Annotated in this window: 108 protein-coding genes and 2 pseudogenes (2 of these 110 running past the window's edge); 35 read left to right on the top strand and 75 right to left on the bottom strand. The window is 68.7% G+C overall.

Annotated features, from left to right (window positions below; translation table 11 throughout):
* From OG804_RS29285 to OG804_RS32445, 3 genes and pseudogenes are all read right to left on the bottom strand, one after another.
* Positions 1–432, bottom strand: the 5' portion of a protein-coding gene (locus tag OG804_RS29285; RefSeq protein ID WP_328391862.1) for an MFS transporter. Its footprint begins 543 nt before the window's first position; the window shows 432 of its 975 coding nt (coding positions 1–432); it begins with the start codon at positions 430–432; its stop codon lies off the left edge, out of view.
* 54 nt (positions 433–486) lie between these two features.
* Positions 487–984 carry an alpha/beta fold hydrolase gene (locus tag OG804_RS29280; RefSeq protein WP_328391861.1) on the bottom strand — a complete coding sequence of 166 codons (498 nt, stop codon included), beginning with the start codon at positions 982–984 and terminating at the stop codon, positions 487–489.
* A pseudogene (locus OG804_RS32445) lies at positions 971–1,177 on the bottom strand (MBL fold metallo-hydrolase); the annotation flags it as partial. The pseudogene OG804_RS32445 and the gene OG804_RS29280, both read right to left, overlap by 14 nt.
* 386 nt (positions 1,178–1,563) lie before the next feature.
* On the opposite strand from OG804_RS32445, the gene OG804_RS29275 reads away from it, so the two are divergent.
* Together OG804_RS29275 and OG804_RS29270 are read left to right on the top strand one after the other, a co-directional pair.
* Positions 1,564–2,652, top strand: a complete 1,089-nt coding sequence (locus OG804_RS29275; protein ID WP_328391860.1) for an epoxide hydrolase family protein — start codon at positions 1,564–1,566, stop codon at positions 2,650–2,652.
* A 158-nt stretch (positions 2,653–2,810) separates the two neighbouring features.
* Complete coding sequence (locus tag OG804_RS29270; RefSeq protein ID WP_328391859.1) at positions 2,811–3,953, top strand: winged helix DNA-binding domain-containing protein; 1,143 nt, start codon at positions 2,811–2,813, stop codon at positions 3,951–3,953.
* Between the two features lie 291 nt (positions 3,954–4,244).
* On the opposite strand, the gene OG804_RS29265 is transcribed toward OG804_RS29270, so the two are convergent.
* Positions 4,245–4,922, bottom strand: coding sequence for an MBL fold metallo-hydrolase (locus OG804_RS29265; protein WP_328391858.1), 678 nt, complete (start codon positions 4,920–4,922; stop codon positions 4,245–4,247).
* Positions 4,923–5,056: 134 nt separating this feature from the next.
* On the opposite strand from OG804_RS29265, the gene OG804_RS29260 reads away from it, so the two are divergent.
* Positions 5,057–5,662, top strand: a complete 606-nt coding sequence (locus OG804_RS29260) for a TenA family protein (protein WP_328391857.1) — start codon at positions 5,057–5,059, stop codon at positions 5,660–5,662.
* A 112-nt stretch (positions 5,663–5,774) separates the two neighbouring features.
* Here OG804_RS29260 and OG804_RS29255 read toward each other — a convergent pair whose 3' ends face one another.
* Positions 5,775–7,160 (bottom strand): glycine--tRNA ligase, encoded by a 1,386-nt coding sequence (locus OG804_RS29255; protein ID WP_328391856.1) that lies wholly within the window; start codon positions 7,158–7,160, stop codon positions 5,775–5,777.
* 219 nt (positions 7,161–7,379) lie between these two features.
* On the opposite strand from OG804_RS29255, the gene OG804_RS29250 reads away from it, so the two are divergent.
* Both OG804_RS29250 and OG804_RS29245 read left to right on the top strand, forming a co-directional pair.
* Positions 7,380–7,733 carry an ArsR/SmtB family transcription factor gene (locus OG804_RS29250; RefSeq protein WP_328391855.1) on the top strand — a complete coding sequence of 118 codons (354 nt, stop codon included), beginning with the start codon at positions 7,380–7,382 and terminating at the stop codon, positions 7,731–7,733.
* Positions 7,734–7,736: 3 nt separating this feature from the next.
* Entirely contained in the window at positions 7,737–8,180 is a 444-nt protein-coding gene (locus OG804_RS29245; protein WP_174552093.1) for a Fur family transcriptional regulator, read from the top strand.
* 79 nt (positions 8,181–8,259) lie between these two features.
* Here the strand turns inward: OG804_RS29245 and OG804_RS29240 are convergent, their stop codons facing one another.
* The gene (locus tag OG804_RS29240) at positions 8,260–9,240 is read right to left on the bottom strand and encodes a hypothetical protein (protein ID WP_328391854.1); all 981 of its coding nucleotides are present in this window, start codon (positions 9,238–9,240) and stop codon (positions 8,260–8,262) included.
* 105 nt (positions 9,241–9,345) lie between these two features.
* On the opposite strand from OG804_RS29240, the gene OG804_RS29235 reads away from it, so the two are divergent.
* Positions 9,346–10,002, top strand: coding sequence for a TetR/AcrR family transcriptional regulator (locus tag OG804_RS29235; protein ID WP_328391853.1), 657 nt, complete (start codon positions 9,346–9,348; stop codon positions 10,000–10,002).
* Between the two features lie 5 nt (positions 10,003–10,007).
* Here OG804_RS29235 and OG804_RS29230 read toward each other — a convergent pair whose 3' ends face one another.
* From OG804_RS29230 to hrcA, 17 genes are all read right to left on the bottom strand, one after another.
* Positions 10,008–10,433 carry a hypothetical protein gene (locus OG804_RS29230; protein ID WP_328391852.1) on the bottom strand — a complete coding sequence of 142 codons (426 nt, stop codon included), beginning with the start codon at positions 10,431–10,433 and terminating at the stop codon, positions 10,008–10,010.
* The gene (locus OG804_RS29225) at positions 10,430–11,245 is read right to left on the bottom strand and encodes an isoprenyl transferase (RefSeq protein WP_328391851.1); all 816 of its coding nucleotides are present in this window, start codon (positions 11,243–11,245) and stop codon (positions 10,430–10,432) included. Before OG804_RS29225 ends, OG804_RS29230 begins: the two co-directional genes overlap by 4 nt.
* A 257-nt stretch (positions 11,246–11,502) precedes the next feature.
* The gene (recO, locus tag OG804_RS29220; RefSeq protein ID WP_328391850.1) at positions 11,503–12,288 is read right to left on the bottom strand and encodes a DNA repair protein RecO; all 786 of its coding nucleotides are present in this window, start codon (positions 12,286–12,288) and stop codon (positions 11,503–11,505) included.
* A gap of 320 nt (positions 12,289–12,608) precedes the next feature.
* A complete protein-coding gene (locus tag OG804_RS29215) occupies positions 12,609–13,226 on the bottom strand; it encodes a cytochrome P450 (protein WP_328391849.1) in 618 nt (205 codons plus the stop codon).
* 201 nt (positions 13,227–13,427) lie between these two features.
* Entirely contained in the window at positions 13,428–14,711 is a 1,284-nt protein-coding gene (locus OG804_RS29210; protein WP_328391848.1) for a cytochrome P450, read from the bottom strand.
* Positions 14,708–15,337: a GTP-binding protein gene (locus tag OG804_RS29205; protein WP_442941660.1), complete on the bottom strand. Its 630-nt coding sequence runs from the start codon at positions 15,335–15,337 to the stop codon at positions 14,708–14,710. Before OG804_RS29205 ends, OG804_RS29210 begins: the two co-directional genes overlap by 4 nt.
* Entirely contained in the window at positions 15,318–15,677 is a 360-nt protein-coding gene (locus OG804_RS29200) for a DUF742 domain-containing protein (protein WP_328391847.1), read from the bottom strand. The genes OG804_RS29205 and OG804_RS29200 overlap by 20 nt, the downstream gene beginning before the upstream one ends.
* Positions 15,674–16,093: a roadblock/LC7 domain-containing protein gene (locus tag OG804_RS29195; protein WP_328391846.1), complete on the bottom strand. Its 420-nt coding sequence runs from the start codon at positions 16,091–16,093 to the stop codon at positions 15,674–15,676. Before OG804_RS29195 ends, OG804_RS29200 begins: the two co-directional genes overlap by 4 nt.
* On the bottom strand, positions 16,090–17,649 hold the full coding sequence (locus OG804_RS29190; protein ID WP_328391845.1) for a sensor histidine kinase: 1,560 nt from the start codon (positions 17,647–17,649) through the stop codon (positions 16,090–16,092). The genes OG804_RS29195 and OG804_RS29190 overlap by 4 nt, the downstream gene beginning before the upstream one ends.
* Before the next feature lie 511 nt (positions 17,650–18,160).
* Positions 18,161–19,069 (bottom strand): GTPase Era, encoded by a 909-nt coding sequence (era, locus tag OG804_RS29185; protein WP_328391844.1) that lies wholly within the window; start codon positions 19,067–19,069, stop codon positions 18,161–18,163.
* Positions 19,062–19,412 carry a cytidine deaminase gene (locus OG804_RS29180; protein ID WP_328391843.1) on the bottom strand — a complete coding sequence of 117 codons (351 nt, stop codon included), beginning with the start codon at positions 19,410–19,412 and terminating at the stop codon, positions 19,062–19,064. The genes era and OG804_RS29180 overlap by 8 nt, the downstream gene beginning before the upstream one ends.
* Positions 19,405–20,727, bottom strand: a complete 1,323-nt coding sequence (locus tag OG804_RS29175; protein ID WP_328398809.1) for a hemolysin family protein — start codon at positions 20,725–20,727, stop codon at positions 19,405–19,407. Before OG804_RS29175 ends, OG804_RS29180 begins: the two co-directional genes overlap by 8 nt.
* Before the next feature lie 5 nt (positions 20,728–20,732).
* A complete protein-coding gene (ybeY, locus tag OG804_RS29170) occupies positions 20,733–21,302 on the bottom strand; it encodes an rRNA maturation RNase YbeY (RefSeq protein ID WP_328391842.1) in 570 nt (189 codons plus the stop codon).
* A 131-nt stretch (positions 21,303–21,433) separates the two neighbouring features.
* Positions 21,434–22,516, bottom strand: a complete 1,083-nt coding sequence (locus OG804_RS29165; RefSeq protein WP_442941916.1) for a PhoH family protein — start codon at positions 22,514–22,516, stop codon at positions 21,434–21,436.
* A gap of 180 nt (positions 22,517–22,696) precedes the next feature.
* Positions 22,697–23,437, bottom strand: a complete 741-nt coding sequence (locus OG804_RS29160; protein ID WP_328391840.1) for a 16S rRNA (uracil(1498)-N(3))-methyltransferase — start codon at positions 23,435–23,437, stop codon at positions 22,697–22,699.
* Positions 23,438–23,441: 4 nt separating this feature from the next.
* Complete coding sequence (dnaJ, locus tag OG804_RS29155) at positions 23,442–24,599, bottom strand: molecular chaperone DnaJ (protein WP_328391839.1); 1,158 nt, start codon at positions 24,597–24,599, stop codon at positions 23,442–23,444.
* 579 nt (positions 24,600–25,178) lie between these two features.
* Positions 25,179–26,210, bottom strand: coding sequence for a heat-inducible transcriptional repressor HrcA (hrcA, locus tag OG804_RS29150; protein WP_328391838.1), 1,032 nt, complete (start codon positions 26,208–26,210; stop codon positions 25,179–25,181).
* Positions 26,211–26,409: 199 nt separating this feature from the next.
* On the opposite strand from hrcA, the gene OG804_RS29145 reads away from it, so the two are divergent.
* The 4 genes from OG804_RS29145 to OG804_RS29130 all read left to right on the top strand — a co-directional run bounded on the left by OG804_RS29145 (position 26,410) and on the right by OG804_RS29130 (position 29,024).
* Positions 26,410–27,054 (top strand): YbaB/EbfC family nucleoid-associated protein, encoded by a 645-nt coding sequence (locus tag OG804_RS29145; protein ID WP_328391837.1) that lies wholly within the window; start codon positions 26,410–26,412, stop codon positions 27,052–27,054.
* Positions 27,055–27,061: 7 nt separating this feature from the next.
* Positions 27,062–27,406, top strand: a complete 345-nt coding sequence (locus OG804_RS29140; RefSeq protein WP_328391836.1) for a type VII secretion target — start codon at positions 27,062–27,064, stop codon at positions 27,404–27,406.
* Positions 27,406–28,296 carry a WXG100 family type VII secretion target gene (locus tag OG804_RS29135; protein WP_328391835.1) on the top strand — a complete coding sequence of 297 codons (891 nt, stop codon included), beginning with the start codon at positions 27,406–27,408 and terminating at the stop codon, positions 28,294–28,296. The genes OG804_RS29140 and OG804_RS29135 overlap by 1 nt, the downstream gene beginning before the upstream one ends.
* A gap of 101 nt (positions 28,297–28,397) precedes the next feature.
* The gene (locus tag OG804_RS29130) at positions 28,398–29,024 is read left to right on the top strand and encodes a hypothetical protein (protein ID WP_328391834.1); all 627 of its coding nucleotides are present in this window, start codon (positions 28,398–28,400) and stop codon (positions 29,022–29,024) included.
* 20 nt (positions 29,025–29,044) lie between these two features.
* Here the strand turns inward: OG804_RS29130 and hemW are convergent, their stop codons facing one another.
* The gene (hemW, locus tag OG804_RS29125; RefSeq protein WP_442941915.1) at positions 29,045–30,205 is read right to left on the bottom strand and encodes a radical SAM family heme chaperone HemW; all 1,161 of its coding nucleotides are present in this window, start codon (positions 30,203–30,205) and stop codon (positions 29,045–29,047) included.
* A gap of 137 nt (positions 30,206–30,342) precedes the next feature.
* Positions 30,343–30,534 carry a hypothetical protein gene (locus tag OG804_RS29120; RefSeq protein ID WP_328391833.1) on the bottom strand — a complete coding sequence of 64 codons (192 nt, stop codon included), beginning with the start codon at positions 30,532–30,534 and terminating at the stop codon, positions 30,343–30,345.
* A 160-nt stretch (positions 30,535–30,694) separates the two neighbouring features.
* On the opposite strand from OG804_RS29120, the gene OG804_RS32440 reads away from it, so the two are divergent.
* From OG804_RS32440 to OG804_RS29090, 6 genes are all read left to right on the top strand, one after another.
* The gene (locus OG804_RS32440; RefSeq protein ID WP_357238227.1) at positions 30,695–30,796 is read left to right on the top strand and encodes an Ms4527A family Cys-rich leader peptide; all 102 of its coding nucleotides are present in this window, start codon (positions 30,695–30,697) and stop codon (positions 30,794–30,796) included.
* Between the two features lie 131 nt (positions 30,797–30,927).
* Positions 30,928–32,661, top strand: coding sequence for a nitrite/sulfite reductase (locus OG804_RS29110; RefSeq protein WP_328391832.1), 1,734 nt, complete (start codon positions 30,928–30,930; stop codon positions 32,659–32,661).
* 30 nt (positions 32,662–32,691) lie between these two features.
* Positions 32,692–33,420 carry a phosphoadenylyl-sulfate reductase gene (locus OG804_RS29105; RefSeq protein WP_328391831.1) on the top strand — a complete coding sequence of 243 codons (729 nt, stop codon included), beginning with the start codon at positions 32,692–32,694 and terminating at the stop codon, positions 33,418–33,420.
* Positions 33,417–34,349 carry a sulfate adenylyltransferase subunit CysD gene (gene cysD / locus OG804_RS29100; RefSeq protein ID WP_328391830.1) on the top strand — a complete coding sequence of 311 codons (933 nt, stop codon included), beginning with the start codon at positions 33,417–33,419 and terminating at the stop codon, positions 34,347–34,349. Before OG804_RS29105 ends, cysD begins: the two co-directional genes overlap by 4 nt.
* A 1-nt stretch (position 34,350) precedes the next feature.
* Positions 34,351–35,676, top strand: a complete 1,326-nt coding sequence (locus tag OG804_RS29095) for a sulfate adenylyltransferase subunit 1 (protein ID WP_328391829.1) — start codon at positions 34,351–34,353, stop codon at positions 35,674–35,676.
* Positions 35,676–36,425 carry a sirohydrochlorin chelatase gene (locus tag OG804_RS29090; RefSeq protein ID WP_328391828.1) on the top strand — a complete coding sequence of 250 codons (750 nt, stop codon included), beginning with the start codon at positions 35,676–35,678 and terminating at the stop codon, positions 36,423–36,425. The genes OG804_RS29095 and OG804_RS29090 overlap by 1 nt, the downstream gene beginning before the upstream one ends.
* Positions 36,426–36,431: 6 nt before the next feature.
* On the opposite strand, the gene OG804_RS29085 is transcribed toward OG804_RS29090, so the two are convergent.
* Positions 36,432–37,229 carry an HAD family hydrolase gene (locus tag OG804_RS29085; protein WP_328391827.1) on the bottom strand — a complete coding sequence of 266 codons (798 nt, stop codon included), beginning with the start codon at positions 37,227–37,229 and terminating at the stop codon, positions 36,432–36,434.
* Positions 37,230–37,312: 83 nt separating this feature from the next.
* A complete protein-coding gene (locus OG804_RS29080) occupies positions 37,313–39,376 on the bottom strand; it encodes an Hsp70 family protein (RefSeq protein WP_328391826.1) in 2,064 nt (687 codons plus the stop codon).
* 515 nt (positions 39,377–39,891) lie between these two features.
* On the opposite strand from OG804_RS29080, the gene OG804_RS29075 reads away from it, so the two are divergent.
* Entirely contained in the window at positions 39,892–40,842 is a 951-nt protein-coding gene (locus tag OG804_RS29075; protein ID WP_328391825.1) for an Lrp/AsnC family transcriptional regulator, read from the top strand.
* Between the two features lie 178 nt (positions 40,843–41,020).
* On the opposite strand, the gene OG804_RS29070 is transcribed toward OG804_RS29075, so the two are convergent.
* The gene (locus OG804_RS29070; RefSeq protein ID WP_328391824.1) at positions 41,021–41,419 is read right to left on the bottom strand and encodes a winged helix-turn-helix transcriptional regulator; all 399 of its coding nucleotides are present in this window, start codon (positions 41,417–41,419) and stop codon (positions 41,021–41,023) included.
* A 63-nt stretch (positions 41,420–41,482) separates the two neighbouring features.
* Here OG804_RS29070 and OG804_RS29065 point away from each other — a divergent pair, with 63 nt between their 5' ends.
* On the top strand, positions 41,483–42,322 hold the full coding sequence (locus OG804_RS29065; RefSeq protein WP_328391823.1) for an NAD(P)H-binding protein: 840 nt from the start codon (positions 41,483–41,485) through the stop codon (positions 42,320–42,322).
* A 34-nt stretch (positions 42,323–42,356) separates the two neighbouring features.
* Here OG804_RS29065 and OG804_RS29060 read toward each other — a convergent pair whose 3' ends face one another.
* The 7 genes and pseudogenes from OG804_RS29060 to OG804_RS29030 form a co-directional block, all read right to left on the bottom strand.
* Entirely contained in the window at positions 42,357–43,946 is a 1,590-nt protein-coding gene (locus OG804_RS29060) for an FAD-dependent oxidoreductase (RefSeq protein ID WP_328391822.1), read from the bottom strand.
* Between the two features lie 17 nt (positions 43,947–43,963).
* On the bottom strand, positions 43,964–44,977 hold the full coding sequence (locus OG804_RS29055; protein ID WP_328391821.1) for an AurF N-oxygenase family protein: 1,014 nt from the start codon (positions 44,975–44,977) through the stop codon (positions 43,964–43,966).
* A 333-nt stretch (positions 44,978–45,310) separates the two neighbouring features.
* Positions 45,311–46,348: a sulfate/molybdate ABC transporter ATP-binding protein gene (locus OG804_RS29050; RefSeq protein ID WP_328391820.1), complete on the bottom strand. Its 1,038-nt coding sequence runs from the start codon at positions 46,346–46,348 to the stop codon at positions 45,311–45,313.
* A gap of 99 nt (positions 46,349–46,447) precedes the next feature.
* Entirely contained in the window at positions 46,448–47,254 is an 807-nt protein-coding gene (gene cysW / locus OG804_RS29045) for a sulfate ABC transporter permease subunit CysW (protein WP_328391819.1), read from the bottom strand.
* Positions 47,251–48,005 (bottom strand): annotated as a pseudogene (gene cysT, locus OG804_RS29040) (sulfate ABC transporter permease subunit CysT). The gene cysW and the pseudogene cysT overlap by 4 nt, the downstream one beginning before the upstream one ends.
* 168 nt (positions 48,006–48,173) lie before the next feature.
* A complete protein-coding gene (locus OG804_RS29035; protein WP_328391818.1) occupies positions 48,174–49,208 on the bottom strand; it encodes a sulfate ABC transporter substrate-binding protein in 1,035 nt (344 codons plus the stop codon).
* 150 nt (positions 49,209–49,358) lie between these two features.
* Positions 49,359–49,568, bottom strand: a complete 210-nt coding sequence (locus OG804_RS29030) for a hypothetical protein (RefSeq protein ID WP_328391817.1) — start codon at positions 49,566–49,568, stop codon at positions 49,359–49,361.
* An 81-nt stretch (positions 49,569–49,649) separates the two neighbouring features.
* Between OG804_RS29030 and OG804_RS29025 the strand changes: the two genes are divergently transcribed.
* Positions 49,650–50,312, top strand: coding sequence for a class I SAM-dependent methyltransferase (locus tag OG804_RS29025; protein WP_328391816.1), 663 nt, complete (start codon positions 49,650–49,652; stop codon positions 50,310–50,312).
* A gap of 42 nt (positions 50,313–50,354) precedes the next feature.
* Positions 50,355–52,370 carry a glycoside hydrolase family 15 protein gene (locus OG804_RS29020; protein WP_442941658.1) on the top strand — a complete coding sequence of 672 codons (2,016 nt, stop codon included), beginning with the start codon at positions 50,355–50,357 and terminating at the stop codon, positions 52,368–52,370.
* A gap of 87 nt (positions 52,371–52,457) precedes the next feature.
* Here the strand turns inward: OG804_RS29020 and OG804_RS29015 are convergent, their stop codons facing one another.
* From OG804_RS29015 to lepA, 3 genes are all read right to left on the bottom strand, one after another.
* On the bottom strand, positions 52,458–54,263 hold the full coding sequence (locus tag OG804_RS29015; RefSeq protein ID WP_328391815.1) for a dynamin family protein: 1,806 nt from the start codon (positions 54,261–54,263) through the stop codon (positions 52,458–52,460).
* 101 nt (positions 54,264–54,364) lie between these two features.
* On the bottom strand, positions 54,365–56,686 hold the full coding sequence (locus OG804_RS29010) for a hypothetical protein (protein ID WP_328391814.1): 2,322 nt from the start codon (positions 56,684–56,686) through the stop codon (positions 54,365–54,367).
* Between the two features lie 190 nt (positions 56,687–56,876).
* Entirely contained in the window at positions 56,877–58,754 is a 1,878-nt protein-coding gene (gene lepA / locus OG804_RS29005; protein ID WP_328391813.1) for a translation elongation factor 4, read from the bottom strand.
* A gap of 120 nt (positions 58,755–58,874) precedes the next feature.
* On the opposite strand from lepA, the gene OG804_RS29000 reads away from it, so the two are divergent.
* The gene (locus OG804_RS29000; RefSeq protein WP_328391812.1) at positions 58,875–59,468 is read left to right on the top strand and encodes a type II toxin-antitoxin system PemK/MazF family toxin; all 594 of its coding nucleotides are present in this window, start codon (positions 58,875–58,877) and stop codon (positions 59,466–59,468) included.
* A gap of 16 nt (positions 59,469–59,484) precedes the next feature.
* On the opposite strand, the gene OG804_RS28995 is transcribed toward OG804_RS29000, so the two are convergent.
* Positions 59,485–60,279: an aquaporin gene (locus OG804_RS28995; protein ID WP_328391811.1), complete on the bottom strand. Its 795-nt coding sequence runs from the start codon at positions 60,277–60,279 to the stop codon at positions 59,485–59,487.
* Between the two features lie 317 nt (positions 60,280–60,596).
* Here OG804_RS28995 and rpsT point away from each other — a divergent pair, with 317 nt between their 5' ends.
* Positions 60,597–60,857, top strand: coding sequence for a 30S ribosomal protein S20 (rpsT, locus tag OG804_RS28990; RefSeq protein ID WP_328391810.1), 261 nt, complete (start codon positions 60,597–60,599; stop codon positions 60,855–60,857).
* 148 nt (positions 60,858–61,005) lie between these two features.
* A complete protein-coding gene (locus OG804_RS28985; protein ID WP_328391809.1) occupies positions 61,006–61,251 on the top strand; it encodes a hypothetical protein in 246 nt (81 codons plus the stop codon).
* Positions 61,252–61,295: 44 nt separating this feature from the next.
* Here the strand turns inward: OG804_RS28985 and holA are convergent, their stop codons facing one another.
* Positions 61,296–62,267 (bottom strand): DNA polymerase III subunit delta, encoded by a 972-nt coding sequence (gene holA / locus OG804_RS28980; protein ID WP_328391808.1) that lies wholly within the window; start codon positions 62,265–62,267, stop codon positions 61,296–61,298.
* A gap of 439 nt (positions 62,268–62,706) precedes the next feature.
* On the opposite strand from holA, the gene OG804_RS28975 reads away from it, so the two are divergent.
* Positions 62,707–63,597 carry a class I SAM-dependent methyltransferase gene (locus OG804_RS28975; protein WP_328391807.1) on the top strand — a complete coding sequence of 297 codons (891 nt, stop codon included), beginning with the start codon at positions 62,707–62,709 and terminating at the stop codon, positions 63,595–63,597.
* A gap of 85 nt (positions 63,598–63,682) precedes the next feature.
* Here the strand turns inward: OG804_RS28975 and OG804_RS28970 are convergent, their stop codons facing one another.
* The 14 genes from OG804_RS28970 to OG804_RS28905 all read right to left on the bottom strand — a co-directional run bounded on the left by OG804_RS28970 (position 63,683) and on the right by OG804_RS28905 (position 76,558).
* Positions 63,683–64,090, bottom strand: a complete 408-nt coding sequence (locus OG804_RS28970) for a Tn3 family transposase (protein ID WP_328391806.1) — start codon at positions 64,088–64,090, stop codon at positions 63,683–63,685.
* Positions 64,087–64,971 carry an SDR family NAD(P)-dependent oxidoreductase gene (locus OG804_RS28965; protein ID WP_328391805.1) on the bottom strand — a complete coding sequence of 295 codons (885 nt, stop codon included), beginning with the start codon at positions 64,969–64,971 and terminating at the stop codon, positions 64,087–64,089. Before OG804_RS28965 ends, OG804_RS28970 begins: the two co-directional genes overlap by 4 nt.
* Positions 64,972–65,128: 157 nt before the next feature.
* Positions 65,129–65,602 (bottom strand): SRPBCC family protein, encoded by a 474-nt coding sequence (locus OG804_RS28960; RefSeq protein ID WP_328391804.1) that lies wholly within the window; start codon positions 65,600–65,602, stop codon positions 65,129–65,131.
* Positions 65,603–65,934: 332 nt separating this feature from the next.
* The gene (locus OG804_RS28955) at positions 65,935–67,494 is read right to left on the bottom strand and encodes a ComEC/Rec2 family competence protein (RefSeq protein WP_328391803.1); all 1,560 of its coding nucleotides are present in this window, start codon (positions 67,492–67,494) and stop codon (positions 65,935–65,937) included.
* 148 nt (positions 67,495–67,642) lie between these two features.
* On the bottom strand, positions 67,643–68,560 hold the full coding sequence (locus OG804_RS28950; RefSeq protein WP_328391802.1) for a ComEA family DNA-binding protein: 918 nt from the start codon (positions 68,558–68,560) through the stop codon (positions 67,643–67,645).
* Between the two features lie 115 nt (positions 68,561–68,675).
* Positions 68,676–69,518, bottom strand: a complete 843-nt coding sequence (locus tag OG804_RS28945) for a DegV family protein (protein ID WP_328391801.1) — start codon at positions 69,516–69,518, stop codon at positions 68,676–68,678.
* Between the two features lie 3 nt (positions 69,519–69,521).
* Positions 69,522–70,271, bottom strand: coding sequence for a diglucosylglycerate octanoyltransferase (gene octT, locus OG804_RS28940; RefSeq protein WP_328398801.1), 750 nt, complete (start codon positions 70,269–70,271; stop codon positions 69,522–69,524).
* Between the two features lie 166 nt (positions 70,272–70,437).
* Complete coding sequence (locus tag OG804_RS28935; protein ID WP_328391800.1) at positions 70,438–70,614, bottom strand: hypothetical protein; 177 nt, start codon at positions 70,612–70,614, stop codon at positions 70,438–70,440.
* Positions 70,604–71,263, bottom strand: a complete 660-nt coding sequence (locus OG804_RS28930; protein WP_328391799.1) for a histidine phosphatase family protein — start codon at positions 71,261–71,263, stop codon at positions 70,604–70,606. The genes OG804_RS28935 and OG804_RS28930 overlap by 11 nt, the downstream gene beginning before the upstream one ends.
* Entirely contained in the window at positions 71,260–71,664 is a 405-nt protein-coding gene (rsfS, locus tag OG804_RS28925) for a ribosome silencing factor (RefSeq protein WP_328391798.1), read from the bottom strand. The genes OG804_RS28930 and rsfS overlap by 4 nt, the downstream gene beginning before the upstream one ends.
* Positions 71,665–71,737: 73 nt before the next feature.
* A complete protein-coding gene (gene nadD / locus OG804_RS28920; protein WP_328391797.1) occupies positions 71,738–72,403 on the bottom strand; it encodes a nicotinate-nucleotide adenylyltransferase in 666 nt (221 codons plus the stop codon).
* A gap of 97 nt (positions 72,404–72,500) precedes the next feature.
* The gene (locus OG804_RS28915) at positions 72,501–73,904 is read right to left on the bottom strand and encodes a vWA domain-containing protein (RefSeq protein WP_328391796.1); all 1,404 of its coding nucleotides are present in this window, start codon (positions 73,902–73,904) and stop codon (positions 72,501–72,503) included.
* Between the two features lie 4 nt (positions 73,905–73,908).
* A complete protein-coding gene (locus OG804_RS28910) occupies positions 73,909–74,802 on the bottom strand; it encodes an AAA family ATPase (RefSeq protein WP_328391795.1) in 894 nt (297 codons plus the stop codon).
* Between the two features lie 490 nt (positions 74,803–75,292).
* Complete coding sequence (locus tag OG804_RS28905; RefSeq protein ID WP_328391794.1) at positions 75,293–76,558, bottom strand: glutamate-5-semialdehyde dehydrogenase; 1,266 nt, start codon at positions 76,556–76,558, stop codon at positions 75,293–75,295.
* A 64-nt stretch (positions 76,559–76,622) separates the two neighbouring features.
* On the opposite strand from OG804_RS28905, the gene OG804_RS28900 reads away from it, so the two are divergent.
* Positions 76,623–77,492, top strand: a complete 870-nt coding sequence (locus OG804_RS28900) for a ribokinase (protein WP_328391793.1) — start codon at positions 76,623–76,625, stop codon at positions 77,490–77,492.
* Between the two features lie 96 nt (positions 77,493–77,588).
* Entirely contained in the window at positions 77,589–78,806 is a 1,218-nt protein-coding gene (locus OG804_RS28895) for an RtcB family protein (protein ID WP_328391792.1), read from the top strand.
* Positions 78,807–78,917: 111 nt separating this feature from the next.
* On the opposite strand, the gene OG804_RS28890 is transcribed toward OG804_RS28895, so the two are convergent.
* The 3 genes from OG804_RS28890 to OG804_RS28880 form a co-directional block, all read right to left on the bottom strand.
* Complete coding sequence (locus tag OG804_RS28890) at positions 78,918–80,480, bottom strand: FAD-dependent monooxygenase (protein ID WP_328391791.1); 1,563 nt, start codon at positions 80,478–80,480, stop codon at positions 78,918–78,920.
* A gap of 192 nt (positions 80,481–80,672) precedes the next feature.
* Positions 80,673–81,149 (bottom strand): hypothetical protein, encoded by a 477-nt coding sequence (locus OG804_RS28885; protein ID WP_328391790.1) that lies wholly within the window; start codon positions 81,147–81,149, stop codon positions 80,673–80,675.
* Positions 81,146–81,370, bottom strand: a complete 225-nt coding sequence (locus OG804_RS28880) for a hypothetical protein (RefSeq protein WP_328391789.1) — start codon at positions 81,368–81,370, stop codon at positions 81,146–81,148. The genes OG804_RS28885 and OG804_RS28880 overlap by 4 nt, the downstream gene beginning before the upstream one ends.
* 73 nt (positions 81,371–81,443) lie before the next feature.
* Between OG804_RS28880 and ligD the strand changes: the two genes are divergently transcribed.
* Positions 81,444–82,406, top strand: a complete 963-nt coding sequence (ligD, locus tag OG804_RS28875; RefSeq protein WP_328391788.1) for a non-homologous end-joining DNA ligase — start codon at positions 81,444–81,446, stop codon at positions 82,404–82,406.
* A gap of 161 nt (positions 82,407–82,567) precedes the next feature.
* The gene (locus OG804_RS28870; RefSeq protein ID WP_328391787.1) at positions 82,568–83,290 is read left to right on the top strand and encodes a Pr6Pr family membrane protein; all 723 of its coding nucleotides are present in this window, start codon (positions 82,568–82,570) and stop codon (positions 83,288–83,290) included.
* 205 nt (positions 83,291–83,495) lie between these two features.
* On the opposite strand, the gene OG804_RS28865 is transcribed toward OG804_RS28870, so the two are convergent.
* The 4 genes from OG804_RS28865 to OG804_RS28850 form a co-directional block, all read right to left on the bottom strand.
* Positions 83,496–85,625, bottom strand: a complete 2,130-nt coding sequence (locus OG804_RS28865) for a RecQ family ATP-dependent DNA helicase (protein ID WP_328391786.1) — start codon at positions 85,623–85,625, stop codon at positions 83,496–83,498.
* A 56-nt stretch (positions 85,626–85,681) separates the two neighbouring features.
* Positions 85,682–86,533, bottom strand: coding sequence for a glycosyltransferase family 2 protein (locus OG804_RS28860; protein ID WP_328391785.1), 852 nt, complete (start codon positions 86,531–86,533; stop codon positions 85,682–85,684).
* A gap of 461 nt (positions 86,534–86,994) precedes the next feature.
* Positions 86,995–88,854 carry a Na+/H+ antiporter gene (locus tag OG804_RS28855; RefSeq protein WP_328391784.1) on the bottom strand — a complete coding sequence of 620 codons (1,860 nt, stop codon included), beginning with the start codon at positions 88,852–88,854 and terminating at the stop codon, positions 86,995–86,997.
* 25 nt (positions 88,855–88,879) lie between these two features.
* Positions 88,880–90,610: a PEP-utilizing enzyme gene (locus tag OG804_RS28850; RefSeq protein ID WP_328391783.1), complete on the bottom strand. Its 1,731-nt coding sequence runs from the start codon at positions 90,608–90,610 to the stop codon at positions 88,880–88,882.
* Between the two features lie 275 nt (positions 90,611–90,885).
* On the opposite strand from OG804_RS28850, the gene OG804_RS28845 reads away from it, so the two are divergent.
* The 3 genes from OG804_RS28845 (at position 90,886) to OG804_RS28835 (ending at position 93,338) form a co-directional block, all read left to right on the top strand.
* Positions 90,886–91,584, top strand: a complete 699-nt coding sequence (locus tag OG804_RS28845) for an ESX secretion-associated protein EspG (RefSeq protein ID WP_328391782.1) — start codon at positions 90,886–90,888, stop codon at positions 91,582–91,584.
* A gap of 81 nt (positions 91,585–91,665) precedes the next feature.
* A complete protein-coding gene (locus OG804_RS28840; protein WP_328391781.1) occupies positions 91,666–92,040 on the top strand; it encodes a hypothetical protein in 375 nt (124 codons plus the stop codon).
* 200 nt (positions 92,041–92,240) lie between these two features.
* A complete protein-coding gene (locus OG804_RS28835) occupies positions 92,241–93,338 on the top strand; it encodes a hypothetical protein (protein ID WP_328391780.1) in 1,098 nt (365 codons plus the stop codon).
* A gap of 52 nt (positions 93,339–93,390) precedes the next feature.
* Here OG804_RS28835 and OG804_RS28830 read toward each other — a convergent pair whose 3' ends face one another.
* The 4 genes from OG804_RS28830 to OG804_RS28815 all read right to left on the bottom strand — a co-directional run bounded on the left by OG804_RS28830 (position 93,391) and on the right by OG804_RS28815 (position 97,118).
* Positions 93,391–94,758, bottom strand: a complete 1,368-nt coding sequence (locus OG804_RS28830; protein WP_328391779.1) for a DoxX family protein — start codon at positions 94,756–94,758, stop codon at positions 93,391–93,393.
* Positions 94,759–94,971: 213 nt separating this feature from the next.
* Complete coding sequence (locus tag OG804_RS28825; protein WP_328391778.1) at positions 94,972–95,709, bottom strand: SDR family NAD(P)-dependent oxidoreductase; 738 nt, start codon at positions 95,707–95,709, stop codon at positions 94,972–94,974.
* A gap of 139 nt (positions 95,710–95,848) precedes the next feature.
* Entirely contained in the window at positions 95,849–96,082 is a 234-nt protein-coding gene (locus OG804_RS28820; protein WP_328391777.1) for a hypothetical protein, read from the bottom strand.
* A 127-nt stretch (positions 96,083–96,209) separates the two neighbouring features.
* Entirely contained in the window at positions 96,210–97,118 is a 909-nt protein-coding gene (locus tag OG804_RS28815) for a hypothetical protein (RefSeq protein WP_328391776.1), read from the bottom strand.
* A 563-nt stretch (positions 97,119–97,681) separates the two neighbouring features.
* On the opposite strand from OG804_RS28815, the gene OG804_RS28810 reads away from it, so the two are divergent.
* The 3 genes from OG804_RS28810 to OG804_RS28800 all read left to right on the top strand — a co-directional run bounded on the left by OG804_RS28810 (position 97,682) and on the right by OG804_RS28800 (position 100,502).
* A complete protein-coding gene (locus tag OG804_RS28810) occupies positions 97,682–98,587 on the top strand; it encodes an NADP-dependent oxidoreductase (RefSeq protein WP_442941914.1) in 906 nt (301 codons plus the stop codon).
* Positions 98,588–98,868: 281 nt separating this feature from the next.
* Positions 98,869–99,768 carry a hypothetical protein gene (locus tag OG804_RS28805; RefSeq protein ID WP_328391774.1) on the top strand — a complete coding sequence of 300 codons (900 nt, stop codon included), beginning with the start codon at positions 98,869–98,871 and terminating at the stop codon, positions 99,766–99,768.
* A 74-nt stretch (positions 99,769–99,842) separates the two neighbouring features.
* A complete protein-coding gene (locus tag OG804_RS28800) occupies positions 99,843–100,502 on the top strand; it encodes an endonuclease V (RefSeq protein ID WP_328391773.1) in 660 nt (219 codons plus the stop codon).
* A gap of 99 nt (positions 100,503–100,601) precedes the next feature.
* Here OG804_RS28800 and proB read toward each other — a convergent pair whose 3' ends face one another.
* The 9 genes from proB to OG804_RS28755 form a co-directional block, all read right to left on the bottom strand.
* Positions 100,602–101,723 carry a glutamate 5-kinase gene (gene proB, locus OG804_RS28795; protein WP_328391772.1) on the bottom strand — a complete coding sequence of 374 codons (1,122 nt, stop codon included), beginning with the start codon at positions 101,721–101,723 and terminating at the stop codon, positions 100,602–100,604.
* A gap of 39 nt (positions 101,724–101,762) precedes the next feature.
* Positions 101,763–103,220 carry a GTPase ObgE gene (gene obgE / locus OG804_RS28790; protein ID WP_328391771.1) on the bottom strand — a complete coding sequence of 486 codons (1,458 nt, stop codon included), beginning with the start codon at positions 103,218–103,220 and terminating at the stop codon, positions 101,763–101,765.
* 208 nt (positions 103,221–103,428) lie between these two features.
* A complete protein-coding gene (rpmA, locus tag OG804_RS28785) occupies positions 103,429–103,695 on the bottom strand; it encodes a 50S ribosomal protein L27 (protein ID WP_328391770.1) in 267 nt (88 codons plus the stop codon).
* Between the two features lie 45 nt (positions 103,696–103,740).
* The gene (gene rplU / locus OG804_RS28780; protein WP_328391769.1) at positions 103,741–104,052 is read right to left on the bottom strand and encodes a 50S ribosomal protein L21; all 312 of its coding nucleotides are present in this window, start codon (positions 104,050–104,052) and stop codon (positions 103,741–103,743) included.
* A 369-nt stretch (positions 104,053–104,421) separates the two neighbouring features.
* Positions 104,422–108,027 (bottom strand): translation initiation factor IF-2 N-terminal domain-containing protein, encoded by a 3,606-nt coding sequence (locus OG804_RS28775; protein ID WP_328391768.1) that lies wholly within the window; start codon positions 108,025–108,027, stop codon positions 104,422–104,424.
* A gap of 403 nt (positions 108,028–108,430) precedes the next feature.
* Entirely contained in the window at positions 108,431–108,847 is a 417-nt protein-coding gene (gene ndk / locus OG804_RS28770; protein ID WP_328391767.1) for a nucleoside-diphosphate kinase, read from the bottom strand.
* 142 nt (positions 108,848–108,989) lie between these two features.
* Positions 108,990–109,421, bottom strand: coding sequence for a DUF4233 domain-containing protein (locus tag OG804_RS28765; protein WP_328391766.1), 432 nt, complete (start codon positions 109,419–109,421; stop codon positions 108,990–108,992).
* Between the two features lie 84 nt (positions 109,422–109,505).
* Complete coding sequence (folC, locus tag OG804_RS28760; protein ID WP_442941913.1) at positions 109,506–110,912, bottom strand: bifunctional tetrahydrofolate synthase/dihydrofolate synthase; 1,407 nt, start codon at positions 110,910–110,912, stop codon at positions 109,506–109,508.
* A 50-nt stretch (positions 110,913–110,962) separates the two neighbouring features.
* Positions 110,963–113,641 carry a valine--tRNA ligase gene (locus OG804_RS28755; protein ID WP_328391765.1) on the bottom strand — a complete coding sequence of 893 codons (2,679 nt, stop codon included), beginning with the start codon at positions 113,639–113,641 and terminating at the stop codon, positions 110,963–110,965.
* A gap of 325 nt (positions 113,642–113,966) precedes the next feature.
* On the opposite strand from OG804_RS28755, the gene OG804_RS28750 reads away from it, so the two are divergent.
* A complete protein-coding gene (locus OG804_RS28750) occupies positions 113,967–114,692 on the top strand; it encodes an AAA family ATPase (RefSeq protein ID WP_328391764.1) in 726 nt (241 codons plus the stop codon).
* A gap of 8 nt (positions 114,693–114,700) precedes the next feature.
* On the opposite strand, the gene OG804_RS28745 is transcribed toward OG804_RS28750, so the two are convergent.
* Positions 114,701–115,343 carry the 3' portion of a diacylglycerol/lipid kinase family protein gene (locus tag OG804_RS28745; protein WP_328391763.1) on the bottom strand. Its footprint extends 296 nt past the window's final position, so 643 of the gene's 939 nt are visible here — the last part of the coding sequence; its start codon lies off the right edge, out of view; the stop codon is at positions 114,701–114,703.

The raw sequence follows: 115,343 nt of genomic DNA, 5'->3' as shown, positions 1-115,343 counted from the left end.
GCTCTCCACCAGGAACGCCGCGGACCCGGTCCACTCGCCGCCGGCGCTGAAGCCCTGCACACACCGCAGCAATACGAGCAGAATGGGCGCGGCGACTCCGATCGCGGTGTACGGCGGCAGGATCGCGATCATGGCGGTCCCGACACCCATCGAAACGACCGAGAGCATGAGCGCGAACCGGCGTCCTCGCCGGTCGCCGATCGCCCCGATGACCATCCCACCGACTGGGCGCATGAGGAATGCGACACCGTACACGGCAAGGGTCGACAAAAGCGACGCTGTCGGGCTGGAACTCGGGAAGAAATTGGCTCCGATCGCGGTCGCGAAGAATCCGTAGATCGCGAAATCGAACCATTCCATGAAATTGCCGATACCAGCGGCCATCAACCGTTTGCGCTGGTCTGGGTCGTGCGTCGAGGGCAGTGCGGACATGCGGGCATCACTTCTCTGGGATGACTGGTCTGCGGGGCGGGTGCAGCGGTGCGGTCAGCTGTCGTACTTCTCGCGCAGCACGGCGAGCACCGGTTGGAGGTATTGGGTGAAGCCCGTCGGGTTTTCGGACATCGGGAAGTGGCCGGCGCCGACCATCTCGATCAACTCGCCGCCGAGGCGCTCGGCTGCGGCGCGGCTCATTTCCGTCGTCGCCGAGTAGTCGTACTCGCCGCTGAATACATACAAGGGGCAACGTGTCGTGCCCAGGCTGTCCGCGACCCGGGGCAGGTCGTGCCCGTAGAACCAGGTGTCGCCCTGGTACACGCCGGGTCCGGATTGCGCGTAGCCCCACAGGGTTTGTGCCACTGGTCCGGCGGGGCTGGTGGGTGCGACGAGACCCCCCACCCAACTGGTCAGGAAGAGTGAATGGTCGACATCGGTACGGTTGGTCCAGTCCACGAAGCGGGACTGGTTTCCCAGGCCGCCTTCCAGTGCACAGACACCGGTGAACCGTTCTCCGTGCGCGGCCGCCAGGTACCGGAGTGTGCCCAACCAGGTGGATCACCTCGAGCGCGAGGTCGCCGACGGTGACCGTATCCCCCTCGGCCAGGATGCGTTGCGGGGATACCGGAAGTGGGTCGGCGTCCAGGGAATGCGCCGCGGTGGGGGCGCCGGTGGCGGCGGTAACGGCTTCGAGCGCCTGCCAGTGGTCGCCGTGCTGATGGGTGGTGACGATCAGGCCGACCCCCTCGGCGGTCTCCTGCTCGATCAACTCGATGATCCGGTCGGCGTCGTTGGCCGCATTGTACGGCCCCTCCTCCAGGTCGTCCCCGGGCGACTGAATCGCGACGCCGTTCTCTGCGGCAGGTGCTGGTGCCCCCTGCCGAGGCAAGTCCGGTCATCACACCCGGTAATAGCTAAAGGGCATCACCCCCAGTGGGCCGCGTAGCCATAGGGGCCCCGCTGCAGGCCGCCCCGGTGCCGTGCGGGCGCCGTGCGGGCGGGCGGCCCCTGGGAGCTGGGGCGCCGGAGGTGTTCGGCATGCTTTCGGGGCTACCAATTGAAACGGAACAATCCGTTCTGCTACACTCGGAACGGAACGAATCATTCCGTTTCAAAAGGAGTCAAGAGATGAACGCGACCATCACCCCCTTCCGAATCGCCATCGACCAGGCCGACCTCGATGACCTGCAGTCCCGGCTGGCCCGCACCCGCTGGGCCGACCAGATCCCCGGCTCGGGTGACACCTACGGCGTGAGTGTGGAGCGCGTGCGGCACCTGGTGAACTACTGGCGCGACGGGTTCGACTGGCGCAAGGTCGAGGAACAGCTGAACGCCACCCCGCAGTTCACCACCGAGATCGACGGCCAGAACATCCACTTCCTACACGTGAAGTCGCAGCGGGACAACAGCTTCCCGCTGATCCTCACGCACGGCTGGCCCGGCACCTTCGCCGAATTCCTCGGCGTCATCGAGCCGTTGACCGCCGCCGGGTACGACCTGGTGATCCCGTCCGTGCCGGGATACGGATTCTCCGGCGTGACCACCGAATCCGGCTGGAACGATCAGCGCATCGCGAAGGCCTGGGCGGAGCTGATGGCGCGCCTCGGGTACGCGAAGTACGGCGCGGTCGGTAACGACGGCGGCGCCCAGATCGCACCGGAGCTGGGCCGCGTCGCGCCGGACAACGTCGTCGCCGTACAGGTCTCGCAGGTGTACTCGTTCCCCTCGGGCGATCCGAACGAATTCGCCGACCTGACCGCCGACGAGCAGCAATCGTTGGCCACCCTGGACTGGTTCGTCAAGAACAAGATGGGCTTCAACATTCTGCAGTCCCAGCAGCCACAGACCCTGGCGCACGCGCTGGTGGATTCCCCAACCGGGCTGATCGGCTGGAACAGCCAGCTGCTCGGCCCGGACCTGGACGACGACTTCGTGCTCACCAATATCGCGATCCACTGGCTCACCGGCACCGCCGGCTCAGCCATCCGGCACTACTTCGAGAAGGCCCAGGCCGAGCCGCCGACCGAGCCGACCACCGTGCCACTCGGACTGTCCGGTTCGAACGGCGATTTCCACGGCATCCGGCGCTTCGCCGAGCGCGATCACAGCAACATCGTGTCCTGGCGCACCCACGACGTATACACCCACTACCTGCACCACGTCGCACCCGATCTGATGGCCGGAGAGATCACCGAATTCTTCGGGCAATACCGGTAGACAGTCGCTTGGGCAGCCGCGACCCCTGCGTCTCGCGGCACGGAAAACGATCCACCGCCGACATCCGCCAATTCTTCGGCGAACTGAAATGATCGTCCGTGGTGGTGGCCTCGCGTCGGCGCCACCAACCCCCACTGTTCTGTCGAAAGGCTCTGCTGATGACGCAGGTACTCAGTCGTCGCGCGCTCAATCGCGCCACTCTCGATCGACAGTTGCTGTTGCGCCGCGCCGAGTTGTCCGTCATCGACGCGGTGGAGCAGCTGGTCGGGCTGCAAGCCCAGACCCCGCACACCTGGTATGTCGGATTGTGGTCACGGCTGGTCGGTTTCGTCCCCGAACAGGCTGCCGAGCTGCTCACCGACCGTGAGTTGGTTCGCATTGCTCTGATGCGCTCGACGATTCACCTGGTCACCCCCCACGACGCACGTACGCTGCGTCCGCTGATCCAACCTGTCTTGGATCGTGACCTCTACCGCAACCACACACACGGCAAGCCCATCGAGGGTATCGACATGGCGAAGCTGATCGCTGACGGCATCGAGCTGCTCGCACCGAAACCGTTGACCAACAAACAGCTCGGCCCGCTACTCGGCAAGCGATGGCCCGACCGCGCGCCCACCTCACTGGTCTACGCCATCCGCAACCAGGTGCCTTTGGTACAGGTGCCGCCACGCGGTGTCTGGGGGCGCAGCGGGCCGATCGCTCACACCACTGCCGACGCGTGGCTCGGTCCAGACCGAACGACCACTGTTTCGCTCGAGCAAATGATTCTGCGCTACCTGGCCGCCTTCGGCCCCGCCAGTGTGAAGGATATTCAGATGTGGTCCGGCCTCACCAGACTGCGCGAGGTGGTCGACCGAATCCGGCAGGGCTTGATGATCTTTCAGGATCAGCACGGCCAAGAGCTTTTCGACCTACCCGACGCTGCCCGCCCGGACCCCGATACCCCGGCACCGCCGAGGTTTCTGTACGACTTCGACAACGTCTTGCTCTCGCACGCGGACCGCACCCGCGTGATCACCGAAGAGTACGACAGGCAGGGATACCGCACCCAGCGCCCCGCTCCACAGATCCTGCTGGTCGACGGATTCACCGCAGGCGACTGGACGATCAACCGGACCGCTGGATCAGCGACGATCACCATCCGCCCCTACGACCGGCCATTCACCGCACACGATGCGGCCGCTGTCACCGAAGAAGCGGCCGCGCTGCTGGCATTCACCGACCCCGACGCCCGGACCCGCAATGTCATCCTCGACAAACCCGGTTCGCGGCTCGTCGAGGAGGTCGCCCCCAAGTGACGCGATAACGACAGTTCCCGGCCGCCGGATCGCTCGGCCAGCGGTGACCGGGTCAGGGTAGGAGGCGGTGATATCGCGACGGTTGCCGCTGAACAACCGGCATACCCCGCCGGAGCAGACCGGGATCGCCCGCACGCCACTGTGGTTCAGACGCGTTGATCGAGGGACCGGTCCCCGTGGCAGAACCGTATCGTACGGGTGATTCCGCTCTGTACCACAGCTTTTCGACGCACCCTCAGCGCGAAGGAGCCCTTCGCGGAAGTGCGGTGCGCCGTCGCGGGTGCGGATCGGTCACCACCCGCGACTCTCCCACTCCGCCAGCTGCGGCCGTTCCGCGCCGAGGGTGGTGTCGTCTCCGTGACCGGGGTAGACCACGGTGTCGTCGCGGAAACAGTCGAAGAGCTTGGTGGTCACGTCCGCCAGCAGAGTGGTGAAATCCTCCGGACGCCAGGTCTTCCCGATGCCTCCCGGAAACAGGCAATCGCCGGTGAACAGGTGCGTCCGGCCGGAACCGTCGGTGAGGACGAGGGTGACCGACCCTGGAGTGTGGCCGACCAGGTGGACAACCTCCAGGGTGAGTTCGCCGACGGACACGGTGTCGCCCTCGGCCAGGATGCGTTGCGGCGGCACCGGAAGCGGTTCGGCGTCCAGCGAATGCGCGGCCGTCGGGGCGCCCGTCGCCGCGGCGACGGCGGCGAGGGCCTGCCAGTGGTCGGCGTGCTGGTGGGTGGTGACGATCAGCCCGACTCCGCCGGGCGTTTCCTGCTCGATCAGTTCGAGGATCCGGTCCGCCTCGTTCGCGGCATCGATGAGCAGCGCGTCCCCGGTGGCGGTGCACTGTACGAGGTAGGTGTTGTTGTCCATCGGGCCGACCGACATCTTGGTGACCCGGGCGCCGGGCACCTCGCGACGCTGGGCTGCCGATCCCGCTGAGACATGGCCGGTATAGGACGTGTCGATGGTGATCACACCCCGATGCTATCGAGGACGGGAGCGGGAGTCGGGGCCACGGCCGAAAAGACGAACCGGAACCGCCGGTACCGGCCGGGACCGGCGCACAACGCGTGAACCGACGCGCCGCGCGGGGCGGTAAGACTGTAGACATGAGTGTCTCCGCGCGTCTGCACATCATCGGCGAGCCCCTGGTCGCCGAGCAGCTGGCACATCCGACCGTCGCCGGGATCGCTCGCGGCGACCTGCCGGATCCGGTGTTCCGGTCATGGCTGGAGCAGGACTACCTGTACCTGCTGGACTATGCGCGGGTGTTCGCGCGGCTGGCCTGGCAGGCTCCGGCCGCGCATCTCGGCGATCTGGTGGATCTCGCGCACGCCACGCTGCACGACGAGTTGGCGCTGCATCGTTCGCTGGCAGCCGAGTTCGGCGCGGATCTGGAGGGCGCGACCATGGGGGAACCGTGCCGGGCCTACACCACGTTCCTGCTGGAAGCGGCCGCGTCCTACGGTGCCGGTCTCGCCGCGCTCTACCCGTGCATGTGGGGGTACTCGACGCTCGGCGCGGCCCTCGCCGAGAACCCGCCGGCCGAGCCGCGTTATCGCCGCTGGGTGGACACCTACGCCGATCCGGAATTCGCCGCGCTCACCGAACGCTGCGCGCAGATGATCGACGAATCCGGCGTCGAGCCGGATCGCGCGGAGGAGCTCTTCCGGGAGGGCATGCGGCACGAGCTCGCGTTCTGGTCTGTTCCCTGAACAACCAGGAAACACGGCGGCGGTCCACAGGTCGGCATCGACGCGGAACTCCCTGCTACGCGCACCGGCCCACTGCCGGGCGGCAGTGGGCCGGTGCGATGCGGCGGTGACTTCAGCAGCCGAGGAGGCGCTGCGCCAGATAGCCTTCGACCTGATCGAGGGCGATACGCTCCTGCGTCATGGTGTCGCGTTCGCGCACCGTGACCGCCTGGTCGTCGAGGGTGTCGAAATCGACCGTGATGCAGAACGGGGTGCCGATCTCGTCCTGACGGCGGTAACGGCGGCCGATGGCGCCGGCGTCGTCGAATTCGATATTCCAGTTCTTGCGCAGCTGGGCGGCCAGTTCCTTGGCCTTCGGGGTCAGGTCGGCGTTACGGGACAGCGGCAGCACCGCGGCCTTCACCGGGGAGAGCCGCCGGTCCAGGCGCAGCACCGTGCGAGTGTCCACACCGCCCTTCGCGTTCGGAGCCTCGTCCTCGGCGTAGGCGTCGACCAGGAATGCCATCAGCGAACGGGTCAGACCGGCGGCGGGCTCGATCACGTACGGGACGTAACGCTCCTCGGCCGTCTGGTCGTAATAGCTCAACTCCGCACCGGAATGCTGGGCGTGCGTGGACAAGTCGTAGTCGGTGCGGTTGGCGATGCCTTCCAGCTCACCCCATTCGCCGCCCTGGAAGCCGAAGCGGTACTCGATATCGGTGGTACCGGCCGAGTAGTGCGAGAGCTTCTCTTTCGGATGCTCGAACAGGCGCAGGTTCTCTGGATCGATGCCCAGGCCGGTGTACCAGGCGAAGCGGGTGTCGATCCAGTACTTGTGCCATTCGGCGTCTTCGCCCGGTTTGACGAAGAACTCCATCTCCATCTGCTCGAATTCGCGGGTGCGGAAGATGAAGTTGCCGGGGGTGATCTCGTTGCGGAAGCTCTTGCCGATCTGGGCGATACCGAACGGCGGCTTCTTACGCGCGGTGGTCATCACATTGGCGAAGTTCACGAAAATGCCCTGCGCGGTCTCCGGTCGCAGATAGTGCAGGCCCTCTTCGTCGTCGACCGGGCCGAGATAGGTCTTCAGCAGACCGGAGAAGTTCCGCGGCTCGGTCCAGTTGCCGGGCTGGCCGGTTTCCGGATCGTTGATATCGGCCAGGCCGTTGGCCGGCGGATGCCCGTGTTTGGCCTCGTAGGCCTCGAGCAGATGGTCGGCCCGATACCGCTTGTGGGTGTGCAGGGACTCGACGAGCGGATCGGAGAAGGTCTCGACGTGGCCCGAGGCCACCCAGACCTGGCGCGGCAGGATGACCGAGGAGTCCAGGCCCACCACGTCCTCGCGGCTGGTGACCATGGAACGCCACCACTGCTTCTTGATGTTCTCCTTGAGCTCGACGCCGAGCGGACCGTAGTCCCACGCCGATTTGGTACCGCCGTAGATCTCACCACACGGGTACACCAGGCCCCGGCGCTTGGCGAGGTTGGCAACGGTGTCCACCTTCGACTTGGGTGCCACGCGAGAATTCTCCATCCACTACGAATCGCCAGTAGTTACGCTGCCCGGATCGGGCGCACGTGATCGCAATCGCGCACGGCAGCCGCACTGCCGTGCGCGGTTGATCCAGTACAGCCTATCCACCCCCGCGACTCGGTTTCGCACCCGCATCGGCATGGTTATTTGACATGCATACCCTTGCATATCAAAATGGGACCGGTTTCCAATAAGGAGTGGACCATGACAACCGATACCACCGCCGCCGCCCAGCACAACCCCTACCGCTCTCCCGCGCCGGTCCCGATCCCGACCCGGGCCGTACTGGAGAACGCCGGCGAACTGCTGCGCGCGCTCGCCGCCCCCGTTCGCATCGCCATCGTGCTACAACTGCGGGAGTCGCCGCGCTGTGTGCACGAACTGGTAGATGCCCTCGGCGTCACACAACCGCTGGTCAGTCAGCACCTGCGGATCCTCAAATCGGCCGGGGTGGTGCACGGGGAGCGTTCGGGCCGCGAGGTCCTCTACGAGCTCGTCGACGACCATCTGGCGCATATCGTGGTCGACGCTGTAGCGCACGCCGAAGAAGAAGGGTAATTCGTGTCCGAGAACCTGGTCACCGGCAAAGGGACCGCCACACAGAGAGCAGTCGGTATTCGCACCACGCGGCAACGCAACGCGATCGCCGCGCTACTGGAGGATATCGACAGGTTCCGGTCGGCTCAGGAGCTACACGACGAATTACGCCGCCGCGGTGAGGGTATCGGCCTGACCACCGTCTATCGCACGCTGCAGTCGCTCGCCGACGCCGGCATGGTGGATGTGCTGCGCACCGACAACGGAGAGTCGGTGTATCGGCAGTGCTCGACCGGCCATCACCATCATCTGGTGTGCAGGCATTGCGGGCGCACGGTCGAGGTCGCCGGGCCGACCGTCGAGGCCTGGGCCGCCAGCACCGCCTCCAGCCACGGGTTCACCGAGGTCAGTCATACGCTGGAGATCTTCGGCACCTGCCACTCCTGCTCCGCGGTCGGACGGGGTTAGCAACCCGGGAGAGTCCACCCGAACCACGGCGAGGGCCGCTGCCACCGAGTGGTAGCGGCCCTCGCCGTATCCAGTGGGATCAGGCCGAGACCGGCACCGGCGCCGGCTCGGCCGCCGCGGCGGACTCGGTGCGGCGGCTGTCCCGGGTCACCCCGACGCCCAGCAGTACGAGGGCCAGCGCGGCCCAGGCCAGCAACACCAGCACCGGCCCCCGCGCCCCCGCGCCGTCGAAGAACGCGACCGAGCGGATCAGCGACGCCGCGGCTCCCGGCGGCAGGAGCTGGCCGACCGTGCCCCACGGCTGCGGCAGCAGTTCCGGGGCCGAGGTCGCGGCCGAGAAGGGATTGCCGATCAACAGCATGGTCAGCGCCGCGATCCCGATGCCCGCGCGCCCTACGACCGTGGCCAGGCCGGTCACCGTACCCGCGACGGCGAACGAGACCAGACCGGCCACCATCGACAGTTGCAGATAGTCGCCGGGGACGATGGACAGCCACAGCTGGGTGACGACCATGCTCAGCAGACCGCCGGCGATACCGAAGGTGATCGCACCGACCACTCGGCCCGCGGCCGTGGGCACCAGCAGTGTCAACAGGACGCCCCCGGCGATACCGGCCATGACCAGCGGCAGCGCCATGGCTCCGAAACCTGCTCCGCGCGGATCGTCGGGGTCGGCCGGGACCACGTCCTCGACCTGGGCGGCGGGCGCCCCGGACATCTGCTGACCGATCTGCGTGAGCTGCTGGGCGACCGCGGGCGCGGCCCCGGAGGCGACCAGCATCCGCGGCGCGCCACCGCCGGTGACGATCGCGCCGTAGACCTCACGGTCGCCGATCGCTTCCCTGGCCGCCGCTTCGTCGGGCACGACCGTGAGGTCGAAGGCGCCGGGACTCTGGCCGGTGAGGCGGGCCTCGACCATCGCGGCCTGCGGTCCGGCCACGGCGATGGGCAGGTCGCGGGGCGCGATATTGGTCGCCGGCCACGCGAAGGCGATCAACATCAGCGCTTGCAACAGGGCCGCACCCAACCCGAGTGCCACAGCACGCTGGATGACGTTCATGACGTTCTCCCCAGTAAATCGAAGGCTCGTTCTTTTAGCGGTGCCCTCACCGTCTCATCGGCATCGCACCTTGTCAAGAACGAACATTCGTTTTAGTTTGGAGGCATGCCCCGAGTCAGTGACGAACACCTCGAACGCCGCCGCCAGCAGATCCTCGACGCGGCCCGGATATGTTTCGTCCGCAAAGGCTTCCACCAGACCTCCATGCAGGACGTCTTCACCGAATCGGGGCTGTCCGCGGGCGCGGTCTACCGCTACTTCAAGGGCAAAGACGAACTGGTCATCGCCCTGGCCTCGACAGCCGCCGGCGATATCCGCGCCCAGATGATCGCCGTGATCCAGAACGACCCGCTCCCCACCCCCGCCGAACTGATCGCGCGCATGACGGACTGGATCGACGCCCAGAGCGGCCCCGAAGGCCGGATACGTCTGGCACCACAGGCCTGGTCACTGGCACTGATCGACGACGCCGCGGCGGTACCCGTGCGCCGGACGATGGAAGGCATCCGCGAGATGTGGCACCAATACGCCGAACGCATGCGCAGCGCCGGATGGCTGCCGGCCGACGCCGACCTCGACGCCGTCACCGCCGCCCTGTTCGGACTGCTCCCCGGATACGTGCTCCAGCACCTGCTACTGGGCGACCTGGTCCGCGACCAGTACCTGCGCGGCGTGGAAACACTGTTCCCGTACGGCGATCCGGACCCCGATCGCAGCTGGCGCAAGCCCGAATCCGCGGCCACCGCCGCAGACCCGGCCTGACCGGCTCAGGGCAGCAACCCCTTACGCGCCTCACCGGCGCCACCGAGCACCAGCAGCAGCATGGTAGTCAACGCCGGATCGTCCAGACCCGCCGCCGGGAAGGTGTAGCGCAGGATCACATCGGCCAGTTTCCCGTGCGCGATCACCGCGATAGAACCGAATTGCAACGAGGCATTGCGCTCGGCCACCCGCTTGTGCAACTGCGGTTTGATCGGGCGATCCCACGCCAGCACGCAGGTCAGGGAGAGCACATCCAGGCCCGGCGTCAGCGTGAACGCGCTCAACGAACACAGCGCACCCTGGAAATCGAAACGCAAGGAGCCGTCGTTGTCGACCCGGACATCGATATCGTAGAGCCCCAACCCGGCCCCGGCCCGCGCCTTCAACTCCAGATCCGGCGCCAGCGCGCCCGACTCGAACTCGCCGCTCATTTGGTACCGCCGAACCGGCGGTCACGCCGCGCGTACTCGAGGCATGCCTCCCACAGATTGCGCCGATCGAAATCCGGGAACAACGTCGCCTGATACACGAACTCCGCGTACGCGGACTGCCAGATCAGGAAATTCGAACTGCGGAACTCCCCCGACGGGCGCAAGAACAGATCCACATCCGGCATATCCGGTTCGTCCAGATACCTCGCGATCGTGGCCTCGTCCACCTTCTCGGGATCGATCTCGCCCGCCGCGACCCGGCGCGCGATCTCCCGTGCCGCATCGGCGATCTCGGCGCGACCGCCGTAGTTGACGCACATGGTCAACGTCATCACGGTGTTGTCCCTGGTCAATTCCTGCGCGATCTCCAACTCACGGATCACACTGCGCCACAACCGCGGCCGCCGTCCCGCCCAGCGCACCCGCACCCCCAGTTCGTGCATCTCGTCCCGGCGCCGCCGGATCACATCCCGATTGAACCCCATGAGGAACCGCACCTCATCGGGACTGCGCCGCCAGTTCTCGGTGGAGAACGCATACGCCGACAACCACTTCACACCGATCTCGATACAACCCTCGACAGTGTCCATCAGCACGGCCTCACCCCGCTCGTGCCCCGCGGTACGCGGCAGCCCACGATCCTGCGCCCAGCGCCCGTTGCCGTCCATCACCAGCGCCACATGCCGCGGCACGAGCTCCGGCGGAATCTCGGGCGGACGCGCCCCGGACGGATGCGGTGCCGGCGGGCGGACAGTGCGAACACCGGCGGACGCGGACACGTCCGAACCGGCGGAGTCACGACGCAGGATCACCCGGCAAGGGTAGCCGTGTTTTCGGCACGCCGACGCGCGCGGGGGTCGAGGCCGCTCGGTCGGCCCTTTCAGGTGCCTCGCCGAACACGGCTCCAACAGTCACGACGCTGTGGACCTCCCGGTTCATCGCATGAAGCGAGCCCGTGCCCTCGCGGGACACCCTGCCGTTGGCCGCCGGAGAAGGTGGTGAGTTGCCGGCCGAGTCACCGGTAGCCGAGTCCGACCGCGGCAAGCCGGCCGAGGATCTTGTGCCGAACTCAGGAGCTGACCGCTGAATGGAGGATCTCCGACTCCCCCGGTACCGGAACCGCCGCGGCGCGCTCCACCAGGGGCAGCGTGCGGAGTTTGCGCTCCAGATGCCACTGCAGATGCGCCGCGATCAGGCCACTGGCCTGCCTGCGCGCCGACTCCGGGATCTGCTCGACCCGGTCCCAGCGGCCGTGCCGGAGAGCCAGCAGATGATCGAATACCGCGGGAGCGGGAGTGACGGCGCCGGGCGGTCGGCAGTGGACGCAGACCGCTCCCCCGGCCCCTACATGGAACGCGCGATGCGGGCCGGGGGTGGCGCAGCGGGCACATTCGTCGACAGCGGGCGCCCAGCCGGCGTAATCCATGGCCCGCAGCAGGAAGGCGTCGAGAACGAGTTCGTGGGGACGCTGCCCCTCGGCGATCGCACGCAGGGCGCCCGCAGTCAAAGTGTGCAGGCGAGGGGCTGGGGCACGTTCCTCACCGGCCAGGCGTTCGGCGGTCTCCAGGACTGCGCAGGCGGTGGTGTAACGACCGTAATCGGCGATGATGGCGGTCGCGAAAGCCTCCACGGTGTCGACCTGGGTCACAATGTCCAGACTCCGGCCGGGATGCAGCTGCACATCGATATAGGCGAAGGGCTCCAGCCGCGCCCCGAATTTCGATTTCGTGCGACGAACACCCTTGGCCACGGCACGCACCAGACCGTGCTGCCGGGTGAGCAGAGTGACGATGCGATCGGCTTCGCCCAGCTTGTGCTGGCGCAGCACGACGGCATGGTCACGATACAAACGCACGGCATCAGTCTTACACAGTGTTTGATTGCCCCGCCTGCGGCGGGGCGGGTCGGGGCCCTCGTCAACCCCGGTTCTTCACTCCTACGCTCAGTCGCTGCGCTCCTTCGCTCCAGAACCGGGGCGGGCCCCGACCATAGAACGGTGGCCATCCGACAGAGGAAAATGCGACACAGGCCTGGATCTCGACTGTCGCCGGCCTTCACCCCGGACGGTCAGCTGCCGCGCTTCTTCACTCCAGAACCGGGGGCGGACCACCGAAAGGCGACCATCCGACAGAGGAAAACGCGACACAGGCCCGAATCTCCGGCGGTCTCCGGCCTTCACCCCGGCCGGTCAGTCGCTGCGCTCCTTCGCTCGACAACGACGCGACGTGGGAAGACTGTCATCGGCTCGGCCCGGCGCGGATCCGGCCCGGTCTCCGAGCCGGACGGGGAAAGCGGCCGGTCGTTCTGGGTGAGCACCGGCAGATTGCCGACCTCGCTCAGCGGTACGGCGCACCGCAGGTTCGGGAACCGGTCGAACAGGGCCGGCACGGCGATGGACGCCTCGAGCCGGGCCAGGGCGGCGCCGGGACAGATATGCGGGCCGTGGCCGAAGGCGATGTTGCGGTCGGCGGTCGGGCGGGTGAGGTCGAAGGCGTCGGCGCCGTGCACACCCCGGTCGCGGCCGATGGCGCGATACGACATGACCACGCCGTCACCTTTTTCGATGGTGATGTCGTCGACCGTGATGTCCTCGGTGGCGAAGCGCATCAGCAGATGGATGACCGGGCCGTCCCAGCGCAGCGTCTCCTCGATGGCCTCTTCCCAGGTCCGGTCGCCCGCCCGGATCGCCGCCAGCTGTTCGGGGTGAGCGAGCAGCGCGCGGACGGTGGTGATGATCAGGCTGACCGTGGTCTCGTGACCCGCGGCCACGAGCGCCTTCAGGTTGCCGTGCACCTCCGCCTCGGTCAGCGGGTTTCACCCGCGGCGCTGTCGTGGATGAAATCGGAGGTCAGGTCATCGGCCGGGTGGGCGGTCTTCTCCTCGATCAGCCGCGTGTAGTACTCGTCGAGTTCGGCGAAGACCCGCGGGTCTCCCCCGCGAGATCGGCGACCATGGGTCGATTGTCAGGGTCGCGCGCGGTGCGGGACTGCTGGCTCACGAGCCACCTCCAACGGCGGGAACAGGTGTGAAACTGACCGGTAGGGACGTGAATCCGCGCAGGAAGGGAGAGGGCCGACGGACCAGGGAGCCGGCGGGCACCGCCAGATCCAGGTCGGGCAGCCGGTCGAGCAGAACCTCGATCCCGGTGCGCGCGATGATCTCGGCGATCTGCTGCGCCGGATAGGGACAGCGGTATTCGCCGTGACCGAAGGCGAAATGCGCCGCGTTTCCGGAATGGGCGGGTTCGGCGCCGTCGCCCGAGTACTGCCGGATATGCGGATCGGAGTTGGCCGCAGCCAGGCCCAGCAGCAACATATCGCCGCGGCGCACCAGCGCCTCGCCGAGGCGGGTATCGCGCGAGACCCAGCGACCGGCCAGGATCTGGGTGGGAGTGTCCTCCCACAGCACCTCGGTCATCGCCTGGCCGATGCTGTGCCGGGCAGCGCCGAACGCGGCGGCGAACCGGTCGTCGACGAGCATGAGCCGGACCGAGTTGCCGATCCAGTCGGCGGTCGGCAGATGCCCCGCCGCGGTGATCGACTGCATGTTGAGGACGTATTCCTCGTCGGCGAACGGCGCGGGATGCGCCAGCATCCGCGACACCAGATCCGCGCCCGGCGCGGACTTCTTCAGCGCCAGCAGCTGCTGCATATATTCGACGAAACGCTGATAGGCGGCGGGGGCCTCCGGTCCGCCGTCGCACAGTGCCCGCATGTTCTGCGCGAGATAGGGTCCGTCTGATTCGGGGACGCCCAGGATCCAGGCCAGCGTCGACACCGGCAGCAGTTCGGCGAACTCGCTGACCACATCGGCGTAGCCGCGACCGCAGAACCGGTCGATCAGCCCGTCGGCCAGTTGTTCACACGCGGTCCGCAACGCGAACGGGTCCACCGATTCCAGTGCCGGTTCCACCAGGCTCACATGCCGGGCGTGCGCGGCGCCGGCGGTGAAATAGATCCCGGGCTGCGGCCGACCGACCATGGGCAACAGCGGCCAGTCCGGCGGTATCGCGGGCCACTGGTTCCACAGACTCGAATCACGCGGGAACAACAGCCCGTCCGTGGTCACCTGATGCAGTTCCCGATAGCCGATCACCAGCCACGCGGGGATCCTGCCGATGAGCTCCACGGCGACCACCGGACCGCGCTCCGAGCGCATCCGGGTGTAGAGCAAGGCGGGATCGGTGTGGAAACCGGGACCGTCCAACACGACCGCGCCGGTCGTGCCGAGCGGGCAGCCGCCCGGCGAGGTGCCGGGCCGGTAGTCGGGGCGGGTCACGATCGGACCTCCGATACGGCTGCGGGTGGACTCTGTCGCTCGACGAGGTGTTCGACGAAACCGACCAGCACTTGTTTGCTCGACGCCCGGGAGCGCGCGTCGCAGGAGAACAGCGGAACGTCCAGGTCCAGGTCCAGCGCATCGCGCACCTCGTCGAGGGCGGGCGGGATCGGTTCGAAAGAGTTGCAGGCCACCACGAACGGGGTGCCCTGGTATTCGAGCCGGTCGATCGCGTACCAGGAATCGCTGATCCGGCTCGGGTCGACCAGCACCACCGCCCCCAGCGTGCCGGTGAACAGCCTGTCCCACAGGAACCAGAAACGTTCCTGCCCGGGCGCGCCGAACACATACAGCACATATTCGTCCGACAGGGTGATCCGCCCGAAGTCGAAGGCGACAGTGGTGGTCGATTTGCCGGTCACCCCGGTCAGATCGTCGACCCCGACACCGGCGTCGGTCATCACGGCCTCGGTGTCCAGCGGCTGGATCTCGCTGACCGCGCGGACCATCGTGGTCTTGCCGACGCCGAACCCGCCGACGACAACGATTTTCAGACCGTGCCGCACCGAACTGCGCAGTGGCGCCCCCGCGCGCGTGGGGCGGTCGTCATAGGCTACGGAGTCCACCTAACACCTTCTCGAGCATGTCGATATCGAACGTGTCACCGTAGGGACCCGTATCCAGATCGGGATGGCGGACGGTGACCTTGCCCGCGTGCAGCAGATCCGCGACGAGAACAGTCGCGATGCCGATCGGCAGCCGTAGTTCGGCCGCTATCTCCACCACCGCGGTCGGCTGCCGGCACATCGTCAGGATGGCCACGTGTTCGTGCTGCATCGCCGCGGCCGGAACGCTTTCGCTGACCACCAGGGTCACCGGATCGAATTCCTCGGTGGCCGGATCGGTCCGGCCACCAGTGAGTGTGTAGAAGCGGTCGGGATCCTCGTCGCGGCCGGGGCGGTTCACAGCAGTCTCGCTCGGCTCCCTCGCGGGGGTGCGGACAAATACTCCCCGACCTGCTCGATCAACGCCGCCATCTGAGCGCCGACCAATCCGGCGTCCGCGTCGTCGTCGGCCAGCACCGCGATCTGGGCGCCCGCGCCGGCGCCGACGATGAACAGGATCCCGCCGTGGAACTCGGTCATCGACTGGCGGACCCCGCCCCGCCCGTTGCCGAACTCGGCCGATGCGCTACCCGCCAGCGCCTGTACACCGGAGGCGATCGCGGCGAGCCGGTCGGCCTGGTCCATGGACAGTCCCGCGGTATGGCACATCTGGATTCCGTCGGCGGCCAGCAGCACCGCATGGCGGGCGCCGGCGGTTTCGCTGAGCAGGCGTTGTAACAGCCAATCCAGTTGCGCTGGATCCGATGTCATCGTCATCGATCGTTCTCCCAGTCGGTGGTCATGGAATGACGGGACAGTCGCGCGGCGCCGTCGCCGGGTGACTGGATCGGTCCGCCGAAGGGTTGGTCGTCGCCGCCGGCGCGGCCGGTGACCGCGCGCTGGAACGCACCCAGCGAGGATGCCGTCGATCGGTGTCTCGGCGCCGGATCCTCTGGTACGGCACCGCGGAGAGCATCGGAATCGGGCAGGCCCGTGGGATGCGCGGCGGCCAGGGTGCTGCCCCGCCGCCGCTTGGGCAGCACGGTGGTGGTCGCCTCGGCTTCGGTCGCGGCCACCGCCGGGAGCTGGCCGAGACTGTGTTGAGAGATACTGTGCCGGCCCGAAACATGCTGGTCCGGCACGGCGCGTCCGAATTCCTGCGCGACCGCCGCGGACGCCTTCGCGGGCTCGGCCCGGTACCGCGCGCCGGTTTCCGGGCGGGCCCCGAACGGTCCGGATCCCGCTCCCGCACCGGGCGGCAGACCCGCCTGACCGGCCGAGTGACCGGCGGGCAGGGCCGGGGTGGTCGGCGGCTCGATCCGGGCGGTGAGTTCGCGCGGGATCATCACCACCGCCGCGGTCCCGCCGATCGCCGACGGCCGATAGCTCACGGTGAGGCCGTGTTTACGCGCCAGCCGGCCCACGACAGCGAGACCGAACCGGGTGCCGTTGAGCGAGGAGAGGCCCTCGGCGGCCTCGGTTTCGGCGCCGGAAACGGTGAGCTGCGCCCGATGCAGTGACGATTCGCTCATCACCAGGCCACTGTCCTCGATCGTGACCACCACACCGGCGGGAATCTCCGCGGCGTAGATGTGCACCTCGGTGGTGGGCGGGGAAAAACGGCAGGCGTTGTCGACGAGTTCGGACAGCGCGTGGATAACCCCTTCGGCCGCGTGCCCGGCGATGGCGACATCGACGATCGCCCGCATCCGCACCCGCTGGTACCCACCGATCCGGCCGATCGCCGCCCGCATAACACGTTCCAGCACAATCGGTTTGGCCCAGCGGCGACCGGTGCGGGCACCGCTGAGTATCGCGATGCTGTCGGCCAGGCGACCGGCCTGGGCGGTGGCGTGGTCGAGTTTCAGCAGGTCGGCCAGGACCGCCTGATCGGCGTACCGGTGTTCCAGGTCCTGCAGGTTCGCCAGCGTGCTGGTGGTCATGGCCTGCATCCGGCCGGCCGCGTTCGCCAGGGCCGCGATAGCGGCCGACCGGCGACGTTCGCTGCGCGCGGAGACCTCTTTCTCCGCCGCGACCGCCTGTTCGGCCGCCGCGGCGCGCCGCTCGGCCTGCGCGAGCCGATCGAGTGCGGCAGCCCCGCGGCGCTGCTCCGCGCTGATCAGCCCGCGGAAGTACACGGCCGTGGTGATCGCGGTACACGCCGCGACCACCGCGACGGAAACCCATACAGCCGTCAGCGTCCGGTCGGCCGGCGACACCGAGAGCACGGCCGCGGACAGCAGCCCGACACCCGCCGTGACCGAGATCCCCAGGGCCAGAGCCGGGGCAAGCCACGGACTCCGGCCGCTTTTGCTGGTCGGGGCAGCCGCCACCGATTCGTACATAAGTCGGGTACCCCCCGCTCGTGCTTGGTCCTGCCGACCCACACGCGGAGCCCGCATCCGGCACCCCGTCGTGCCCGTTACCGAATCGTCGGATGAAGAATGGTTTTACTCCGGCCAATTCGGGTACGGGCCGAAGCATATCGGTCTGGTCCAGACTCCGCCACCCCGAGTAAACCGTTCCTCAGCTAACACCCAGTGTCCGGATCGAGTCGGATATGCGCGTCCCACGCACGGCGATGAGCACCGCCGAACCCGCATCGGTCCTGGTCCCGGGCGCGCACCCGACCCATGCGGGGCTCGCGGAGGTACCGGGTGTTCACCGATCGGATATCGCGCTACGGCCTACACCCCGATGGTTCGCGGGAACCTCGGCATGACCGTTCTCGCACCGGTCCCCCGCCGGTCGAGCCACTGGAAAAGGGCCCTCGGGATTTCCATTCGGCCTACAGATCCGGGTATCGAATGAATTAGGGTACGGGCCCCACCGATCCGTGCGGGCTCAGAACCCGAGTTTGCCCAACTGTTTGGGATCGCGCTGCCAATCTTTGGCAACCTTCACATGGAGGTGCAGATAGATGCGGCTGCCGAGAATATGCTCGATCTGCTTGCGCGCATTGGTGCCGACCTCTTTCAGCCGGGCGCCCCCCTTGCCGATGATGATCGCCTTCTGGCTCGGCCGCTCCACATACAGCAGCGCGTGCACATCGAGCATATCGTCGTGTTCCTCGCGCGGCTCGATCTCTTCGATCACCACCGCCAGCGAATGCGGCAGTTCGTCGCGGACCCCCTCCAGCGCCGCTTCCCGGATGAGTTCGGCCATCAGGGTTTCTTCGGGCTCGTCGGTGATCTCACCGTCCGGGTAGAAGGCGGGACCGGGCGGCATCTGGGCGGCGATCACATCGACGAGGACCTCGACCTGCTCGCCCTTGGTCGCCGACACCGGCACCACGTCGGAATCCGGCCCGAGCAGTTCGGATACCGCCATCAGTTGCCGGGCGATCTGGTCGCGACCGACTTTGTCGATCTTGGTGACCACACCGAGCAACGTTGTCTTCGGCGCCATCTGGCGCACCTGCTGCACGATCCAGCGATCTCCGGGTCCGATCTTCTCGTCCGCCGGAATGCACAGCGCGATCACGTCGACCTCGGAATAGGTATCGCGCACCAGGTCGTTGAGCCGCTGCCCGAGCAACGTCCGGGGGCGGTGCAGACCGGGGGTATCGACCAAGATCAGCTGTGTGTGCTCCCGGTGCACGATGCCGCGGATGGTGTGCCGGGTGGTCTGCGGACGCGAACTGGTGATCGCGATCTTCGCACCCACCAGGGCGTTGGTCAGCGTCGATTTACCCGTATTGGGCCGGCCGACGAAACAGACGAAACCGGACCGGAACTCGGTGGCCTCAGGCATCGGTCGCCTCGTAACCCTCGGCGATATCGAAAACAGCGCCCGACACATCCGCGAAAATGATCCGCGCCCCGGCGGACACCTCACGGATCGCCGATACACCGGCGTCCGCGAATTTCCCGCCGATCACCACCGCGGCCTCGAACCCCTCCGCGCCGCTGGAAACGGCGGCGGCCACCGCGGACTGCAGGGCAGTGAGCCGCAGCGCCTGCAATCCGACCTCACCGGCGGCATAGGTGCGACCATCGGTATCGCGGATCGCCGCGCCCGCGGACCCGCCCGTGCGACCGAGCGCACCCCGGGCCAACACCAGCAGCTTGTTGTCCTCGGCGTCCAGTTCACTCATCGGTGGCTCCCTCGTCGTGCCGGGCAGAGGGGTGGTCCCGCTCCGATCCCGGTTCGGTCTTCGTATTCTGCGCGGGCTCCCGGCTCACCACCACGGTGTGTACCCGGACCCGGCCACGAGCGTCCGCGCCGCCCTCGCCGCGCAGCGCCAGACCGTGCGCGGCGACCTCCGAACCCGGTAGCGGCACCCGTCCCAGTTCGTGCGCGAGCAGACCGCCGACGGTGTCGACTTCCTCCTCATCGATCGGCAATCCGTACAGCTCCCCGAGGTCGGCGATCGGCAACCGCGCCGACACCCGGAAACGCCCGGGTTCGATCTCCTCGATCGGAGGCGTCTCGTCGGTGTCGTATTCGTCGGCGATCTCCCCGACGATCTCCTCCAGGACGTCCTCGATGGTGACCAGACCGGCGATGCCGCCGTACTCGTCCACCAGCAACACCATATGGTTGCGTCGGCGTTGCATCTCGTCGAGGAGATCGTCGAGAGGTTTGGAGTCGGGCATGAACACCGCGTCGCGCTTCACCTCGCCCACCCGGACGCTGCGCCCGCGATCGCCGTAGGGCACCAGATCCTTCAGGTACACCACACCGAGGACATCGTCGACATTCTCACCGATGACCGGGATCCGCGAATGCCCACTGCGCACCGCCAGCGACATCGCCTGCGCCACCGACTTATCGGCCTCGATCCACACCATCTCGGTACGCGGCACCATCACCGCGCGCGCGGCCGTGTCACCGAGTTCGAACACCGACTGGATCATCCGGCGCTCATCATCGGCCACCACACCGCGTTCCCGCGCCATATCGACCACTTCACGCAACTCGATCTCCGAGGCGAACGGTCCGTTGCGGAACCCCTTACCCGGCGTGATCGCGTTGCCGAGCAGGATCAGCAGCCGGCTCACCGGCCCGAGCAGGGCACCGATGAACTGCAGTGGCAGACCCGCCGCGAGCGCGATCGTGTACGCGTGCTGGCGCCCCAGGGTGCGGGGTCCCACCCCGATCACCACATACGAGACCAGCACCATCACCGCCGCGGTCACCAGCAGTGCCCACCCGCTGTCCATGAAACTGCTCAGCGCGGCGGCGAGCAGCACGGTCGCGGTGATCTCGCACAGAATGCGCAACAGCACCATCAGGTTCACGTACCGGGGCCGGTCGTCCACGATCCGGCCCAGCCGCACCGCACCGGGGCGGTCGCTGCGGGCCATATCGTCGAGACGAGCCGGGGACAGCGTGTTCAACGCCGAATCGACCGCGGCGAAAACACCGCCCACGGCAGCGAGCAAAACGGCGACCAACAGCAGGGTCATCTCGTTCACGCGTGTGCGTCACCCGGCCACGAGCGGTTGTCCTCCGGCGCCGCGAAACCCGTCTTGCCCAGCAGCCGGGCATCGCGGGCGGCCAGTTCGGCACGCCGCTGCTCCTCCAGCAGTTCCTCGTACCACTGCTCGAGCAGCCGGGCCTGGAGCGCGAACATCTCCTTCTCCTCGGCCGGTTCGGCATGGTCGTAACCGAGCAGGTGCAGCACACCGTGCACGGTGAGCAGGGCGAGTTCGTGATCGAGGGAATGCCCGGCCTTGGCGGCCTGGTCCAGCGCGAACTCCGGGCACAGCACGATATCGCCCAGCATCGACGGACCCGGTTCGGGACTGTCGGGCCGGCCGCCGGGTTCGAGTTCGTCCATCGGGAACGACATCACATCGGTCGGGCCCGGCAGATCCATCCAGCGCATGTGCAGGTCGGACATGGTGTCGAGATCCACCAGCACCATCGACAATTCGGCGGCCGGGTGCACGTCCATCCGGCCGATCACGAACCGGGCGACGTCCACCAGGTCTTCTTCGGGCACTTCCATACCCGACTCGTTGGCGATCTCGATACTCACCTGGTCAGCCTAATGGGTGCTGCCGGGCAGAGCCCATCCGACGTCCGCGCGCGGCAGGATCGAATGCGGAGGTACGGTGATTCGACGCCGCGCCGGGCTCCCGGCCCGGGACACGACGCGATGACGCGCCCCTATCCCCGGCCCGCCCGCCCCGCCGCGCGCCGTTGCGCCCGGTTACCCGACATATGCGCAGGGCCGACCGGCGGCCGGGCTTCGGCCTCGAACTTCTCGTAGGCGTCCACGATCTCCGACACGAGCCGGTGCCGAACCACATCGCTGCTGGTGAGCAGGGCGAAATGAATATCCTCGATATCGGTGAGGATCTCACTGGCCGCCCGCAACCCCGACCGTGCGCCGTGCGGCAGATCCACCTGGGTCACATCGCCGGTCACCACGATCTTCGACCCGAAGCCGAGTCGGGTCAGAAACATCTTCATTTGTTCGGCGGTCGTATTCTGCGCCTCGTCCAAAATAATGAACGAATCGTTCAGGGTCCGGCCACGCATATACGCCAAGGGCGCGACTTCGATAACTCCGGCCGCCATCAATTTGGGAATGGCTTCCGGGTCCATCATGTCGTGCAGTGCGTCGTAGAGCGGGCGCAGATACGGGTCGATCTTTTCGTTCAGGGTGCCCGGCAGAAAACCCAGACGCTCCCCGGCCTCGACCGCGGGGCGCGTCAGGATGATGCGATTGACCTGTTTGCTCTGCAGCGCCTGAACGGCCTTCGCCATAGCCAGATAGGTCTTACCCGTGCCCGCCGGACCGATTCCGAAAACCACCGTGTTCTCGTCGATCGCGTCGACATAGCGTTTCTGATTGAGCGTCTTCGGACGGATGGTCTTACCGCGCCGCGAGAGAATGTCCAGGCTCAGCACCTCGGCCGGGGATTCGGAACTGCCCTCGGTGAGCATGGACACGGTGTGCCGGACCGCTTCGGGGGTGATCACCCGGTTACGGCCGGTGAGCGCCACCAGCTGTTCGACGATCCGTTCGGCCAGGGCCACATCCGCCGCCCGGCCGGTGAGCGTCACCAGATTGCCGCGGACATGAATATCGGCCGTCAGCAGTTCCTCCAGTTCGCGGAGGTTCTCGTCGGCCGATCCCAGGAAGGGGAATACCGACTCGGGAGCGAGTTCGATACTCGAACGTACTGTGCGGGCCGCGGGCCCCGAAGCGCCGTCCTCGGCCGCGGTGAGATTCTGGTCGCCGATATCGCCTTGTGTTCGCACGTAGTGGGTATGGCCTGCTTTCCGGTCTCGAAGCTGCGGTGACGCACGCTGTCAGATCTGGGTCGCGAACGCTGTCGCTGTCCAGAGTCTAGCCCTCGGCCCCGACACGTCCCACTGGAATTCCACCTGGTCGCCGCCCCGGCCCGCCGCGCGACCCGGAACTCACCAGCGCGCGGTGAGCGCGCCCAGCGCGCCGAGCGCGACCGCGGCCGCGGTGGACGTGCGCAGCACGGTGGGACCGAGCCGTACCACCTCGGCGCCGGCCCCGGCCAGCGCCGTCAACTCCGCGTCGTCGAGGCCGCCCTCGGGACCGACGATCAGGGTGACGGCCGGAGCCTCCCGCCACGGCAGCCCGGTGAATGTCGCGGTGCCGGATTCGTGGAGTGCCGCGACCACCGCACCCTGCTCGGTCGCGGCACGGACGGCATCCACCAACTCAGGGGTCCGGTGCACGGCGGTGACCTCGGGTATGTAGGCCCGCCGTGACTGCCGGGCCGCGGTCCGGGCGGCCGTCCGCCACTTGGCCACGCCCTTGTCCGCTTTGGCCTCCCAGTTCGATACGCAGCGGGCGGCCTGCCACGGCACGATCACATCCGCGCCGGCCTCGGTCATCAGTTCGACCGCCAGCTCCGAACGATCCGATTTCGGCAGGGCCTGGACCACGGTGACCGCCGGAGTGGCCGGTTCGGCCCGGCAGCGGGTGCGCACCAGCAGCTCGAGTTCGTTCTTCTGCGCCGCGACGACCTCGGACTCGGCCAGCACGCCGCGGCCGTCGGAGAGGGTGATGGCCTCCCCGGCGCGGATGCGGCGGACCGTCGCCGCGTGGCGGCCCTCCGCGCCGTCGAGCACCGCGACGGACCCCGGTTCCGGTATCTCGTCGAGGTAGAAGACCGTCGCGGCCATCGGGTCAGCGTCCGCTGAAGGAGGCGCGCAACCGGGCGAACAGACCACTGTTGTGCTCGGACTGCGCCGACATCACCTCGGCCTTGTCCTTGATCCGCATACCTTTGTACTTGCGCAGCAGATCGGACTGCTTACTGTCCAGCCTGGTCGGGACGACGATATCCAGATGCGCCATCAGATCACCGCGGGCGCTGGATCGCAGCCGGGGCATACCGTGCCCGCGCAGCACCGAGATCTCGCCGGGCTGAGTACCCGGGCCGATGGTGAGTTCGGTGGGCCCGTCCATGATGGTGTCGATCACGACGGTGGTACCGAGCGCCGCGTCCACCATCGGAACACGGACGGTGCAGTGCAGGTCGTCGCCGTCGCGGACGAAGACGTCGTGCGGCTGCTCGACGATCTCCACGTACAGATCGCCGGCGTGCCCGCCGCCGGGCCCGACCTCGCCCTGTGCGGCCAGCCGCACCCGCATCCCGTTGGCCACCCCGGCCGGAACCGGAGCCGCGATCTCACGGCGAGCCCGCACCCGGCCGTCGCCGCCGCATTTGTGACAGGGATCCGGGATGGTCTCGCCGGCGCCGCGGCAGGTCGGGCAGGGGCGGGAGGTCAGCACCTGACCGAGAAAGGACCGCTGCACCGACTGCACCTCGCCCGCACCGCCGCAGGTCTCGCAACGCACCGGACTCGAGTTGCCGTTGGTGCCCGCGCCCTGGCAGAGGTCGCAGAGAATGGCGGTGTCGACGGTGAGGTGTTTGGTCACCCCGACGGCGCACTCGGCCAGACTCAGGCGAGTCCGCACCAGCGAGTCCGCGCCGGGCTGGACCCGGCCGCGCGGCTTGCGAGCGCCACCGCCCGCACCGCCGCTCATCCCACCGAAGAAGGCCTCGAACACATCACCGAGCCCGCCGAAACCGGCACCGCTGAAACCGGCGCCGCCGCCACCGGCGTCCAAGGGGTCGCCCCCCATATCGACGATGCGACGCTTCTCCGGATCCGACAGCACCTCGTACGCCGCGGAGACCTCCTTGAACCGGGTCTGCGCGGCCTCGTCCGGGTTCACGTCGGGATGCAGTTCGCGAGCCAGTTTGCGGTAAGCGCGTTTGAGCTCTTGGTCGGAGGCGTCCCTGCCTACACCGAGCAATCCGTAGTAGTCCCGTGCCACTTGAGTCTCTTAGTCCTTGGTCGCTGTCCACGGCTCCGGCTCGCACGGCCGGCCGCGTGGCTACTGATGGGTGTCGTCGCCGCCCAGCCCGTGGGGTTAGTCGGGTCGACTCAACTTTATCCCGGCCGGAAACACGAGCCTAACAGTGTCTATGGCGGCGCCTTCGGCGCCGCGGGTCGGGGCCCTCGTCAACCCCGGCTGTGTTTGTTTGCCCCGCCTCCGGCGGAGCGGGTCGGGGCCCTCGTCAACCCCGGTTCTTCACTCCGGCACTCAGTCGCTGCGCTCCCTCGCTCTGTCGCTCCAGAACCGGGGCGGGCCCCGACTGTGTTTGTTTGCCCCGCCTCCGGCGGGGCGGGTCGGGGCCCTTGTCAACCCCGGTTCTTCACTCCGGCACTCAGTCGCTGCGCTCCCTCGCTCTGTCGCTCCAGAACCGGGGCGGGCCCCGACTGTGTTGGATTGCGTCGCCTGCGACGCCGCGGGTCGGGGGCAGGCCGGTGGGAGGGAAAGACGCAGGGTTCTCGACGACGCGAGGACCTGCGCGCTGTGAACAAGACCGCAGGAACGACCGTCCGTCTCGACTCAGCGTTCGGCCAGCACCTCACCGATGTAGCGGGCAACTGCCGCCACCGAGGCGATGGTGCCCGGATAGTCCATCCGGGTCGGGCCCAGCACGCCCATTCCGCCGAGCACCGCACCCGCCGCGCCGTAGCCGGTGGTGACCACCGAGGTGCCCCGCATCTCCTCTACCTGCGTTTCCTCACCGATCCGTACGGTCACCGTGCCCGGCTGCTGCGCCGCGGCCAGCAGTTTGAGGACCACGACCTGTTCTTCCAGCGCTTCCAGCACGGTGCGCAGCGAGCCCTGGAGCCCGAAATCGCCCGCGTTGCGGGTGAGGTTGGCGGTACCGCCCAGGACCAGGCGTTCCTCGGGGTGCTCGACCAGCGTTTCGACCATCACGGTCGACACTTTGATCAGCACGTCACGCAGCTTCGGCGGAGCCTTCTCGGGAAGTTCGGCGACCGCGGCCGAGGCGGCGGCCAAACGTTTGCCGTCCATGGCCGCGCCCAGCATGCCGCGCAGTGCGGCCAGGTCCTCGTCGTCGACGACCGTGCCGAGTTCGACGATGCGCTGGTCGACCCGGCCGGTGTCGGTGATCACGACCAGCAGCAGCCGCGCTGGATTGAGCGCGACCACCTCCAGGTGGCGCACGGTCGACGCGGACACCGTCGGATATTGGACGACCGCGACCTGGCGGGTGAGCTGGGCCAGCAGCCGCACGCCGCGGCGCAGTACATCATCGAGGTCGACCCCCGATTCCAGGAACTGCATGATCGCCTTGCGTTCGGCGGCCGACAGCGGCTTCACCTCCGCGATCCGGTCCACGAACTGGCGATAGCCCTTGTCGGTCGGGATGCGGCCGGAACTCGTATGCGGCTGGGCGATGTAGCCCTCGGCCTCCAGGACCGCCATATCGTTGCGCACGGTCGCACTGGAGACACCCAGGTTGTGCCGTTCCACCAGCGTCTTCGACCCGATGGGCTCCTTGGTGGAGACATAGTCGGCGACGATCGCCCGCAGGACCTCGAAGCGCCGATCCTCGGTGCTCGACATCGACCCCACCTCCTCGCTGTGCTGTACGCCGTCGCGGGGGGCGGGCGCACCACTTGCCGCGGACCCGGCTCTCACACCGCCGCGTCCGGTACCCAGTCTAGATCCGTCCGGTCGGTCTTCCAGGGCACATGTCCCGAACACGCATGCTAACGTCGCGGCGGTCACCGCGAGATCCGATACACAGCAGGGGGAATGCCGGGTGTTCGACGACCCGTCGCGCGCCGCCACCGACCTCGCCCAATGGGCCGAGCAGATGGAGCGCAAGGCAGAGCGTTTTCAATCGCTTCAAGCGCGGATGGCGCAGCTGGCGGTGACCACCGCCTCGAGCGATAAGAGCGTCACCGTGAGCGTCGACGCCAACGGCGTACCGACGGATATCCGGTTCACCGACGGTATCCGCCGCAAGAGCCCGGCGGCGCTGGCGGCGGAGCTGATGCAGTGTCTGCGGCAGGCACGAGAAACCTTGGTCGGCGATGTCGCCGCGACGGTGCGCGACGTGGTCGGCGACGACCCGATCGGCGCGAACATCATCAAGCAGTACGAGGATCGATACGCCGCCCCGGAGGCTCCCGAACCGGCCGCCTACGCGCCCCCCGCAGCGCCGGATCCCATCTGGTCGCAGCAGCCCGCACCGCAACCGCCGGCGCCCCGGCCGCCCACCACACCGCAACCGCCCACCACACCGCCACCGCCCACACCGTCGCGGCCACCCGCCTCGCCGGAAGCGGCGGCGCGCCCACGGCCCTCGACATCACCGGAACCCCTCCCGGCGCCCTCGTCGCTGATCCCCGATGTCGATGACGAAGAGGGCGAGTACTATCGTCGCGCCTCGTGGCTGGTGTGATACGACGATGACGAATCCCGTTCCGGTGCACGTGGATCCCGACGCCCTGCGCACACACGCCACCTCGATCCAGCAGCTCGCCGCGCGACTGGGCACCGCGCTGCAGGCGGCGAACTACATCAGCGCCGCCGACGACGGATACGGGGTGATCCCCAAACCCATCGTCGACTGGCTGCTCGCCGACAACCACACCGCTACTGTGAGCGCGATCAGCGGTCTCACCGACACGGTGGGCGCGGTCCCCGAGAAGCTGTCCGCCGACGCGGATTCGTTCACCGGTGCCGACGGTGCGATCGCGAAGGCGCTCCAAGGGCTGCAGACGACCATCGATGGGGCGACGGGGGGACTGTAATGGCGAACCAGGTGGGCGATTGGCTCAACGAATCACTACCGGGGTTCGGCGACGAGGCCGCCCCCGCGGGCAATCCGCTGATCGCTGAGGGGACGAATTTCCGCGAGCAGTATTTTCAGGAAACGCTGTTCACCTTCTCCAATATCGGCCTCGACGGCGAAGAGGGGCCGTGGGGGGCGCTGGAAGGCACGGTGGCGTTCGATGCGTGGAAAATGGTGTCGGACTTCCGGAAAGAGGACTACGTCAGCTCGGCTTTCGGTTTGGTCGATGTCGGACTGACCGCGTGGGGGGCGTGGACCGACCCGTTCGGTTTCGCCGGCGGCCAGATCGCGGGGTGGATGCTCGAGCACGTCGAGTACCTGCGGCGAAGCTTCGACGCCCTGGCGGGCAACCCCGATATGGTCGAGGCGTATGCGCAGACGTGGACCAAGATCGCGGGGGAGTTGACGGCGATCGGCGCGGAGTGGAAGAAAGCTGTCGACCAGGACATCGCCTCGTGGTCCGGCGAAACCGCCACCGCCTACCGCAATTACGCCGCGACCGCCATCGACCGGATCGAAGCGGCCGGGGCCGCGGCCGCCGGCCTGGCCACGATGACGGAGAAAGCCCAGAAGATCGTCGATGCGGTGCGCACCATGGTGCAGGACATCCTGGTGGCGTTGGCCGGCGCGCTGATCGGCTGGACCATCGAGCTGGGTTTGTCGCTGGGCACCGCGGCGCCGGTGGTGGCGTTCGCGGCGGCCAACCGGATCACCGTGGAATCGGTCCGGGTCTCGGTACTGCTCACGAAACTCGGTCAGGCCCTGATGGATATGACCCCGGTCCGGCACGCTCTCGCCGCGGTGCTCGACGAGATAACCGGCTCCGAGGAAGCCCCGGCACCTGCCTGACCGCGGGAAGTCCACGCCGTTTCGGGCGCCGGCCCATCGGTTGGACAACTCGGCTATCGGCCCGCCCACCCCATTTCCGACCGACGAATACAGGGAACACCGTGCAACCAGGACACCCGCACCGGGCACCGATCGCCGCCCCGCAGCCGCCCCCGTTCCGTCCGGTGACTCCCGGGCAGCCGTATCGGGGCACGATGCTGCCCGCCGATTTCATCCTGCCCTACGACGCGACTCCGGACTCGCCCATGCCGGAGTACGTCCCGGCCCCGGGGCCGACCGGAATAGCCGTGGAGGCAGCATATTTCACGTGGATGCTGCCGCCTCACTGCTACCGATGGCTGGCAAAACCCCGCATCGTGGTGAACGGCAGGGAAATTGCCGATGCCGCCTGGGGCACGACACATGTGCCCGTTCCACCTGGTGTCCATCATGTGCGGGTGGGGACCGACCCGCACTGGATCGTCGCGTTGCGAATCATTCCCGCGACCGTGCCGGCCAACAAGTTCGGCTTCGCGGACGCGATGATCCCGGTCGTGCCCGGCCACAGCACGACCGTCCACTATCAGTCACCGCTGAACAATGTCCCGGCCGGCGCCCTCGGCCCCGAACCGCGGCAGCGTTTCCCCGGGTGGCGGTACTACCGCGTGATGATGCCGGTGCTCGTCGCGGTGACGCTGGTATGCGCGGTGATGTTCGTCCTCTGCGTCGTGAAGCTGGTGTTCGGCTGATTTGCCTGTGTGCGGGCGGTTCAGCCGACCAGGTCACGGACTACGCCGTCGGCCAGTAACCGCCCACGCGCGGTGAGGACCAGGCGGCCGTCCACGATGGTGACCAATCGCTCGGCCGCGACGCGCTGTGCCGCGGCGTTTCCGTCCGCGTCGAGATCGGTCAGCGGCAGACCGGTGCGCAGGCGCAGGGCGAGCATGACGCGCTCGAGGTAACGGTCGGCGGCGGTGAGGTCTTCCCAGTCCGCGGCGGGCAGCCCACCGCGGACCACCCGGTCGGCGTAGCGCGCCGGATGCTTGACGTTCCACCAGCGCACTCCCCCGAGATGGCTGTGCGCGCCCGGACCCGCCCCCAGCCAATCACCGCCGTCCCAGTACCCGAGGTTGTGCCGGCACCGCGCGGCGTCGCCTGCCGCCCAGTTCGACACCTCATACCAGGTGAGACCGGCGGATTCGAGCCGTGCGTCGATTCGCTCGTAGCGGGCGGCGAGCACATCGTCGTCGGGAGCGGGCAGTTCGCCGCGCCGCACCCGCCGGGCCAGCGCGGTGCCGTCCTCGACGATGAGCGAATAGGCCGAGACATGGTCGACGCCCGCCGCCAGCACGGCGTCCAGGCTGGCGTCCAGATCACTGTCGCGTTCACCGGGCGTGCCGTAGATCAGATCGAGGTTCACGTGCTCGAACCCGGCCGCGCGCGCCTCCTGGGCGGCGGCGACGGCACGGCCCGGGGTGTGGGTCCGGTCCAGGACAGCGAGGACATGCGGCGCCGCCGACTGCATCCCGAGCGAGACCCGGGTGAACCCGGCCGCCCGGATCCGCTCGAAGAACGCGGGCGAGGTCGATTCCGGATTCGATTCCGTGGTGACCTCGGCGTCCGCGGCCAGGGTGAACTCCGCGCGGATCGCGTCGAGCACCCCGGACAGTCCGTCGCCGCCGAGGAGCGAGGGGGTTCCGCCGCCCACGAAAACCGTCGCCACCTCCGGTGTCGCGGTCGGCAGTGCGGCGAACTCCCGGGCCGCGGTCGCCAGTTCGCCGCGCAGCGCCTCCGCCCACGAGTGCGTGGACGCGGAAGTGCCCAGCTCACCGGCCGTGTAGGTATTGAAATCGCAGTATCCGCAGCGGGTCGCGCAGAAGGGAACGTGCACATAGATCCCGAACGGACCGCCCCCGAAATCGCGCAGCACCGGCGCGGCGGCGTCGGTCTGCGGGACGGCGGGGGCGGAGGAACTCACCACTCCAGTGTGACCGCCTGCGCCTCGGTCCCCGACGACCGGGGTGTTCTGGTTCGCGGCGAGCAACCAGCGGCCGTCTTCCTTGGTCATCACATACAGGGGGTGCCTTCGTCGGCGAAGGCACCCGCGGTGTCGAAGTAGCGCTGTCGCACCTCGACCGCCGCCGCATCCGGCCGCCGGAACATGATGTGCTCGACTTCATAGGTCGCCCGGCCCGCTCCGGTCGAGCCCGGCCGCACCCGGGCGGTGAACTCGGCGATCGCGTCCCGCCCGAACAGCAATCGACCCGGTCCCGGCGGACGAACCGGACAGCGAACCGCGAACGCCTCCTCACCGAAATATGACAGCCGTCACAAATAGAACGGTCGAACCAGGGAATTTCCCGCTCATCCACGGGAAATACTGGTAGGGCGGTCGGAACGCGGGCTCCGGCATGGCACAATGGGTCGCATGCGCGCATCAGGAGTACGACTTGTGGCACGTCGCCACGTCGACTACAAGCGCGTCTGCAGCGCCTGTTGTCTGCCCGGTTCCGCCCGGTAGCTCAGCTGCGCCTCTTCCCGGATTTCCGGCGATATTCCGATTTCAGGAGTTCGGCCCGCTGACACCGCGGGTGCGAGTCAGCCCCTCGCGCCTTCAGCACGGACGTACGACCAGACCGCAGGAGCCACTTCATGACGTCGAGCACCGACGCCGAATCCACCGCGACGGCCGAGGCCCCCGCCGAACGCCCCAAGCGCGCCCGCACCGGTAAGCCGGTGCGCCGCCGCGCCGAGGGACAGTGGGCGCTCGGTTACCGCGAACCGCTCAACCCGAACGAACAGTCCAAGAAGGACGATAATCCGCTCAACGTCCGCGCCCGGATCGAGAACATCTATTCCAAGGGCGGTTTCGACAGTATCGACAAGGGCGATCTGCGTGGCCGTTTCCGCTGGTGGGGTCTCTACACCCAGCGTGAGGAAGGCTACGACGGCACCTGGACCGGTGACGAGAACATCGACCTGCTCGAAGCGAAGTACTTCATGATGCGGGTCCGCTGCGACGCCGGCGCGCTCACCGTCGCGCAGCTGCGGACCCTGGGCGGGATCTCCACCGAGTTCGGCCGCGATACCGCCGACCTGTCCGACCGGGAGAACGTCCAGTACCACTGGATCGAGATCGAGAACGTCCCCGAGATCTGGCGCCGCCTCGAATCGGTGGGCCTGCAGACCACCGAAGCCTGCGGCGACTGCCCCCGCGTGGTGCTCGGCTCCCCGCTGGCGGGCGAATCGCTGGACGAGATACTCGACCCCACGCCCGCGATCGACGAGATCGTGCGCCGCTACATCGGCAAGAAGGAGTACTCCAACCTGCCGCGCAAGTTCAAGACCGCGATCTCGGGCCAGCAGGATGTGGTGCACGAGATCAACGACATCGCCTTCGTCGGGGTGAACCATCCCGAGCACGGACCCGGTCTGGATCTCTGGGTCGGCGGCGGCCTGTCCACCAACCCGATGCTGGCGCAACGGGTCGGCGCCTGGGTGCCGCTGGACGAGGTGCCCGAGGTCTGGGAAGGGGTCGTCAGCCTCTTCCGCGATTACGGCTACCGGCGGCTGCGCACCAAGGCGCGGCTGAAGTTCCTGATCAAGGACTGGGGTATCGAGAAGTTCCGGCAGGTGCTCGAGGACGAGTACCTGAAGCGCAAGCTGATCGACGGTCCGGCGCCGGACCAGCCGAGCCGCCCGATCGACCACGTCGGCGTGCAGAAACTGCGCAACGGGCTCAACGCCGTCGGATTCTCCCCCATCGCCGGCCGCGTCTCCGGCACGATCCTCAGCAAGGTCGCCGAAGCGGTCGAACGCGCCGGGTCGGACCGGATCCGCTTCACCCCGTACCAGAAGCTCATCGTGCTCGATATCGCCGACGACAAGGTCGAGCAGCTCATCGCGGAACTGGAACCCCTGGGTCTACAGGCGCGGCCGTCGGTATGGCGGCGCAACCTGCTGGCCTGCAGCGGTATCGAGTTCTGCAAGTTGTCCTTCGTCGAGACCCGCAAACGGTCCCAGGTGCTCGCGCCCGAACTCGAACAGCGGCTCGCCGATCTCAACGCCCAACTCGATGTGCCGATCACGATCAATATCAACGGCTGCCCCAACTCCTGCGGTCGTTCCCAGATCGCCGATATCGGATTCAAGGGCCAGCTCGTCGACGACGGCGCCGGGAATCAGGTCGAGGGCTTCCAGGTTCATCTGGGGGGCAGCCTCGGCCTCGACAGCAGTTTCGGACGCAAACTGCGCCAGCACAAGGTGACCAGCGCCGAACTCGGTGACTACATCGAGCGGGTGGTCCGTAATTTCATCAAACACCGCGAAGACGGAGAGCGGTTCGCGCAATGGGCCGTTCGCGCCGAGGAAGCCGACCTTCGATGAATCCGCGAACGTGGTGACGGGAGACCCATTGTGACTACCGAGCAAAAAGAGCTGCCGGTCAAGCTGAGCACCGACGAACTGCGGGCGCTGGCCGAACGCGGCGCCGCCGAACTCGGTCCGGCCGCCTCCACCGAGGAACTGCTGCGCTGGACCGACGAGAACTTCGGCAGCGGCTACATCGTCGCGTCGAATATGCAGGACGGGGTGCTGGTGCAGCTGGCCGCCCAGGTGCGGCCGGGCGTGGACGTGCTCTTCCTCGATACCGGCTACCACTTCGCCGAGACCATCGGCACCCGCGACGCCGTAGAAGCGGTCTACGGGGTGCATGTGGTCAATGTGCGCCCCGAACAGTCGGTCGGCGAACAGGACGCCCTGCTGGGCAAGGATCTGTTCGCGCGCGACGCGGGCGAATGCTGCCGGCTGCGCAAGGTGGTGCCGCTGCGTAATTCGCTGGCGCCGTACAACGCCTGGGTCACCGGGATCCGGCGCGTGGAGGCCCCGACCCGCGCCAACGCCCCGCTCATCTCCTTCGACGAGGGTTTCGGACTGGTGAAGATCAACCCGATCGCACCCTGGTCCGACGACGAGATGCAGGACTACATCGAAAAGCATTCGATACTCGTCAATCCCCTGGTGGAGGAAGGGTATCCGTCCATCGGCTGCGCTCCGTGCACACGGAAGCCGGAGCCGGGTTCCGATCCGCGAAGCGGCCGCTGGGCCGGGCTCGCCAAGACCGAATGTGGGTTGCACGCCTCATGACCGAAGCCACCATCACCGAACGCTCCGTCGGCCTCTCCGATTTCGACACCCTGGCCGCGCTGGAATCGGAAGCCATCCATATCTTCCGCGAGGTCGCGGGTGAGTTCGAACGCCCGGTGATCCTGTTCTCCGGCGGCAAGGACTCCACGGTGCTGCTGCATCTGGCGCTCAAGGCCTTCTGGCCGGCCCCCTTGCCGTTCGCGCTGCTGCACGTGGACACCGGGCACAACCTCCCCGAGGTGCTCGACTTCCGGGACCGGGTGGTCGAGAAGTACGGGCTGCGCCTGCACGTGGCCAGCGTCGAGGACTACCTCGGCGACGGTCGCCTCACCGAACGCCCGGACGGCATCCGCAACCCGCTGCAGACCGTGCCGCTGCTGGACTCGATCGGCGCGAACCGGTTCGACGCGGTATTCGGCGGCGGCCGCCGCGACGAGGAGCGCTCCCGCGCCAAAGAGCGGATCTTCTCGCTGCGCAACGCCTTCGGTCAGTGGGACCCGAAGCGGCAGCGGCCCGAACTGTGGAACCTGTACAACGGGCGGCACGCGCCGGGCGAGCATGTGCGGGTCTTCCCGCTGTCCAACTGGACCGAGCTCGATATCTGGCGCTATATCGCCCGGGAGAACGTCGAACTGGCCACCATCTACTACGCCCACCAGCGGCCGGTGTACCAGCGCGACGGCATGTGGATGACCCCCGGCGTCTGGGGCGGCCCCCGCGACGGCGAGGTGCTGGAGACCCGTTCGGTGCGGTACCGCACCGTCGGCGACGGATCCACCACCGGCGCCATCCTGTCCGACGCCGCCGACAACGAGGCCATCCTGGCCGAGGTAGCCGCTTCCCGGCTGACCGAACGCGGCGCGACCCGCGGCGACGACCGGGTCTCCGAAGCCGCCATGGAAGACCGCAAACGAGAGGGTTACTTCTGATATGTCCGACCTACTGAGGCTGGCCACCGCCGGTTCCGTCGACGACGGCAAGTCCACGCTGGTCGGACGTCTGCTCTACGACACCAAATCCGTACTCGCCGACCAGATCGACGCGGTGACCCGGGCGTCGGTGGACAAAGGGCTGTCCACCCCCGACCTGTCGCTGCTGGTGGACGGCCTGCGTGCCGAACGCGAGCAGGGCATCACCATCGATGTCGCCTACCGGTACTTCGCGACCCCGCGGCGGTCGTTCGTACTCGCCGACACCCCGGGTCATGTGCAGTACACGCGCAATACGGTCTCCGGCGCGTCGACGGCACAACTGGTGATCCTGCTGGTGGACGCGCGCAAAGGCGTGATCGAGCAGACCCGCCGCCATGCCGCGGTGCTGGCGCTGCTCGGGGTGCCGAAACTGGTGCTGGCGGTGAACAAGGTCGACCTCATCGGCGGAGACGAACCCAGCGAGCAAGCTCAGCAGGCCGCGGCCGCCAAGGTCTTCGCGGAGATCTCCGCGGAGTTCTCCCACCTCACCCGCACCCTCGGCTGGTCGGACGAGGATGTGCTGGAGATCCCGGTGTCCGCGCTGCGCGGCGACAATATCGCCACTCGCTCGGACAAGACCCCCTACTACAGCGGCCCGTCGCTGATCGAACACCTCGAATCGGTGCCGGTGGACGCGGACAACTCCGGCACGCACGCGGTGGGTCTGCGTTTCCCGGTGCAGTACGTGATCCGGCCACGCACCCCCGAGTATCCGGACTACCGCGGGTACGCGGGTCAGATCGCGGCGGGATCGGTGGCGCCGGGCGACGAGGTGGTCGTACTGCCCTCCGGCATCCGCACCACGATCGAACGGATCGACACCCCCGACGGCGAACTGGCCGTCGCCCAGGCGGGCCGCAGCGTCACGCTGGTGCTCGCCGACGATGTCGACATCTCGCGCGGTGACACCATCGCCTCCCCCGGCGACGCACCGGAACCGCTCGACACCTTCGACGCCACCGTCTGCTGGCTCGGCGACAAACCGCTGCACCCGGGTGCGCGGCTGTTGCTCAAACACGGCACCCGCACCACACAGGCCATCGTGGGCGCGCTCACCGAACGTTTCGACGAGCAACGCCTGGCCGCGGAACCGAACCCGGATTCCCTGGCGCTCAACGATATCGGCCGCATCTCGGTGCGGGTCGCCGAACCGATCGCGGCCGACGACTACCGGGCCAACCGGCACACCGGCAGTTTCCTGCTGATCGATCCGGCGGGCGGGAACACGCTGGCGGCGGGTCTGGTCGGGGATGTGCTGACGGCGGTCGAGGTCGGAACCACCTGATGCCGGGCGGTCCCACGCTGGTGGCGGTGGCACACGGCAGCCGGGACCCCCGGTCGGCCGCCACCGTCGCCACGCTGCTGGACCAAGTCCGGGCCGCGCGGCCCGCGGCGTCGGCCCGGTTGGCGTTCCTCGATCTGAACGCGCCGTCGGTCGGTCGGGTTCTCGACACGGTCGCCGCCACCGGGGAAACCCATGCCGTCGTCGTGCCGCTGTTGCTGGGCAGCGCGTTCCACGCCCGGGTGGACCTGCCCGCGCTACTGGCCGAGGCCGCCGCGCGGCATCCGCGGTTACGGCTGACCCAGGCCGACGTGTTCGGCGCCGACCCACGCCTGATCGGACTGCTGGACGATCGCGTCCGGGCGGCCCGCGCCGCGCACGGCTGGGACGACGCGCCGCGGCAGCTGGGTATCGCGCTGGCCGCGGTCGGGTCGTCCACGGCGGCGGCGAACCGGGAGACCGCCCGGCTGGCCCGCCGATTCGCCGCGCACACCGGCAGTCCCACCGAAGTCTGCTTCGCCACCGCGCAACCCTCGCTCACCCGGGCGGTGACTCGGCTGCGCGCCCGGGGCGCCGATCGCGTCCTGGTCGCGCCCTGGTTCCTGGCTCCGGGCCTGCTCACCGACCGCCTCCGTGATCAGGACCCGCTGCTCCCGCACGCCGCCGTGCTCGGCCCGGACCCGGTGCTCGCCGATATCATCTGGGACCGCTACGACACCGCCATCGCCCGGACACTGCCGCTGTCCGCCTGAGGCGCCTCAGAACCAGCGTTCCAGCACCGATGCCACCCCGTCGGCCGCGACGTCGTCGGTCACCTCGTCGACCAGGGTGTGCAGTTCCACGGGCGCGTTCGCCATCGCCACCGCATGCCCGGCCCAGGCGAACATCTCCCGATCGTTGAAACCGTCGCCGATGGCCAGCGTGGCGCCGCGCGGGATGTCGAGAAGGCGCCGCAGACGTTCCAGCGCCCAGCCTTTGGAGATCCCGTGCCGGGAGATGGTGAGCCAGGGACCGAATTCGCCGTAGACCCAGCTGACCTCGGGCAGCGCCAGGCTCTCGAGCATCCGGTGCATCTCGTCGGGGGCGCCCTCGGGCCACCAGCAGTTGAGCCGCGGGGTGGGTTCGCTGCCCAGGGTGAGATCGTCGACCACCACGTATTCACCTCCGGCGTAGTACTCGCCGGGGCTCATACCGGTCGCCCAGAACCCTTCGCCGACCCGTTCGGCCGTGAAGATCATCTCCGGGAACAGTTCCCGCAGGGCCGTCACGGCCGGGGCAGGGTCGAAATGGTGCACCGCCACCGGGTCGGCCCGTTCGATGTCGATGTGCACTGCCCCGTTCGAGCAGATAGCGTGCCCCTGGATCAGGCCGAGTTCCGCCAGCACCGGCCGGGTGGACACCACCGTCCGCCCGGTGCTCACCACGACGTGGGTTCCGGCCCCGACCGCCGCCCGCACCGCGGCGTTCACCCGGTCGCTCACCTGCGCACCGGTTTTCAACAGTGTTCCGTCCACATCGAGCGCGATCAGCCGCGGCGGGTCCCCGTCCGTGTTCACACCACCGATTGTGCCGTGTCCCGCCGAGCCGCGACATCGGATATTCCGGAACAGATCACTGCGTCGCCGCACCTCGCGGCGCATCAGTGGTGCGATCCGCCCCGCGACCCAGCACGCGAGTTCCCGCCCCGCGACGATCCGTTGTCGCCGCCGCCGGAACGGGAGCCGCCGGAATCCGGACCGCGGGAATGCGAACCGCCGGCGGAATCCGAACCGCGGGAGGGACCACCGGAATCCGAGCCCTGCCCGGCCCCGCCGCGACTCGCCGGTCCCCCGCCGAATCCGCCGGGGAATGACGAATCGGACCGGCCCGGGCGGCCGGCAGCCGCACCGTCCGAGTCGTGGCCCCCTCCAGAGCCCGGCCCCTGGCTGTCTCCTCCGCCGGACCCGGCATCCGTTCCGTCGGAGCCACCGCCGTCCGCACCGCTGCCACCAGCGTCGACACCGTCGACACCGCCGCCGAAGCCGCCCGGGTTCGCACTGCCGAATCCACCCGCGTCGCCGCCGTGGCCGCCCGGGTTCGCACTGCCCGATCCGGGCCCGGCGGGACCGTTGCCCGGTGTGGTCCACCCGCCGGATCCGTTCCCCTGGTCCGGCCCTGCTCCGGGGAGCCCGCTGTCCGGCAGGCCGGCACCCGGCGACCACCCGCCCGGATGGTGGCCCGGATCCCGTTCTCCGCCCGGGGCGGTTCCGCCCGGCCCCTCGCCCACCGGTGGATGATCCGGTCCGGGGTCTCCGCCCGGTGCGTCGGGCCCGGGGTGGCCGGGCTCTTCCGGATCCGTTCCCGCGCCCGCCGGAAGACCCCCGACGTGCCCGAACGGGATCGGGTGTGCGAAGCGGGCGGGGTCGGTGTGCCGGGGTCCGGAGTCGGGGCGTTCGCCCAGCGGGGCGTGGTGGGTGCCGGTCCCGTCCACGGCCGGTCGATCGGTTCCCGGCGCCGCCGGAACCGACGCCGGGCCGGGCATCGGCGGCCCGTACGGTCGCGTCGCCGCCGCGGGAGCGATCCGCGCGGGATCTCCCAGCGGCGCGTAGGACACGGTCCAACCGCTGCCCGACCGTTCGACCTGCGCCTCCCCGTGGATTTCGTAGAGCACCGCGCCCGGGCCCTGTATCGGTGTCCGGTCCTCCGGCAGTTCGGTATCCGCCGGTCCGGTTCCCAAGATGGTGGCCGCGGACATGGCCACCGCGGAGAAGAGCGCGGCACCGGAGAATATGGGCGGATGCTTCATCCGCGAGGACGCCGCCGGAGCCACGCTCTCCGCGGCCATCGCGGCGGCGCCGAGGGCGACGCACTGTCCGGAATCGGCGGCGACGGTCACCGGCAAACCCAGTTCGGTGAGAGTTTCGGCGATCTGCGGTGGCCGCGCCGCACCGCCCACGACCAGCACCCGCCCGATATCGGACAGCGCGACACCGGCCGAACGCACCGCCGTCCGCACCACTTCCAGTGAATCGCGCACGTGTTCGCGGCGCAATCCCTCGGGATTCACGAAGGATACGAGCGATACCACGCCGGTATCCGGCTCGGCCGGGCCGATCGCACGGTCACCGGCGCAACGCGCGATCAGCGCTCCGAGCGGGCGGGCGCCGAACTCGTAGGAACGCACCGGCTTCCCCACCACCGGATGGTCGGGCCAGTCCGGCCCGGTCCGGACCACGGCCACATCGAGACTGTTCCCGCCCAGGTCGTAGACCAGGACGAAGCCGGAATCCAGCGGCCCGTGTTCGGTATCGAGCCAGTGCGCCGCGGCCACCGGTTCCGGGACCAGTTGCACGTGACCGACCCCGGCGAGGTCCAGGCTCTGCCGGAGCAGTTCGAGTTGTTCGGCGCTGTATCCGGCGGGATGGGTGGCGACCACTCCGGTCGCCGGTTCCGCGGCCACCAGGCCCTGGACCACCGAGGCGAAGATCGTGGCCGGCGACCAGATCCGCCCGTCCACGTAGACCGATTCCGGGTTACGGCCAAGATCGGCGAATTCGTTGACCGCCGTGGAGAAGCGGGTGATCCCGCCGAGTCTGGCAGTGCCTCCGCTGTCGAATCCGACGGCGGTCCGCCGCGTCCGCACCACCGGTCGCGCGTCGGGCGCCCCGACTCGCGCCGAGACGACGTTCACCGTACCGATGCTGATACCCAGCCCAGAAGTCAATTTGCTATCCCGTCAACGCACCGAGACCACGTCCTTACGAAAGAGCCATGGGCGCGGTCGTTTTCCAAACAGCGCCCACAGGTTAGCTGCAACGGTGGTGACAAAACGAATAAACGGCGATGAAATCTGCAGTTACAGAACTGATCCCCGTTCATACCCAGAAAAACAAACCGGCGGACTACTTCACCGGATTCCGGTAATACGCTCCTTACCAGGCGATATCCATCGGGAATGCGCGGACACCCGAGCGTCCTCCTCCATGTCCGCGCGTAAGGCCCGATGACAGCCCGTTGCCACGGGAGCGGCATCTACCCATCGGTAACCGATCAATAGCTATTGGAAGTAGGGCGTATAAGACCTGTGGACTCGCTCGCCCAGAACGAATGCCGTACCGGCCGTAAGCTGTGCGGTAGCCCCGAACACCACCGAACAAGCGGCGCAACAGCTTACTGATGCGACCCGACCGATCCGGCGCGCGCCAACCGGCGGATTCCGCGCCGCCCTATCCTGATCTGGTGGACTCGGTCATGCTCGACGCTGTCGACCAGTGCTTACTGCACGCCCTGCAGGTCGACGGGCGCGTTCCTTTCAGCAGGATCGCCGCGGCCCTGGATATCTCGGACCGCACCGTGGCCCGCCGCTTCGGGCGGCTCCGGTCCACCGGTGCGCTCCGCGTCAGCGCCGTGCCGCACAGCCATATCGCCGCGCACGCGCAATGGCTGGTACGTCTCCGGATCCGGCCCCGGGCCGCCGCCGATATCGCTCGCGCGCTGGCCGGGCGGCACGACACCGCCTGGGTGACCGAATTGTCGGGCGGCACCGAGATCGTCTGCCTCTTCCGGGTTCCCGGCACCAGCCCGGCGCCTCTGGCGGTGCTCGATCGGCACCCCGATGTCGTCGAGGTGACGGGCCAGCGGCTGCTGCGTCATCTGATGGACCACCGCTGGCGGGGACGGACCTCCGCCCTCACCGAACACCAGCTCGCCGAGATACGCGCGCCGGAAACCGCGGCCACCAGCCAGATCCGGCTCACCGACCTGGACCACCGACTCTTCCGCGCCCTGGCCACCGACGGCCGTACCGCCTGCGCGCACCTGGCCCGGCACGTGGACTGGTCGGAATCCGCGGTGCGCCGGCGCCTGACCGAACTACGGGACGCCGGAATGCTGCGGTTCGACGTCGAAGTGGAGCCCCGGCTGTTCGGCTTCTCCGCCCAGTGCCTGCTGTGGCTGTCGGTCGCCCCGGCGCGGCTGACCGCGGTCGCCGCGAGTCTGGCCGAGGACACCGAAACGGCATACCTGGGCGCGATCACCGGGAACCATAATCTGCTCGCCGTCACGATCTGCCGCGATGCCGATGCGCTGTACGGCTACCTGACCGAACGTATCGGGGCCCTGTCCGGCATCGAAGGGATCGAGACCGCGCCGATCACCGCGTACGCCAAACGTTTCGCCTCCGCCCGGTGAGTCCGGGTAGCCGAGACCGAATGAACAACGACGCCACCGGAAATTCCCCGACACCGGGCATGATCCAGCCGGTCGGCGCGCAACCCGAGATCCAGTTTCCCGGCAGCTGAACCTCGATCGACGGCAGGCCCGGCATCGTCCGGCTCCGCGGATCGCTATGCGCCGGCGAGCGGTTCGGTTATCGGGTCTCCCGGTCGTGGCGATGCTGGGCGTCCACGACGTCGACCGTGTGCAGGCGGATCCAGTCCAGGAACTGCTGCAACGACTCGGCGAGGCTGTCGCCGAGCTCGGTGAGCCGGTAGCTGACCCGCGGCGGCGTGGTGGCCTCCACCGCCCGCGCGACGAGCCCGTCCCGGACGAGTGTCCGCAGCGTTTGCGAGAGCATCTTCTCGCTGATCCCGCCGATCGTGGTGTGCAGTTCGGAGAACCGCAGCGGGCCGCCGCCCAGCGCGGTCAGGATCAGCACCCCCCAGCGGCTGGTGATATGGCTGAGCACCTCACGTGCGGGGCAGTCGCTGTTGAATGCGTCACTCGTCACCGGCCAGTCGACCTTACGAACCTGCGAACCTACCGCCATAACCGGAGCTTACCTAAAGGTATGCCCTTACCAATAGTAAGTTCAGCGGCCTACGCTGCCGCCATGATCACAGTCGTCTTCGGAGCCAGGGGCAATGTCGGACGCCATGTCGCAGCGGGACTGACCGCGCGCGGCGATGAGGTCCGCCTGACGGGCAGAGATCCCCGCACAGCGGGCTTTCCGCCGGGCGCGCAGATAGTCGCGGCCGATCTGGAGCGCCCCGAAACACTGCCCGCGGCACTCGAAGGAGCGGACCGCGTCTTCCTCTACGCCAAACCCGACGGTATCGACGGTTTCGTGGCCGCGGCCGAGTCCGCCGGAGTGCGCCGTGTCGTGCTCCTGTCCTCCGGGGCCGTTCTGGACAGCGATCCCGAGCACAACCCGATCGCCCGATCGCACAGCATCGTCGAGTCGGCCATCGAGAAGTCCGGTCTGGAGTGGACATTCATCCGGCCCGGCATGTTCGCCACGAACGCACTGTGGTGGTGGCAGCGGTCCATCCGCGACGAGGGCGTCGCCCGGTTGCCCTACCCCGAGGCGCGGACTGCGCCCGTCCACGAGCACGACCTGGCCGCACTCGCGGTGACCGCGCTGACCGAACCCGGTCACCAGCAGCGCGCCTACACCGCATTCGGTCCCGAGGCACTGACCCTGTCGCAGCAGGTACGACAGATCGGCGCGGCCATCGGCCGGGAGATCGACCTCCAGGTGGTCTCCGTCGAACAGGCACGCACGGAACTGAGCGAGACCATACCCGCGATGGGCGTCGAGGCCGTCCTGGCCGGATGGCAGGCGGGAACGGCCGAACCGCCGGAGGTGTCGACGATCGTCGAGGAAGTCATCGGTCGCCCGGGACGCACATTCGCGCAGTGGGCGAACGACCACGCAAACGACTTTCGCTGACCCGCGCCGGATCCGGACGTCGGCGCCGCCCCGCTCAGGCTCGGCTGAAGAATCCCCGCCCGGATTTCGCGGGCCGCAGCACCGCTCCCGCCGCACGCGCCTGCGGCCGCCGGCCGCGCAACAGCCGGTCGAAAGCCGGGGCGCTCCCGGCGGGTTCGGGCAGGCGGCCCGCGTTGAAGTCATCGGCCAGCTGCTGCACCGTTTCCTGGGCGCAGGACTTGTTGGTTCCGATGAAACCTGTGGGTCCACGCTTGATCCAGCCCGTGACGTAGGTGCCCGGGAACACGGCCCCGGCCGGTCCCTCCAGCACCCGCCCGGCCTGGTTCGGGATGACTCCGTGCTGTTCGTCGAACGGCAGGCCCGGCGTCGGGACGCCCCGGTAACCGACCGAGGTGAGCACGAGACCGGTCTCCAGCAGATCGAGATCGCCGGTGGGCACCGCGCGTACCCGGCCGTCGTCACCGGTCAGCAGTTCGGCGCGATCCACCTCGATACCGGTGACGGCATCGGGCCCGAGGAGGCGGCTCGGCGCGCTCTGGTAGCGGAACACGATGCGCCGCCGGCTCCCGAACGGCCGATCGGCGACCCGGCGCAGCAGTTCCAGTTTCTGCTCGACCTGGTAGGTCCGGTTCGCCGCGGGCGGAGGCAATTCGCCGTCGACGACGATATCCACATCCGCGCCCAGCAACCCGACGAACTCCGGCACCGTGAACGCCGATTCGGCGGGACCGCGGCGGCCCAGCACCACGACCTCCTCCACGTCGCTGTGCCGCAGTGCCTCGAGCGCGATCGGGGAGATGTCGGTGCCGGCCAGTCGCTCGGGATCGCTGGTCAGGATCCGCGCCACGTCGAGTGCGACATTGCCGTTGCCGACGATGACGACCCGGCGCCGGGTCAGATCGAAATCGTGGTGCTGATGATCGGGATGACCGTTGTACCAGGCGACGAAATCGGTGGCCGAGATGTTCCCGGCCAGACCTTCGCCGGGGATACCGAGCTTGCGGTCGGTCGATGCGCCGACGGCGTAGACGACCGCGTGATGGTAGGCGAGCAGTTCCTCGTGCGAGATGTGCTTGCCGACCTCGACGTCGAAATAGGAGCCGAAACCGGGCTGCCGCGACATCACGTCGAACAGATCGGCCACCTGGCGGGTTTTCGCGTGGTCGGGCGCGACACCGAAGCGGGCCAGCCCGTACGGGACCGGCAGCCGATCGAACACGGTCACCCGCACATCGGGCTGGGTGAGCAGTTCGTCGGCGGCGTACATGGCCGAGGGACCCGATCCGACCACCGCCACTCGCAGCGGACCGCGGCCGGCGGTGTCGATCGCCGGTGCGGGCACCGGCGGCGCCAGGAGCGGACGGGGCCGCGACTGCCGGTAGAAATCGGCGTTGATCTCGATGAAAGGCTTCTGCTCGTCGGTCAGTTTCTTCGACGAGGTGATGGCGTCGACCGGGCAGGCCGAGGCGCACGCGCCGCAGTCCACACAGGCGGCCGGGTCGACGTAGAGCATGTCCGCGGTCCGGAAATCGGGTTCGTCCGGCGTCGGATGGATGCAGTTGACCGGGCACGCGTACACACAGGACGCGTCGCTACAGCACGACTGGGTGACGACGTAGGGCATCGAGTGCTACCGCCCGCTCAGGCCGCTTTGCCGGACACGCCGCGCAAAGGCTCGGACCGGTACCGGGTGGTGTGCCCGTCGATGCCGAGCGCCTTCCACACCCGCTTGGCGATCGGATTCATCAGGCCGATCTCCTTGGCCAGGCTGCGGACGTCGGCGAAATAGTCGCTGAAGGTCTGCTTGGCGTCGGCGGAGCCGTAGAACAGGTCCTTGCGCACGCTGCGCGGGATATCGAATTCGTCGAAGAACGCCTTGGGCGGGGTCACGATGGCACGGCCGAGGATCCACATGACGATCGGCATGGCCAGCGACAGTACGAACTTGTTGGCGGCCGAGGACTCGGGGACGTGCTTCTTGAGGAACTCGTGGGCGAAGGAGATGTGACGGGCCTCTTCGGCCACATGGATGGCCATGACCCCGCGCATGATCGGATGCACTTCCTCACCGGAGCGCAGTACTTCCTTCTGGATGTGATCGATCGGCTCCTCGCCGGCGAGCACGGCCATGAAGAACAGGTTCGGGAACGCGACCGCGACGGGGACGGCGACCTGCCGGAACTGACGTACCAGCGGGCCCATGCCCGGGACGTCGACGCCGATCCGGTTGACCATCTCCTGGAACATCAGGGTGTGGTTGTGCTCCTCGATCATCTCGTGGGAGCAGTAGCGGAACTCCGGGTCACCGTTGGGCAGACCGAAGATGTGCTGCATCATGCCGCTGATCAGGATGGCCTCGAACTGCAGGCCCACCTTCGCGACATTGGCCTGGCGGTACTTGCCCAGCTCGATCTTCTTATCGTCCGGTAACGCCTCGTACCAGGGGTGGCGACCGACCGTATCGCCCGATTTGGGCAGAATCCAGCGCTCGGGCCGCGCATCGGCGGAGAAGTCGGGATTGTCCCAGTCGATATCGGTGAACGGATCGAAATTCCGGTTGACCGAGCCCTCCGACAGCAGCAACAGCTTCTCCGCGTACTCCTGCGCCTGCGCGACCAGCTGGTCGTCGGAGAGCGTGGTGGCTGAAGACGTCATCGTCACTGCCTCTCATCGGTTATTCGGCTTAACTGTTTCCCATAGTTACAGCTACAGCCAGGTACGTCAACACGCCCACCGGCAACTCCCGGGATCACCACCGGACAGTGAAGGCATCACCCCAGCTCAGCGCCGGGAAATGAGCCAGCGGTCATCCCCGGAAACACCGAAGGACATCCCCCCGGATGCCGGCCTCCAAGGTCGGGGCCCGCCCCGGTTCTGGAGCGACCAGAGGGAGGGAGCGCAGCGACCGACCGGCGGGAGTGAAGAACCGGGGTTGACAAGGGCCCCGACCCGCGCCGCCGCAGGCGGCGCAATCCAACACAGCCGGGGTTACCGAGGGCCCCGACCCGCCCCGCCGAAGGCGGGGCCAGAAGACACAGCCGGAAGGTGCGGGATGCGGGTCGCGCGGGCATAGACCGTCTCCCCCTCCGCGAGGCGCAAGGCCTCGGCATCACCGCGGGTGACCTGTGCGACGAACAGGTCCCCGGTGGCGGCGTTGCGCATCTCCACCCGGACCTCGAAGCCGAGCCGCACCACCCGTTCCACCGTCGCCCGGGTGACGCCCGCCGATTCCGCGGTGCCCTCGTAGGCGGCGAGCGCCATGTTGGAATCACGCCCGACCCGGATGTCGTGCGGACGCACCAGATGCCCGTTGAGGCGGGCCACCGCGCCCAGGAAAGACATGACGAACTCGCTGGCCGGCCGGTCGTAGACATCCTCGGGGCTGCCGACCTGCTCGATGCGGCCGGCGTTCATCACCGCGATCCGGTCCGCCACATCGAGTGCTTCCTCTTGGTCGTGGGTCACCAGCACCGTCGTGACGTGCACTTCCTCGTGCAGTCGGCGCAACCAGGTGCGCAGATCGGCCCGTACCTTCGCGTCGAGGGCGCCGAACGGTTCGTCCAGCAGCAGCACCTGCGGGTCCACGGCCAGCGCCCGGGCCAGCGCCATCCGCTGCCGCTGTCCACCGGACAGCTGCGCCGGATACCGGTGCTGGAAACCGTCGAGCCCGACGATGCCCAGCAGTTCGTCCACCCGTTTCGCGATTTCGTGTTTCGGCCGCTTGCGGATGGTCAGGCCGAAGGCCACGTTGTCCCGGACGGTCATATGTTTGAACGCCGCGTAGTGCTGGAAGACGAAACCGATATCGCGTTTCTGCGGCGGCACCCGGGTCACATCGCGGCCGCCGATGGTGACCACGCCCGAATCGAGGTTCTCCAGCCCGGCGATGGAGCGCAGCAGTGTCGATTTCCCGGAACCGGAAGGTCCGAGCAGCGCGGTCAGCTCCCCCGACGGGATATCCAGGCTGACATCGTCGAGAGCGGCGAAGGAACCGTAGTTCTTGCGCGCATTGGTCACGGTGATCACGGGCGGCCTCCGGCGTACACAGTCAAAGATGGCTCTTTCGAATCTGGTGCATGCGGCCCACCGAGACCGCAGCGAAGGCGGAGACACCGCAGGATCGCATCACGACACATCCCGTCTGCGTTCCAGGAGGGTCATCAACAGCAGGGTGATGAGCGCGAGGCCCATCAGCAGGGTGGCGGCGCAGTACGCGCCGAAATCGTTGTGGTCGTTGATATAGCGCTCGTGCACCAGCAGCGTGAGCGTCTGCGATACCCCGGGGAACCCGGACGACACCATGATCACCGCACCGAACTCGCCCAGTGCGCGGGCCACCGTGAGCACCACGCCGTAGGTGAGACCCCAGCGGATCGCGGGGACGGTGATCCGCCAGAAGGTCTGCCAGCGCGAGGCGCCCAGGGTCGCGGCCGCCTGTTCCTGGTCGTCGCCGATCTCGTGCAGGACCGGTTCCACCTCGCGGACCACGAACGGCATCGTCACGAAGATGGTCGCCAGCACCATGCCCGGCAGCGCGAAGATCACCCGGAAACCCCAGTCGGTGACCACGCCGAGCCAGCCGCCCACCCCCCACAGCATGATCAGCGCGACGCCGACCACCACGGGCGACACCGCGAAGGGCAGATCCACGATGCCCTGCAGCAATCGCCGCCCGGGGAAGCTACCGCGGACCAGCGCCAGCGCGATCACCACGCCGAGGACCACGTTCACCGGCACCACGATGATCAAGATGAGCATGGACAGGTTGAAGGCCGAGATCGCGGCGGGGGTGCTGATCTGGTCGATGAACGCGCCGATTCCGTGCTCGAACGCGCGGTACAGGATGATGCCGAGCGGCAGGACGAGCAGGACGAGCAGATAGCCGAGCGCGACCACGCGTAATGTGATCCGGCTCGGTGTGGACAGTTTCATCGGGCCTCCCGCTCCTTGCGCGCCGTACGCTCGGCGAACACTCGCAGCACCAGCAGCGCGACGAAGGCGATCACCAGCAACGCCACCGATACCGCCGCCGCGTTCACCGGCCGGTCGATCTCGATCTGCTGTTGGATGTACTGCGAGGCCACCTGGGTTTCGCCCGGGATATTGCCGCCGATCAGCACCACCGAGCCGAATTCGCCGATCGCGCGCGCGAAAGCGAGGCCGCCGCCGCTGATGATCGCGGGCGCCAGGGTCGGCAGCACGATGCGCCGGAAGGTCGTCCAGTTGTCTGCGCCCAACGACAGCGCCGCCTGTTCCACCTCACGGTCGGCTTCGATGAGCACCGGCTGCACCGACCGCACCACGAACGGCAGCGTGACGAAGGCCAGCGCCACCACCAGTCCGGGCCGGGTCGCGTTGAGGTGGATGTCGACCGACTGCGCGGCCCGTAGAGCGCCAGCAACACGATGCTGGCGACGATCGTGGGCAGCGCGAACGGCAGATCGATGAGCGCGTTCACCAAGCCCTTGCCCGGGAAGTCGTCGCGTACCAGAACCCAGGCGATCAGCGTGCCCATGACCACATTGACCAGGGCCACCACCACCGAAACGACCACGGTCACCCGCAGCGCCGCCAGCGCCATCGGATCGGTGACCGCGCCCCAGAAGCCGGACCAGCCGTCGTCGAACGCGCTGACGGTGAGCGCTGCCAGCGGCAGCAGGACGATCACGCTGAGCCAGAGCATGGCGGTGGCGATGGCGAGTGGGCCGACCGAACCGGTGAACCGGAGCCAGGACCGCAGTGGTCGACGGGGAGATTTGTCCTGGTCGACGGAACCGGCGGGCGCGGGTTCGGTGGCGGGGCTGCGTACGGTCACGAGTATCGAGTATCGCGTGTGGGCCGGGTCACCCGGCTACTCGGTCGCGTTCTCGTAGGCGACGGCGATCGTGCCGGACTCGGGAGCGAACAGTTCGGACTCCACCGTCTCCCAGCCGCCCAGGTCGGCGATGGTGTAGAGGGTCGGCGGCTGCGGGAAGACCTCGGTGTACTCGGCGGCCACCCCTGGATCGACCGGCCGGAAACCGGCCTCGGCCCAGGCCCGCTGCGCCTGCGGGGTGTAGAGAAAATCGCGGAAGGCCACGGCCTTCTCCGGATGCTGGGCGTGTTCGAGCACCGCGACCGGATTATCGATCTTGAAGGTCGTATCCGGCACGATGTGCTCGACCGGGTCACCGTGCCGCTCCGCGAACAGCGCCTCGTTCTCATAGCTGATCAGCACGTCACCGGTGCCCTGCAAAAAGGCCTCGGTGGCTTCCCGGCCGGATTTCGGCTGGACCCGCACCCGGGTCAGCATCTGATTCAGGTAGTCCACGCCGGCCTGCGGGTTGCGCCCGCCCTCGCTCGCCGCGGCATAAGGGGCCAGCAGATTCCATTTCGCGGAACCGGAACTGAAAGGGTTCGGAGTGACCACTTCGACGTCGGGACGCAGCAGATCGTCCCAGCCGTGGATCCCTTTGGGGTTTCCGGGCCGCACCACCAGCGAGACCACCGACCCGAACGGGACACCCCGGGTGGCGTCGGCGTTCCAGTCCGGATCCACCAGTCCCGCGTCGACCAGGCGGGTGATATCGGGTTCGAGGGAGAAGCTCACCACGTCGGCGGGGGCGCCCCGCGCGATCTTGCGGGACTGGTCCCCCGACGCGCCGTAGGACTGGCGAACCTCGACGCCCTCCCCCAGCTCGGTCTCGTTGAACAGCGGGACGACCTCGTCGTAGCCGGGCTTGGGGATCGCGTAGGCGTACAGGTCGACCGTGCCGCCGCTGCCGTCGGCTCCGCCGCCGCCGACATCGTCACTGGATCCACCCGCGCAGCCCGCCAGCAGCACCGGCAACACCGCCAGTGCGGCGAGCAGGCGGTGGCGTCCGGCCGGTCGGCTGGTACGTCGCATGGTGGACCTTTCTGCGCAGAACCCGGGCAAGTCTAGGGTCGCCCGCCACGACCAGCGCGAACGGCCTCCCCGGTCACCGGGTGAACAGCCAGGCGACGATCACCAGGACCAGCAGGGCCACCAGCGCGATCTGCACCCGTGAGCGCGGCATCAACACACCTCGTTTCCGGTGTCGGAGTCATCACCGGTGTCATTGCGGCCCAGTGCCGCGCCCGCCGCGTGCAGGGCCCGATCGATGAGGTAGGCGATACCGAAACTGATCGGCACCATACCGACCAGCACCACGAGGAACTGGGGTATGAACGGCAGACCCGCCACCCATAGCTCGAACCCGTCCCACCAGTCGGCAATACGCTCCACGGCGACCAGCGTAGAACACCGCACGGCGGCCACCCCGACCCGTCTTGACCTCAACCGAGCTACAGGTTGCAGGCTGGTGGCATGACACAGGCACCCGAGGTATGGAACTCCGCCTACGACAACGACACCGCACCGTGGATCATCGGCGAACCCCAGCCGGCGATCGTCGAACTGGAACGCTCCGGCCGGATCCGGGGCCGGGTGCTGGACCCCGGGACGGGCGCCGGGGAGCACACCATCGCGCTCACCGCTCTCGGCTACGACGTGCTCGGTGTCGATCTCGCACCGAGCGCCGTCGCCTACGCCCGCCGCAACGCCGCCGCCAAGGGCGTCCCGAACGCGCGGTTCGAGGTGGTCGATATGGTCGCCCTCGCCGAGTCCGGCGACAACCCGCTGGGCGCCTTCGACACGATCGTCGACAGCGCGCTGTTCCATGTCTTCGTGGAGGCCCCCGAAGCCAGGGCCGCCTATGTGCGCACGCTGCACGAACTGTGCGAACCGGGCGGTCACGTGCATATTCTCGCGCTCTCCGACAGCGAGGCCGGTTTCGGGCCGCGGATCGGCGCCGACATGATCCGCGCGGCCTTCGCCGGTCCCGGCTGGGACGTCGAGGAGCTGCGACCCGACCACTACTACGGGCGGATCACCGAGGTCGTCGCCGACAGCGCCGCCGACCTCACGCCCGACGAATCGGGCAAGGTCGAACTCGCCGCCTGGCTGGCCCGGATCCGCCGCGCCGACTGACCGGCGGTGGACGACTCGGGGCCCGGCGACACATCATGGGGTATGCCGAGTCCCGAGCGAGCACGACCCGCGAACGGAGCGCCGGGCCCCTCCCCGGCCGCTCCCACGCCGGAGAAGAAGCTGCCGGAGAGCAACTTTCCGGCCATCGACGACTACGCGTTCCTGTCCGACTGCGAAACCACCTGCCTGATCGCCAGCAACGGCTCGGTGGAGTGGATGTGCGTTCCGCGCCCCGACTCGCCGAGCGTGTTCGGCGCCGTCCTGGACCGCAGCGCCGGCCATTTCCGACTGGGCCCCTACGGTCGCAGCGTCCCCGCCGCCCGCCGCTACCTGCCCGGGGGGATGATCCTGGAAACCACCTGGCAGACCGAGACCGGCTGGCTGATCGTCCGGGACGCCCTGGTGCTCGGACCGTGGCACAACACCGAACAGCGCAGCCGCACGCATCGGCGCACCCCGACCGACTGGGATGCCGGGCATATGCTGCTGCGCACGGTCAAATGCGTGAGCGGCACCGTCGAACTCGAGTTGAGCTGCGAACCCTCGTTCGACTACCACCGGGCGACGGCACGCTGGGAGTACACGGGCAAGGTGTACGAGGAGGCCTCGGCGGTCTGCGCGGTCGACCCGACGGTCGGGCCCACCCTGGTGCTCACCACCGACCTCCGGCTCGGTCTCGAAGGACGCGAAGCGCGCGCCCGCACCCGGATGAGCGAGGGCGACTGCGCCTATGTGGCGCTCACCTGGTCGGAACTGCCCGCACCGCGCACCTTCGACGAAGCCGCCGACAAGATGTGGACCACCGTCGAATGCTGGCGGCAGTGGATCACGCTCGGCGATTTTCCCGACCACCCCTGGCGCCGTTATCTGCAGCGCAGCGCGCTCACCCTCAAAGGCCTCACCTACGCGCCGACCGGTGCGCTGATGGCAGCGGGCACCACCTCACTGCCCGAATCGCCGGGAGGGCAGCGCAACTGGGACTACCGGTACTCCTGGGTGCGGGACGCCAGTTTCGCCCTCTGGGGCCTCTACACCCTGGGCCTGGACCGCGAAGCCGACGATTTCTTCGCCTTCCTGCACGACGCCACGACCGGCCCGGACGACGAGCCGGTGCCGCTGCAGGTGTTGTACGGAATCGGCGGGGAACGCACCCTCACCGAGAGCACCCTCGATCATCTGTCCGGCTACGGCAACGCGCGGCCGGTGCGGATCGGCAACGACGCCTACAACCAGGAACAGCACGATATCTGGGGCACCATGCTGGACGCGGTCTATCTGCATGTGAAATCGCGTCAGCACGTCCCGGAGACACTCTGGCCCATGCTGGAACGCCAGGTCGACGCCGCCATCGCGCACTGGCGCGAACCCGACCGCAGCCTCTGGGAGGTGCGCGGCGAGCCGCAGCATTTCACCTCCTCGAAGGTCATGTGCTGGGTGGCACTGGACCGCGGCGCCAAAATCGCCGAACTACACGGCCAGACCCATATCTCCGCGGAGTGGCACCGGATCGCCGCCGAGATCCACGCCGATGTGCTCGCCCACGGTGTGGACGAGCGCGGCCGCTTCACCCAGGTGTACGGCGGAACCTCCCTCGACGCGTCCCTACTGCTGGTGGTGCTCTTCCGGTTCCTGCCGCCCGACGATCCCCGGGTGCGCGCGACCGTGCTCGCCGTCGCCGACGAACTCTCCGAGAACGACCTGGTTCTGCGCTACCGCACCGAGACCACAGATGACGGCCAGTCCGGCACCGAGGGCGCCTTCACCATCTGTTCGTTCTGGCTGGTGTCGGCGCTGGTGGAGATCGGCGAGATAACTCGGGCCCGCCGACTGTGCGAACGACTGCTCAACCACGCCAGCCCACTCAAGCTCTACGCCGAGGAGATCGACCCGCACACCGGACGCCACCTGGGCAATTACCCGCAGGCGTTCACCCACTTGGCGCTGATCAACGCCGTCACCCACCTGATCCGGGCCGAGGGCACCCAACCGGCCGGGACATTCCGTCCCGCCCACAGCCAGAGCCGCGGCACCCCGTGGCGCAGCCGACCCCGCCGCTAGCCGGGAACCAGGACGGTCTTGCCTGCCGACCGGCCTCCGGCGGCGGCGGCGTGAACCGCGCGGAGCTCGGTGAGCTGATCGGCATCGCTAGGCGGCGGCGATACCGTCGGCCTGCTGCCGGAGGTCGCGGAGCTTGCCCATCTCGCTGTCCAGCCGAGCGAGCCGTTCGGTGCCGCGGTCGCCGTACTGGGCGCCCGCCTCCTCGGCGACCCGGAGCGCCTCGTCCGCGGCGCGAAGCGCGTCGGTGGCGATATCGGTGAAATGGTCGCGCAGCACGCGCTGCACCTCGCGCAACCGGGTGCGCGACTCCTTGCCGACCTGGAACACCACATCGTCGATGAACCGCGACACCGCGACCTTGGCCTCGGCCTGCCGGCGCTGCCGGCGCGCCCGCCTGCCCTCCCACAGGGCGTGCACACCGAGCAGAATGCCCGCGCTGATCGAATACCAGTTCACCAGCGGCATCTTGAGCAGGCTGGTGGCGACGCCGACCATCAGAATGCCGCCGTAGGAACCGCGCAGGGCGGACAGGAACTGATCGATGAACCCGCCTTTCGCGCTCTGCAGCGGTTCCAGCGATGCCACGTCCTCCAAGAGCTCGGCCGGGTACTGCGGACGGATATCGGGCAGATCTGGGTGACGGTGGTCGGCGGGGAACCGCGCGGCCACCTGTTCTCCGAGTTCCTCGGCACGGTAGTTCGCGGTTTCGAAGTTCTCGGCGACGGCTCCGGCGATCCTGGCCTCGAGATCGGTGCCGAACCGGGTCCAGCGGGGCGCCGGGTCGGTGCGCGAGATCTCGGTCTCGGCCTCGCGCACCAGAATGCGCAGCCGGTGCCGCAGATCGTGTTCGATATCGGCCATCAGCTCGGCGCTGCCGTCGGCGAGGGTGATCTGCCAGGTGGCGGTGCGCTGCCGGAGCTGATCGGCCTGATCGCGCGCGATGGCCAGCTGCTGGGTGACATGGGCCCGGCGACGGGGGTCACGCAATGCGTCGGCCTCGGTGCGCAGCGCGACACCGAGATGGTCACCGACCAACTGGATATCGCGCACCGCGGACTTCACCGCCACCTCGTCCGCGTGGGCCACCACATAGTCGCGCAGATGGTCGACCAGTTGCGGCAGGCCGGATTCGATCGCCCGCTGCTGATTACCCGACTGCTGCGCCTGATGATGGATCTCCGCCGATACCGGCGCCACCGCGTAGCCCAGCCCGGCGACGTCGAGCAGCTCCCGGTTGCGTTCCTGCACATGCGCCCAGTGCGGATTGCGGTCGATCTTGTTGAGGACGCAGATCACCGTGGGACAGACCTGTCCGATCCGGCGCAGATGCTCGATCTGCTCCCGCGTGTACTCGGTGTTCGCGTCGCTCACGTACAGCACCGCGTCGGCGGCGGCGATCATCGACCAGGTGCTGCGATCCTGTACTGCCGCGCCCGGGGCGTCCATCAGTACGATCCCCTCGGCCAGCAGCGAACTGGGCTGAGTGAAATCGGCCCGGATCACGCCCTTGGCCATGAGCGCCGGAGCCGGGTTGAGCGGGTCGACGGGCTGGCGCCGGATCCGCCCGCCGCCTTCACGGCGGATCAGCGTGGCGGTGGCCTCCGGACCGTACTCGACGATCGCCGGCACACTGATCGGGCTGTCGGTGGCGCTGATCGGCGCCCCCGCCATCGTGTTGACCAGTGTGCTCATCCCGCTCTTCGGCGGGCCGACCACCACCAGCCGCACCCGGGTATCGGCGACCCGGGCCCGGACCATCCCGAGGCGGCCACGCAGATCGTTGCGGCTCGCGGTGCGCGATACATCGCGCAACTCATCGATGATCTGGATGAGCGGGGCCATCACATCCGGATTCTTCACCGTGGCGGCACGCGCTCCGGCTACGGCAGACAAGCCCTGCTCCTCACTCTCGATCACAACCCATCACGTCATCGACACGATCGGCCGAATCCATCCCCGTCCGGCCGGACAGAACCGGCATCCGCCGGGAACCGTCAGATATATACCCAGTGGCCGTGATCGGCAATCGGGTCCTCGGTCACAGCCACGGTATGCGGCAGCAACCCGGCCGACAGATCACCGGTCAGGCCGCTGCCCGCGAAACCGAGCACAGCGTGATCGGTGTAGAGCGTGGCAGCCACCCCGTGCACATCGTACGGAAGCGCCGTGGCACCGTGCTCGGCGACCGGCTTCACCTGTGGACCCGGCACCTGCGTGGGCAGCGGCGCGGCAGGCGTAGGGACGTCCGGAACATCCGGCACGCTCGGCTGCTGGGTCGGCACACTGACCGTGGGCACCAGCGCCGACGGCTGATCGGCAGTGGGCACCTGATGGGTGGGAACGTCCACCGTGGACGGGGTTCCGTCCGAGGTCTGCGCACCGGTGGACGGGACCCCGGAACCGGTTCCGCCGATCGGATCGGTGGTGGTGCCGCTGTCGGTGGTGGTCGCGCCGGTCGACGGGTGCGGGCTCGTGGTGGTCGCGCCGGTCGATTCACCGGTGGTGACCGTCGACTCGCCGCCGGAGGTCGTCGTCTCGGGCGACGTGCTCTCCGTGGACGATCCGCCGGTACCGGTGGTGGTTTCCGGTGCGGTGGACGAACCGTCGGTCGTGGTGCTCCCGTCGACCGACGTCGTGGTGCTGCCGTCGACCGTCGTGGTCGTACTGCCGTCCGGCCCGGTGGTCGTGGTGTCGGGGGCGGTCGAGGTGGCGCCACCGGAAGTAGTGGGCGCGGTCGTGGTCGGCACCACGGGCGTGCTCGTCCCGGGGAGCACCGGGTCGGCGGGGGGCTGCGGATCCCGCGTCGGCGGCGGCGACTGGTGGAACAGATCCGGGAGCTGCGCGGCCGGCGCGGTGAGCGGAGACGGACCGGTGGGCGGATGGAATACGTTCGCCATCGGGGTGGTCGCCGCGTCGGGCTGGATCGTGGTCTGCCACGGGGTCGCGGCGACCGGCTGCACCGCCGGCGCCATGGCGGCCGGTACCACCGGCGGCGGGACCGGCGCGGGCGCGATCGACGCCGGCGCGACGGGCGCGGCGGCCATCGGGGCCGGCGCGGGCACCACGGGGGCCGGTGCGACGGCGGCCGTCATCGGCGCCGGGGCGGGTGCGCCCGGAGCGATCGCCGCACTCGGTCCGGCCGCACCGGGCGTGGCCGCGGCACCGGAGGTCACCCCGGAGCCGGACGACACTCCTGTAGTGCCGGCGCCTGCCGAAGTTCCGGACCCGACCGGTGAGTCCGCGAGCGCCGCCGGATCCGCACGCGCCGCCGGATCGAAGGGATCCTGCTGCCCGGAGCCGGATCGAGCCCAGTCCAGGTACTGGTCGAGACGATCGTCGAGCATGCTCGCGTCGCCCACGGTGATATCGAGGTCCCAATCGCTGGAGATCCAGACGCCGTCCGGGCCCACCGAGATATCGAGGTCCATATCCGAATCGACGACCACGGCGCCACCGCCACCGCCGTCGGAAATCCCGTCCAGCCAGCCGGAATCCGAGTCACCGACCGTGCCGGTGTCCGGCCGGCCGAGCAGGTCTGCCAGATCGAAACCCCAGTCGCCGCCGTCGGAGTCCGATGTCCGGGCCACCGATTCCACGGCGGAATCCGGGCTCAGATCGAAGCGGGGCAGATCGAAGATATCGGTCTGGAAGGCGTCACGTGGCGACGGCAGCTCGAATTCGCCCGGAGCGCCGAAACCTTCGTCGCCCGGAACGGGAAAGCCCTCTCCCAGACCGGGAATACCGTCGAGCCCGGGGAGTCCACCGGCGGGAGGGCCCGCGTCCGGTACACCGAAATCGGGCATGCCCGGGACCACCGAATCCGGCACCCCGGTGCCCGGAACGGGCCCACCGTGCGGCGCGCCGACCTCGGGTGCGCCCGGCTCCAGACTCAGTCCGGGCAACTCCTCGACATGGTGCACGCCGTAGGGACCCACATCGTCGAAGTCGAATTCGTCGGAGTGCCCGACCTGGATGTCGAGGGTGGGGCCGTGCGGCAGCGGCATCGTGACGCTCGCGTCGCCGTCGGACCCGAACGGCATGTCCTGCGGGTCGGTCTGTACCGGATCCGGGAAGGTGATCACCGGACTGGGGACATCGGGGTCGGGGTCGGCCGAATGCGCCCAGCCGGCATTACGGCTGTCCAGTTCACTCGGCGGCGCCGGAACCCCGCCGCCGTTGTTCGCGATCAGTGCGCCACCGGTCACATACGCGCCGCCGCGGGCGACTCGCGAGGTGGCGCTGGCAATACGAAAAGCGGTGTCACCGCCCCGTTCGGTGACCTCTTCTTCGCCGTCGAACGGAAGATCACGCGCCATCCCATTACTCCACTCTCGCGTTCACCAGCAACCGTGCCGACGTCGACCCGGCCCGGATCCGCCATCAGCCTATTGTCGACATCTGTGGCTGTCACATTTTCGTTATCAGCCGATATCGGAGGCGGGGCGGCCGGCGCGGGCTGATCCGGCTATCGCACAGCGATATTCCTGGGCGCGGCGGCGCCGAACGCTACTTCTTGTCCTTGGGTTTATCGGATTGGGCGTCCGACGACAGCGCGGCGACGAACGCCTCCTGCGGGACGTCCACGCGGCCGATCGTCTTCATCCGCTTCTTGCCTTCCTTCTGCTTCTCCAGCAGTTTGCGCTTACGACTGATGTCGCCGCCATAGCATTTCGCCAGCACATCCTTGCGGATGGCGCGAATGTTCTCGCGGGCGATGATCTTCGATCCGATGGCCGCCTGGATCGGCACCTCGAACTGCTGACGCGGGATCAGTTCACGCAATTTGGTGGTCATCTTGTTCCCGTAGGCCTGGGCCGCGTCGCGGTGCACGATGGCACTGAACGCGTCGACGGCCTCGCCCTGCAGCAGGATATCGACCTTGACCAGTTGCGATTCCTGCTCCCCGGCTTCCTCGTAGTCGAGCGAGGCGTAGCCGCGGGTCCGCGATTTCAGCGAATCGAAGAAGTCGAAGATGATCTCGGCCAGCGGCAGCGTGTACCGCAGTTCGACCCGGGTCTCCGACAGGTAGTCCATCCCGCCGAGCTCACCGCGCCGCGACTGGCACAGCTCCATGATGGCGCCGATGAACTCGCTGGGCGCGATGATCGTGCACTTCACGATCGGCTCGAAAACCGTGCGCACCTTGCCTTCCGGCCAGAACGACGGATTCGTCACGATATGTTCCGCACCGTCCTCCTGCACCACCCGGTACACCACGTTCGGCGCCGTGGAGATCAGTTCCAGATCGAACTCCCGCTGCAACCGCTCACGGGTGATCTCCATGTGCAGGAGTCCCAAGAAGCCGCAGCGGAACCCGAAGCCCAGCGCCACCGAGGTTTCCGGAACGTAGGTGAGCGCGGCATCGTTGAGCTGCAGCTTCTCCAGCGCGTCCCGGAGATCGGGATAGTCCGACCCGTCCACCGGGTACAGCCCGGAGTACACCATCGGTCGCGGCTCGCGGTAGCCGGTGAGAGGTTCGGTGGCGCCGCCCCGCGCGGCGGTGACGGTATCGCCGACCTTCGACTGGCGGACGTCCTTCACACCGGTGATCAGGTACCCGACCTCCCCGACGCCCAGCCCCTGCGTGGGTTTGGGCTCCGGGGAGACGATCCCGATCTCCAGGAGTTCGTGCGTCGCCCCGGTGGACATCATCTTGATCTTCTCGCGCGGCGTCAGCTTGCCGTCCACCACGCGGACATAGGTCACCACACCGCGGTAGGTGTCGTAGACCGAGTCGAAGATCATCGCCCGCGCCGGGGCGTCGGCCTGCCCCTCCGGGGCCGGTACCTCCTCGATCACCCGATCCAGGAGTTCGGTCACGCCGACCCCGGTCTTCCCGGAGACCCGCAGGACGTCCTCCGGCTCGCAACCGACGATATGGGCCAGCTCGGCGGCGTAACGGTCGGGATCGGCAGCCGGTAGGTCGATCTTGTTCAGCACCGGGATGACCGTCAGATCCTTGTCCAGTGCCAGATACAGATTCGCCAGGGTCTGCGCCTCGATGCCCTGCGCGGCATCCACGAGCAGGATCGCGCCCTCGCACGCCTCCAGCGCGCGCGACACCTCATAGGTGAAGTCCACGTGACCGGGCGTATCGATGAGATGCAGGACGAAGTCCTCGCCCTTGTGCTCCCCGGACCGCGGTATCCACGGCAGTCGCACGTTCTGGGCCTTGATGGTGATACCGCGTTCCCGTTCGATATCCATCCGGTCCAGATACTGGGCGCGCATCTGCCGGTCCTCCACGACACCGGTGAGCTGGAGCATGCGGTCGGCCAGCGTCGACTTGCCGTGATCGATGTGCGCGATGATGCAGAAGTTCCGGATCCGCGACGGATCGGTGAACGTCGTATCGGCGAAGCTGGCGGGCACTCCACTCCTCATGAGGTATCGGGCGTACTGGCGACCATCGTCCCATGCTGGGCCCGGTGCACCTGCCCCCAGGTCCCGCCCCACCCCGCCGGATCGATATCACCGACAGCGGCGTGCCGTTATTCTCCTGAGATGGCCCGAAGTTGGAACAGTCTCGGCAAGCAACTCACCGCGATCGCGAAACAACAGGGTCCCAAGCTCGTGCAGCGGCAGACGCCGCGGCTGGTCGAGGCGCTGCTCGACCGCCGGGGCGGGCGCGGCGGCGCGGGCCGGAGCCGTCGCGGTTCACGAACCGGTACGGGGCCCGCAGGCATCCCGGTGCGCCCCGCCGCCTCCACCCCGGTGCCCACTGCCCAGCGGGCCCGGCGGGTCGTCTACGCCCCCCAGCTCGACGGGCGCGCCGACCCCGGAGAAGTCGTGTGGACCTGGGTTCCCTTCGAGGAGGACCCGAGTAACGGCAAGGACCGCCCGGTACTGGTCGTCGGCCGCGACGGGCACACCTTGCTCGGTCTCATGCTGAGCTCGAACCCGGTGCGCGACAACGATCCGGACTGGGTCGGAATCGGCGCGGGCACCTGGGACCATCAGGGCCGGGCCAGCTGGGTCCGGCTGGACCGGGTTCTCGACGTGCCCGAGGACGGTATCCGCCGCGAGGGCGCCATCCTCCCGCGTCCGCTGTTCGACCAGGTCGCGCATCGGCTGGTTCGCGAGTACCACTGGAGCTGAGCGACGGTCCGGAACCTCAGAATCGCAGGTCCCGCGACCGCCCGAACAGCAGCCCGTACACCAGCGCACCCAGGACACCGCCGATCAGCGGGAACAGGATGAACGCCCACAACTGCCCCATGGCACCGCCCTGGAAGGGAGCGACCGCGAGGCTGCGGGCGGGGTTCACCGAGGTGTTGTCGACGGGAATCGAGATCAGGTGGATGACCGCCAGGGTGAACCCGATGGCCAGACCCGACTGCGGGATCTCGGAGATGTGATCGGTCGCGGCCAGCACCGCGAAGACGAGCAGTGCGGTGAGCATCACCTCGATGATGATCATCGCGGCCAGTCCGTACCCGTCCTGGATCACCACCTCACCGGCCGGGCCGGTCACGGCGGAGGGGCTGTGCGCACCCCAGCCGTTCGCCCCCAGTCCGTCCACCGAGCGGTCGTATGAGGGCAGGTTCTTCGCGATCGCGAAGAGGACCAGCCCCGCGACGAGGCCGCCCACCAGCTGCGCGATCACGTACCCAGCGGCCGCCACCGCGGACACCCGGCCCATCAAGAAATGGCCCACCGTGACGGCCGGGTTCACATGACAGCCCGAGACCGGCCCGATGGCATAGACCAGGATCAGCAGCGAGAGGCCGAAGGCGAGCGCCACCCCCAGTGGGCCCACTTTGTCCCCGGCCAGGACGGCCGTCCCCACGCCGCCCATCACCAGCACGAATGTGCCCATTGCCTCGGCGGCCCATTTCTTGGCGTCGGACGGAACCCACGGTTCGACGCCCTCGTGAACAGCTTCTCTTTCCTGCACAGTGGGAGACATGCTCGTCCGCCTTCCGAGAGGATCGCGACCCCCGCCGGGTACCGGGGCACGCACCGGGAAAACCTGGGTCCTGCTGGGAAAATTCGTACGCTGATTGTTGGGGACGTTACGCTGGCAAAACGATCTCCACAACGCCATCAGGCCCTGCCTAGCGTGTCGGCCGCACCCACGATTTCGTAGCCCCGCCACGTGCTGGTAATCTGGCCCATCGACGTTGCCGTACCCCGTGCCCGGAGAAATCCAGGTCGATGAACCCAGGGCCGGGACGCACACAGAGACTTTCCGACCGAACCAGACAGGAACCAGAGGATACCGGCGTGGCCAATATCAAGTCCCAGATCAAGCGGATCCGCACCAACGAGGTCGCGCGTCAGCGCAACCAGTCGGTCAAGTCCGAGCTGCGCACTCATATCCGTGCCTTCCGGGCTGCCGCCGCGGCCGGCGACAAGGACGGCGCCGCCGAGCGTCTGCGCTTCGTGAGCCGCAAGCTCGACAAGGCCGCTTCCAAGGGCGTCATCCACGCGAACCAGGCCGCCAACAAGAAGTCGGCTCTGGCCACAGCGCTGAACAAGCTCTGACCCTTCTCGAAATCGTTCGACGATAAGCCGCCGCGGCATTGACGACCACGGCGGCTTTGTTGTGCCCGGCCCCGGTCAGCACGGGATTTACCGGCGTTCCCGGATGGCGGCGCTCCGGGCTCGGGGTTCCTGCCGTAATGTGCGGCGCATGGTTACGGTGTATGCGAACCAATCGGTAGTCCAGGCTGACGACCTGCCCGGCGTGATCCGTGCCGCCGAGGTACTCGGTATCGGCGTGAAGATCGAGAACGTGCTGGCGCCCGCCGACGACGACGGTGGGCACGTGGTGGTCTGGATGGTCACTCGGGACGAGGAGACCCCCGTCTATGAAGAGTGGGACGGACGCTACGACGAGGCCGCGGAGGAAGCGTTGGAGCTCAGCGCGGTCGAATAACGATATCCCCGGCCCCGCGCCCCGGGTCGCTCGTGAACCCCCCGTCAGCCGCGCCCGTGCAGGGCGAGCAGCTTCAGGACGGCGTCCTCGAGCGCGAACCCGGAGTCGGCGGCGCCGCCTTTGACGTCAGCGTTCAGCGTCGCCACGACCTGCAGCGCCGATCCGATCGTGGCCGGGGTCCAGCCCCGGGCCTGACCCTGCGCTTTTTTCACCTTCCACGGCGGCAACCCCAGCGGGCCCGCCAGCTTGAACGGATCACCCCGCCCCGCCGAACCGACCTTCGCGATGGTGTGCACCGAATCGGCCAGCGCGTCCGCCAGCACCACATGCGGCACCCCGCGATCCTGCGCCCACCGCAGCGCCTCCACGGCCCCCGCCCGATTTCCCGCGACGGTCAGGTCCGCGACCTCGAACCCGGAGACCTCGGCCTTGCCGGAGTAGTACCGCCGCACCGCCGCGACGTCGAGCGTGCCCCCGGTATCGGCGACAAGCTGTGAACAGGCCGCCGCCAGTTCCCGCAGCTCCGAACCCACCGCGTCGAGTACCGCCTGCACCACATCGCCCGAGACGCGCACCCCGGCGGCCCTGAATTCGGCGCGCACGAATTCGGCCCGCTCCGAGGATTTGGTGAGCTTCGCGCATTCGTGCACCACCGCCCCCGCCTTCCGCAGGGTGGGCACCATCGCCTTCGCGCGCCCGCCACCGCTGTGCACCACCATCAGCACCACCCCGTCGGGCGGCGCGGCCGCGGCCTCGGAGATCACCGTGACAGCGTCCTTGCCCGCCTGGTCCGCCGATTCGAGGATTATCACCCGGTCTTCGGCGAACAACGAGGGACTCAGCAGCTCTGCCAGTTCCGCACTGCTGGCGTCACCGGCCCGCAACCGATCCACCGGCACCGACCCGGGATCGGGCGCAACCGACCGCACCTGCGCGGTCACCCCGGCCACCGCTCGTTGGATCAGCAGTTCTTCTTCCCCCAGAACCAGGTGCACCGCCGCAGGTCGCTCGCTCACGGCTCCGATGGTACGGCCGGACCCCGACCTTCCCCCGGAGCGGGCTCCGCGCGGCACGAACCGGAGCACACGCCGGGATGCGACGTGGATCGTGCACGCTCATCAGCTGCGGCCCGCCCGATCGACCCACGCCGCGGCGAAGGACGCGTCCACTCCGATGCTGATGGCGGCGAGCGGGCACGTCGGTGCACGGTCCGGTGACGTACGTGAAGGTGTCCGCCGAGGCGCTGGGGCGCCGACCGGCCGAGACCGATCCCGCCGCGCGGCCGCGCTCCCGCTGAGTCTCAGTCGTCGCGCTCCCGGCAGTAATGGCCCAAGAAACAACGAAGTTCGCGTATCCACTGGTCACTGGGGGCGTGCCACACACTGCTCCGCCAGGAGTAGCTGGTGTGGCCGAGTTCACGGTGCTCGCGTCAGTTCGTGAGTAGCTTCTTCGAGTATGGAACATGAGGGACCCAGCCGGACAGCGCTCGCGGCTGCCTACGCCCGTGCCTATCATCAAATTGCCGACCGGCCGAGGATTCTCACCGATCCACTGGCGGCAGATCTGCTGGGCGTCAGTGTGGATGAGCTGACCGAATTGGGCCGGCCCGCAGCGGATCGTCCCGATAACGGTGCAGACCTGGAAATCCTGCGGCTGGGTGCCAGTGATCGGCCGCGCCGCCTGTTCTTGGCTGCTCGTACCCGTTTCGCCGAGGATCGGGTGGCCGCGGCGGTGGCTGCCGGTGTGCGACAGGTCGTGATCCTCGGCGCGGGCCTGGATACCTTCGCCTACCGCAACCCTCATCCTGGCCTGCGCGTATTCGAGGTCGACCATCCCGCTACCCAAGCGTGGAAACATCAACGCCTCGCCGCATCCGGTATCGCTCTGCCCGAGCGATTGACTTTCGTGCCGGTCGACTTCGAAACCGACACACTGGCAACTCGATTGGAGGCCGCCGGACTCAGCCCGACCGATCCGGCCGTATTCGTGTGGCTCGGTGTCGTCTTCTATTTGACCCCGGACGCCACCCGCGCCACCCTCGAATACATTGCTCGTCGATCCGGGCCGGTCGAGGTGATCTTCGACTACCTGCAGTCGGCGGACACCGACGAGGATCGTGCGCAACTGCAGGCGCGCGCAGATCGAGCGGCGGCTGTCGGTGAACCCTGGTTCAGCTACTTCACTCCTGACGACATCGCCGCACAGTTGCGCGCGCTCGGCTTCACCGACGTCGAAGACCTCTCCGCTGCGAACCTCATCGCTGGGTACCTCGATGGATCCGCGGAATTCGAGGGCGAACCACCCCGGGCACTGCGCCCGGTCCGCATCCTGCGGGCGAGTCGCTGAGGATTTCCGCGACAGTTCCATGCTGGCAGGCCCAGCCGCAGCCTGTCTCCGAGATCACCGGACACCCCTGAGCGGTTCGCGCGTGCTATTCGTCGGCGGTGGTGTCCGGGTCGCAGCGGTCCGTCGACCCGCCGAAGTCGGGCAGGTGGAAGCAGTCGTGCCCGTCGAGGCCGATGTGGGCGCGCACGAACGCCGACAAGCGCTCCACATCGGCGTCCAGCACCCGGGTAGCCGTCGCTTCGCTGCGCCGCGAGAGCACGGTTCTCGTAGTCGGTGTCCACCCGGCGGTGCAGGTGAGCACCGGCCCCAACGCCGAGGGCTGGTCCGCCACGCCTTCGTAGTGGGCGCGGGTCATCTCGCCCTTGCGGTCCTGGTAGATCGTGTGTGCCGGGTCGTGGCATCGCTCGATCAGGTCGGCCCGAGTTTGCCGGAACCCGTTATCGGATCGCCGGTTACGTGGGATCCCCGCTGTTCGACGACCAGAGTTCGTCATTGATCCGCTGGGTGTGGTGCGGCACCGGACCGAAGCGTCGCCCCGGGCCCGGTGCCGTCCACATCGGTGAAGCCGTACCGCGCCGCGAGCTCGGCGGTGGACTCGGCTCCACCCGAGCGTTCGAAGATCTCGGGGTCACAAATCAGCGCGACCACACCCCGGCCGACGAAGCGCGGCGATTCGGCATGCGTGATATCGAAGGTTCCCTCGCCGGGCAGGTCGACGACTGTTCGGCCGTCGTCGGTGGTCCGGGTACCGGTGGCCAATAGCTCGGTATGCACCAATCCCGGCCACACCGACACCACCGCGACCCCGTGCGGCCGCAGCTCGACGGCCATATCAGCCGTCATCTTGTCCAGCCCCGCCTTCCCGACGCCGTACACCACATTGTGTCCGTACGAGACCGCACCCGACGAGGAGATATTGACGACCACCCCCGGACGCGACGCCTGGAAAAGCAGTGGAGCGGCGGATACGCAAGCGACGTAGTGGGATCGGAGCCCGATTCCGAGCACCTGATCCCACGCCCGCAGCGGCAGCTCCCAGAACGGGCGGTGTAACCAGGGGGCGAGATCCGGCGCCGAGAAGACGTTGTTCACCAGGATGTCGAGATGCCCTTGTTCCGCCTCGACCCGTGCGAACAGTGCCGCAACCTGGTCGTCGTCGTGATGATCACAGGGCACCGCGATGCCGGTACCGCCGAGCTCGGTGACCTCGGCCGCCGTGGCCGTGATCGTGCCGGGAAGCGGCCCCGGGGCGACGGTCCGTCCGGTGAGGTACACCGTCGCGCCCGCGGCCCCGAGTTCGAGCGCGACGCCTTTGCCCACACCTCGGCTCGCGCCTGTCACCACGGCGACTTTTCCGGATAACGGCAGGGTCATCGATTCCTCCGACAAGAGTGGCACGGCACAACACCCGGTACGTCGGCCGGATGCCGGACACGGGCCGGGGTGGACAGATCTGAGAGATGGATTCGGCAGCGGCCGGGCGACGGCGCACTGTCGTGCGACGACGAGTTCCGGGCGACGGCCGAGACTTTCACCGGCCCTCGCCGGCGGCCGCGGTGTCGAACAGAAGGCGGAGATTGTCGAGCATGGTGACGTGGGCGGCGACGCCGTGACGCTGGACGGTCCCCAGCAGCCCCCGCGGCGCGCTCAGCCGCAATCGTTCGGTGACCACGGTGCCCGAGTCGTTCTCGGCGAACTGAATTTCGCTGTGCACGTGTACCCGGGGGAACTGGTAGGCGTCGACGATGAGGCTTCCGTCGTCGGCCGTCCGGCTCTGCACCCGGTAGGTGATCCGGTACGAGAACGGCCCGAACGGCATCCGATCGGTCACCCGGTAGTTGCTGAGGCACCGACCGTCGTCAACGGTATCCGCCAGCCGGTCGACCCGGACGATGAGCGGATGCACCTGCCCCAGTTGGGTGACATCCTGGTAGAAGGCCCGGACGTCCGCCTTCGCGCCGGGCACCAACTGGGTGAGAGTCTCCTCGACGCAGTGGACGCCCACGGCCTCACTCCCAACAGCTCACCGGCCGCCTGGATCATGCGCCGCGTCGCGCAATGATCGAACACATCCGCACGGGCCGCAACTCGACACGATGCACTGCTCTCGCCAGAGCGACGGCCGACCCAGCGAGCTCGTAGCCGTCGTCCCTGCCTTCCGAAATCATGGAAAGCCGCCCGTATGCTCCCCGGAACGGATGACCGGCGCACCGACCGCCGAAGCTCCCGCCGCCTCCGCACCGGACGGCGCAGTGCCCACAATTCGGACTCGCGATGATCGCCGGCCCTTCACCGAGCTCCGCACCGGCCGATATGAGCAGCCGACCGGACCCAATATCAGCCGGAAAGCCAGACAGCGAGCGGGAATTGGACGATCAGGACACCTAGGGCGGCCGCGAAAACGATCCGTCGGACACCTGACCACCGCAGCGCCCAGACACCGGCGGCGACGATCACGGCGGCGACCAGCCCGCCGGATGAGCCACCGGGGACGGTGATCACCGAGCCGGGCACCGCGGCGGCTTCGGTGGCGACCCGGAGCAGCCACCACAGCGGAGGGGCGGCGAGGTGCAGGATCATTTCGGCGAGCGGGGGCCAGCAGGGCGCGGCCACCGCGGCCACGGCTCCGAGGATCGTGATCGGGGCGATGACCGGGGCCACAAGGATGTTCGCGACGACAGCGACCCCGCTGAGCCGCCCGGACAGGGCGACGGTGATCGGGGCGGTGACCACGAATGCCGCCGCGGCCACCGCGACGAGTTCGGCCGGCAGCCGCCACCAGCCGCGGTCGCGCAGATAGTCGGCCCAGCTCGGGGCCAGGAGCAGCAGCGCACCGGTGGCCAGCACCGATAGGGCGAATCCCGCCTGCACCGCCAGCGCCGGCCGGATCGCCAGCAATCCGATGACGGCGGCACACAGCGCGGGTAGCGCTTGTTTGCGACGACCGGTGAGCAGGGCGAGCAGCGTCACCGATCCCATGGCGGCGGCACGCAGCACGCTCGGATCGGGCCGGGCGATGATCACGAACGACACCAGCGCGACCGCGGCGCAGAGCAGGGACGACCGGGGGCCGAGGGTGAGCAGCCGGGTGGCCGACAGAACAGCGGTGAGCACGACGGTGAAATTCGCTCCGCTGACGACCGTCAAATGCTGGAGTCCGGCGGCGACGAAATCCCGGTGCAGCCGGTCGGAGAGCGCCGAGGTGTCGCCGACGACCAGTGCGGGCAGCAGTCCCGCTGGATCGGGGGCCAGTGCCGCGCCGGACGCCTCGGACAGGTCGGAACGCACCGAATCCGCGGCGGACTGCCACCACGGCAGCGGCCCCACGCTCGTCGGGCCCCCTACCGGCAGCAGGGTGACCACCGTCAGATCGTGCTGCCGCGGTGGCGCGGGCCGGGCCCGGAACGCGATCGGCCGGCCGGGCAGCAGTGCACCCCAGCGCGGCCCCGCGGCCAGGACGACGACCGCGCCTCCTGCGCGCACCGACCGGTCACGGTATCGGAATTCGCGTAGCTCACCGCGCAGCACCCAGAGCCGGCCCGCACCGGAACCGCTGCTGCGCACAGGTTTCGGATCGTCCACCGGCTCCATCACCACCGACACCGTCGCGGCGGCGGGCACCGCGCGGAGCGGATGAACGCTCACCTGGTGTTCCCGCCAGGCGCCGGCCACCGCGAACCCCGATCCGATCACCGCGGTCCCCAGCACCGCCACGGCGACGACCCGGCCCCGCTCGCTGCGATGCGCGATTCCGGTCCACAGCAGTACCCAGGCCGCGAACGCGATCACCACCAGTGCGAGCGCGACGACGACCCCGGCGACCCAGCCCGCGCCCACCGCCAGGATCGTCACCGACCAGCAGGTGAGGGCCGCCGGGAGCAAGCGGGCGTCCAGCACCGGCTGTGAACTGTTCGCCGGTTCCCTTCCACCGGCCCGTCGACGAGACCCCGTGTCCGCTGAACCGGTCACCGGCGAACCTGCTGGGCCGCCGTATGCACCGACCACCAGGGGAACCGGCTGCGCTGGTCGTGGCGGCGCGGCCCGATCACACCGTCACCAGCGCGCGAAGCCGGGCCAACCGGGTGGGGCCGATACCGTCTACTTCGGCGAGCTGTTCCACATCGGTGAACCGGCCGTTCGTTTCGCGCCAGGCGACGATGGCTTTCGCGGTGACCGGCCCGACCCCGGGCAATGCGTCGAGATCGGCTTCGGTGGCGGCGTTCAGGTCCACCGGGATGCCGGCCGCGGGTGTCGCACTGTTCGGCTCCGCGGCAGACGCCGGTCCGCGCGCGCCGCCGCTGACCGTCGCGCTACCGACCGGCGGTGACCCGGGTTCGCCCGCACCGACTCGTACCTGGTCGCCGTCGACGAGCCGCTGGGCAAGGTTGAGCCCCGCCAGATCGGCGCCGTCGAACGCACCGCCTGCGGCCGCGATCGCGTCGGCGACCCGGGCCCCGGGCGGAAGACGGACGAGGCCGGCCCGGTGTACCAGGCCCACCACGCTCACCACCAGTTCGGCCGATGCCGATGCGGGGGGCGATGCCGGGGGCGGGGGCGAATCGGGTGTCGTCGATGGGGTTTCCGGCAGTGGGGAATCCACTGACAGCGCCGCCGGATTCGCGGCGGGCAGCGGCGGGACCGATTGCGCAACAGGATGTTCCCACAGCACCAGCACCGCGGTCACCAGTCCGGCGAGTAGCGCGATACCCGCCATGGTCACTACGCCGCGCCGACCGGCGTCCAGGCGCGCGCCCCGGAACCGGCCCGGTATCAATCGGTCTCGCCAACCCGGCGGTTCGGGCTCGTCATCGAGCCATCGGGGCGTGCGCACGGCATCGTCACCGTCGGTGAGCGCGGCGTCCGGCCAGGGCCGCGCCCCGCTCGCCGGATCGCTGCGCGGAGGGGCGCCGAGATGCCCGCCCAGTTGCCTGCGTACCCGTTCCCGCTCGTCGTCTCGTGCCATGCTCGCGACATTAGGCCCGGGACAGGATCGGAAGATCCTGCCGATCAGGCGATTCGATAAAGCTGTGTACAACACGGACCTGTGCACAACCACCGCGCACGTCCGAGGTGACCGGTCAGCCGCACCCACCGGGAAGCACCAGCACGCCGATCGCGCCGACGCCGAGATGTACGGCGAGGGCGGGCCCGAACTCGGCCGTGAGAACCTCCGCGATCTGCGGAATACGCTCCCGCAGCTGAGCTGTCACCGTCTCGGCGGCTTCGGCCGCGCCCAGATGCTGCACGCCCACCGCGGCCGCTCCGGCACCCGCGGCTTCCTCGGCCGCCGCGATCAGCTTCGCGAACGCCTTCGAACGGGTGCGCACCTTGTCCCGCAACTCCAGCCGCCCCTGCACCAGCTGCAGAACCGGCTTGCTCACCAGTTCGCTGCCGAAGAATCCGGCCGCGGTGCTGAGCCGACCGCCGCGCCGCAACTGTTCGGTGCGGTTCACCATGAAGAAGGTGCGCGAACTCTCCGCGGCGCGAACAGCCGCGCGGTACACCGCCTCCAGCGCACCACCGGCGGCCGCGCACCGTGCCGCGGCCAGCGCGGGGAACCCGGTCGCCAGACCCGCCCCGAGCGAATCCACCAGCCGCACCGGCACACCGGCGTCCATCTCCTGAACAGCCTGCCGACCGGACTCCCAGGTCGCCGACAGCTGCCGGGACAGATGGACCGCCACCACGCCGTCGCCGCCGCTGCGGGCCAGGGCATCGGTGTAGGCGCGGTGGAGTTCCCCCGGCGACGGCCCGGATGTGGTCACCGAATCCGAGGCGTAATCGATGGCGACGTCGTCGACGCCTTCCCGAATCGCCCGATCACCCACCAGGACGTGCAGGGGCACCACCTGGATACCCAGCTCGCCGATCAGTCCCGCGGGCAGGCTGGCGGACGAATCGGTGACGACTACGACCGCCACACCTCACCCGACCTCTTGCAGTGTTTTCATCATTGCCCTGGCGACCTCGGTGTGCCCGTCCCAGCCCCAGTGGATCCCGTCCGGGTTGGCGTCGCCGGAGAAGATGTTGTCGTGGACGGCCGCCTTCAGATCCACCAGCGGCACACCGGTCCGCGCCGACCACGCCTCGAGTGCCCGGACCGCCGGCTCGCGGCCGCTGTGCACCCGGCCGTAGGCCGCGCAATCGTGCACCGACGGCAGTACCGCCACCACGGGCAGTTCGGGCCGCAAGTGCGCCAGCGCCGTCCGGCACTGTTCCAGGTAATCGACGCTCACCTCGGGTGGCAGCGCGACGGGACGGCCGAGTTTCGCGGCCCGGGGCTGGATCCACTGGTACACCGAACGCACTACGCGCCGCAGACCCGAGGGCCGGACGTAGCGGATGAGCTCCCGGAGCGCGGTGGGCAGCGGCGAGGGCAGCGAGTCCATTCCACCCACCGCGAAGACCACCGCGCCCGCACGCGGCACCGCCGCCCAGACGCGCGGGTCGCCGATCAACGCCCAGTAGGCGTCGCGGCAGGTCCAGCCGATACGACCGACGAGCTCGACATCCCAACCGAGTTCGGCCGCCACCAGATTCGGCCAGATCCGCGGATGATCGGCCGGGAGGCCACCCTTGGGGCCGAAATACGACAGCGAATCGGCGATCACCAGCAGTACCGGCCGCGCATCCTCGGAATCCGCCGAGGGGGCCGCGCCCGCGACAGCCCGCACCGGCGCCTCCGCTGTCCCGGTGACTTCCACGACCGGACCCGGCCGCGCCGCGGGACCGGACTCCGCTGCCGAACCCTGCTCCGGGCCGGACGGCTGCGGCTCGACCCCGGAATCCGGCGCGCTCGCGCCCTCCGACGTGGATGTCACTACGGAATCCTCCTGGTGATCAGACTGCCTTCCGAACATCGCCTTCGTCGGCGGGTTCGGTGTCGTCGGCGTCCGCGGGGCCCGGGTCCTGTTCGACCGGGCCGAACAGCGCGTCGGGCAGAGCGCGTTCCGGTTTCGCGGAAACCCGCTGGAACAGTTCGTCGGGAATCTGCCGGTTCAGATCTTCAGATGACATCGGGTGCTACTTTCGCCGCTGCGTTCCACACATCGAGACGCCAGCCGGGCTTCTCGAGGCTCGGGCCGTGGCTGCTCAGCTGCACCCAACTGGCGTTGGCCAGGCCCCCGAGGGCCGGCCAGTTCCGGGGCGGCAGGTCGAGCAGCGCGGCCGTGAGCGCGGCGATCAGCCCGCCGTGCGCCACGAGAATCATAGTGGCGCCGGGCCAATCCTGCCGCTCGGCGAAGAGTTCCTGTACGACGGGTAGTGCCCGGGCGCCGACCTCCAGTTTGGATTCGCCGCCGGGCGGGGTGAACGTCGCGTCCATCCGCCATTCCAGCCGGGCGCCGGGATAGCGGGAATCGACTTCCACATCACCCATTCCCTGCCAGTCGCCGAGATGGGTTTCCCGCAGCCGCGGCTCGCGGACGATCTCGAGGCCGGAATGCTCGGACAGGGCCAGCGCGGTGTCGTACGCGCGTGTGAGGTCGGAGGCGACGAGACCGACGGCTTTGTGGGAAACCAGTTCCCGTGCCGCCTCTTTCGCCTGCCGACGGCCCAGATCGGTGAGATCGGTGTCGATCTGCCCCTGCATCCGGTCGTTGGCGTTCCATTCGGTCTGCCCGTGGCGCAACAGGATCAGGGTGCGCGCACCGGTTTTCTGTGTCACTCGGTATCTCCAGGTCTTTCTTCTCCGGCGGGCGGTGCCGCGCCGATCCCCTCGACCGCAACGGTGGGGCAGTCTTTCCACAACCGTTCCAGCGCATAGAAATTACGTTCGTCGTTGTGCTGGATGTGCACCACCACGTCGACATAGTCCAAGAGTGCCCAGCGGCCCTCGCGGGTCCCTTCCCGGCGTACCGGTTTGTGGCCGGCCGCGCGCAGTTTCTCTTCGACATTATCGACGATGGCGTTCACCTGGCGCTCGTTCGGCGCCGAACCGATCACGAAGCAGTCGGTGATGATCAATTGTTCGGAGACGTCCAGCACGACCACATCGGCGGCCAGTTTCTCGTCCGCGGCCAGGGCCGCGAGGGTCGCGAGCTGCACCGCCTCGGCCGATGCGGTCACGCCGCACCCCCTGCGGACGACCGGGCTCCGCCGTCGGCGGTCACGCAGGCCGCCGTCTCCGGGTGACTCGCGCTCATGCCAGCACCTCGTTCACACTTCCACTACCTTCCGCTCCGGCCGGCACATACAGGTGCCGCTTCGATATGTATTGCACGACCCCGTCCGGTACGAGGTACCAGACCGGCCGCCCCTCGGCCGCGCGGCGGCGGCATTCGCTCGACGAGATCGCCAGCGCGGGGATCTCTATCATCGTGACGGCGCCCTCGGGCATACCCCGCAGATGCTCGGCGAGATGGTCGATGTTCAACTCGTACCCCGGCCGGCTGACGCCCACGAATTTCGCGAGCTCGAACAGTTCGGCCCAATCCTGCCAGGTGAGGATGCTGCCCAGCGCATCCGCCCCGGTGATGAAGTACAGCTCGGCGCCGGGGTACTGGGCGTGCAGATCGCGCAAGGTGTCCACGGTGTAGGTGACCTTGCTGCGCTCGACATCGGCCCGGCTGACCGAGAACCGCGGATTGGACGCGGTGGCGATCACCGTCATCAGATACCGGTCCTCGGCGGGGCTGACTTCCCGGTCCGACTTCTGCCACGGCTGGCCGGTGGGTACGAAGATAACTTCGTCGAGGTCGAACCGATGCGCGACCTCACTGGCCGCGACCAGGTGACCGTGGTGGATGGGATCGAAGGTCCCGCCCATCACCCCCAGCTTGAGTCCGCCCTGGCCTGTTCCGCGCATGAGTGTCGAGCTTAACGGGTCGGCCACCGGTCCCTTCCGGCCGATCAGCCTTCGTCTGCGGGGTTTGCCTGTGGACCGCGGCGGCCGAGGTAGCGCATCAGACCGGCAGCAACCGGGAGACCACGGCGGTGAGCTGGGCGGCGGACCGGCATTCGTGCATCTCGATGACCCGCTGATACCGGTCGGCGGCGGAGTCGCCGGACCCCCAGTTCGAGCGCGGTTCGGGATTGAGCCAGTGCGCGTGCTTGGCGACCTCGACCAGTCCGCCCAGGGTGGCGAGCTCGGGGTCGCGATAGTTCGTGCGCGCGTCACCCAGGATGAGCAGTGAACTGCGGCTGGTGACCGCGTCGGGGAACTCGTCGGCGAAACTCGTCAGCGCGCTGCCGTAGTCGGAGTGGCCGTTGAAGCCGACGATATCGGCCTCGGCGAAGATCCGCTGCATGGCCTCGTCCAGCGGCGTGTGCGGATCGAAGAACCTGGTGACCTCGTCGGTGTGGTCCACGAACGCGAAGATCCGGACCTTCGAGAACTGCTCCCGCAGCGCGCTGACCAGCAGAAGCGTGAAATTACTGAATCCCGCGACCGACCCCGAGACATCGCACAGCAGGACCAGCTCCGGGCGGCCGGGCCGGGGTTTGCGGTTGACCAGGCCGATCGGGACGCCGCCGGTGGACATGGATTTGCGCAGAGTTTTGCGCAGATCTATCTCGCCGCGTTTGGCGTGCCGCCGGCGCACCGCCAGCCGCGACGCCAGAATCCGCGCCAGTCGCTGCGTGCTGCGCTTCAACTCGGCCAGTTCGGCCTGCGAAGCGCGCAGGAAATCCACTTCCTCGGCCTGCCGGGCCACCCCGTAAGAGGCGACCCGCTCGCGTCCGATCCGTTCGGCCACCCGCCGCCGGGTCTCGGCCTCCACGGTGCGACGGAACTTCTCGATCCGGGCCCGGCCGGCGCGGCGCGCGATCTCGGTGTCGAAATCGCTCATACCCGGGGTGGCCATCGCCGCCAGGATCTGTGCGAGCAGCGTCTGCGGCTGCACCTCCTTGAGCGCCTGGTACGACGAGAAGGACGCGCCGCGCGCCGACTGGTACTGGCCCAGCTGTTCCACCAGCTGCGCGGCCATCAGCGCCTGCTGGGCCCCGGAACCCTCGTCGGCGAGCATTTCGGCCAGCATCCTGCGCAGTTCGGGGACGTCGACCCGGCCGTCCTCCCGGTACGGGATCTCGACATCCGCCGCGGCGCTGCGTTCACCGATCGCGACCGGGAACCACAGGTCGAACAACCCGTCGTAAGTGCCGCGATGGGTGCCGCGCCGCAGCAGGGCGCAGGCCAGCCCTTCCCGCACCGCTTCCCGGTCCATGAGGTCCAGCACCGACAGGACTCGCCCCGCGTCGACGGTTTCGGAGGGTCCCACCGGTATCCCCCGCGCGCGCAGCGCCTCCACGAAACCGACCAGATGCCCCGGCAAACCGTGCGGGGCCGGCGGCTGGTCCTCGGTGACCACCACGTCAGGCCGGTTTCAGTTCCGCCAGCGCACGCTGATGGTCACTGCGGTGTTTGAGCACCACGCCGAGAGTGTCGCGCACGGTGGCGTCGTCGAGATCGGTGTGGCCGAGCGCGAGCAGAGTGCGGGCCCAGTCGATCGATTCGGCGACCGAGGGCAGCTTCTTCAACTGCATCCCGCGCAGTACATGCACGATCCGCACGAGCTGGGTGGCGACCGCCTGCGGGAGCTCGGGCACTCGGCTCGCCAGGATCCGCCGCTCCAGGTCTTCGTCCGGGAAGTCCAGATGCAGGTAGAGGCAGCGCCGTTTGAGCGCCTCGGACAGCTCGCGGGTGGCGTTGGAGGTCAGGACCACGAACGGGGTGCGGGCCGCGGTGATGGTGCCGAGCTCCGGAACGGTCACCGCGAAATCGCTGAGCACTTCCAGCAGCAGTCCCTCGATCTCCACATCGGCTTTATCGGTTTCGTCGATGAGCAGGACCGTCGGGTCGGTACGCCGGATCGCGGTGAGCAGCGGACGCGACAGCAGGAATTCCTCGGTGAAGACATCGGCCTTGGTTTCGGCCCAGTCGTTCTCACTGGACGCCTGGATCCGCAGGATCTGCTTGGCGTGGTTCCATTCGTAGAGCGCCCGCGCCTCGTCCACGCCTTCGTAGCACTGCAACCGCACCAGCTCGGCGCCCGCGGTCTGCGCGACGGCGCGGGCCAGCTCGGTTTTCCCGACTCCCGCCGGTCCCTCGATGAGCAGCGGTTTGCCGAGGCGGTCGGCCAGGAAGACCGACGTCGCGGTGGCCTTGTCGGCCAGGTACCCGGTGTCGGCGAGGCGACGCAGCACATCGTCGACCGATGTGAAGATCGGCTCCTGAACCGGCGGGGTGGGGGAACTCGCGGGTTCCATGGGGCCGTCCTTCCGTCGAACTCTCCCACCCCACGCTACCGGGCACCGGTGTGCTGGGCCTCGTCCCCCGGAGCCAAGAGACCCAGCCCACCGCCCACTCACGCCCTACGGATGATCGACCCCGACGGCCAGGACTGCCCCGCTCCGCAGCGACAGCGCCCAGCCGCTGAGCACGTGCAGCCGAAACCAGGAATCGCCAGGACCCCGACCCCACACCCCGAACGCTCCTGCCGAATAGCCGACTTCCACAGTCGGGGCCCGCCCCGGTTCTGGAGCGACAGAGCGAAGGAGCGCAGCGACTGAGTGCCGGAGTGAAGAACCGGGGTTGACGAGGGCCCCGACCCGCCCCGCCGCAGGCGGGGCAAACAAACACAGTCGGGGCCCGCCCCGGTTCTGGAGCGACAGAGCGAAGGAGCGCAGCGACTGAGTGCCGGAGTGAAGAACCGGGGTTAACGAGGGCCCCGACCCGCGCCGCCGCAGGCGGCGCAAATTACACAGCCCGGATCTGACCCGAGCCCCGGACCACCCATTTGGACGAAGTGAGTTCCGGCAGCCCCATCGGTCCGCGAGCGTGCAGCTTCTGGGTGGAGATGCCGATCTCTGCGCCGAACCCGAACTGCTCGCCGTCGGTGAACGCGGTGGACGCGTTCACCATCACGGCCGCGGCGTCGACCCGGCGGGTGAATTCGTCGGCCGCGGCCAATTCGCCGGTGACGATGGCCTCGGTGTGTCCGGTACCCCAGGTGTTGATGTGCTCTACCGCGGCGTCGAGATCGTCGACGACCTTCACCGCGATATCCAGGGTCAGGTACTCCTCGCCCCAGTCCTTGTCGGTGGCCGGCACCATTCCGTCGAGATCACCGTGCAGAGTGACCCCCTTGTCGGCGAGCGCCCGGGCCAGCCGCGGGACCGCGGTATCGGCGATGGCGGCGTCGATCAGCACCGTTTCGGCGGCGTTGCACACACTGGGACGGCGGGTCTTGGCGTTGATCAGGATCTCTTCGGCCATATCCAGGTCGGCGCCCGAGTGCACGTAGACGTGGCAGTTGCCGGTTCCGGTCTCGATGGTCGGGACCTGGGCGTCGCGCACCACGGCGTTGATCAGACCGGCCCCGCCGCGCGGGATCACCACGTCCACCAGCCCGCGGGCTTGGATCAGATGGAGCACGCTGGAGCGGTCCGAGCTCGGCAGCAGTTGCACCGCGTCGGCCGGAAGCTCCACCGCGGTCAGCGCCGCGCGGATCACCGCGACCAGCGCCGCGTTCGATCGGGCCGCCGAGGACGACCCGCGCAATAGTGCCGCGTTCCCCGATTTCAGGGTCAGACCGAACGCATCGACGGTGACGTTCGGCCGTGCCTCGTAGACCATGCCGACCACACCGAGCGGCACCCGGATCTGCCGGATCTCCAGCGCGTTGGGCAGTGTGGACCCGCGCTCCACGACACCCACCGGGTCGGGCAGGGCGGCCACTTGACGCAGGCCCGAGGCGATCCCGTCGATCCGGTCCTTGGTCAGCCGTAGCCGGTCCAGCAGCGAATCCTCGGTTCCCGCCGACTTCGCGGCGACGAGATCCTCGCCGTTGGCTTCCAGGACGGTGTCGGCGGCGGCCAGCAGCGCGTCGGCGGCGGCGTGCAGGGCCTCGTTCTTCTGGGCGGTGGTGAGCTGGGCGAGCACCCGGGAAGCGACCCGGGCCCGCCGGGCGGCCTCGTGCACGGCCGCGCGCATATCGAAATCAGCGGTGGTCTCTACCGTCATGCAGTACAGCCTACGCACCGGGAAAACCGCTTTTACCGGGCCGGCGCCCACTATGTTCTACCCCGTGACCGCTCCCCTGATAGCCGTCCTCGGCAGCATCAATATGGATCTGGTGACCACCACCGAGCGCCGCCCCGCGCCCGGTGAAACGGTACTGGGCCGCGGCTTCGCCATGGTGCCGGGCGGGAAGGGCGCCAACCAGGCGATCGCGGCGAGCCGGGCGGGCGGGCGGGTGATGTTCCTCGGCGCGATCGGCACCGATGTGTTCGCACCGCAATTGCGCGCGGTGCTCACCGGATCCGGGGTCGACACCACCGGGCTGCGCACGATCGACGGTCCGAGCGGCATCGCCTCGATCGTCGTCGACGACGGTGGCGAGAACACCATCATCGTGGTCGGCGGCGCCAATACCGGGATGACCGGCCTCGGCGCCGCGGATCTGGCCGCCGTCGCCGCCGCCGACATCCTGCTGTGCCAGCTCGAGATCCCGGTGCCGACCATCGAGTCGGCGGTACGGCACGCCCGCGACAACGCCACCACCGTGATTGTGAACCCTTCCCCGGTACAGCGTCTTTCCGATGATCTGTGGCGCCACGTGGATGTGGCGGTGGTGAACCGGGGCGAGGCCGAGCACTTGGGCGGCGCGCTCGGTCCGGTGCCGCATGTGGTGGTCACCCTCGGTGCCGACGGTGCCCGCCATCGCGGGCCCGACGGCGCGTGGACCAGCGTGGCCGGGCCGGCGGTCGAGGTGGTGGACACCACCGGCGCGGGCGATACCTTCACCGGCGCCCTCGCTGTCCGATGGTCGCGCGGCCCGGCGGAGGCGCTGCGTTTCGCCTGTGCCGCGGGCGCGCTGGCCACGACGGCGCTCGGCGCCAGCGCCTCCATTCCCGTGCGCGCCGATATCGATTCCATCCTGGCCGCCGGAACGTGAGCCGCACCGGAAATTCGAATGCTATTCGGTTTGCCGCGGCCTACCGTGAATTACGGCGGCGGACAACGGTCCGCTCCGAATAGAAGGGTCGAGACAATGTTTCCCGTCGAGCTGTCCGGAACCCGGGCACGGACGTTGATGTGGGCCGACGAGCACGAGATCGACGACGCGGCGTTGCAACAGCTGCGCAATATCGCGCGGCTGGAATGGGTCCACGGCGTCCGTGTCATGCCGGATGTGCACCTCGGGAAGGGCGCCACGGTCGGTTCGGTGATCGCCATGCGCGACGCGGTCGCACCGGCCGCCGTAGGAGTCGATATCGGGTGCGGGATGGAGAGCGTGCGCACCGACCTGACCGCCGCCGACCTCCCCGACGATCTGCGAGCGCTGCGTTCGGCGATCGAGGCGGCGGTGCCGGTCGGTTTCGCCGCGCATCAGCACCCGGTACAGGTGCGCAAGCTGGCGCCCGGCCCGTCCGGCGTCGCCACCACGACCCTGCGCACCGGCTGGGACCGGTTCTGGTCGGCCTTCGGCGACCTCGACGAGGCCGTGGCGCCGCGGGAATCCAAGGCGCACAAGCAGATGGGTTCGCTGGGCGGCGGAAATCATTTCATCGAGGTGTGCCTGGACCAGGACGATCAAGTGTGGATCCTGTTGCATTCGGGCAGCCGCAATATCGGCAAGGAACTGGCCGAGCGCCATATGGCCGTGGCCCGCGGACTGCCGCACAACCGGAATCTGGTCGACCGCGATCTGGCGGTGTTCTTGGCGAACACCCCGGAGATGGCGGCCTACCGGCGCGATCTCACCTGGGCCCAGGAGTACGCGGCGCGCAACCGCGCAGTCATGCTCGCACTGGTATCCCAGGCGGTGCGGGACCAGTTCCCGACCCGGGAGGTGTGCTTCGATACGCCGATCTCCTGCCACCACAACTATGTCGCGGAGGAGAAGATCGACGGGATTCCGATGCTGGTGACCCGTAAGGGCGCGGTCCGGGCGGGCGCGGGAGATATGGCGCTGATCCCGGGTTCGATGGGTACCCGCTCCTATGTGGTGCGCGGTAAGGGCAACCCGGCGTCGTTCCAGTCCGCCTCGCACGGCGCGGGCCGCCGGATGAGCCGCAACGCGGCCAAGCGGCAGTTCACCGTCCGGGATCTGATCGCCCAGACCGAGGGTGTGGAATCGCGCAAGGACGCGGGCGTGGTGGACGAGATCCCGGCCGCGTACAAGAACATCGACGAGGTGATCGACGCCCAGCGCGATCTGGTCGATGTGGTGGCGACGCTGCGGCAGGTGCTCTGCGTCAAGGGCTGAACGGGAACTTGCTCAGCCGCTGTTCGGGCGCGCCGGGCGGGGATCGCTTCCTCGCCCGGCCTCTCGCCGTTCCGACTGCAGAGGTCACCCGGTACTCACCCCCCGAGCAGGTCAGGTCGGCCGATCGCTCAGGGGCACTGTGGTTTTCACCGGCTCCCCGAACCAATACGAGAGCGCCTCACGCAATGCGAGCGCGGCGATGCCGCCGGGCTCGCCGACCGTCGCGGCCCAGGCGATATGGGCGTCCGGCCGGATCAGTAGGGCGTCGGCCGGGCGGGCGTCGGTTTCGGCAGTGCGGATGTCGACCCGTCCCGCCCACTCGTCGGCGATCTCGCGGAGTTCCGGACGGTCGGCGAGATCGAGCAGGACAGGACGTGCGGCGGGCATCAGTTCGGCGACGCTGGTGACCCGCTGATCGATCCGCAGGGTCAGATCCGGCGCGAAAGTGCCGGTCAACGGGTGCTGGTTGGGATTGGGCATCGGGTAGCGGAGATCGGTCCCGGCGATGAGAGATCCCAGGCGGCGCAGCGGCTGCTCGTCGACGAGCAGTTCCAGGAACACCTCGCGCAGCGCTCGGGCGGCCGGGTCCTCGTCCCGCCGCAGCGCTACCTGAGCCTGGGTTTGGAGCAGCGTGCGGGCGCCGGCGTAGTGCCGTTCCTCGTGGTAGGTGTCCAGCAGGCCGGCCGGTGCCCAGCCGTCGATATCGGCGGCCAGCTTCCAGGCCAGATCGACCGTGTCGAGCATGCCCGCGTTGAGTCCCACGCCCGTGGCGGGGAACAGATGGGCCGCGTCACCGGCCAGCAGGATCCGCCCGTCGCGGTATCGCTCGGCCTGCCGCGCCTGGAACTGGTAGCGCGACAGCCGGATCACCTCACCCAGTGGGAGGTCCGCACCGAGTACGCGCCGAATACTGTCCTGGAACTCGGTCAGGCTCATCGGCTCGTCGTCGATTTCGGTGGGGTCGGTCTCGGTGGTCAGGACGAGCAGGACCTCGTCGGTGAGCGGCCCGAATCCGAATACACCGTGGTCGGTCCGGGTGAAGCCCGCACCGATCCGGCCCGGTCCGGGGACTTCGAGGTCACCGTTGTCGAGCCGGATGACCGAATCGGGCAGCGTGACCTGGCCCAGCCGGTTGACCTCGGGATAGGTGAGGCCCGGGAACGCGATACCCGCCATCTCACGAACCCGGCTGTGCCCACCGTCGCAGCCCACCAGGTAGGCGGCCGTCACCGGGTAGGTGCCGTCCGGGCCGCGTACCTGCGCGGTCACCGTCTCGGCGTCCTGGCTCACCCCCACCACTTCGTGACCGCGGCGGACCTCGGCGCCGAGTTCGCCCGCGTGTTCGGCGAGCAGCCGCTCGAGTTGCGGTTGCGGCAGGGTCAGGCCCCGGAGCGGGGGCTCCGCCAGACCCGAGAAGTCCAGGTGCACATCGCCGAACGGATATCGGGGAGCCGGATGGCTCGGACCGGTCGCGGCCGCTTCCAGTCGCTCCAGCAAACCCCGGTAGCGCAGCAGTTCCAGGATCTGCCCACCGAGACCGTTGGCCTTGTGTGTGTCGCGATGCTCGGGGTGACGCTCCAGCACCAGCGGCCGAATGCCCGCCAGGCGCAGTTCGGCGGCCAGCATCAGACCGGCCGGCCCCGCGCCCACGATGATCACCTCGGTGTCCGCCACCGGCCACTCCTCTCGCAGTCTGTCATGTTCCGGCGCACCGGGTCGTCGATGACAACGCCCACCTCGCCGCTCCAGTTTCTGCAGGTTACGGCTTCGGCCGACGAGTATGCGGGAACACCGGGGTCTTACCGCAAGCCCCGGGTGGGCTGTCGGCCGGCCGTGGAGCGGGCCGGCCCTCGCTCGAACCGATACTCAGCCGGCGTACCGCTTCCGCAGCAGTGCGACGGCCCCGATCCCGCACAACAGGACGCCGAAGAGCAGGATCACCCCACTGGACAACCAGCTGTGCAGGACGCGACTCAGTTCGGCGGGCAGTCCGGGTACAGCCGAGATCAGGCGGTAGGTGCTCGCGGGGGCGGCGATCTGCACGATTGCGGGGACGATCCCCCACACCAGTCCCGCGGTCAGGGCCGCGGCCGGGACATAGATCGCGGATCCCGCGACCACCGATAACAACAGCGCACCGAGGACCGACTGCGCGGGCGCGAGCCATCGATCGGCGGCATCCCACCACCGCCCGGCGAGGACGGCGCCGTTCGCGGCGATTCCGATCGCCACCGGCGTGAGCAGCAATGCGAAAAACGATGCGAGCACGGCCCGTCGCCGCTGCTGCCGCCGCGGCGACCCCGGTCGCTCCGATATCACCGATCGCTCGAGCCGGTCGGTCATCCACTCTCCTTCGGTTCTCGCGCGTGCGCCGGGCCATTGTCGCCGCGACAGCAGCCGTCGCCGTCATCCACTCGCACCTCGGGGGTCACCGATATACGCATGCGGCCGGAGCAAACCCGGGGTTTCCTGCCACTGCCGAGCTCTTCCACCACCCGCGCGGGCACCCGGAACCCCGTGGCGGTCTTGCCGCCCAGCTCGATCACGGTGTCGAAAGTGAGCATCGGGCTCCACCTTTCCAGCCGGCCCATGGCGTATCGCCGAGCCTGATTGTGCACGGACCGCTATGGTCGGACAATGGGCAGCGGCGCGGGGGCGGCGGTGGAGCTGACGGTCGGCGATCGCGAGGTGCGGATCACCAACCCCGACCGGGTGTACTTCCCGGAGACCGGCGCCACCAAGCTGGATCTGGTGCAGTACTACCTGAGCGTGGGCGAGGGAATCGTCAACGCGCTGCGGGACCGGCCGTGCATGCTGCACCGTTTCCCGAAAGGGCTGCCGGGCGGGAAAGTCCATCAGAAACGGCTGCCTGCGGGCGCACCCGACTGGGTGTCCACCGTCCGGGTCTATTTTCCGCGCTACGGCCGGCACGCCGACGAACTCTGCGTCGGCGAACTCGCCGAAGTGATCTGGGCGGTCCAGATGTCCACCGTGGAGTTCCATCCCTGGAATTCCCGCCGGGCCGATACCGAGAGCCCCGACGAATGGCGGATCGACCTGGATCCGATGCCGGACTGTCCCTGGTCCCGGGTGCAGCGGGTGGCCGGCGTGGTGCACGAGGTCCTCGACGATATCGGCGCGGTCGGCTGGCCGAAGACCTCCGGCGGCAAGGGGTTGCACGTGTACGTGCGGATCGCCCCGGAGCACGGTTTCCATCAGGTACGCCGCGCGGCCCTGGCCTTCGCCGAGGAGGTCCGCCGCCGCCTACCCGACGAGGTGACGACGACCTGGTGGCGACGCGACCGCGACCCGGAACAACTGTTCATCGACTACAACCAGAACGCCCGCGACCACACGATCGCCGCCGCTTATTCGGTTCGCGGCAACCCCGCCGCGACGGTCTCCACGCCGGTGCGATGGGACGAGATCCCCGATATCGGTCCCCGGGATTTCACGATCGCCACGGTCCCCGGGCGCTTTCGCGAACTCGGCGATCTGCATGCCGGCATCGATGACGCGGTCTTCGACCTGACCCGCCTCATCGAATGGGCCGACCGCGACGCCGTGGAGCTCGACGAAGACGCCGAACCGGACTTCTAGCGCGGATATCCGGCCGCGCCCCGCCCGGCGGGCGGCGCTGTCGTGACCGTCGTGACCGCTGGATACGGCGGGTGAACCGGAAGATACGGTGTGGCCCCGGCGCGGCGACGGGAGCGTGTCGTTGTCCGGGTAGCGGTGCCATGAGGGCAATATGTGCGGATGTGAGCACTCGGCCGGTCGATCGCACGGAGTGGGCGGGTCCCGCCGCCCGAGCCTGTCGTTTCACGATCGCCGCGATCATCACCGCGGCACTGGTCACCCAACTGGTCCTGTTGTTCGGCGGGGGCACGGACGCGAATTCCGGGCGCGCGGACCCGGACGCGAGTGTCGCGACGCGACTGGTGCGGTTGTTCAGCTATTTCACCATCGAGAGCAATCTGTTCGTCCTGGTCATCATGACCAGCCTGGTGCTCCGTCCCCGGCGTGACGGTCGGCTCTGGCGGGTGGTGCACCTGGATTCGCTGCTCGGCATCGTCATCACCGGTCTGGTGTTCGCGCTCGTCCTCGCCGACGAGGTACATCTCAGCGGCGCGGCATGGTGGGCGAACCTAGGATTCCACTACATCGCGCCGTGGGCCACCCTCGCCGTCTGGCTGATATTCGGTCCGCGGCCCCGTATCGACCGGGCGACTGTCGCCTTGGCCTTCGTGTGGCCGGTGGCCTGGATCGGCTACACCTTCGCCCACGGCGCCGTGACGGACTGGTATCCGTATCCCTTCCTGGACGCCGCGCAGAAGGGGTACGCGACAGCGCTCACCAATACGCTGGTCGTCGTCGTGGTAGCGCTCGCGCTCGCCGCCGCGTTCGCGGTCCTCGACCGCCTGCCCACCGCCGCGGGCCTTTCCCGGCGTGCCGAAAATCCGGACGCCGCGGGCCGTCGCTGAGGTCGGCCCGGCCCGTTCGCGCGTCCACCCGCGCCATGGTCGGTACCGCGCCGGTGCGTGCCGGAAGGGTCATCGGGACCGTCGGTGACCAGCAGGATCGAGTTGGTGCGGCCGGCGGTGCGGGAGTCGGCCGCGCTCCGGCACGCGGGGCGCCGCCCGCGAGTCGCGATCCCTGCGCGACCTGTGCGGACCCGTCGGCGCGAAGTCAGGTCGGAGTGGCGAGCGCGAACGGGAGGACAGCCGGGGCGCCCGCGCGCCGCAGCGTCCAGGCGGCGACGGTGAAGGTCCAGCCGGAATCGGTGAGCGTGTCCACCAGCAGGATCGGGCCGTCGATTCCGGTGAGATCGGGGACTTCCCACCCGTCGTAGAGCGCCGCGACCCGATGCGCGGAGTTGACCGCCGACACGGGCGGTCGATCGGGGCGGGTACGCAGCGTGCCCAGATTGTGCAGCCGGCCGATATCGGCCAGACGCTCGGCCAGCGACCCCGTCAGGACGGGATGGGTGGGCGATTCCAGCGCCAGCACCGCGGTGGGCCGGACGGCCCAGTCCCATTCCCGCAGCACCGGGACGCAGGCGTCGATCACCTCACCGGGCGCCGGACCGTCGGGGCCGTCGAGGACAGGACGCAGGCGGCGGCCCCAGCCCAGGGAGTTCAGGCGGCCCAGCACCCGGCCGGGCTCGGCGCCGTCGGAGATCTTCCCCGACAGCGGGACGCCGAGTTTCGACATACCGGTCGGCCATTGTTTGCGGGGCGACAGATCGACACCCGGGCGGTCGAGCCGGGCACGGGTGGCGGCCACGGCTTCGGAATCGACCCCGGTATCGCGATGGACTCCGGTGCAGTTGTCACAGCGGCCGCAGGCGCCGGTGCCGGGCGCGGCGGCCGCCAGAGCCGGGTCGTCGAGTTGGCGGCGCAGGAACTCCATGCGGCAGGCGGTAGTGCTCTGGTATTCGAGCATCGCCTGTTGTTCGGCAGTGCGAGCGGCGTCGAGCCGTTCGTATCGGTCGGCCTCGTAGGTCCAGGGACGGCCGGTGGACAGCCAGCCGCCGCGGACCCGGCGGACGGCGCCGTCGACATCGAGCACCTTCAGGACCATGTCCAGCCGGGAGCGGTTGAGCTCGACCAAGGGCTCCAGGGCCGCGGTGGACTGGGGTCGTTCGGGATCGAGAGCTTCGAGTACCGACCGAACGATATGTTCCCGCGGGAAGGCCACGGAAGCGAAATAGCTCCAGATCCGGGTGTCCTCGGGCCCGGGCAGCAGCACGACCTCGGCCCGTTCGGTACCGCGCCCGGCACGGCCGACCTGCTGGTAGTAGGAGATCGGCGACGACGGGGCGCCCACATGGACCACGAAACCCAGATCGGGTTTGTCGAACCCCATGCCCAGGGCGGAGGTCGCGATCAGGGCTTTGACCTCGTTGTCCAGCAACGCGGCCTCGAGTACCTCCCGTTCGGCGGGGTCGGTCTGCCCGGTGTAGGCGGCCACCCGGTGGCCGTGCGAGGTGAGCACGTCGGCGAGATCATGGGCGCCGGCGACGGTGAGGGTGTAGACGATTCCCGAACCCGGTAATTCATCGAGGTGGGTGCTGAGCCAGGTTGTTCGTTCCACCGCGTCGTCGAAACGGACCACCGACAGCCGCAGTGATTCGCGATCGAGGTCGCCCCGCAGCACCAGGGTGTCGGTGCCGATCTGTCCGGCCACATCGGTCACCACCCGGTCGTTCGCGGTGGCGGTGGTGGCCAGCACCGGTACCTCGCTGCCGAGTTCGGCGATCAGCGTGCGGATACGCCGATAGTCGGGCCGGAAATCGTGACCCCAATCGGACACGCAGTGCGCTTCGTCGATGACGACCAGCCCGGCGTCGGCGGCGAGCCGGGGCAGCACCTGATCGCGGAAATCGGGGTTGTTCAGCCGTTCCGGGCTCACCAGCAACACGTCCACCGCACCGGCCGCGACCTGCTGATGGATCTCGTCCCATTCGGTGACGTTGCCGGAGTTGATGGTGGCCGCGACCACGCCGGCCCGCCGCGCGGCCGCGACCTGGTTGCGCATCAGGGCGAGCAGCGGCGAGACGATGACGGTGGGCCCGCGCCCCTGCGCACGCAGCAGCTTCGCGGCGATGAAGTACACCGCCGATTTTCCCCATCCGGTGCGCTGCACGACCAGCGCCCGGCGCTTGCCCACCACCAGCGCTTCGATGGCGGTCCACTGGTCCTCGCGCAGCCGGGCGCCCGGCCCCGCCAGGTCGCCGAGCAGCCCCTCCGCGTGCTCACGTAGGTCGCCGGCGACTCGGCCGGCCCCGCCCATGGTGCTGCCCGGTGCTGTCGTCATACGGCCCATACTGCCCGAACCCCCCGACAGCGGCGGCGCACGCCGGTCTGCCCCGCTCAGTCGCCCACCGAAGAGATCCGCGCCGCCCCGGGCCGGCTGCTGAACCGCCGCCGGTCGAAATCCCAGAATCGATAGATCGGCCACTGGAGTGTGTGGGCCGACCAGGCCCCCGCGATGATCACCCAGTGCACCGGCCGAATCCGGAAGCCGTGGTATCCGAGGGTGCGCACACCCGCCAAATGGAACCGCCAGTAGCGGCGCGGGCTGGTACGGCGGCGCCGGGAGGAGGTCCGCGCGCGCATCTCGGCGACCTGATCGATGCGCAGCCCGCACAGGGAGAGGCAGACCGCGAGATCGAGGTCCTCGGCGATATCGGCGCGAACCTGGGTGCGGTCGCGGACCTGCTGCCACGCCTCGCGGCGGATCGCCATGTTCGGGCCGTACATATTTCCCACCCGCCCGCCGATCCGGCCACAGCGGAGCAGCACCCACTGGCCGAACCTCAGGAGGTAGCCGACCGGCGAATCGTGGTAGGTGCACAGCCCGGTCACCGCGGCGGTCTCGGGGTGTCCGGAAAAGTACTCGCGGATCGTCGCACCCCAATCGTCCTCGACGAAAGTATCCGCGTCGGTGCGCGCGACGAGTTCACCACGCGCCCTGTCGAAGCCCGCGTTGCGCGCGAACGCGGTGCCGCGGGCGGATTCGTGGAGGAGCTCGACCTTCGGGTGGGCGGCGGCGAATCCGCGCACGATATCGGGGGTGCCGTCGTCGCTGGCGTTGTCGACGACGATCACCTCGTCGATGGTGTCCTGCGCGACCAGTATCCGCAGGGTGCGCTCGATCAGCGCGGCTTCGTTGAGAACAGGAACGACAACCGACAGGACTGCCGGCGAAAACTCTTCTGTCATTGTGGATGTTTCCGTCTCGATTTGTTCGGAACAGATCGCGGTGTCCCGATCCGGCAACTGCATGACACGGGTGGGACATGGACCGCCTCGCCGGCGAAAAAATCCACGATCCCGGAACGACAGTCACGCTCGATACGGAATACCGCGCACCGAATACGGTACCTACCGGATCTTCCGTGCCGCGAACGCCGGAAGAGGCGACACCGCGCACCCATTCGGAGATCGTGCGGAGCGGTGGAACACGCCTCTCGCGGTCGTGAATCTCTCGAAACCCGGTGGTGATCGTTCGATTGACGCCGAAAATAATCCGCGATGTTCAAACGTGATGCGGCATCACAGTACTCGCCGGCACGTCCATGTCAAACAGAACCGCCTCAGATCCCGCCTGTCCCTTGCTCTCCGAATCCGGCTCGGGCCCGACCGTCGACGACGAGCTCGTGTGGTGCTGACCGGCACCGGATTCAACCGAGAAGCTCGTCCACATAACACCAGCGCCACGCCTCCCCGGGCTCGACGCTGCGCATGACCGGATGCTCGGTCGCGCCGAAATGCGCGGTGGCGTGATTCCCGGGCGAGGAATCGCAGCAGGCGATATGCCCGCAGGTCAGGCACATTCGCAGATGAACCCAGATCAGCCCCTCCGCCAGACACTCCGCGCAGACATCGGGCTCGGTCGACTCGCACACCAGCGGGGCGGCCCTCAGGTGCGCGCAGTCGGCGGCATCGGCGACCGGGACCGCCAATGTCTCGACCCGCTCGTCGTCCTCGCCCTCGTCGAACCTGTCGATCATCGACTCTTCCAGGTCCAGCCGGGCCAGCACATGCTGCAGGATCTGGTAATCCGCGCCACCGGAGTCGCGAACCCGCAGGACGGTCTCCCGTTCGGCACGCAACATCACCAATCGCAGCCGACGATATTCGGCGGTCGGGGTGGCCAGTTCCGACTCGGGCCGGCCCAGCCGCTCCCACGCGGCGTTGGTCCGCCAGACGACCCGGTCGCGCAAGGACCGGACCACGTCCTCCGGGGTGTCCGGACCGACCGCTTCGTCGAGCGCGGCGAGCCCCGCGTTGGACGCCTGGGTGAGCAGATTCGCCTTCTGCAACGCGTCCTCCGCGCGACTGGGGCCGCGCAGCCGCAGCCGCCGCACCAGCCACGACAACGAGGTTCCCTGCACCAGCAGGGTGCCCCCGACGACGACCAGAGCCAGCAGTTTCAACACCGGCAACTGTGGAGTGTCCGCCGGGAGCAACAGGACGGCAGCCAGGGTCACCACCCCGCGCATACCGGCCCACGAGACCACCGTCGGGTGGCTCCACGGCTCCGCGGAACGACCGAACGCCCGTTCGAGCAGCGCCCACCCGAAAATCCACACCGGCCGGGCCAGCATCACCGCCAGCAGGACCGCGATCGCGGTGACGATCACGGTGGTGTGGTCGAGCCCGCTCTCCCAAGCCCCCTCGACGATCGCGCGCACCTGCAACCCGATGATCAGGAACACCGCGCTCTCCAGGATGAACTGGACAGTTCGCCAGTTGATCCGCTCCGCGGTACGCGAGGCCGCACTCTGCCACACCGGCGCGCCGTGCCCGAGGATCATCCCGCAGGTGACCACGGCGATGACCCCGGATGCGTGGATCTCCTCCGCGGGCAGATAGGCCAGGAACGGCGCGAGGAACGACAGCGTCGTGTCCAGGACCGGATCGGTGATCCGGCGGCGCAGCAGCGCGAGCGCGTACGCGACCGCGATACCGACCACCGCGCCGCCGCCCGCGGCGAGCAGGAAATCACCGCCCGCGTTCCACACCGACACAGCTCCCGCCGACGCGGCGATCGCGGTCCGCAACGCCACCAGGGCGGTCGCGTCGTTGAACAGTGATTCCGCTTCCAAGATGGACACGATGCGGCGGGGCATCCCGATCCGGCGCGCCACCGCGGTGGCCGCCACCGCGTCCGGCGGCGCCACCACCGCGCCCAACGCCACCGCGACCGCCAACGGGACGGGCAACAGCCACCACACGACGGCGGCCACCGCGAAGGTACTGAACAGCACCAAACCCACCGAGAGCAAGGCGATGGCGCCCATATTGGCCCGGAAATCCACCAGCGAGGTCCGGATCGCCGCGGTGTACAGCAGCGGCGGCAGCAGCCCGAGCAACACGATCTCCGGCTCCAGATGCACTTCGGGCACGAACGGCAGATACGACGCCGCCACCCCGGCCAGCGTCAGCGCCAGCGGCTCGGAGAGACCGAGCCGACGAGCAGCCGCCGCCACCGTCGCGGCCGCCGCCACGAGCACCACCAGGCCGATCGCAATATCCACCCGGGCATTCTCGCAGCTACAGCAGTCACGACACGCTCGCGCGCCCCCCGCCGGACAATACCGTCACCGTTCCCGCGGCTCCGTCGACCCGGATCCGCATACCGGTCCGCAGCCGCCGCGAACTCTGCGGTACCCGCACCACCGTGGGCACGCCGAGCTCACGCGCGGCGACCGCCACCCGGGTGAACGGGCCGCCGCGTTCGAGCACCAGCGCGGACGCCGACGGCAGCGCCGCCGCCCATCCCGGATCGGCGCGGTGGGCGACGAGAATTCCGCCGGTCACCGCACACGGTTCGTCCAGCACCACCGCGGCGTCATCGACGACGCCCGGTGCGGACGGCGTTCCGGTGAGCACCTCGCCGTCGCGCGCCACCGCGATATCGGTGCGCGGAATCCATCCCTGCGCTGCCAGTTCCGCATCGGACAGGCCTGGACCCACCGTGGTGAAATGCGCCGGGGCCACCAGCCGCGCGGCATCGATGCGCGCATCCTTGCGCGCGGCGACCCGCTCCCGCAGATCCGCCATCGGAACCTGGTCGTAGCAGCCGTGCAGTTCGCCCACGGTCAGATAGAAGACGTCGGTGGACTCGCCGAGGAGCCCGCGCGCCGCGAGATCATCACCCATCACCCGGACCATCCGCTTGACCACCGCGAACGCCCGAGCCCGGCAGAACCGGACACTCTCGCGGTGTGCGGCGCACCGCACGGCCTTCGACCGCACGCGGTCGAAGATCCAGCGGCGGGGACCGCTCAACCGCTCGTCGAGATACGCGTCCGGGTCCACCGCGCCGTCTCGCGCGCCCACCCGTGCCAGCTCGCCACGCAACAGGAGGAACAGCCCGGCCGGTTCCTCCCGCAGATCAGGGGATTCCAGAGCCCACTCACCCACACTCAGATACCCGTACCGCTCGAGATAGGCGTCGATCTCGGCAACGAACTCCTGATATCCGCGATCGCGCAGCGACTGCCGGATACGACCCGGTTCCGTCGCGGTCACCAGCGCGGCCAGATCTGGGTCGGCGTACGCGTGCCGGGCGAGTTCGGTCAGGGCGCGAACCGGTTCGGCGGATCCGATCGCCGCACCCGGACCCGTCACCGCGTACCGGAACCAGGCGGGCGCTTCCGGTAGGAATGCTTCGGTCAGCCGCGATATCACCCCGGTGAGGGTCAGCGAGACGGCGTCCAGCACCAGCATCGGACCCCAGCGCAGGACGAGGTCCCGGTCCACCCGGCGATAGGTCGCGTAGGCGTGCTCGCCGTGGACGGGTTCCAGTGCGTCGTAGCGGTCGTAGAACCGGCCGAACTCGAGGTGGAACTCCCGTGTCATCGCATCGATCCCGAACATCCGGCGCAGATAGGTCGCCGCCGTCCGGGTCCGGGACCGGGCCCGGCGCAGACCGGTTTCGAAAGTGAAGGGCGACAGGGTTGCGGCGATCTCGTCGGGCAGCGGTCCGGCGAGCCCCAGCACGGCCTCGAGCCCGCTGCGGTTCAGCCGGTTCCCGGGCGCGATTCCCGCCAGCCGATACCAGTGCAGCAGGTTGTAATACACCCGGTCGTGAAAGGTCCCCAGCAGATACGGGGTCCACGAATCCAGCTGCCGCACCTGGGCTTCCGGTACTCCGAGCGAACGCGCGTACTCCTGGCACACGCGGCCCCCTAACCCGGCCGCGGTGGTGAAGGTCAGTGGTGAGGTGCTCGGCGGGAAGTTCTCGACGGTATCCGCGTCGTCCCAGATCCGCGCCTCTCCGGGGGCCACCGGCTCCCCCGCGCCCCGGAGCACCGCCGCAGCGGCTGTCCCGTCATCTCCTGCACCGTATACCCGCAAGACCGACCTCCAACCCCGTCTGCGAAACAGAACATCGTTGTCCGTTCCGCATGAGTAAACCCGAGGAACAGCCTGTGTATCGCGTATTCGGATCTTGTGGCAGCGCACGGCGTCCAGTTCGTCGGCACCGGCCGAGGTCGGCACGCTACGAAACACCGGATAGTCTGTTGTAGCCTGCGCAGGTTTCGGTGAGGATGTGATTCCGCGTGAGTTGGAGCCTGACCCCCGATGAGTTCGCGCACGTATGGCGCCGAGCCGACCTGGACCGGCTCCCCTATCCCCTGCGGGTCCTCGAATCACCGCGTACCGAGCGCGATGCCCGGTTTCTGCACTCCGAACTCGCGCAACGGTTCCCACCGGATCCCGATCTGGATGCCTGTCTGCGCATTCTCGCCGCGCCGCACACCCGGGTGATCGCCATCGGCGGGTCCCCCGAGCCCGGCCGGGAACTACGTGTGCTGGGGTGCGTCGTGTACGACCGGGCGGTACTCGCGGTACAGGCGCCGGGACGGACCCGGGAGTTCGGCGGTCCGGTCCAGTTGTCGATCGGCCACAGTACGAAGCTCGGCTCCCGCCTGGCGGCCCTGCTCCCGAAGACCCCCGCCGGGCGCTATCCGGCCCGCACGGCCTCGGCCGCGGCGGTCCGTGACACCGAAACCGTCATCCAGGAGGAGCGGGCCGCGCCGCTGATCCGCAAACTCCTGTGCGCGCCGCATACCGCCGACGGACATATCCGCATCGAACCGCATCTGGACCGGCCGAAGCCGCCACCGCCCCTGCACTACAGCTGGCTCGATGTCGAGAACGACGGCCGGTACCTGCTCAAGGCCGACGAGAACGTGCACGTGGTGCCCACGTCCCCCGAACAACTCGCCGCGCATCTGCAGAAACGTATTCCCGGCTGAACCAAGATCAGGACCGGATGGCTGCCCCCGGCCCCCGGTTACGGTTACTCTGGGCGTGACCGACGGAGGGGTACGCCAGTCATGAAGATCGAAGACAGTCGAGCCGAGATCGTCCGGTTCCGCCAGGCAGCCCATGCGGGAACCGTCAAGTTCGATCCGGAAGCGGCGCGCCGCTGCGCGGAACTCTACGACCGGCAGGCCGACCGGCTCAGCTACCTCCGGCAGCGCCTGGACGACGTATCCGATCCGCACGGCTTCGGCGGGCTCGTCTCCGCCCAGCAGCTGCAGGCGGGTTTCGGGCACAAGGCCCGCGATGCCGCCGCCCTGCTCGACCACTACATCGAAGCCGCGTACCGCATGAAGGAAGCGTTCCTGATCAGCGGTGGCCTGTACGAAGAGGCCGACGCCGCGAACGCCGCAGCCGTGCGCGCCCTCGAATCGAGGCTCACGCGATGATGCGATACCTCCGCCTTCGCTGCGGCCTCCGCGGACCGCATGTACCCGACTCGAAGGAGGCAAGGTGATGCGATACCTCCCCATCCGCTCCGGCCTCCGCGGACCGCATGTGTTCGATTCGAAGGAGGCAAGGTGATGCGATACCTCCGCCTTCGCTGCGGCCTCCGCGGACCGCATGTACCCGACTCGAAGGAGGCTCGGTGAGAGGTTCCGATCCGGATTACATCAGTGCCATGGAGCATTTCGAAGCCATGCGCCATGAGGATATCCATCAGGCCACCCAGCAGATCGACGCCGGCGAGATACTGCGAATATCCGGTACCTGGATGCATGCCGCCACCACCCTGCAGACCTCCTTCCCGCTGACCCGCAGCGGCGCGGATCGCGTGATGAACGCGATGGAATGGGACGGTGCGGCCGCCGACGCCGCCTTCGCCAGCACCCGCAGTTTCGCCGCGTCGGTGGATGAACTCGCCGGGGTGCTGGGCCAGGTGGGTCTGCGTCTCGGCGCGGTGGCCGCGGCCGCGGAAGCGGTGAAGATCGCGGTGGTCGCGCCCGGAGATTCCGGCCCCGTCGGCGCCCTGGCCCGCCTGCTCGAGGCCGCGAAGGTCATCGACGCGCAGATGGTGCAGGAGGTCCTCCGGCAGGAGGCGGTCCTCACCATGAACATGGTCTACAAGCCGGCCTACACGGCCGCGGGCACAGCGGTTCCCACACTTCCCGAACCGCCGGCGGCTCCCGGTATGTTGACGCCCCTCACGCCGCCGACCGCACCCCGGACACCGGTCGATTCGGTCGTCGGCGCGGATTCCGCACCGGCGCCGCAGGATTCCGATTCGGCCGACCCGGGCCCGGCCGGCGACCCCACCGAATCCGGTGCCCCGCCGAACAGTTCCACCCCGCCGGCGCCCGCGCCACAGCGCCCTCCGGAATCCTCCGAACCGCCGCGGGAACCCGGCGGCGAAACACCGGCGCCCGCACCCGAGCCGCCAGCACCCACCGAGGCGCCTGCGCCCACACAGGGTTCGGCTCCGAGCGAGACGCCACCGGTGCCACCGGTGCCACCGCCGCCACCCGCACCAACTCCGGGAACGGAGCCCCCTACCGAGCAGGCGCCGCCTGCTCCGGCCCCGCCCCCCGCCGAACCACCCGCGCCCGCGCCGCCGCCTCCCCCGTCACCGGGGAAGAACCCGACCGCGGTCCCGCTCGCCGACCCGGCCGGCCAGCCCGGGATCACCGGTCCCGTCCCCGGGCAGCGTGCTCCCGACCAGCCGGGAGTGATTCCGCCACAGGCTTGATCCGCCGCCGGGCCCGTCGCCGAACACGCCGGGACTGCCCACCGGGCCAGGATCAGGACAGGGCCGGGTTCTCCTGCACCCAGTGGAACCGCGGGCCGTTCAGCGGGAAGGAGCCGGGGTCCACCGAGCGCAGGTCGATCGATATCGGCCGACCGTCGAGCCGACCCTCCAGCAGCAGCCTGCCCGATTCGGGACGGTCGTAGGTGAAGGCGCCGACAGGTGCGCCCCCGGCGCCCGATGGGTCGGCGAGCGTGAGGGTGTGCGCCGCGCCGTCGACCTGGGCCGCCGCCGTCACCAACTCACCGTCCATCCGCTGCACGGTCACCGCGCCTTCGGTTTCGACGACGAGCCGCTGCCACCGGATCTCATCGGTCAGCAGCGGTGGCGCCGGCTGCCCGTCCACCCGGAACTCGGTCACCTCCCACAGCCCGTACAGCGCCGGCTTCGGCGCGCCGCCGCCGTAGTCCTGCCAGGTCGACCAGCCGAGCAGCACCACACCGGCCACCAGCCAGACTCCGATCACCGCCTGTGCGAATCCGGCGATCCGGCCGGCCCGGCGACCGGTGAACAGCGGCGGTTGCACAGCGGGATCGGCGCGGCGGGCCAGCAGGAAGAAATCCGCGAACCGGCGGGCCTGCGGGGCGAGCAGGACCAGCGAGAAGAGCAGCAGATGGAACGACAGGATCTTGACCGGGACATCGAACGTCATATTCAGCACGAACACCTGCGCCATGCTCACGACACTCAGCATCGCCCCCAGGGTGGCGGTGCGCGGCGCCAGCAGCAGCAGCAGACCCCCGATCAGTTCCGCTACACCGAGCAGGATCTCGTAGACCGGCGCACTCCCCACCTGCAACCACAGCACCGAGATCGGGGAGAACTCGCCGTAGGGCTGGATCAGCGCGGAGAGCGGAGGCGGCGGCATCTGGGTCGGAATCGCCTTGGCGATCCCGTAGAACAGCATCTGTCCCGCAAGGCAGAGCCGCAGGCCGGTCAGGAACCACGCGGCCGCCCGCGGATACGCGAGCCGCCGGCGATCCAGCACCGACCACACCACAGCCGCCGCGGCGGCCACGACCAGCGCGCAGAACACCATCACCCAGATGATCGCCTGATCACCGCTGCCGGAGAACCGATAGAACTCGGCGTCGATGCCGAATACCGTGCTGGACACCCGTTCCAGCAGCGGACCGGCCTTCAACAACGGCCACACGGGGGCGGTGTCGGGCAACAGATCGTGCAGCACTCCGGTGAACACGAACAAGATCTGGCCGATCAGCACGCAGAAGAGCACGGAGTAGACCACGCCGAACCGGAAAACCACTCGCGCGGGCCACGACCAGCGCGCTGTCTCCGGACCGTCGGCATCCACCGGCAGATCGGGTCGGGATCCGGCGATCTCTTCGTCGATCACCCTCACACCGCACCTCGCTGTCCTGGACTGTTCGACGACCCACCCGACCGGCCCGAAACGGCACTCCACCCGATGGTAGAGCAGGTCCCGGACCCAGTGCCTCCGTGCGAACCCCGATACGGCCGTCCGCCTTTCGCATGACCCGGCCCGCGCCCGGCACTTCGGAGCCCGCCCGGTCTTCGGGCTCCGCTTCGGGCGCGGGCCGAAACGCGGACGCCGCTACCAGGCGATCGCCCCCTGCGCGCCGACGAAGGCGCCGTCGGTGTGCTGATCCGGCGATTCCACCGCCGCCAGCACGATCTGCGCGGCCTGCGCCGGTGTCGTCGGCGCGGAGGCCGCGGCCGGGGCGAGTTCGGTCGCGACGAATCCCGGACACACCGAGGTCACTCGGACCGTGGTGTCGGCGAGCGTTTTCGCCAGCCCGATGGTGATGCTGTTCAGTGCCGCCTTCGACGCCTGATACCCGGGCACGACCATCGAGTAGTACGGCGACTGCGGGTTACGCTGCTCGGTCAACGAACCCATCTCGGTGGAGACATTGACGATATGACCCGCCGCCGCGCGCCGCACCAGTGGCAGCAGCGCTTCGATCACATTGGCGGGGCCGAAGGTATTGGTCATCAATGTCTCGCTGAACGCGCCGGGATGGGCGAAGTTCACCGTTCCCGACGCGGTCGCCTCGGGCAGGATTCCGGCATTGTTCACCAGCACGTCGATGTGGTCGTGCCGTGCGGCGAGCGATTCGCGCAGGCATCGCGCGCTATCGATCGAGCACACGTCGAGGAGCTCGCCCTCGGCCGCGAGCCCGTCGGCCCGCATCTCCCGCACCACGGAATCCACCGCCTCGGCACGCCGCCCGGTGACGACGACCCGGTATCCCTTGCGGGCGAACGCCGTCGCGGTGGCGCGTCCGATTCCCCGGGTCGCGCCGGTGACCACCACGATTTTCTCCGACATATCGTTCCTTTCTCGATTCCGCTCTTGCCCTATGAGCATCGACGAAACGACACCCGGCGCGCTGGCAGGAAATCGCCGTGGCATTCACGCCGGCTGGATCATCTCCGAAACGGGCGAAGACTCGAAGGACGAACAGCGGTCAGGAGTTCTGCTCGATCATCGCGTGGAATTCTTCGGCGTGCCGACCGGATACCTCGAAGATCACGGTTGCCGGCTCGGCCGGACCGTGCTCCCCGGTGGTCGAGCCGGGAACGACCGACTGTGCCAGACGCCGCACTTCATCGAAGGTCAAAGCTCCCAGCTCCCGCTGCTTCCAGTGCACCTCGATGGGCGGTGTGGTCTCCAGGAGCGCGGTGAGCGCCGCACCGGCCACCGCCGTCGACCGGTGAGCCGACCGAGACTCGGTGCCGGTCTCCGGTAGCCGCCGTCCCGCGGACGGCGGCTACCGGGCCGGTCACCGAGTCACATTCAGCACGGCCGACGGCTCGCCCTCATCAACGTCAACGATCGGCCAGGGCGGTGGGCGCCTGCTGGGAAAGTGCGGCCGACCGGCCATTTCGCGAAGCGGCGGCTCCGGTGGCGGGCTGCGGCGTAGCGGATGTCCGGTTCGCGGGCCGGGGCCGGGGCCGCCGGGTGGGCGGCCGTTCGCGCCGCATCTGACCGAGCTGGTTGTCGTTGCGGCGCGGGAGTTCGGCGCGGGGCAGGAGGCGTTGTTTGCCGGCCTCCGGGGCACCCCGATCGTCGTCCTGATCCGGCTCGCCGCGGCCGAGCAGTTGAGGCTCGTACTGCACGACGAGTTCGAGCTGCGGTTCCAGGACGACGTCGATATCGTGGGCCGCGTCCCGACAGCTGCCCGGCAGCTCCTCCGCCATGGCACGGCGCGCAACCTCGACCCGCGCGGCGGCGTCGCTGTAGGCCGGGCGGATCCGGCTCCGCAGCCCGATGGCGATCACGGCGGTGATCATCGCGACCAGACCGCAGATCAGTGCCTGGTTCGTCAAGGCCACGGTGGCTACCTGCTGAGTCGTATCGGCGTCGGATTCCTTGCCGCCACCGAAGAGACCGTTCAGGATATCGCCGAGCGCGTCCTTCAGTTCGTCGTGATCTTCGGTCATCTCGCGGAACTCCGGCGCCTTGCCGTTGAGATACAGAAGTGTCACCGGAACGAATATCGCGTTGGCGATACTCGCGCCGATCACCGCGTTCAGTCCGGCGCCGGTCTTCCGGTACAACTGCGCACCGGCCAGGGCGACCACCGCGGCGATGCCGGTCAGCACGCCCCACACCCCGCTGATCGAAACGAGACCGTCGGTCAAGCGTTCGCCGACGTTGCGGAGCGCGGGGGTGGAGCCGTCGATACGCCCGAAAGCGTCGGTGCGCGCGTCGCCATAAGGACCCGAGGCGGACATCCACGGCTGGAAGAGGAGTACGAGCGTGAGCAGGCTCAGCGCTGTAATGGACCAACATTTCCAAGCGGATCGGAATTCGGAACTCGGTCGGCTGATATTGTTTCGCTGCCCTTGGAGTGAGTGTTCCATTTTATTTCGAATTCCGACCTTCGGGTCTATCGGTTTCGCTTGTGGCGAATTGTGAGGGAGTGCGTCGCATTCCCCGATGGACTGTTGTCGCCATCGACATTTATCAGGCTAGAGCACCAGATCCGCAGGTCAAATGGCTTGTGGATCACAAAGAGAGCTGCGACACAATACTTTCCGGTAACAAAGCGTTCGACGCCGGAGTAGCGATCCGGAGTCTGTCGCCGAAACATCCTGTAACGAGATGGTTTTCGGCACGTAACGCAATCTCGTCAGGCTCCGGTGCCGAGTACGCCCTGTGATCAGACCCACGACTTCCGTCGAGGCTCCGCAGCGAACTCGCACCGCGACACGGGAGCGGGCGCCGGCCGTCCGAGCTGGCAGACTGACGCGCGTCGCGGCAACCGCGACTCTCGGAGTCGAGATCGGAGCGAATGATGAAGGCGGTCCGTTTCAATCAGTTCGGCGGCCCGGAGGTCCTCGAGATCGTGGATCTCCCCGATCCGCATCCGGGTCCCGGCCGGATCCGGATCGCAGTGCGCGCGGCCGGCGTGAACCCGAGCGACTGGAAGAAGCGCGCGGGCCTGATGGATCCGGAGCTTCCGCAGACCCTGGGCCACGAGGCCGCCGGAATCGTCGACGAGCTCGGCGAAGGTGTCGCGGGCGTGGCCGTCGGTGATCGCGTGTTCGGCTTCTCCGACGAGGGCTCGGCCCAAGCCGAATCCGCGGTGCTGTCCCACTACGCGCCCATTCCGCCGTCGCTCGGCTTCCCGGGCGCCGCCGCACTGCCGACCGCCATCGAAACGGCCACGCGCGCCTTGGACGGGCTCGGCGTCGGGAGCGGCGACACACTGCTCGTCAACGGCGCCTCCGGGAACGTCGGCAGCGCAGCGGTACAGCTCGCCGTGGTACGCGGCGCACGTGTCATCGGAACCGCCGGTCCGGCGAACCAGGAATACCTGCGCTCGCTGGGGGCCGAGCCCGTCACATACGGCGAGGGATTGGTCGAACGGGTTCGCGCACGCACACCCGACGGCGTCGACCTCGCGCTCGATATCGCGGGCAGCGGGGTTCTGCCCCAACTCATCGATCTCGCCGGCGGGGCCGAACACGTCGTCACAGTCGCCGACTTCGTGGGAGCCCGGGAATACGGGGTGAAGTTCAGCAGCGGCGATACCGATGGTCGCGCGGTCCATGTGCTCGGCGAGATCGGCGATCTGATCGAGTCCGGGCGCTTCTCACCACCGGTCGCACAGACCTTCCCACTGGCCGATGTCGCAGAGGCGCACAAGGTGGGCGAGCGAGGACACGGACGCGGGAAGCTCGTGCTGCTCGTCGGCTGAGCCGCGCGAGGCGGATCCGGGGTAGCAGCCCGAACCGTGCCGTCGCCGTCGAAACCGGCAGCCTGTCCGGATGGCCTCGCGGCGTGGTGGCGGTCGAGGGCAGGTTGCGTCACGATCGCCCGGCCGGAATCGATTGTGCCGGGCCCGGGTCCGCCCGCACGGACGAAAACCGGCGCGGTCGGTGGCGCAGAGACGCCACCACCGCGCACGAAGCGGAGTTGCCGCTCGATTGCCGATATCATGCAGGCGCCCGATCGAATCCTGAAGTACAGGTAGTACCGATGACACGCCAGCCGCACACCGCACCCCCCGAGATGTCGACGGCCGAACCGGGGCCGGACGCGGTGGCCGATCCGCGGCCCGAACCGGCCCGGAACTTTTTCCCGCCACCGCGGGAGTTGCGCGGCAACCTGAACGGCTGGACCTATCCGGCGGTGTTCCTGGTCGCCGTCCTCGCCACGTTCCTGCTGGCGCAGGCGGCGCTGGCCCTGGATTCCGGCGAGCCGTTACGACCAGCGCTGCATATCGCGACCGCGGCCTGGGTCGCCTCGTACCTGCCGATGCTGTCGGCGACCTCGCGCGGCAGGTCGCGGATCCGGATCGAAGGCGCGCGATTCGCCAATGATCAGGACGCCCTGGTTGTGCGCCGGTCACTCGGCTACGAGGTGGCCCTCGTGGTCTGCTTCCTGAGCTTGGCGGCGCTCTGCGCGATCTTCGGCTTCGGCACCTGGACCCACACTCTCACGGTGCCCCTGCAACCGCTGGTTCCGCCGTGGCTCGCCCTGGGCACGGCCGCACTCGTGCTGCTCTACCTGTGCCTGTACGCGCGAAGACCCGAGATCCGGCGGCTGGTGCTGACGCCCATGCACATCGTGCTGCCCACCAAGACCTCGGTCGGGAACATGGTGAGCTGGACCTCGATCGAACGAATCGAAGTGGTGTCGCGCAACAATTCCAAAGGAACGATCCGGTTGTCCGCCCCCGGGCGCAAGCCCGGCCGCGCCGTCACCAAACGCATCCACGCGGAGAAGCTCTCGATCGGCTCGGCGGCCACGTACTGGCTGATCCGCTTTTATCACGAGAACCCCGACCTGCGCGCCGAACTCACCGACGACCGAGCCGCCGAACGTCTGCGCGCCTACGCGGTCGTCGTTCCCGAATTCGGCGCCGGACAGCGTTGATCGCGCGCCGTGAACCCGGAGGAACCGCCGCGCCGCTGGGCGCACCTCCCGGCCAGGACCATTAGGCTCCGCATATGGTGCGAGTGCGGCAGATGCACGAGTGGGCGGTGAGCGCGGACGAGGCCGTCACCATTCAGCAGAGCCTGCGGGCCCAGGTCCGGGTACGCGACGAGCACGGCCCGATCCAGCGGGTCGCGGGCCTGGATGTCGCCTATCGCGACCCTGATATCGCGATCGGTGTGGTGACCGTGCTGGACCTGGATTCACTGGCCGTGATCGACCGGGCCGTCGTCCGTGAGAAAGTCGAATTTCCTTATGTATCTGGTCTTTTCGCCTTCCGGGAGATCCCGGCACTGGTTCGCGCGCTCGAGGCGCTGAGCGCCGAGCCCGACGCGCTGATCTGCGACGGTCACGGGCTTGCCCATCCTCGCCGCTTCGGACTCGCCGCGCATCTGGGGGTGCTCACCGATCTGCCCAGCGTCGGAGTCGCGAAGAAACCCTTCGGCGCGCACACAGAACCCGGACCTGCCCGGGGCGACTGGACCCCGGTCACCGCCGACGGCGAGGTCGTCGGCCGCGCCCTGCGCACCCAGCCCGGGGTCACACCGGTTTTCGTGTCGGTGGGCCACCGCTTCGCCCTCGATTCCGCCTGCGCTCTCGTGTTGCGTCTCGCCCCGCGCTACCGGCTGCCCGAAACCACCCGCACGGCAGATCATCTGGGCCGTATCTCCTGATTCCGGCCGCTCGAGATTTGCGGTGCACGTCGCACCGTCGTCTCGGCCGTGATCCCGATCGGAGCCACGAACCTCGGGAAGACGGCGGGGTCGCCTGAATTACACCTTCACGAGGTCGTCCGCGTGGATCACCGGGCGCTGCATACCGTCCGGCAACTCCCGGGTGGATCGACCGAGCACGGTCACGAGTTCGGCGGCGTCGTATTCCACCACACCCCGGGCCACGACGGAACGGTCCGGGCCGATGAGGTCGACCACGTCGCCGCCGTGGAAACGCCCCCGAACCGCAACGATACCGGCGGCCAGCAATGACCGGCGGGCGTTGGCCACCGCGTCGACCGCACCGGAATCGATGAGGATCGCACCCCGGCTGTCCGCGGCGTGCCGGACCCAGAACCGGCGCGCCGACAAACGCACCGGCCGGGCGGCGAAAGCCGTTCCCACCGTACCGGTGCCGAGCGCCTCGGCGGCTTCGTCGGCCGCCGCCAGCAGGACCGGCACACCCGCATCCGCCGCCAACCGGGCGGCGGACAGTTTGGAAGCCATCCCACCGGTCCCGAGTACACCGCCGCTGCCGGCGATCACACCGTCGAGGTCGGCGCTGGTGCGCACCTCACCGATGAAACTCGCGTTCCCCTTGCGCGGGTCGCCGTCGTAGAGCCCGGCCACATCCGACAGCAGGAACAACGCGTCGGCGCCCACCAGGTGGGCCACCAGGGCGGCGAGGCGATCGTTATCGCCGAACCTGATCTCCTCGGTGGCGACGGTATCGTTCTCGTTCACCACCGCGACCGCACCGAGCGACCGCAACCGGTCGAGCGTGCGCTGGGCATTGCGGTGGTGTTCGCGGCGGGCGAAGTCGTCCGCGCTGAGCAGGATCTGACCGACTGTGCGGTCGTAGCGGGCGAACGAGGTGCCCCAGGCGTGCACGAGAGCGAGCTGCCCGACGCTGGCCGCCGCCTGTTTGGTGGCGAGGTCGCGAGGCCGCCGGCTCAGCCCGAGCGGGGCCAGGCCCGCGCCGATCGCACCGGAGGACACCACGACCACATCGGACCCGGCCCGCATCCGCGCCTCGATGGCGTCCGCGAGCCGGTCCAGCCGGGTGATGTCCAGGCCACCGGTCAGGCTGGTGAGCGCCGATGATCCGATCTTGACGACAACCCGCCGGGCCCCGGCGATCGACTGCCGGGCATCACTGAGTTCTAACGGAACCCGGGTCACGGCCGTGCCCCTGCTCCGCGGTTCCCCGAACTCACCTGCCTACTCTCCGCTCTCCTCGTCGACCAGACCGCGCCGCACCCGCGACGCGTGCTTACGCTCGGCCGCGCCGACCCGGTCGGTCTGTTCCAACCGGATATCGGTGCCGCGGCCGGTCGGAACGATATCGGTACCGGCGCCGATCTGCGGTTCCCAGTCGAAAGTGACGTCGCCGATGATCACCGACGCACCGGGTTGCGCGCCCAGCCGTACCAGTGCGTCCTCGACGCCGAGCCGGGCCAGCCGGTCGGCCAGATAACCGACGGCCTCGTCGTTGTCGAACTGGGTCTGCCGGACCCAGCGTTCGGGCCGGGTACCGCGCACGATGAACCCACCCGTTTCCTCGGGATCAGCGCGCACGGTGAATCCCGACTCGTCCGCCGGAATCGGCCGGATGACCGGTCGTTTCGGTTCGGCCTTCGGATGTGCGTCGCGGTAGGCCTGCACCGATTCGGCGAGCGCGAAGGTCAACTGCCGCAGGCCGGAGTGGGCGACGGCCGAGATCCGGAACACCGGCCAGCCCCGCGCCTCCAGTTCCGGGGTGACCAGGTCCGCGAGGTCATCCGCGTCGGGAACGTCGACCTTGTTGAGTATCACCACGCGCGGCCGGTCGGCGAGGTCGCCCAGGCTCACGTCACCGTGCAGCGCCGGTTTGTAGGCCGCGAGTTCGGCTTCGAGAGCGTCGATATCGGATAGCGGGTCGCGCCCGGGTTCCAGCGTCGCGAGATCGACCACATGCGCCAGGACCGCGCAGCGCTCCAGATGGCGCAGGAAGTCCAGGCCGAGTCCGCGGCCCTCGCTGGCGCCGGGAATGAGGCCCGGGACATCGGCGACCGTGAATGTGGTGTCCCCGGCGTTCACCACACCGAGGTTCGGCACGAGTGTGGTGAAGGGATAGTCGGCGATCTTCGGTTTGGCCGCGGACAGCACCGAGACCAGCGACGACTTCCCCGCGGACGGGAAGCCGACCAGACCCACATCGGCCACGGATCTGAGTTCGAGAACCGCATCGTGGGCCTCCCCCTCTTCTCCGAGCAGCGCGAAACCGGGCGCCTTGCGCGCCCGGGAGACCAGCGCGGCGTTGCCCAGACCGCCACGACCGCCCTTCGCGATCACGAAGCGGTTGCCCGCCCCCACCAGGTCCATCAGGACCTCGCCGTCGGCATCGAGGACGACAGTCCCGTCCGGGACCTTCAACAGCAGTTCGGCGCCCTTCTTCCCGTCCCGGTTCCCGCCCTCACCGGGCTTACCGTTACCGGCTTTCGCATGCGGGTGGAAATGGAAGTCCAGCAGGGTGTGCACATTGGCGTCGACCTCGAGGATCACATCCCCGCCGTTGCCGCCGTTGCCGCCGTCGGGCCCGCCGAGTGGTTTGAATTTCTCCCGGTGCACCGACGCGCAGCCGTGCCCGCCGTTGCCGGCACGGACATGAAGAACGACACGGTCGATGAACTTGGCCATGGCCGGATCATCCTCCTCTGGGTTCGGGGGGGGTGGGATGGGCACTGCGTTCGGGGGGTCGGACCGGCACTGCCCGGGGGTCCGGAAGGCACACCGCCCGCTCCCGGACCGTGCCCGGGCGGTGTAGCGGCGGCGTGCGCAGAAACGCGAAAAGCGGGTCGAGGGTTTGTCACCCTGACCCGCTCGCTGTGGTGGAGTCGTCAGCCGGTCAGGCTTCGACCGGCTCCGGGACCACGATGTTGACGGTCTTACGACCACGCTTGCTGCCGAATTCGACGGCACCCGCCGACAGGGCGAACAGGGTGTCGTCGCCACCGCGGCCGACATTCACGCCGGGGTGGAAGTGGGTGCCACGCTGCCGCACCAGGATCTCGCCGGCCTTGACCGACTGCCCGCCGAAACGCTTCACGCCGAGCCGCTGGGAATTGGAATCGCGGCCGTTCCGGGAGCTGGATGCGCCCTTCTTATGTGCCATTGCTGATACTCCTTCAGCGCGGGCCTGTGCGGCCTGCGGGGGTGGTTACTTGATGCCGGTGACCTTCAGGACCGTCAGCGGCTGACGGTGACCCTGGCGCTTGTGGTATCCGGTCTTGTTCTTGAACTTGTGGATGCGGATCTTCGGGCCCTTGGTCTGCTCGACCACCTCGGCCGACACCGAAACCTTCGCGAGCTTGTCGGCTGCGGTGGTCAGCTCGGCGCCCTCGACGACGAGCACCGGCGACAGTGCCACGGAGGTGCCCGGCGCACCCTCGATCTTCTCGACCTTCACCAGGTCACCGACCGCGACCTTGTACTGCTTTCCGCCGGTCTTGACGATCGCGTACGTTGCCATCGGTCGGCTGCCCTTCTTCCTTTGGTGCTCGGCACTCGTTCGCGGTTGTTCCCGGTTCGCACCGGGATCCGCCGCACGATTGGTCTGGTAATCACCGCCGCCTCAGCGTCTGGTGGCTCTCGGTAACGGGAACCGGCCACGGAACAGCACATGCTGTCGCCGGGCAGCGACTGGCCAAGATTACAGGATGGCGGTGCATGCGACCAAACCGGTCCCCACGCGTCCCGCCGCCGCGATCGCCGTACCACCCGGAGGCCGCCCGGAACCGAGGTCGCGCGGATCTCGGGCCGAGGCGCGAAAACAGCCGTCCCGGCCCGGCAGACCAGCGCCCGGCCCGTGATCCACGGGCCGGGCGCTGGTTTGTCGAACTCAGTTCTGTTCTTCGACCGGCGGCCCGGAGGGACGACCGGCGGCCCGGCGGCGCACCCGGCGCACCGGAACTTCGACCTCCGGCGGATCGATCGGCAATTCGGCCACCGGCTCAGCGGGCTGCTCCGGTGTCGCCAGCACGAACACCGCGCCCGTGCTGTCGGCGGCCGGAGCGGAGGTCGACCGGGCCACCCGACGCCGCCGGGCCCGTGTACCGGGTGCTCCGTCAGCGGCCGGATCAGGTGTGCGGGCGGGCTCTGCCGCCTGCTCCCGTACCGGCTCGGCCTCGGGTGCGGCCTGCGGCGCGTGGCCCGAACCGTTGCGCTCCGCCGCCGGCGCGGTCTCCGGGATCGGATCCACGGCGACCTCGACAGGTGTCTCGGCTGCCTCCTCCGGAGCCGCCTCGCCGACCGGGACCTCGGACTCCGAGACGGCCGGGCCGCCCTCGTCCGCGGCACTCGGCTCGACGGCAACCGGCTCGGCAGCCGGCTCCGGGGTAGTCGCGGAGTCGGCATGGGCGCCGCTGCTGCCGTTGCGCTGACGGGCCGCGGCCTCACCTGATGCTCCGGCGGCACCGGCGGATCGGCGGACACGGCCGCGGCGGCGCCGTGGTTCGCCGGCGCTCTTCTCCGCATCGGCGGCGTCACCCGCTGGGGGCTGCGCACCGCCCTCGCTCGCTTCGGGCTCGGAGCCGGACTTCCCGCCCCTGCGCGCCGGCTGTTCGGCCGAATCCTGCTTCGCGGCGCTGGATGCCGCGGCTGCCTGATCAATGTCGTCGTCCGGGTGATTGGCGGCCATGGCCAAGGCCACCGGGTGGGCCCGTTTGGCCGCGGCCTCCTCCTCCGAGATCTCGGGAGCGGCCGCCTGCTCGGCGGCGGGCGCGGGCGCGGGAGCCGCCGCGGGCTTGTCGCGGTTACGGCGCCGCCGCGAACCGGACTCGCGACCGCGGCCCGCACTCTCGTCGGACCCGGCCGGGTCGACCGGGTAGCTGTGCACCAGGACGCCGCGCCCGTGGCAGTGCTCACAGGTCGTGGAGAAGGCCTCCACCAGACCGGTACCGAGCTTCTTGCGGGTCATCTGCACCAGACCCAGCGAGGTCACCTCGGAGACCTGGTGCCGGGTGCGGTCGCGACCCAGGGCCTCGGTGAGTCGGCGCAGCACCAGGTCGCGGTTGGACTCCAGGACCATATCGATGAAGTCGACCACGATCATGCCGCCGATATCGCGCAGCCGCATCTGGCGCACGATCTCCTCGGCGGCCTCGAGATTGTTCCGGGTGACCGTTTCCTCCAGGTTGCCGCCGCCGGAACCGGTGAACTTACCGGTGTTGACGTCGACCACCGTCATGGCTTCGGTGCGGTCGATCACCAGGGTGCCGCCGGAGGGCAGCCACACCTTGCGGTCGAGGGCCTTGGCCAGCTGTTCGTCGATGCGGTAGGTCTCGAAGACATCGACGCCGTTGTTCTCGTGCCGGGATACCCGGGCGAGTAGATCGGGAGCGACGGTACCGATGTAGTTCTCGACGGTGTTCCAGGACAGTTCGCCCTCGATCACCAGCTTCGAGAAATCCTCGTTGAACAGATCGCGGACGACCTTGACCAGCAGGTCCGGCTCTTCGTAGAGGGTTTTCGGGGCGTTCGACTCTTTCTCGGCGGCCGCGGCGATCTTGCGCCACACGGCCTGCAGGCGCTCGACGTCGCGGGTCAGTTCCGCTTCGCTCACGCCCTCGGACGCGGTCCGGATGATGACACCGGCGTCGGCGGGGACGATATCGCGCAGAATCTCCTTGAGCCGTTTGCGCTCGGTATCGGGCAGTTTGCGGCTGATACCGGTGGAAGTGCCGCCGGGCACATACACCAGGAAGCGGCCGGCCATGCTGATCTGGGTGGTGAGCCGGGCACCCTTGTGGCCGACCGGATCCTTGCTCACCTGGACCAGCACCTGATCGCCGGGTTTGAGGGCCTGCTCGATCTTGCGTTCCCGGCCGCCGAGCCCGGCGGCCTCCCAGTTGACCTCACCGGCGTAGAGCACGCCGTTGCGGCCCCGCCCGATATCGACGAACGCGGCCTCCATGCTCGGCAGGACGTTCTGCACCTTGCCCAGGTAGACATTGCCCACCATGGACGCCGACCCGGTGCTGGTGACGAAATGCTCGACCAGGATGTTGTCCTCGAGCACCGCGACCTGGGTGGCAGACGGGTGACCGGGGAATTCCTTCTCCCGGACGACCATCACCCGGTCGACCGCCTCACGCCGGGCCAGGAACTCCGATTCGGTGAGAATCGGCGGCCGGCGGCGGCCGGCTTCCCGGCCGTCGCGGCGACGCTGCCGTTTGGCCTCGAGCCGGGTGGAACCGGAAATGCCCTGGACCTCGTCGACGGTGGCACGGGCGCGCGTCTTGTTCCGCGGCTCCCGCTCGTGGACGACGGTATTGGGTGGGTCGTCCTCGGACGATTCGGCCTCGCCGGATTCCCCGCCGACCTTCCGCCGACGGCGACGCCGACGCCGACGGCTCGCACCGCTCTCGGAGTCTTCGCTCCCGGCGCCGGAGTCCTCGGCCGCGGAATCGTCGCTGTCCTCGGATTCCGTGTCTTTCGCACCGGCGGTGGCGGGCGCTTCCTCCGACTCCGCGGTCGCGCCGTCCTCGGCGTCGGCGTCGGTGTCGTCGGAATCGGATGCCTGTTCACCCCGGCCCCGGCCACGACCACGCCGGCCGCGACGGCGACGCCGCGGCTGATCGTCGGAGTCACCGCCCTGGTCGGACTGGTCGTCCTCGGATTCGGCGCTGGACTCGATGTCGGCATCACTGTCCGGGCCGGCGTCGGCCTCGGGTTCGGGTTCGGGTTCCGGTTTGCGGCGACGACGCGGTTGTTCGGCCGCGGCGGCGTCCGGGGAGAGGAACAGCGGGGCCGCGACGAACGCGGATTCGAAAACGACCGGTTCGACGGCCGCCGGTTCCTCCCGGACCGGGCTCGCGAACAGGTTCAACGCGGCCGTGAAAGCAGGTGGCGGGGCCGAGGCGCCCAGCTCGGCGGCGGAGATCTCGGCCGACACCGGGACGGCCTCCGCGGGCCGGTCGGCATCGGTCGCCGCGGGCGGCGAACCCGCTGCGGGCCGGTCGCCGGACGACGCGGGGTCGGCTGCGGTCTCGGGCGCGTTCCGCTCCGCCGCGGCGGGAGCGAGCCCCGGCCCGGCGGCCACGGTCTCGGGCGCCGCCGGCTCCGCCGGTTCCCACACCGCGGACCCGGCCGACACCGGCTCCGTCCCGATGCCAGGGATTTGCCCGGACCCGGTGCCGGGCTCCGCGGCCGGAGGCTGCGCCGACACCGGTGTGTCCGCGGCTGTCGCGGCAGACCCGGCCGGCTCGAAAAGGCCCGGTTCGGCGGGATTCAGGTTGGGAGTGGTCAGCGATTCGCGGACCGACTCCGCTACAGCCCGGTCCACGCTCGACTGCGGGCTGCGGGCTTCGGTCCCGAGTTCGCTGAGTTTGGCCAGGATGCGTTTACTGGTAACGCCGAGCCGTTTGGCTAGGGCGTGCACTCGGATTCGCTCCGGCAAGTGATCGTCGTCCTGTGATGTTGTGTCCAGCGGCTCTTGATCGGCCACGAAGTCTCCTCGGGCCCCCGGGCGCGTTCCTCTTCGAGTGACGCGGCCGTCGCGGGGGCGCTTTCCGTCCGCCTCGCGCGGTTGGCGCAAGGTCAATGGTCTCGCCCCGCGTGCCCGGTTATCTCCACTATCGAACGTCGGTCGGGCTAACTGGCCACGCGGCGCCTGGCATATGGCTGAACTCCGCAGGCGAGCCCTCGCCCAGCGCGCCGGGCAGACGCAGCCCAGAAATTCGGCTGTACGTCCGCGGCAGCGATGGCGGCATCGTTCTGCAGTGTGTCATCCGGCCGCACCCACTGTGGATGCAACCAAGTACCAGTATCCCACACCGTGCGCCAGGTGTTCGCCATGGCGCTGCGCAAGGCACTCGCACGGGTCCGGCAAGCCCGTCACCGGGCAGTGATCAGAGCGGGAATTCGGGGAACCAGAGGGAGATCTCACGCTTCGCGGACTCGGGCGAGTCCGATCCGTGGACCAGGTTCGACTGTGTCTCCAAAGCCAGATCTCCGCGAATGCTTCCGGGCACGGCCTTCTCCACCGGATCGGTGCCGCCGGCCAGCTGCCGGAAGGCGGCGATGGCGCGCGGTCCCTCCAAGACGGCCGCGACGACCGGGCCCGAGGTGATGAACTCGATCAGCGAACCATAGAACGGCTTCTCCGCATGCTCGGCGTAATGCGCGCCGGCCAGCTCCTCGCTCACCTGTTCGAGCTTGAGGGCCGCGATGGAGAGACCCTTGCGCTCGACCCGGCTCAGCACCTCGCCTACGTAGCCGCGAGCCACACCGTCGGGTTTGATAAGAATCAACGTCTGCTCTGTCACGCGGTCAGCCTAATGGGCGCAGCTGGGCGGAGTTCAACCGCAGTCCGCGCACGGCCGCAGCGCAAGGCGGAGGTAAGCCCGGCGGGCCCGTAGGACGGCCCCGGGTGTGCCCGTCCCCCGTGCGGCCCACCTCACCCGGGGCTCAGGACCCGTGGCCGGTCCGCTGGCTGGGCAGCGTGCCCTCGTCCATCCGATGTTTCACATCCGAGCGCAGCAGCAGGATGAACGCCCACACCACCAGGAAGACGATCCCGATGATCGCGATGGAGAGATGGAACACTCCGCCGATGAGAACCAGTACCTGCAACCCCAGGTTGAACGGGATGGCCCAGGGACGGCGCTGCAGGCCGGCGCCCGCGACCATAAGCAGGGCCAGCACCACCAGGTAGGTTCCCGACACCCAGGTGACGCCACCCGCGATATCGGCGACCACGGGCAAGGCGAGCAGCACGGTGATCGCCTCGAGCACCAGAGCACCCGCCATCACACCCCGCAGACCCTTCCAGGGGTCGGGTGGGGCCGGGGCCGTTGCCTCGGGCTCGGGCTCGGGCTCGGGCGATTCGCTCTCACTCATGCTGTGTCCTCGGTGTCGGCGTCGCCTCCGGCGTCGCGGGGTTCGGCGCCCCTCGGTCTCGGTTGTGCACTCCCGCGCTCAGCATTACGCCGGGTCCTTGCCGAACAGGGCGCGCGCGGCGCCGGCCGTCACGACCGACCCGGTGACGACCACACCCGCGCCGGACACCATCTCCCCTGCCTCGCCGACCTCTTCGGCGAGGGCGACGGCGGTTTCCAGGGCGTCGGGCATCGAGGCGGCGGTGACCACGCGTTCGTCGCCGAACCGCTGGACCGCCAGATCGGCGAGCTGGTCGACCGGCAGCGCACGCGGCGACCCGTTGGCGGTCACCACGATCTCGTCGAAGACCGGTTCGAGCGCGGTGAGGATTCCGTCGACATCCTTGTCGCCGAGTACCGCGACCACCCCGACCAGTTTGCGGAAATCGAACTCCGAGGTGAGCGTCGCGGCCAGCGCAGCCGCGCCGGCCGGGTTGTGCGCGGCGTCGATGAAAAGGGTGGGCGCGTTGCGCATCCGCTCGAGACGGCCGGGACTGGTGACGTCGGCGAAACCGGCGCGGACCGCCTCGATATCGAGCTGCCGCTGCGCCCCGGCGCCGAAGAAGGCCTCCACGGCGGCCAGCGCGAGCACCGCGTTCCGGGCCTGGTGTTCGCCGTGCAGCGGCAGGAAGATCTCGTCGTAGACCCCGCCCAGGCCCTGCAACTCCAACTGCTGCCCGCCGATGGCGATCCGGCGGCCGAGGACCTGGAACTCCGATCCGGCCCGAGCGACCGCGGCGTCGACCTCGACCGCCCGGCGCAGCAGGACCTCCAGCGCTTCGGGATCCTGTTCGGCGATGATCGCGACGGTATCAGTGGGGACCAGCGATTCGGGGGCGCGTTTGATGATCCCGGCCTTCTCCTTCGCGATGGAGGTGAGATCGGGTCCCAGGTAGTCGGTGTGGTCGAGACCGATGGGGGTGATCACGGCGATCTGCGCGTCGACCACGTTGGTGGCGTCCCAGGAGCCGCCCATCCCGGTCTCCACTACCGCCACGTCGACCGGCGCTTCGGCGAACGCCGCGTAGGCCATGGCGGTGAGCACCTCGAACTTGCTCATGGCCGGACCGCCCGCGGTCGCCGACTGGGCGTCGATCATTTCGATGTAGGGCTGCATCTCCCGGTACAGCTCGACATATCGGGCCGGCGTGATCGGCCGGTTGTCGATACTGATCCGTTCGGTCGCGAGCTGCAGGTGCGGGCTGGTGAGCCGGCCGGTCCGGCGGTGCAGGGCGGTGAGCAGGGAGTCGATCATCCGGGTCACCGACGTCTTGCCGTTGGTGCCGGCTACGTGGATCGCCGGGAAACCGCGCTGCGGGGAACCCAGCACATCCATCAGCGTGGCGATCCGGGTGAGCGAGGGTTCGATCTTGGTTTCCGGCCAGCGCTGGTCCAGCTCGGCCTCGACCAGCGCCATCTCCGCCAGCTCCACCGGAGACGGACCGGAACCCAGCCGGGCGCCGCCGTGCTGGGGCTCCGGCTCCGCGTTGTCGCCGTGGGCGTTCACTTGCCGCTCAGCTCGAGCAGTCGCGACCCGATCCGCTCGACTTCGGCCGCGGCGACCTCTTGCCGGGCCCGGATCTTGTCGACCACCGGCTCCGGGGCCTTGGCCAGGAACGACTCGTTGCCGAGTTTGGCTTCGGTACTCGCAAGCTCCTTCTGCGCGGCCGCCAGATCCTTTTCCAGGCGGCGGCGTTCGGCCGCGAGGTCCACGGTGCCCGAGGTGTCCACCTGCACGGTGACGGTGGTGGCGCTCAGCCTGACCTCGACGGAGGCGGTGGCCGCGAAACCCGCACCCGGTTCGGTGAGGCGACCCAGGGCGCTCACCTCCAGGTGGAGATGGCCCAGGCCCGCCTCGTCCAGACCGAGGACGCGGGCCGCGACCTTCTGTTTGTCGTTGAGGCCCTGATCGCTGCGGAAACGACGGATCTCGGTGACGAGTCGCTGCAGATCGGTGATCCGCTGGGCGCCGGCGGTGTCGGCGGGTGTCCCGCTCGGCCGCGGCCACGCCGCGACGACCACCGATTCGCCCCCGGTCAACGCCTGCCACAGCGATTCGGTGACGAACGGGATCACCGGATGCAACAACCGCAGCACCGAATCCAGCACGGCCCCGAGCACGATCCGGGTCGACTCGGCCCGCTCCTCGCTCTCGCCGAACTGGACCTTGGACAGTTCCAGATACCAGTCGCAGAGTTCGTCCCAGGCGAAGTGATAGAGCGCCTCGCAGGCCTTGCCGAACTCGTAGGCGTCGAACGCGGCGTCGACTTCGGCGAGCACCTCGCCGAGCCGGTCGACGATCCAGCGGTCGGCGTCGGTGAGGGATTCGCGAGCGGGCACGGCACCGGGTCGGGCGCCGTTCAGCAGCGCGAACTTCGTCGCGTTGAACAGTTTGGTGACGAAGCTGCGCGAGGCCAGGGCATGCGGTTCGCCGACCGAGAGGTCGCCGCCGGGCTGGGCGCCGCGCGCCAGGGTGAACCGCAGGGCGTCGGCGCCGTAATCCCTGATCCAGTCCAGCGGGTCGATCCCGTTGCCCCGGGATTTCGACATCTTCTTACCGAACTGATCGCGGATCAGCCCGTGCAGGAACACGTCCTCGAACGGAACCTGGTAGGCGCCGTCCTTGCCGGTGGTCACGGTGGGGTCGTCGGCGACGAAGGTGCCGAACATCATCATCCGGGCGACCCAGAAGAACAGGATGTCGTATCCGGTGACCAGAACGCTGGTGGGATAGAACTTGGCCAGTTCGGGGGTCGCGTCCGGCCATCCCATGGTGGAGAACGGCCACAGCCCGGAGGAGAACCAGGTGTCGAGGACATCGGGGTCCTGCACCCAACCTTCGGGCGCCTGCTCGTCGGGGCCGACGCAGACGAACTCGCCCTCGGGCCCGTACCAGATGGGAATCCGGTGACCCCACCACAGCTGCCGCGAGATACACCAGTCGTGCATGTCGTCGACCCAGTCGAACCAGCGGGGTTCCTGACTCGCCGGATGGATGACGGTGTCGCCGTTGCGCACGGCATCCCCGGCGGCCTTCGCCAGCGCTTCGACCTTGACCCACCACTGCATGGAAAGCCGCGGCTCGATCGGCTCGCCGCTGCGTTCGGAATGACCGACACTGTGCAGGTAGGGACGCTTCTCGGCGACGATCCGGCCCTCGGCGGCGAGCCGTTCGCGGACCTTGACCCGCGCCTCGAAGCGGTCCATCCCGTCGAATTCGGTAGCGGTGCCGGTGATCCGGCCGTGTTCGTCCATGATCGTGGGCATCGGCAAGTTGTGCCGCAGGCCCATCTCGAAGTCGTTCGGATCGTGCGCCGGAGTGATCTTCACTGCGCCGGAACCGAATTCGGGATCGACATAGTCGTCGGCGATGATCGGGATCTGCCGTCCGGTGATCGGATGTTCGAGGGTGGTGCCGATCAGATCCCGGTAACGGGGATCGTCCGGATGCACCGCGACTGCGGTGTCACCGAGCATGGTCTCGACACGGGTGGTGGCCACCACGACGTGCGGTTCGGAATCGACGAGTGACCCGTATCGCAGCGACACCAACTCCCCCTCGACGTCCTCGTACTTGACCTCGATATCGGAGATGGCGGTGCGCAGTTCCGGCGACCAGTTCACCAGCCGTTCGGCCCGGTAGATCAGGCCGGCGTCGTAGAGGCGTTTGAAGATGGTCTGGACGGCGCGCGAGAGGCCCTCGTCCATGGTGAACCGATCCCGCGACCAGTCGACGCTGTCACCGAGCGCCCGCATCTGCCACTGGATGGCACCGCCGGATTCGCGTTTCCAGTCCCAGACCTTCTGCACGAACAGTTCGCGGCCGAATTCCTCTTTGGTCTTGCCGTCCGCGGCGAGTCGCTTCTCCACCACCAACTGGGTCGCGATACCGGCGTGATCCATACCGGGCAGCCAGAGCACCTCGTAGCCCTGCATACGTTTGCGGCGCGCGAGGGTGTCCATCAGGGTGTGGTCCAGGGCGTGACCCATGTGCAGCGTGCCGGTGACATTGGGTGGCGGCAGCACGATCGAGTACGCGGGCGCGGCACTGTGCGGGTCGGCGGTGAAGTAACCGGCCGCTACCCAGCGCTCGTACAGGTCGGCCTCCACCTCGCCGGGATTCCAGCTCTTGGGGAGGGCATCGGCACGATTACGCGTGTAGTCAGGGGCTGCGCTGGTCACGCAGCGATTCTAGTGTTCGTGATGAAACGGTTTTCGCAGGGTGCGTGATAGCGGAACCCGGCGGCTGCGAAACGGCGGGGGCCCGCGCGCGACCCCGGAGGTCCCGCCCGCGGAACCCGGCACAGAAAAAGGCGGAGCCTTCGGTGGATGAGGGACACCGAGGACTCCGCCTACGACGTTCAGCCTACCGTCGATCGGCGACCGCGCCCCGAATCCATAAGCAATTCTCAGCTTGGGTACCGGAAGCCGCAGCCGGACACCATGGCCGGAACGGCCGAGAGCGCCGGGCCGATCCTGTGATCTCGACCGGACAAAGGCGGCAATCTTGCCGAAACCGGTCTTACTGGGGACTCTGGACGGGGTGAACCCCCCGCTCGACTCCGTACCGCTGCATTCCCCGGAATCCATCTTCCCCGAATCGGATTCAGGGATCGTCCGACCCCGGGGCGTGGACGATCTACGGGGCCGGCCGACGACCGAGCTACGGTACCCGGCGACCGCCGCCGTCCTGTTCGCCGGTATTCCGGGTGCGGGCAAGAGCACCGCCCTGCGCAGGCTGTTCGGTTCCGACCCCGAGGCCGAGCACGCGACGAACGGTCCGGGCGATTCGGTGGTGCTCGATTCGATCCACGCCCGGAACTCGTGGCGGCCGCGACTGGCCTGGCTGCCTTATCCGATGTGGCGGCCCGTCGTGCACCTGGTGCACTTCAGCCGGATCTGGGTCGCGCTGCGCGACCACACCGGTCCCGTGGTGATCCATGACTGCGGCACCATCGGTTTCACGCGGCGGATGCTCACCCGATGGGCCGCCCGGCACGGACGTGAACTGCATATGGTGCTGCTCGATGTGCCGGCGACCGTCGCCCGGGCCGGGCAGTACGCGCGCGGGCGCCGAGTCGGGCGATTGTCCTTCCACTGGCATGTGTGGCGGTGGAGACGGATACTGCGCAGGCTGGAAACCGGGCGCGGGCCGCGCCCGGCGCCGACCTCGGTCGTGGTGCTCGACCGGATCGGCATCGATCGACTGCGGGGGGTGCGGTTCGCCGCCTGACCGGGCGGTCAGGGCGTCAGCACGGTCAACGCGCGGGGCGCGATACGCGCCGTGAGCGGCAGTTGTCCGGCTGGTTCGCCGTCGGCGGTGGCCGGGGCGCCCGGCGCGCTCAATCGCAGGGATTCGACCCGGTACTGACTCACCGCGGGATGCTCGATCCGTTTACCCGCCGACAGGGCGGGCAGGATCCGCAGCAATTCCAGATGCGACACCTTGCCGACCACGGTCACGTCCAGCAGCCCGTCGTCGCATACGGCATCCGGGCAGATCAACATCCCGCCGCCATAGGTGGTGGTGTTGCCCACCGCGACCAGCAGCGCCTCGGTGTCGAACACCGGATCCGGCGAAGCGCCGCCGAACTCGATCCGGTACGGCACCGCGATACCGTGCGCGATCTCGGCCACCGCGGCGAAGGTGTAGCGCGACCGGCCGCGCGGCCGCCGCATCCGGTTGGCGCGCAAGGTGACCCGGGCGTCGAAACCGGTGCACGCGACCGTCGCGAACCACATCGGCTCGTGCCCGCTGGGTTCCAGGCGGCCCAGGTCGATAGTGCGCACCCGCCCGTACCGGACCAGTTCCGCGGCGCGGCCGGGTTCGTCGGCGATGCCCAGTTCACGCGCCAGGTCGTTACCCGTTCCCGCCGGCACCAGA

Origin of the sequence: Nocardia sp. NBC_00416, from assembly GCF_036032445.1 — a bacterium.
Classification (GTDB): domain Bacteria; phylum Actinomycetota; class Actinomycetes; order Mycobacteriales; family Mycobacteriaceae; genus Nocardia.
Note: the sequence above shows the minus strand (reverse complement) of the source record. Positions and strands in the feature narration are given on the sequence as shown.

Excerpts from the sequence above, each read along its gene's own strand:
- ligD (WP_328391788.1), top strand. The coding sequence starts at position 81,444 with ATGGGCAGCGGCGCGGGGGCGGCGGTGGAGCTGACGGTCGGCGATCGC.
- era (WP_328391844.1), bottom strand. The coding sequence starts at position 19,069 with ATGCCTGAGGCCACCGAGTTCCGGTCCGGTTTCGTCTGTTTCGTCGGC.
- OG804_RS28975 (WP_328391807.1), top strand. The coding sequence starts at position 62,707 with ATGGAACATGAGGGACCCAGCCGGACAGCGCTCGCGGCTGCCTACGCC.
- OG804_RS29240 (WP_328391854.1), bottom strand. The coding sequence starts at position 9,240 with ATGAACGTCATCCAGCGTGCTGTGGCACTCGGGTTGGGTGCGGCCCTG.
- OG804_RS28865 (WP_328391786.1), bottom strand. The coding sequence starts at position 85,625 with ATGACGACAGCACCGGGCAGCACCATGGGCGGGGCCGGCCGAGTCGCC.
- OG804_RS29000 (WP_328391812.1), top strand. The coding sequence starts at position 58,875 with ATGGCCCGAAGTTGGAACAGTCTCGGCAAGCAACTCACCGCGATCGCG.
- OG804_RS28860 (WP_328391785.1), bottom strand. The coding sequence starts at position 86,533 with ATGACAGAAGAGTTTTCGCCGGCAGTCCTGTCGGTTGTCGTTCCTGTT.
- OG804_RS28985 (WP_328391809.1), top strand. The coding sequence starts at position 61,006 with ATGGTTACGGTGTATGCGAACCAATCGGTAGTCCAGGCTGACGACCTG.
- hrcA (WP_328391838.1), bottom strand. The coding sequence starts at position 26,210 with ATGTCGAGCACCGAGGATCGGCGCTTCGAGGTCCTGCGGGCGATCGTC.
- lepA (WP_328391813.1), bottom strand. The coding sequence starts at position 58,754 with ATGAGGAGTGGAGTGCCCGCCAGCTTCGCCGATACGACGTTCACCGAT.
- OG804_RS29175 (WP_328398809.1), bottom strand. The coding sequence starts at position 20,727 with ATGACCCTGCTGTTGGTCGCCGTTTTGCTCGCTGCCGTGGGCGGTGTT.
- OG804_RS29230 (WP_328391852.1), bottom strand. The coding sequence starts at position 10,433 with ATGAGCGGCGAGTTCGAGTCGGGCGCGCTGGCGCCGGATCTGGAGTTG.
- OG804_RS29160 (WP_328391840.1), bottom strand. The coding sequence starts at position 23,437 with ATGGCCGCGACGGTCTTCTACCTCGACGAGATACCGGAACCGGGGTCC.
- OG804_RS29065 (WP_328391823.1), top strand. The coding sequence starts at position 41,483 with ATGATCACAGTCGTCTTCGGAGCCAGGGGCAATGTCGGACGCCATGTC.
- OG804_RS28970 (WP_328391806.1), bottom strand. The coding sequence starts at position 64,090 with ATGACGAACTCTGGTCGTCGAACAGCGGGGATCCCACGTAACCGGCGA.
- OG804_RS29275 (WP_328391860.1), top strand. The coding sequence starts at position 1,564 with ATGAACGCGACCATCACCCCCTTCCGAATCGCCATCGACCAGGCCGAC.
- OG804_RS28815 (WP_328391776.1), bottom strand. The coding sequence starts at position 97,118 with ATGTCCGCCTCGGGTCCTTATGGCGACGCGCGCACCGACGCTTTCGGG.
- OG804_RS28840 (WP_328391781.1), top strand. The coding sequence starts at position 91,666 with ATGAAGATCGAAGACAGTCGAGCCGAGATCGTCCGGTTCCGCCAGGCA.
- rplU (WP_328391769.1), bottom strand. The coding sequence starts at position 104,052 with ATGGCAACGTACGCGATCGTCAAGACCGGCGGAAAGCAGTACAAGGTC.
- OG804_RS28800 (WP_328391773.1), top strand. The coding sequence starts at position 99,843 with ATGGTGCGAGTGCGGCAGATGCACGAGTGGGCGGTGAGCGCGGACGAG.
- OG804_RS28935 (WP_328391800.1), bottom strand. The coding sequence starts at position 70,614 with ATGTCATCTGAAGATCTGAACCGGCAGATTCCCGACGAACTGTTCCAG.
- OG804_RS29180 (WP_328391843.1), bottom strand. The coding sequence starts at position 19,412 with ATGAGTGAACTGGACGCCGAGGACAACAAGCTGCTGGTGTTGGCCCGG.
- OG804_RS29195 (WP_328391846.1), bottom strand. The coding sequence starts at position 16,093 with ATGACGATGACATCGGATCCAGCGCAACTGGATTGGCTGTTACAACGC.
- OG804_RS29025 (WP_328391816.1), top strand. The coding sequence starts at position 49,650 with ATGACACAGGCACCCGAGGTATGGAACTCCGCCTACGACAACGACACC.
- OG804_RS29090 (WP_328391828.1), top strand. The coding sequence starts at position 35,676 with ATGCCGGGCGGTCCCACGCTGGTGGCGGTGGCACACGGCAGCCGGGAC.
- OG804_RS29260 (WP_328391857.1), top strand. The coding sequence starts at position 5,057 with ATGAGTGTCTCCGCGCGTCTGCACATCATCGGCGAGCCCCTGGTCGCC.
- OG804_RS29070 (WP_328391824.1), bottom strand. The coding sequence starts at position 41,419 with ATGGCGGTAGGTTCGCAGGTTCGTAAGGTCGACTGGCCGGTGACGAGT.
- OG804_RS29250 (WP_328391855.1), top strand. The coding sequence starts at position 7,380 with ATGACAACCGATACCACCGCCGCCGCCCAGCACAACCCCTACCGCTCT.
- OG804_RS29020 (WP_442941658.1), top strand. The coding sequence starts at position 50,355 with ATGCCGAGTCCCGAGCGAGCACGACCCGCGAACGGAGCGCCGGGCCCC.
- nadD (WP_328391797.1), bottom strand. The coding sequence starts at position 72,403 with ATGCGCGGAACAGGCCAGGGCGGACTCAAGCTGGGGGTGATGGGCGGG.
- OG804_RS28825 (WP_328391778.1), bottom strand. The coding sequence starts at position 95,709 with ATGTCGGAGAAAATCGTGGTGGTCACCGGCGCGACCCGGGGAATCGGA.
- obgE (WP_328391771.1), bottom strand. The coding sequence starts at position 103,220 with ATGGCCAAGTTCATCGACCGTGTCGTTCTTCATGTCCGTGCCGGCAAC.
- OG804_RS29140 (WP_328391836.1), top strand. The coding sequence starts at position 27,062 with ATGACGAATCCCGTTCCGGTGCACGTGGATCCCGACGCCCTGCGCACA.
- OG804_RS28880 (WP_328391789.1), bottom strand. The coding sequence starts at position 81,370 with ATGCTCACTTTCGACACCGTGATCGAGCTGGGCGGCAAGACCGCCACG.
- OG804_RS29035 (WP_328391818.1), bottom strand. The coding sequence starts at position 49,208 with ATGCGACGTACCAGCCGACCGGCCGGACGCCACCGCCTGCTCGCCGCA.
- OG804_RS28765 (WP_328391766.1), bottom strand. The coding sequence starts at position 109,421 with ATGAGTGAGAGCGAATCGCCCGAGCCCGAGCCCGAGCCCGAGGCAACG.
- OG804_RS28810 (WP_442941914.1), top strand. The coding sequence starts at position 97,682 with ATGAAGGCGGTCCGTTTCAATCAGTTCGGCGGCCCGGAGGTCCTCGAG.
- OG804_RS29235 (WP_328391853.1), top strand. The coding sequence starts at position 9,346 with ATGCCCCGAGTCAGTGACGAACACCTCGAACGCCGCCGCCAGCAGATC.
- OG804_RS28950 (WP_328391802.1), bottom strand. The coding sequence starts at position 68,560 with ATGGCACGAGACGACGAGCGGGAACGGGTACGCAGGCAACTGGGCGGG.
- OG804_RS32440 (WP_357238227.1), top strand. The coding sequence starts at position 30,695 with ATGGGTCGCATGCGCGCATCAGGAGTACGACTTGTGGCACGTCGCCAC.
- OG804_RS28885 (WP_328391790.1), bottom strand. The coding sequence starts at position 81,149 with ATGACCGACCGGCTCGAGCGATCGGTGATATCGGAGCGACCGGGGTCG.
- OG804_RS28895 (WP_328391792.1), top strand. The coding sequence starts at position 77,589 with ATGTTTCCCGTCGAGCTGTCCGGAACCCGGGCACGGACGTTGATGTGG.
- OG804_RS28905 (WP_328391794.1), bottom strand. The coding sequence starts at position 76,558 with ATGACGGTAGAGACCACCGCTGATTTCGATATGCGCGCGGCCGTGCAC.
- OG804_RS29270 (WP_328391859.1), top strand. The coding sequence starts at position 2,811 with ATGACGCAGGTACTCAGTCGTCGCGCGCTCAATCGCGCCACTCTCGAT.
- rpmA (WP_328391770.1), bottom strand. The coding sequence starts at position 103,695 with ATGGCACATAAGAAGGGCGCATCCAGCTCCCGGAACGGCCGCGATTCC.
- OG804_RS29055 (WP_328391821.1), bottom strand. The coding sequence starts at position 44,977 with ATGACGTCTTCAGCCACCACGCTCTCCGACGACCAGCTGGTCGCGCAG.
- OG804_RS28965 (WP_328391805.1), bottom strand. The coding sequence starts at position 64,971 with ATGACCCTGCCGTTATCCGGAAAAGTCGCCGTGGTGACAGGCGCGAGC.
- OG804_RS29060 (WP_328391822.1), bottom strand. The coding sequence starts at position 43,946 with ATGCCCTACGTCGTCACCCAGTCGTGCTGTAGCGACGCGTCCTGTGTG.
- cysD (WP_328391830.1), top strand. The coding sequence starts at position 33,417 with ATGACCGAAGCCACCATCACCGAACGCTCCGTCGGCCTCTCCGATTTC.
- OG804_RS29135 (WP_328391835.1), top strand. The coding sequence starts at position 27,406 with ATGGCGAACCAGGTGGGCGATTGGCTCAACGAATCACTACCGGGGTTC.
- OG804_RS29095 (WP_328391829.1), top strand. The coding sequence starts at position 34,351 with ATGTCCGACCTACTGAGGCTGGCCACCGCCGGTTCCGTCGACGACGGC.
- OG804_RS28910 (WP_328391795.1), bottom strand. The coding sequence starts at position 74,802 with ATGGAACCCGCGAGTTCCCCCACCCCGCCGGTTCAGGAGCCGATCTTC.
- OG804_RS28805 (WP_328391774.1), top strand. The coding sequence starts at position 98,869 with ATGACACGCCAGCCGCACACCGCACCCCCCGAGATGTCGACGGCCGAA.
- OG804_RS29010 (WP_328391814.1), bottom strand. The coding sequence starts at position 56,686 with ATGGCGCGTGATCTTCCGTTCGACGGCGAAGAAGAGGTCACCGAACGG.
- cysW (WP_328391819.1), bottom strand. The coding sequence starts at position 47,254 with ATGAAACTGTCCACACCGAGCCGGATCACATTACGCGTGGTCGCGCTC.
- OG804_RS28995 (WP_328391811.1), bottom strand. The coding sequence starts at position 60,279 with ATGTCTCCCACTGTGCAGGAAAGAGAAGCTGTTCACGAGGGCGTCGAA.
- OG804_RS29110 (WP_328391832.1), top strand. The coding sequence starts at position 30,928 with ATGACGTCGAGCACCGACGCCGAATCCACCGCGACGGCCGAGGCCCCC.